The 115343-nt window shown below is 55.3% G+C and carries 102 protein-coding genes, 5 tRNA genes and 4 pseudogenes (2 of these 111 only partly in view); 65 read left to right on the forward strand and 46 right to left on the reverse strand.

Going from position 1 to position 115343, the window contains the following annotated elements; genetic code table 11:
* The 12 genes and pseudogenes from uvrA to secG all read left to right on the forward strand — a co-directional run.
* On the forward strand, positions 1 to 714 hold the 3' end of the coding sequence (gene uvrA, locus N6V40_RS10130) for an excinuclease ABC subunit UvrA (RefSeq protein ID WP_131088433.1). It extends 2157 nt beyond the left edge of the window; only the last 714 of its 2871 coding nucleotides appear in the window; its start codon lies off the left edge, out of view; its stop codon occupies positions 712 to 714.
* A 218-nt stretch (positions 715 to 932) separates the two neighbouring features.
* A complete protein-coding gene (locus N6V40_RS10135) occupies positions 933 to 1505 on the forward strand; it encodes an HAD hydrolase-like protein (RefSeq protein ID WP_262197542.1) in 573 nt (190 codons plus the stop codon).
* Positions 1506 to 2177 carry a lysophospholipid acyltransferase family protein gene (locus tag N6V40_RS10140; protein ID WP_131088431.1) on the forward strand — a complete coding sequence of 224 codons (672 nt, stop codon included), beginning with the start codon at positions 1506 to 1508 and terminating at the stop codon, positions 2175 to 2177.
* Positions 2178 to 2180: 3 nt separating this feature from the next.
* On the forward strand, positions 2181 to 4127 hold the full coding sequence (gene uvrC / locus N6V40_RS10145; RefSeq protein WP_262197543.1) for an excinuclease ABC subunit UvrC: 1947 nt from the start codon (positions 2181 to 2183) through the stop codon (positions 4125 to 4127).
* A gap of 9 nt (positions 4128 to 4136) precedes the next feature.
* Positions 4137 to 5030, forward strand: coding sequence for an RNase adapter RapZ (gene rapZ, locus N6V40_RS10150; protein WP_131088429.1), 894 nt, complete (start codon positions 4137 to 4139; stop codon positions 5028 to 5030).
* 4 nt (positions 5031 to 5034) lie between these two features.
* Complete coding sequence (yvcK, locus tag N6V40_RS10155; protein WP_131088428.1) at positions 5035 to 6057, forward strand: gluconeogenesis factor YvcK family protein; 1023 nt, start codon at positions 5035 to 5037, stop codon at positions 6055 to 6057.
* A gap of 27 nt (positions 6058 to 6084) precedes the next feature.
* Positions 6085 to 7064 (forward strand): annotated as a pseudogene (gene whiA / locus N6V40_RS10160) (DNA-binding protein WhiA).
* A gap of 61 nt (positions 7065 to 7125) precedes the next feature.
* Entirely contained in the window at positions 7126 to 7755 is a 630-nt protein-coding gene (locus N6V40_RS10165; protein WP_131088426.1) for a superoxide dismutase, read from the forward strand.
* A 182-nt stretch (positions 7756 to 7937) separates the two neighbouring features.
* On the forward strand, positions 7938 to 8945 hold the full coding sequence (gene gap / locus N6V40_RS10170) for a type I glyceraldehyde-3-phosphate dehydrogenase (protein WP_131088425.1): 1008 nt from the start codon (positions 7938 to 7940) through the stop codon (positions 8943 to 8945).
* Positions 8946 to 8961: 16 nt separating this feature from the next.
* On the forward strand, positions 8962 to 10191 hold the full coding sequence (locus tag N6V40_RS10175; RefSeq protein WP_131088424.1) for a phosphoglycerate kinase: 1230 nt from the start codon (positions 8962 to 8964) through the stop codon (positions 10189 to 10191).
* 3 nt (positions 10192 to 10194) lie between these two features.
* Positions 10195 to 11010, forward strand: a complete 816-nt coding sequence (gene tpiA, locus N6V40_RS10180) for a triose-phosphate isomerase (protein ID WP_131088423.1) — start codon at positions 10195 to 10197, stop codon at positions 11008 to 11010.
* 22 nt (positions 11011 to 11032) lie between these two features.
* The gene (gene secG / locus N6V40_RS10185; protein WP_131088422.1) at positions 11033 to 11284 is read left to right on the forward strand and encodes a preprotein translocase subunit SecG; all 252 of its coding nucleotides are present in this window, start codon (positions 11033 to 11035) and stop codon (positions 11282 to 11284) included.
* 80 nt (positions 11285 to 11364) lie between these two features.
* On the opposite strand, the gene N6V40_RS10190 is transcribed toward secG, so the two are convergent.
* From N6V40_RS10190 to N6V40_RS10220, 7 genes are all read right to left on the reverse strand, one after another.
* Complete coding sequence (locus N6V40_RS10190; protein ID WP_262197548.1) at positions 11365 to 12336, reverse strand: GlgX family protein; 972 nt, start codon at positions 12334 to 12336, stop codon at positions 11365 to 11367.
* Positions 12321 to 13466, reverse strand: coding sequence for a GlgX family protein (locus N6V40_RS10195; RefSeq protein ID WP_262197549.1), 1146 nt, complete (start codon positions 13464 to 13466; stop codon positions 12321 to 12323). Before N6V40_RS10195 ends, N6V40_RS10190 begins: the two co-directional genes overlap by 16 nt.
* The gene (glgA, locus tag N6V40_RS10200) at positions 13463 to 14725 is read right to left on the reverse strand and encodes a glycogen synthase GlgA (RefSeq protein ID WP_262197550.1); all 1263 of its coding nucleotides are present in this window, start codon (positions 14723 to 14725) and stop codon (positions 13463 to 13465) included. The genes N6V40_RS10195 and glgA overlap by 4 nt, the downstream gene beginning before the upstream one ends.
* Entirely contained in the window at positions 14662 to 14910 is a 249-nt protein-coding gene (locus N6V40_RS10205) for a glycogen/starch synthase (RefSeq protein ID WP_262197551.1), read from the reverse strand. The genes glgA and N6V40_RS10205 overlap by 64 nt, the downstream gene beginning before the upstream one ends.
* 6 nt (positions 14911 to 14916) lie before the next feature.
* The gene (glgC, locus tag N6V40_RS10210; protein ID WP_131088419.1) at positions 14917 to 16251 is read right to left on the reverse strand and encodes a glucose-1-phosphate adenylyltransferase; all 1335 of its coding nucleotides are present in this window, start codon (positions 16249 to 16251) and stop codon (positions 14917 to 14919) included.
* On the reverse strand, positions 16248 to 18440 hold the full coding sequence (gene glgB, locus N6V40_RS10215; protein WP_262197553.1) for a 1,4-alpha-glucan branching protein GlgB: 2193 nt from the start codon (positions 18438 to 18440) through the stop codon (positions 16248 to 16250). Before glgB ends, glgC begins: the two co-directional genes overlap by 4 nt.
* 110 nt (positions 18441 to 18550) lie before the next feature.
* Positions 18551 to 20989 carry a glycogen/starch/alpha-glucan phosphorylase gene (locus N6V40_RS10220; protein ID WP_262197555.1) on the reverse strand — a complete coding sequence of 813 codons (2439 nt, stop codon included), beginning with the start codon at positions 20987 to 20989 and terminating at the stop codon, positions 18551 to 18553.
* A 116-nt stretch (positions 20990 to 21105) separates the two neighbouring features.
* Between N6V40_RS10220 and N6V40_RS10225 the strand changes: the two genes are divergently transcribed.
* Entirely contained in the window at positions 21106 to 21504 is a 399-nt protein-coding gene (locus N6V40_RS10225; RefSeq protein ID WP_262197557.1) for a hypothetical protein, read from the forward strand.
* A gap of 7 nt (positions 21505 to 21511) precedes the next feature.
* On the opposite strand, the gene N6V40_RS10230 is transcribed toward N6V40_RS10225, so the two are convergent.
* The 11 genes and pseudogenes from N6V40_RS10230 to tkt form a co-directional block, all read right to left on the reverse strand.
* Positions 21512 to 21943 (reverse strand): hypothetical protein, encoded by a 432-nt coding sequence (locus N6V40_RS10230; protein WP_131088417.1) that lies wholly within the window; start codon positions 21941 to 21943, stop codon positions 21512 to 21514.
* 598 nt (positions 21944 to 22541) lie between these two features.
* Positions 22542 to 23252: a potassium channel family protein gene (locus tag N6V40_RS10235; protein ID WP_262197559.1), complete on the reverse strand. Its 711-nt coding sequence runs from the start codon at positions 23250 to 23252 to the stop codon at positions 22542 to 22544.
* A 4-nt stretch (positions 23253 to 23256) separates the two neighbouring features.
* A complete protein-coding gene (locus N6V40_RS10240) occupies positions 23257 to 24000 on the reverse strand; it encodes a potassium transporter TrkG (protein ID WP_315973672.1) in 744 nt (247 codons plus the stop codon).
* Positions 24001 to 24076: 76 nt separating this feature from the next.
* Positions 24077 to 24358: a hypothetical protein gene (locus N6V40_RS10245; protein ID WP_262197560.1), complete on the reverse strand. Its 282-nt coding sequence runs from the start codon at positions 24356 to 24358 to the stop codon at positions 24077 to 24079.
* A 411-nt stretch (positions 24359 to 24769) separates the two neighbouring features.
* Positions 24770 to 25735 (reverse strand): FAD-dependent oxidoreductase, encoded by a 966-nt coding sequence (locus N6V40_RS10250; protein WP_131088416.1) that lies wholly within the window; start codon positions 25733 to 25735, stop codon positions 24770 to 24772.
* Positions 25736 to 25820: 85 nt separating this feature from the next.
* The gene (gene pgl / locus N6V40_RS10255; RefSeq protein ID WP_131088415.1) at positions 25821 to 26561 is read right to left on the reverse strand and encodes a 6-phosphogluconolactonase; all 741 of its coding nucleotides are present in this window, start codon (positions 26559 to 26561) and stop codon (positions 25821 to 25823) included.
* On the reverse strand, positions 26551 to 27492 hold the full coding sequence (locus tag N6V40_RS10260; RefSeq protein ID WP_131089777.1) for a glucose-6-phosphate dehydrogenase assembly protein OpcA: 942 nt from the start codon (positions 27490 to 27492) through the stop codon (positions 26551 to 26553). The genes pgl and N6V40_RS10260 overlap by 11 nt, the downstream gene beginning before the upstream one ends.
* Positions 27489 to 29009, reverse strand: a complete 1521-nt coding sequence (gene zwf, locus N6V40_RS10265; protein ID WP_131088414.1) for a glucose-6-phosphate dehydrogenase — start codon at positions 29007 to 29009, stop codon at positions 27489 to 27491. The genes N6V40_RS10260 and zwf overlap by 4 nt, the downstream gene beginning before the upstream one ends.
* Before the next feature lie 7 nt (positions 29010 to 29016).
* On the reverse strand, positions 29017 to 30591 hold the full coding sequence (locus N6V40_RS10270) for a phosphoglucose isomerase-related protein (protein WP_131088413.1): 1575 nt from the start codon (positions 30589 to 30591) through the stop codon (positions 29017 to 29019).
* Positions 30592 to 31695 (reverse strand): transaldolase, encoded by a 1104-nt coding sequence (gene tal, locus N6V40_RS10275; protein WP_131088412.1) that lies wholly within the window; start codon positions 31693 to 31695, stop codon positions 30592 to 30594.
* Between the two features lie 16 nt (positions 31696 to 31711).
* Positions 31712 to 33825: pseudogene (tkt, locus tag N6V40_RS10280) on the reverse strand (transketolase).
* Between the two features lie 753 nt (positions 33826 to 34578).
* Here tkt and N6V40_RS10285 point away from each other — a divergent pair.
* The 3 genes from N6V40_RS10285 to N6V40_RS10295 all read left to right on the forward strand — a co-directional run bounded on the left by N6V40_RS10285 (position 34579) and on the right by N6V40_RS10295 (position 36993).
* Positions 34579 to 35526, forward strand: a complete 948-nt coding sequence (locus N6V40_RS10285; protein WP_262197563.1) for a heme o synthase — start codon at positions 34579 to 34581, stop codon at positions 35524 to 35526.
* Positions 35527 to 35711: 185 nt separating this feature from the next.
* The gene (locus N6V40_RS10290; RefSeq protein ID WP_131088409.1) at positions 35712 to 36062 is read left to right on the forward strand and encodes a PadR family transcriptional regulator; all 351 of its coding nucleotides are present in this window, start codon (positions 35712 to 35714) and stop codon (positions 36060 to 36062) included.
* Positions 36046 to 36993, forward strand: coding sequence for a DUF1700 domain-containing protein (locus N6V40_RS10295; RefSeq protein ID WP_262197564.1), 948 nt, complete (start codon positions 36046 to 36048; stop codon positions 36991 to 36993). Before N6V40_RS10290 ends, N6V40_RS10295 begins: the two co-directional genes overlap by 17 nt.
* Positions 36994 to 37077: 84 nt before the next feature.
* On the opposite strand, the gene N6V40_RS10300 is transcribed toward N6V40_RS10295, so the two are convergent.
* The 3 genes and pseudogenes from N6V40_RS10300 to N6V40_RS10310 all read right to left on the reverse strand — a co-directional run bounded on the left by N6V40_RS10300 (position 37078) and on the right by N6V40_RS10310 (position 39761).
* Positions 37078 to 38016 carry a COX15/CtaA family protein gene (locus N6V40_RS10300; RefSeq protein ID WP_262197566.1) on the reverse strand — a complete coding sequence of 313 codons (939 nt, stop codon included), beginning with the start codon at positions 38014 to 38016 and terminating at the stop codon, positions 37078 to 37080.
* Between the two features lie 31 nt (positions 38017 to 38047).
* A complete protein-coding gene (locus N6V40_RS10305) occupies positions 38048 to 38809 on the reverse strand; it encodes an ABC transporter permease (protein ID WP_262197567.1) in 762 nt (253 codons plus the stop codon).
* Positions 38806 to 39761, reverse strand: a pseudogene (locus tag N6V40_RS10310) (ABC transporter ATP-binding protein). The gene N6V40_RS10305 and the pseudogene N6V40_RS10310 overlap by 4 nt, the downstream one beginning before the upstream one ends.
* Before the next feature lie 190 nt (positions 39762 to 39951).
* Here N6V40_RS10310 and N6V40_RS10320 point away from each other — a divergent pair.
* The 5 genes from N6V40_RS10320 (at position 39952) to N6V40_RS10340 (ending at position 44652) form a co-directional block, all read left to right on the forward strand.
* Positions 39952 to 40737 (forward strand): helix-turn-helix transcriptional regulator, encoded by a 786-nt coding sequence (locus N6V40_RS10320; RefSeq protein WP_131088404.1) that lies wholly within the window; start codon positions 39952 to 39954, stop codon positions 40735 to 40737.
* A complete protein-coding gene (gene sufB, locus N6V40_RS10325; protein ID WP_131088403.1) occupies positions 40734 to 42194 on the forward strand; it encodes a Fe-S cluster assembly protein SufB in 1461 nt (486 codons plus the stop codon). Before N6V40_RS10320 ends, sufB begins: the two co-directional genes overlap by 4 nt.
* A 2-nt stretch (positions 42195 to 42196) precedes the next feature.
* Complete coding sequence (gene sufD, locus N6V40_RS10330; RefSeq protein WP_262197569.1) at positions 42197 to 43477, forward strand: Fe-S cluster assembly protein SufD; 1281 nt, start codon at positions 42197 to 42199, stop codon at positions 43475 to 43477.
* A 61-nt stretch (positions 43478 to 43538) separates the two neighbouring features.
* Entirely contained in the window at positions 43539 to 44297 is a 759-nt protein-coding gene (gene sufC, locus N6V40_RS10335; RefSeq protein ID WP_131088401.1) for a Fe-S cluster assembly ATPase SufC, read from the forward strand.
* A 10-nt stretch (positions 44298 to 44307) separates the two neighbouring features.
* Positions 44308 to 44652, forward strand: coding sequence for a metal-sulfur cluster assembly factor (locus tag N6V40_RS10340; protein ID WP_131088400.1), 345 nt, complete (start codon positions 44308 to 44310; stop codon positions 44650 to 44652).
* Positions 44653 to 44770: 118 nt separating this feature from the next.
* Here N6V40_RS10340 and N6V40_RS10345 read toward each other — a convergent pair whose 3' ends face one another.
* The 6 genes from N6V40_RS10345 to N6V40_RS10370 all read right to left on the reverse strand — a co-directional run bounded on the left by N6V40_RS10345 (position 44771) and on the right by N6V40_RS10370 (position 50159).
* Complete coding sequence (locus tag N6V40_RS10345; protein ID WP_262197571.1) at positions 44771 to 45934, reverse strand: thiolase family protein; 1164 nt, start codon at positions 45932 to 45934, stop codon at positions 44771 to 44773.
* Positions 45931 to 47367 carry a class I adenylate-forming enzyme family protein gene (locus tag N6V40_RS10350; protein WP_262197572.1) on the reverse strand — a complete coding sequence of 479 codons (1437 nt, stop codon included), beginning with the start codon at positions 47365 to 47367 and terminating at the stop codon, positions 45931 to 45933. The genes N6V40_RS10345 and N6V40_RS10350 overlap by 4 nt, the downstream gene beginning before the upstream one ends.
* 3 nt (positions 47368 to 47370) lie before the next feature.
* The gene (locus N6V40_RS10355; protein WP_131088397.1) at positions 47371 to 47949 is read right to left on the reverse strand and encodes a biotin transporter BioY; all 579 of its coding nucleotides are present in this window, start codon (positions 47947 to 47949) and stop codon (positions 47371 to 47373) included.
* Between the two features lie 46 nt (positions 47950 to 47995).
* The gene (locus N6V40_RS10360) at positions 47996 to 48601 is read right to left on the reverse strand and encodes an energy-coupling factor transporter transmembrane component T family protein (protein ID WP_165477270.1); all 606 of its coding nucleotides are present in this window, start codon (positions 48599 to 48601) and stop codon (positions 47996 to 47998) included.
* Positions 48598 to 49287, reverse strand: coding sequence for an energy-coupling factor ABC transporter ATP-binding protein (locus N6V40_RS10365; RefSeq protein ID WP_131088395.1), 690 nt, complete (start codon positions 49285 to 49287; stop codon positions 48598 to 48600). The genes N6V40_RS10360 and N6V40_RS10365 overlap by 4 nt, the downstream gene beginning before the upstream one ends.
* Positions 49288 to 49436: 149 nt before the next feature.
* Positions 49437 to 50159: a LysE family translocator gene (locus N6V40_RS10370; RefSeq protein ID WP_131088394.1), complete on the reverse strand. Its 723-nt coding sequence runs from the start codon at positions 50157 to 50159 to the stop codon at positions 49437 to 49439.
* A 156-nt stretch (positions 50160 to 50315) separates the two neighbouring features.
* On the opposite strand from N6V40_RS10370, the gene N6V40_RS10375 reads away from it, so the two are divergent.
* Positions 50316 to 50762 (forward strand): Lrp/AsnC family transcriptional regulator, encoded by a 447-nt coding sequence (locus tag N6V40_RS10375; RefSeq protein ID WP_262197574.1) that lies wholly within the window; start codon positions 50316 to 50318, stop codon positions 50760 to 50762.
* A gap of 14 nt (positions 50763 to 50776) precedes the next feature.
* Here the strand turns inward: N6V40_RS10375 and N6V40_RS10380 are convergent, their stop codons facing one another.
* Entirely contained in the window at positions 50777 to 51976 is a 1200-nt protein-coding gene (locus tag N6V40_RS10380; protein WP_131088392.1) for an MFS transporter, read from the reverse strand.
* Positions 51977 to 52366: 390 nt separating this feature from the next.
* Positions 52367 to 52440: transfer RNA gene (locus tag N6V40_RS10385), tRNA-Arg, on the reverse strand.
* Between the two features lie 357 nt (positions 52441 to 52797).
* Between N6V40_RS10385 and N6V40_RS10390 the strand changes: the two genes are divergently transcribed.
* Both N6V40_RS10390 and ettA read left to right on the forward strand, forming a co-directional pair.
* On the forward strand, positions 52798 to 53247 hold the full coding sequence (locus N6V40_RS10390; protein WP_165477269.1) for a single-stranded DNA-binding protein: 450 nt from the start codon (positions 52798 to 52800) through the stop codon (positions 53245 to 53247).
* Positions 53248 to 53360: 113 nt separating this feature from the next.
* On the forward strand, positions 53361 to 55043 hold the full coding sequence (gene ettA, locus N6V40_RS10395) for an energy-dependent translational throttle protein EttA (protein WP_131088390.1): 1683 nt from the start codon (positions 53361 to 53363) through the stop codon (positions 55041 to 55043).
* A gap of 71 nt (positions 55044 to 55114) precedes the next feature.
* On the opposite strand, the gene N6V40_RS10400 is transcribed toward ettA, so the two are convergent.
* Entirely contained in the window at positions 55115 to 55621 is a 507-nt protein-coding gene (locus N6V40_RS10400; protein ID WP_262197576.1) for a flavin reductase family protein, read from the reverse strand.
* Positions 55622 to 55756: 135 nt separating this feature from the next.
* On the opposite strand from N6V40_RS10400, the gene soxR reads away from it, so the two are divergent.
* From soxR to N6V40_RS10415, 3 genes are all read left to right on the forward strand, one after another.
* Positions 55757 to 56260, forward strand: coding sequence for a redox-sensitive transcriptional activator SoxR (gene soxR, locus N6V40_RS10405; protein WP_262199722.1), 504 nt, complete (start codon positions 55757 to 55759; stop codon positions 56258 to 56260).
* A 47-nt stretch (positions 56261 to 56307) separates the two neighbouring features.
* Positions 56308 to 57144, forward strand: coding sequence for an MOSC domain-containing protein (locus N6V40_RS10410; protein ID WP_262197577.1), 837 nt, complete (start codon positions 56308 to 56310; stop codon positions 57142 to 57144).
* Between the two features lie 225 nt (positions 57145 to 57369).
* On the forward strand, positions 57370 to 58044 hold the full coding sequence (locus N6V40_RS10415) for a flavin reductase family protein (RefSeq protein WP_262197578.1): 675 nt from the start codon (positions 57370 to 57372) through the stop codon (positions 58042 to 58044).
* Positions 58045 to 58060: 16 nt separating this feature from the next.
* Here N6V40_RS10415 and N6V40_RS10420 read toward each other — a convergent pair whose 3' ends face one another.
* Entirely contained in the window at positions 58061 to 58954 is an 894-nt protein-coding gene (locus N6V40_RS10420) for an acyl-CoA thioesterase (RefSeq protein ID WP_131088386.1), read from the reverse strand.
* Between the two features lie 174 nt (positions 58955 to 59128).
* On the opposite strand from N6V40_RS10420, the gene N6V40_RS10425 reads away from it, so the two are divergent.
* Positions 59129 to 59788 (forward strand): DUF8185 domain-containing protein, encoded by a 660-nt coding sequence (locus N6V40_RS10425; protein ID WP_131088385.1) that lies wholly within the window; start codon positions 59129 to 59131, stop codon positions 59786 to 59788.
* A gap of 70 nt (positions 59789 to 59858) precedes the next feature.
* On the opposite strand, the gene N6V40_RS10430 is transcribed toward N6V40_RS10425, so the two are convergent.
* The 3 genes from N6V40_RS10430 to pepN all read right to left on the reverse strand — a co-directional run bounded on the left by N6V40_RS10430 (position 59859) and on the right by pepN (position 63477).
* Positions 59859 to 60359 carry a globin gene (locus N6V40_RS10430; RefSeq protein WP_315973673.1) on the reverse strand — a complete coding sequence of 167 codons (501 nt, stop codon included), beginning with the start codon at positions 60357 to 60359 and terminating at the stop codon, positions 59859 to 59861.
* A 9-nt stretch (positions 60360 to 60368) separates the two neighbouring features.
* A complete protein-coding gene (locus N6V40_RS10435) occupies positions 60369 to 60845 on the reverse strand; it encodes an OsmC family protein (RefSeq protein WP_131088384.1) in 477 nt (158 codons plus the stop codon).
* Positions 60846 to 60936: 91 nt separating this feature from the next.
* On the reverse strand, positions 60937 to 63477 hold the full coding sequence (gene pepN, locus N6V40_RS10440) for an aminopeptidase N (protein WP_131088383.1): 2541 nt from the start codon (positions 63475 to 63477) through the stop codon (positions 60937 to 60939).
* Between the two features lie 286 nt (positions 63478 to 63763).
* Between pepN and N6V40_RS10445 the strand changes: the two genes are divergently transcribed.
* The 14 genes from N6V40_RS10445 (at position 63764) to N6V40_RS10510 (ending at position 74280) form a co-directional block, all read left to right on the forward strand.
* On the forward strand, positions 63764 to 64237 hold the full coding sequence (locus N6V40_RS10445) for a ribose-5-phosphate isomerase (protein WP_131088382.1): 474 nt from the start codon (positions 63764 to 63766) through the stop codon (positions 64235 to 64237).
* 2 nt (positions 64238 to 64239) lie between these two features.
* Positions 64240 to 65220 (forward strand): Fpg/Nei family DNA glycosylase, encoded by a 981-nt coding sequence (locus N6V40_RS10450; RefSeq protein WP_131088381.1) that lies wholly within the window; start codon positions 64240 to 64242, stop codon positions 65218 to 65220.
* A gap of 175 nt (positions 65221 to 65395) precedes the next feature.
* Positions 65396 to 65466: transfer RNA gene (locus tag N6V40_RS10455), tRNA-Gly, on the forward strand.
* 578 nt (positions 65467 to 66044) lie between these two features.
* Positions 66045 to 66119 (forward strand) — tRNA-Pro (locus N6V40_RS10460).
* A 142-nt stretch (positions 66120 to 66261) separates the two neighbouring features.
* A tRNA-Pro gene (locus N6V40_RS10465) sits at positions 66262 to 66336 on the forward strand.
* 157 nt (positions 66337 to 66493) lie between these two features.
* Positions 66494 to 66568: transfer RNA gene (locus tag N6V40_RS10470), tRNA-Pro, on the forward strand.
* 87 nt (positions 66569 to 66655) lie between these two features.
* Positions 66656 to 67990 carry a trigger factor gene (tig, locus tag N6V40_RS10475; RefSeq protein WP_131088380.1) on the forward strand — a complete coding sequence of 445 codons (1335 nt, stop codon included), beginning with the start codon at positions 66656 to 66658 and terminating at the stop codon, positions 67988 to 67990.
* A 246-nt stretch (positions 67991 to 68236) separates the two neighbouring features.
* Positions 68237 to 68833: an ATP-dependent Clp protease proteolytic subunit gene (locus tag N6V40_RS10480; protein WP_131089775.1), complete on the forward strand. Its 597-nt coding sequence runs from the start codon at positions 68237 to 68239 to the stop codon at positions 68831 to 68833.
* Between the two features lie 46 nt (positions 68834 to 68879).
* The gene (locus N6V40_RS10485) at positions 68880 to 69539 is read left to right on the forward strand and encodes an ATP-dependent Clp protease proteolytic subunit (RefSeq protein WP_131088379.1); all 660 of its coding nucleotides are present in this window, start codon (positions 68880 to 68882) and stop codon (positions 69537 to 69539) included.
* 168 nt (positions 69540 to 69707) lie between these two features.
* A complete protein-coding gene (clpX, locus tag N6V40_RS10490; RefSeq protein WP_262197580.1) occupies positions 69708 to 71000 on the forward strand; it encodes an ATP-dependent Clp protease ATP-binding subunit ClpX in 1293 nt (430 codons plus the stop codon).
* 48 nt (positions 71001 to 71048) lie between these two features.
* Positions 71049 to 71657, forward strand: coding sequence for a mycothiol-dependent nitroreductase Rv2466c family protein (locus tag N6V40_RS10495; RefSeq protein ID WP_131088377.1), 609 nt, complete (start codon positions 71049 to 71051; stop codon positions 71655 to 71657).
* A 349-nt stretch (positions 71658 to 72006) separates the two neighbouring features.
* Positions 72007 to 72774, forward strand: a complete 768-nt coding sequence (locus tag N6V40_RS10500) for a hypothetical protein (protein WP_262197582.1) — start codon at positions 72007 to 72009, stop codon at positions 72772 to 72774.
* Between the two features lie 183 nt (positions 72775 to 72957).
* The gene (locus N6V40_RS10505) at positions 72958 to 73143 is read left to right on the forward strand and encodes a hypothetical protein (RefSeq protein ID WP_262197583.1); all 186 of its coding nucleotides are present in this window, start codon (positions 72958 to 72960) and stop codon (positions 73141 to 73143) included.
* Between the two features lie 129 nt (positions 73144 to 73272).
* Positions 73273 to 74280, forward strand: coding sequence for a trypsin-like serine peptidase (locus tag N6V40_RS10510; protein ID WP_262197584.1), 1008 nt, complete (start codon positions 73273 to 73275; stop codon positions 74278 to 74280).
* Positions 74281 to 74601: 321 nt separating this feature from the next.
* Here N6V40_RS10510 and valS read toward each other — a convergent pair whose 3' ends face one another.
* Positions 74602 to 77220 carry a valine--tRNA ligase gene (gene valS, locus N6V40_RS10515; RefSeq protein WP_131088374.1) on the reverse strand — a complete coding sequence of 873 codons (2619 nt, stop codon included), beginning with the start codon at positions 77218 to 77220 and terminating at the stop codon, positions 74602 to 74604.
* A gap of 244 nt (positions 77221 to 77464) precedes the next feature.
* Between valS and N6V40_RS10520 the strand changes: the two genes are divergently transcribed.
* The 11 genes from N6V40_RS10520 (at position 77465) to N6V40_RS10570 (ending at position 88621) form a co-directional block, all read left to right on the forward strand.
* A complete protein-coding gene (locus N6V40_RS10520) occupies positions 77465 to 78226 on the forward strand; it encodes an SDR family oxidoreductase (protein ID WP_131088373.1) in 762 nt (253 codons plus the stop codon).
* A gap of 36 nt (positions 78227 to 78262) precedes the next feature.
* On the forward strand, positions 78263 to 79003 hold the full coding sequence (locus tag N6V40_RS10525; protein ID WP_262197586.1) for a sirohydrochlorin chelatase: 741 nt from the start codon (positions 78263 to 78265) through the stop codon (positions 79001 to 79003).
* Between the two features lie 67 nt (positions 79004 to 79070).
* Positions 79071 to 80771: a nitrite/sulfite reductase gene (locus tag N6V40_RS10530; RefSeq protein WP_131088371.1), complete on the forward strand. Its 1701-nt coding sequence runs from the start codon at positions 79071 to 79073 to the stop codon at positions 80769 to 80771.
* Positions 80768 to 81490, forward strand: coding sequence for a phosphoadenylyl-sulfate reductase (locus N6V40_RS10535; RefSeq protein WP_131088370.1), 723 nt, complete (start codon positions 80768 to 80770; stop codon positions 81488 to 81490). Before N6V40_RS10530 ends, N6V40_RS10535 begins: the two co-directional genes overlap by 4 nt.
* 10 nt (positions 81491 to 81500) lie before the next feature.
* Entirely contained in the window at positions 81501 to 82424 is a 924-nt protein-coding gene (gene cysD / locus N6V40_RS10540; RefSeq protein ID WP_131088369.1) for a sulfate adenylyltransferase subunit CysD, read from the forward strand.
* 1 nt (position 82425) lies between these two features.
* A complete protein-coding gene (locus N6V40_RS10545) occupies positions 82426 to 83721 on the forward strand; it encodes a sulfate adenylyltransferase subunit CysN (RefSeq protein ID WP_131088368.1) in 1296 nt (431 codons plus the stop codon).
* Positions 83708 to 84805, forward strand: a complete 1098-nt coding sequence (locus N6V40_RS10550; RefSeq protein WP_131088367.1) for an ABC transporter substrate-binding protein — start codon at positions 83708 to 83710, stop codon at positions 84803 to 84805. The genes N6V40_RS10545 and N6V40_RS10550 overlap by 14 nt, the downstream gene beginning before the upstream one ends.
* Positions 84805 to 85548 (forward strand): ABC transporter ATP-binding protein, encoded by a 744-nt coding sequence (locus N6V40_RS10555; protein WP_131088366.1) that lies wholly within the window; start codon positions 84805 to 84807, stop codon positions 85546 to 85548. The genes N6V40_RS10550 and N6V40_RS10555 overlap by 1 nt, the downstream gene beginning before the upstream one ends.
* Positions 85520 to 86377, forward strand: coding sequence for an ABC transporter permease (locus tag N6V40_RS10560; RefSeq protein WP_131088365.1), 858 nt, complete (start codon positions 85520 to 85522; stop codon positions 86375 to 86377). Before N6V40_RS10555 ends, N6V40_RS10560 begins: the two co-directional genes overlap by 29 nt.
* On the forward strand, positions 86370 to 87149 hold the full coding sequence (cobA, locus tag N6V40_RS10565; protein ID WP_131088364.1) for a uroporphyrinogen-III C-methyltransferase: 780 nt from the start codon (positions 86370 to 86372) through the stop codon (positions 87147 to 87149). The genes N6V40_RS10560 and cobA overlap by 8 nt, the downstream gene beginning before the upstream one ends.
* 17 nt (positions 87150 to 87166) lie before the next feature.
* Positions 87167 to 88621, forward strand: a complete 1455-nt coding sequence (locus N6V40_RS10570; RefSeq protein WP_262197587.1) for an FAD-dependent oxidoreductase — start codon at positions 87167 to 87169, stop codon at positions 88619 to 88621.
* A gap of 94 nt (positions 88622 to 88715) precedes the next feature.
* Here the strand turns inward: N6V40_RS10570 and N6V40_RS10575 are convergent, their stop codons facing one another.
* The 7 genes from N6V40_RS10575 to helR form a co-directional block, all read right to left on the reverse strand.
* A complete protein-coding gene (locus N6V40_RS10575) occupies positions 88716 to 89840 on the reverse strand; it encodes an exonuclease domain-containing protein (RefSeq protein WP_315973807.1) in 1125 nt (374 codons plus the stop codon).
* Entirely contained in the window at positions 89833 to 89955 is a 123-nt protein-coding gene (locus N6V40_RS17690; protein WP_396267710.1) for an exonuclease domain-containing protein, read from the reverse strand. The genes N6V40_RS10575 and N6V40_RS17690 overlap by 8 nt, the downstream gene beginning before the upstream one ends.
* A gap of 142 nt (positions 89956 to 90097) precedes the next feature.
* Positions 90098 to 90541 carry a DUF2871 domain-containing protein gene (locus tag N6V40_RS10580; RefSeq protein WP_262197588.1) on the reverse strand — a complete coding sequence of 148 codons (444 nt, stop codon included), beginning with the start codon at positions 90539 to 90541 and terminating at the stop codon, positions 90098 to 90100.
* Complete coding sequence (locus N6V40_RS10585) at positions 90534 to 92630, reverse strand: MMPL family transporter (RefSeq protein WP_262197589.1); 2097 nt, start codon at positions 92628 to 92630, stop codon at positions 90534 to 90536. Before N6V40_RS10585 ends, N6V40_RS10580 begins: the two co-directional genes overlap by 8 nt.
* A 111-nt stretch (positions 92631 to 92741) precedes the next feature.
* Positions 92742 to 93359, reverse strand: coding sequence for a response regulator (locus tag N6V40_RS10590; RefSeq protein WP_262197591.1), 618 nt, complete (start codon positions 93357 to 93359; stop codon positions 92742 to 92744).
* Positions 93356 to 94603 (reverse strand): sensor histidine kinase, encoded by a 1248-nt coding sequence (locus N6V40_RS10595; RefSeq protein ID WP_131088359.1) that lies wholly within the window; start codon positions 94601 to 94603, stop codon positions 93356 to 93358. Before N6V40_RS10595 ends, N6V40_RS10590 begins: the two co-directional genes overlap by 4 nt.
* A 29-nt stretch (positions 94604 to 94632) precedes the next feature.
* Entirely contained in the window at positions 94633 to 96777 is a 2145-nt protein-coding gene (gene helR, locus N6V40_RS10600; RefSeq protein WP_262197592.1) for an RNA polymerase recycling motor ATPase HelR, read from the reverse strand.
* 451 nt (positions 96778 to 97228) lie between these two features.
* Here helR and ileS point away from each other — a divergent pair, with 451 nt between their 5' ends.
* The 4 genes from ileS to ndk are packed head-to-tail and all read left to right on the forward strand — an operon-like array spanning position 97229 to position 102731.
* Entirely contained in the window at positions 97229 to 100489 is a 3261-nt protein-coding gene (gene ileS / locus N6V40_RS10605; protein WP_262197593.1) for an isoleucine--tRNA ligase, read from the forward strand.
* A 56-nt stretch (positions 100490 to 100545) separates the two neighbouring features.
* Positions 100546 to 101841 (forward strand): bifunctional folylpolyglutamate synthase/dihydrofolate synthase, encoded by a 1296-nt coding sequence (locus N6V40_RS10610; RefSeq protein WP_131089774.1) that lies wholly within the window; start codon positions 100546 to 100548, stop codon positions 101839 to 101841.
* Positions 101841 to 102275: a DUF4233 domain-containing protein gene (locus N6V40_RS10615; protein ID WP_131088356.1), complete on the forward strand. Its 435-nt coding sequence runs from the start codon at positions 101841 to 101843 to the stop codon at positions 102273 to 102275. The genes N6V40_RS10610 and N6V40_RS10615 overlap by 1 nt, the downstream gene beginning before the upstream one ends.
* 39 nt (positions 102276 to 102314) lie before the next feature.
* Positions 102315 to 102731, forward strand: a complete 417-nt coding sequence (gene ndk, locus N6V40_RS10620; RefSeq protein ID WP_131088355.1) for a nucleoside-diphosphate kinase — start codon at positions 102315 to 102317, stop codon at positions 102729 to 102731.
* Positions 102732 to 102792: 61 nt separating this feature from the next.
* Here ndk and N6V40_RS10625 read toward each other — a convergent pair whose 3' ends face one another.
* From N6V40_RS10625 to N6V40_RS10640, 4 genes are all read right to left on the reverse strand, one after another.
* Positions 102793 to 102960 carry a hypothetical protein gene (locus N6V40_RS10625; RefSeq protein ID WP_262197594.1) on the reverse strand — a complete coding sequence of 56 codons (168 nt, stop codon included), beginning with the start codon at positions 102958 to 102960 and terminating at the stop codon, positions 102793 to 102795.
* 305 nt (positions 102961 to 103265) lie between these two features.
* Positions 103266 to 104549, reverse strand: a complete 1284-nt coding sequence (locus tag N6V40_RS10630; RefSeq protein WP_262197595.1) for an AI-2E family transporter — start codon at positions 104547 to 104549, stop codon at positions 103266 to 103268.
* A 265-nt stretch (positions 104550 to 104814) separates the two neighbouring features.
* A complete protein-coding gene (locus N6V40_RS10635; RefSeq protein WP_131088353.1) occupies positions 104815 to 105399 on the reverse strand; it encodes a GNAT family N-acetyltransferase in 585 nt (194 codons plus the stop codon).
* A gap of 190 nt (positions 105400 to 105589) precedes the next feature.
* Positions 105590 to 106213 carry a vitamin K epoxide reductase family protein gene (locus tag N6V40_RS10640; protein WP_262197596.1) on the reverse strand — a complete coding sequence of 208 codons (624 nt, stop codon included), beginning with the start codon at positions 106211 to 106213 and terminating at the stop codon, positions 105590 to 105592.
* 602 nt (positions 106214 to 106815) lie between these two features.
* Here N6V40_RS10640 and N6V40_RS10645 point away from each other — a divergent pair.
* The 8 genes and pseudogenes from N6V40_RS10645 to nadD form a co-directional block, all read left to right on the forward strand.
* Positions 106816 to 109688: pseudogene (locus N6V40_RS10645) on the forward strand (Rne/Rng family ribonuclease).
* A 228-nt stretch (positions 109689 to 109916) separates the two neighbouring features.
* A complete protein-coding gene (rplU, locus tag N6V40_RS10655; protein ID WP_013349163.1) occupies positions 109917 to 110225 on the forward strand; it encodes a 50S ribosomal protein L21 in 309 nt (102 codons plus the stop codon).
* Positions 110226 to 110273: 48 nt separating this feature from the next.
* On the forward strand, positions 110274 to 110528 hold the full coding sequence (gene rpmA / locus N6V40_RS10660) for a 50S ribosomal protein L27 (RefSeq protein ID WP_022875303.1): 255 nt from the start codon (positions 110274 to 110276) through the stop codon (positions 110526 to 110528).
* A 125-nt stretch (positions 110529 to 110653) separates the two neighbouring features.
* A complete protein-coding gene (obgE, locus tag N6V40_RS10665) occupies positions 110654 to 112243 on the forward strand; it encodes a GTPase ObgE (protein ID WP_131088351.1) in 1590 nt (529 codons plus the stop codon).
* Between the two features lie 2 nt (positions 112244 to 112245).
* Complete coding sequence (gene proB / locus N6V40_RS10670; RefSeq protein ID WP_262197601.1) at positions 112246 to 113403, forward strand: glutamate 5-kinase; 1158 nt, start codon at positions 112246 to 112248, stop codon at positions 113401 to 113403.
* A gap of 10 nt (positions 113404 to 113413) precedes the next feature.
* Complete coding sequence (locus N6V40_RS10675) at positions 113414 to 114706, forward strand: glutamate-5-semialdehyde dehydrogenase (RefSeq protein ID WP_262197602.1); 1293 nt, start codon at positions 113414 to 113416, stop codon at positions 114704 to 114706.
* Positions 114707 to 114824: 118 nt separating this feature from the next.
* Positions 114825 to 115037 carry a hypothetical protein gene (locus N6V40_RS10680; protein ID WP_131088348.1) on the forward strand — a complete coding sequence of 71 codons (213 nt, stop codon included), beginning with the start codon at positions 114825 to 114827 and terminating at the stop codon, positions 115035 to 115037.
* Between the two features lie 82 nt (positions 115038 to 115119).
* Positions 115120 to 115343, forward strand: the 5' portion of a protein-coding gene (gene nadD, locus N6V40_RS10685; protein WP_262197604.1) for a nicotinate-nucleotide adenylyltransferase. Its footprint extends 301 nt past the window's final position; the window shows 224 of its 525 coding nt (coding positions 1–224); it begins with the start codon at positions 115120 to 115122; its stop codon lies beyond the right edge, outside the window.

Below are 115343 nucleotides of genomic sequence, written 5' to 3' on the forward strand. Positions count from 1 at the left end.
TACACCGGTGTCTTTGATCATGTCCGTAAGCTTTTCGCGGAGACCAATGAAGCGAAGCTACGCGGTTACCAGCCAGGGCGCTTCTCATTCAACGTGAAGGGTGGACGTTGCGAATCTTGCTCCGGCGACGGAACGCTCAAGATCGAGATGAACTTCCTGCCTGACGTCTACGTTCCGTGCGAAGTTTGCCATGGGGCACGCTACAACCGCGAGACCTTGCAGGTGCTCTACAAGGGCAAGAACATCGCTGACGTTCTGAATATGCCAATCGCTGAGGGTGCAGAATTCTTCAGTGCATTCACCCCGATTGCGCGCCACCTTCGCACACTGGTTGATGTGGGCTTGGGCTACGTCCGCCTTGGACAGCCTGCCACCACTCTGTCCGGTGGTGAGGCTCAGCGCGTGAAGCTCGCCGCCGAATTGCAGAAGCGTTCCAACGGTCGGTCCATCTACGTTTTGGATGAGCCCACCACTGGTCTGCACTTCGAAGATATTCGAAAGCTGCTGCTGGTCTTGCAAAGCCTGGTCGACAAGGGCAACACCGTTTTGACCATTGAGCACAACTTGGACGTCATCAAGTCTGCCGATTGGGTGATTGATCTAGGTCCTGAAGGCGGATCCGGTGGTGGAACTATCTTGGCGACCGGAACCCCGGAAAAGGTAGCCAAGGTCAGCGAGTCGCATACCGGAAAGTTCCTCGCGGAAATCCTGTAGAACACGGTGCGCGGATCAGGGAAATATGCCTTTTCAGTCATGGATTCCTGACCCGCACCCGCTTCGTGGGAAGATAGCTAAGTGAATATGTCGGTAACAAGTGCGCTCTTCGATCTTGACGGGACTCTCGTGGACCCCGCAGGTGCCATTACTTCGGGAATTCGCCATGCCCTTGTGGCTCACGGATTAGCCGATCCGGGGAGTCACGAGTTGAAGCTTTGGTCGGTCCACCGTTGCAAGTGGGACTTCGAACCATTGAAGGCGTCACCGACACAAACATCGATCAAATCATCGCCACTTACCGTACGCGCTACGAAGAAGCCGGCATGGATGAGTCGAAGGTGTATCCCGGGATCATCGAGCTGTTGCAGGCACTGCGTCGCGCGAATATCTACGTTGCGGTCACGACGGCAAAACCGGTGAATATTGCCCGGTTGTTATTGGACCGCAAGGGATTGACCGAACACCTTGATGCAATCCACGGTAACGACGGTGAACACGGCGCCATGGGTTCAAGCAAGACACATATTGTTGCTGCCGCATTGAAAGACGCCGAGTTGGACGCGTCGTCCAGCGTAGTGATCGGCGATCGATACTACGATGTGGATGCGGCACGAGAAAATTCGGTCTCATCCGTCGGCGTAGCTTGGGGCTTCGCTCAAGGGGACGAACTTTCCCATGCTGACCTACTAGTAGACACCACGCAGCAATTGGCCGTAGCTCTGCTAGGGAAGCAGGCAGCTAAATCATTAGAACTTGAACCAAACGTCATGCAGGAAGGTGCAAAATAAATGAGCATCTACACCATGACCCGTTCTTCGATTCGCGGCGTCATCCATGGCGTGTGCCGTGCCGAGGTTACCGGACTTGAAAACGTCCCCAAGGAAGGCGGATTTATTGTCGCCTCCAACCACCTCTCCTTCTTTGACTCGCTCATTATCCAAGCCTTGACGCCCCGCGACGTGGCATTTTTTGCGAAGGCAGAATATTTCACAACTCCCGGAGTCAAAGGAAAGTTGATGAAGACTTTCTTCGAATCCGTAGGCTCAATTCCAGTACAGCGTGGTGAGCAGGCTGCCTCGGTGGCTGCCCTGGATTCACTAGTGGAGATCATCGAAGAAGGCGGGGGCATCGGAATCTATCCCGAGGGCACCCGCTCGCGCGACGGTAAGCTCTACCGCGGTCGAACCGGTGTGGGTTGGCTTGCGCTAACCACTGGTGTTCCTGTGGTTCCTGTCGGACTGATTGGTACTGAAAAGTTACAGCCTGCAGGTTCTAAAGGATTTAGGCCCGCAAAATTCCAGATTCGTTTTGGTGAACCACTGCAGTTTGACCAGCTGGGGCGCAAACATCCGCTGCCGCAACGTCGTCAGGCAACTGACCAGATCGTGGATGCGATTGCCGCTCTGTCCGGTCAAGAACGCGTGGATTCATACAACCAGTTACCTCCAGACGCGAAATGACCCATGGCTGATCCAGCAAGTTACCGTCCGAAAACTTCGGACATTCCAACTAACCCCGGTGTGTATCGTTTCCGTGACGAACACGGCCGGGTGATTTATGTTGGCAAAGCCAAAGTTCTCCGCAATCGACTGACGTCTTACTTCGCCAATCCAGATCGGCTCACGCCCAAAACACGGACCATGGTCTACACAGCAGGCAGCGTGGAATGGACCGTTGTTGGTTCAGAGCTTGAAGCTCTGCAGCTGGAGTACGTCTGGATCAAGGAATACAACCCGCGGTTTAATATCGTCTTCAGAGACGACAAGTCTTATCCCTATCTTGCGATCACGCTCAACGAGAAATACCCTCGTGCGTTGGTCATGCGTGGAGATAAGCGCAAGGGCGTTAAATACTTTGGCCCCTTTTACCCCGCCAAAGCAATCCGCGAAACTCTAGATACCCTGCTGCGTGTCTTCCCTGTGCGCAGTTGCGCCCCTGGTGTTTTTAAACGAGCAGAAGCCTCGGGGCGCCCGTGTCTGCTCGGATATATCGACAAGTGTTCCGCACCCTGTGTGGGCCGGATCTCCCAGGAAGACCACCGCCAGCTCGCCGATGATTTATGCACCTTCATGGGTGGCGAAGCAACCAAGTTCACCAAGGCACTAACGGTGAAAATGCAGGATGCTGTAGCGGAATTGGAATACGAAAAAGCCGCCCGCTACCGTGATGATATCGCCGCATTGAAGCGAGTCTTTGAACGAAACGCAGTGGTTTTGGACGACCGTACTGAAGCCGATATTTTCGGTGTGCACGGCGATGAATTGGAAGCATCCGTTCAGGTGTTCCATGTTCGAGACGGTCGAATCCGGTCACAGCGCGGTTGGGTTGTTGAGAAGGTCGCGGACGTAACCGACGCCGAATTTGTAGAGCAATTGCTCACCCAAATTTATGCTGACCACGCGGACCGCATTCCTCGTGAAATTCTTGTGCCATCCCTACCCGATGACATTAACGACGTGACGCAGTGGCTTTCAGAGCTACGCGGTTCCAAGGTTTCTTTGCGCGTTGCCCAACGCGGCGACAAGGCTGCGTTGGCCGGGACTGTGAAAGAGAATGCGGAACAGGCACTTCGACTTCACAAGTCCAAGCGTGCAGGGGACATCACAACCCGTTCCTTGGCCATGCAGGAACTTCAGGAAGCACTGGGTACCCAACAAGCACTACTGCGTATTGAGTGCTACGACGCGTCGCATACTCAGGGAACCAACGTGGTTGCCTCCATGGTGGTCTTTGAAGATGGGCTTCCGAAAAAGAGCGAATATCGTAAGTTCTCGATCACTGGGGATGCCGCACGCGACGATACCGCGAGCATGTACGACGTCATTTACCGACGCTTCAGCCGCTACCTCAAAGAGAAGGTTGACCCTGCCTCCTTTGCAACTGGTGCGGTGACCGAGGATGAGATAGGGGAGAGCACCAAAAAGAAGTTCTCTTACCCGCCGTCATTGGTGATCGTGGATGGTGGCCCGCCTCAGGTTGCTGCCGCGCAAAAAGCCATGGACGATCTGGGGATCGACGATATACCTGTAGTTGGTCTAGCTAAGCGCTTGGAAGAACTGTGGCTACCGGATGATCCGTTCCCGGTGATTCTTCCGCGCGCTTCTGATGCGCTGTACCTGGTCCAACGATTGCGCGATGAGGCGCACCGATTCGCCATCACCTTCCACCGTGAGAAGCGTGCCAAGTCCATGATTGCCTCTGATCTGGACGCTGTCCCAGGTCTTGGCAAAGCTAAGCAAGCAGCGCTGCGTAAGCACTTTGGCTCCATGAAGAAGATCCGTGCAGCAAGTATTGCTGAACTGGTTGAAGTCCCAGGGGTGGGAGAGAAACTTGCGACAATCATCAAAGACTCCCTCGAAGATGCTTCACTTACTGGTGTGAATATGACGACAGGCGAAATTGTCGACTAGCCTTGGAATATGACCGCTGAGTATGAAGCCGTAAAACCGCCTGAGTCTGAACTGGTGATCGTAACTGGCATGTCAGGTGCCGGTCGAACCACCGTTGCCCACGCCTTGGAAGACCAGGGCTGGTATGTGGTGGAGAACCTGCCACCGGCCATGCTTGGCCCGCTGACTGAAATGATGAGCCGTTCGCAGGGATCCATCCCCAAGATGGCCGTAGTCATGGACGTGCGTTCCAAAGAAATGTTCCCGGAGATTCGCGACGCGCTAGCCAACCTGACAGCTAGCGGAGTGAAATTCCGACTGGTCTATCTCAACGCCAGCGATGAAGTTCTGATCCGACGATTTGAACAGGGTCGCCGCCCGCATCCGCTACAGGGTGACGGTCGAATTGTTGACGGGATTACCAAGGAACGCGGTATCACCGATCAGCTGCGCGAAGCCGCGGAAATCGTCTTGGACTCTTCAACGATGTCGGTGCACGATCTGGCGCGTTCGGTGACCGAGCTCTTTAGTGAGTCCGGTCCGATCATCCTACGCATCAATGTCATGAGCTTTGGCTTCAAATACGGTCTTCCAACCGATGCCAACTACGTGGCCGACGTGCGCTTCATCCCTAACCCACACTGGGTTCCAGAGTTGCGCCCCCAGACCGGACAGGACAAAGAAGTTTCTGACTACGTCTTGAACCAAGAAGGCACTAGCGACTTCATTGAGAACTACCTCAAAGCTCTTGAGCCTGTATTTGAGGGCTACCGCCGCGAAAATAAGCACTATGCCACCATTGCGGTAGGCTGCACCGGAGGAAAGCACCGCTCGGTTGCCACCACCATTGAACTTGGCCGACGATTGGCACAGTTCCCTAACGTTCGCGTGAGCATCAGCCACCGCGATCTAGGACGCGAGTAAAAACATGGCCTTTGCAACCGGTCCCATTTCGATTCAGGGACTAACCCGAGGCGACGATCAGCGCAACCCTTCAGTTGTCGCATTGGGCGGAGGGCACGGTCTGTCCTCCTCACTGTCGGCACTACGCCGACTGACTACCGAGCTCACCGCCGTTGTAACCGTGGCCGATGACGGTGGAAGTTCAGGGCGCCTACGTGGCTCCTTTGACGTGTTGCCACCGGGGGACTTGCGGATGGCTTTGGCTGCGTTATGTGACGACACCGATTGGGGCCGAACCTGGCGCGATGTCATGCAACACCGCTTTGCATCAGACGCGAACCTTGAAGAGCCACTGAACGGTCATGCGGTAGGAAACCTACTGATTTTGGCCCTGTGGGAACTTTTGGATAATCCAGTGGCAGGACTACGTTGGGCTGGAGCGTTGCTTGGCGCACGCGGCCAGGTTCTGCCGATGAGTACCATGCCGTTGTCCATCCATGGGGATGTGCTCGAATCCGATGAGAATGACTCGTTGGTTCGTCGAAGAATTGAAGGTCAAGCGAAACTGGCACGCGCCGGAGCCGGTGGTTTGGTCACCAATGTTCGTTTGGAACCAGCCGATGCGCCGGCATGCTCCGAGGCTTTGGAATCCATTGAGCTGGCCGACTGGGTCATCCTAGGTCCGGGATCTTGGTACACCTCGGTGCTGCCACATTTACTGTTGCCCGATATGCGTCAGGCAATCGCGTCAACTACAGCAAAAAAGCTGCTGACGATGAACTTGTCGATGGATACCGATGAGACCAACGGGATGGATGCTGCAGCGCATCTTGAAGTGCTCAGCCGCTATGCGCCAGAAGTAAAATTCGATGCGATTATTGCTGATGAATCCAAGATTGTAAATCGTCAGAGATTTGAGCTGGCAGCGCAAAAACTGGGTGCACGCGTCTTTTTTAGTACAGTAGGAGTATCTGACGGTCGTGCAGTGCACGACCCGTTGCGACTAGCGGCGGCCTATCACGAGGTGTTTACCGCGATCGGATCTTAGGAAGATCCTAGTAAGGGAGTTTGATTCATGGCATTGACGGCTTCCGTCAAAGACGAGCTGTCGCGAGTAGAGATTCGCAAACCTTCGGTACGTAAGGCCGAGGTTTCGACCATGCTGCGCTTCAGCGGGGACTTCATATTGTCTCCGGGCGAATTGTCATTGAAGCTGAGGTGGATCTCGCTGCAACTGCCCGTCGGCTTAAGATGGCCATCGGCGAGTTGTACGGCCACGAGGCAGAGATCGTTATGGTCTCAGGTTCCGGCATCCGTAAGGGTAGTCGTTACATCGTCCGCGTCGCCAAAGACGGAGAAGTGCTCGCTCGGCAGACTGGGCTACTAGATCAGCGAGGTCGACCTGTTCGAGGTTTGCCTTCGGTGATCGTTAACGGTTCCACGGCCGATGCTGAAGCAGTCTGGCGCGGCGCCTTCTTATCGCACGGTTCCTTGACCGAACCCGGGCGCAGTTCTGCATTGGAAATTACTTGCCCCGGCCCAGAGGCAGCATTGGCGCTTGTTGGCGCGGCTCGACGTTTGGGTCTGACGGTCAAGGCCCGCGAGGTGCGCGGCGTTGACCGTGTGGTGATCCGCGACGGCGACGCAATTGCGCAGCTTTTGACCCGCATGGGTGCCCACGATGCCTTGATGGTGTGGGAAGAACGCCGCATGCGTAAAGAAGTTCGTGCCACGGCCAACCGGCTGGCAAACTTTGATGATGCCAACCTGCGTCGCAGTGCCCAGGCAGCAGTTGCTGCTGGCGCTCGCGTAGAACGCGCACTGAGCATTCTTGGCGAGGAAGTTCCTGAGCACCTTCGCTACGCTGGGCTGCTTCGCTTGGAGCACAAACAAGCTTCCCTCGACGAGCTCGGTCGTATGGCTGAGCCCCCAATGACTAAGGACGCCATAGCTGGTCGAATTCGTCGCTTGTTGGCCATGGCTGACAAGAAGGCCAGTGATCTGGGAATACCAGGCACGGAGTCCAGCGTTCCAGTAGACGAACTGGAACATTAAAAATGTCCCCGTGGGAGCCCTCCTACGGAGATTCATCCGAAAGAGAAAATTGAGGAGAATCATGGCTGTATATTCACTGCCAGAACTGCAGTACGACTACGCTGCACTCGAGCCAAACATCTCGGCTCGCATCATGGAGCTGCACCACTCCAAGCACCACGCAACTTACGTTGCTGGCGCTAACTCGGCACTGGAACAGCTGGCTGAAGCCCGCGAAAAGGGCGAATTCGGTAACATCCCGAAGCTGTCCAAGGACCTGGCATTCCACTTGGGTGGACACACCAACCACTCGATCTTCTGGAACAACCTGTCCCCAGAGGGTGGCGACAAGCCAGAGGGCGAGCTGTCCGCAGCAATCGATGAGTTCTTCGGCTCCTTCGATAACTTCCGCGCTCACTTCACCGCAGCAGCAATGAGCCTGCAGGGCTCGGGCTGGGCTGTACTGGCGTACGACGCACTTGGTGGCCAGCTGGTTATCGAGCAGCTCTACGATCAGCAGGGCAACATTCCAGTGGCAACCACCCCACTGCTGATGCTGGACATGTGGGAGCACGCCTTCTACCTGGACTACGTCAACGTGAAGGCTGACTACGTTAAGGCTTTCTGGAACATCGTGAACTGGGCAGACGTTCAGGCACGTTTTGAAGCAGCTCGTAAGGGTGCAGCTTCGCTAATCGTTCCAGGTAAATAAGTAATCTGGTAAGTTAGCTCACATTCTGCGCTTAAATAGCGTAGTATGTTTCAAGTGTGTTGCGGATCCCGGTGATCCACTGGGATCCGCAAAGCACGGCACAACGGAGTGTCCTTCAAAGAAGGCCACTTCCGTTTGCGGACGGTCGTGGCACAATCATCCCGTTTAGAGGAGATAGTCACGTGACAACTCGTGTTGGTATCAATGGTTTTGGCCGTATCGGACGCAACTTCCTGCGTGCAGTATTGGCACACAAGGCAGACATCGAAATTGTCGCCGTCAACGACCTTGGTTCAATCGATTCGCTTGCTCACCTGGTGAAGTTTGACTCTGTACTCGGCCCAGTGGGCGAGGCAGTATCCGTAGATGGTGACACCATCGTTGTCGGAGAACGTCGCATCAAGGTACTTTCCGAGCGCGATCCAGCAAACCTTCCATGGGGTGAATTGAACGTCGACGTCGTCATCGAGTCGACTGGTTTCTTCACCAAGGGTGCAGACGCCGGCAAGCACATCACCGCCGGTGCAAAGAAGGTTATCATCTCGGCTCCGGCCTCCGATGAAGACATCACCATCGTGATGGGTGTTAACCAGGACAAGTACGATCCTGCAAACCACAACATCATCTCGAACGCATCATGCACCACCAACTGCTTGGCCCCACTGGCCAAGGTTCTGAACGATGAGTTCGGCATTGTTGATGGCCTGATGACCACCATCCACGCATACACCGCTGACCAGCGCCTGCAGGATGCACCTCACAGCGACCCACGTCGTGCACGTGCTGCTGCATTGAACCTGATCCCTACTTCGACCGGTGCTGCTAAGGCTATCGGCGTAGTAATGCCAGAGCTCAAGGGCAAGCTGCACGGTTACGCAATGCGCGTTCCAGTTCCAACCGGCTCGGCAACTGACCTCACCGTCAACCTTGCTCGCACCGCAACCGTTGAAGAAATCAACGCTGCATTCGAAAAGGCTGCTTCTGAAGGTGCTTTGAAGGACGTTCTGGAGTACTCGACTGATCCACTGGTTTCCACTGACATCGTCACCAACCCACACTCCTCGATCTTCGACTCCGGTCTGACCATCGTTATGGGCAACAGCGTGAAGGTTGTTTCGTGGTACGACAACGAGTGGGGCTACTCCTCACGACTTGTTGACCTTGTCGGATTCGTGGGATCAAGCCTCTAGTCGATAACCTAGAGATATGTCTTCTCACACTATTGACGAATTGATCGCTGACAACGGTGTCCGCGGACGGCACGTTCTGGTCCGCAGTGACCTGAACGTGCCGCTCGACGGTGCAACTGTGACCGATGACGGCCGCGTACGCGCATCTTTGCCGGTCATCACCAAGCTAGTTGAAGCAGGTGCAAAGGTCATTGTTATGGCGCACCTGGGCCGCCCTAAGGGGCAGTTCGATGCGAAGTACTCGATCGCACCTGCAGCACAGCGCTTGAACGAACTTGCCGACTTTGATGTAACGGTTGCCGAGGATGTTGTGGGCGAATCCGCTCGCAAGGCCGCGGCAGACCTTGCTGAAGGTTCTGTACTGGTTCTTGAAAATGTTCGCTTCGATGCTCGCGAAACCTCTAAGGTTGACGCAGAACGCGAAGAGTTCGCCAAGGAATTGGCTGCTCTGACCGGCGAAAACGGCGCTTACGTGAACGACGCTTTTGGCGCCGTACACCGCAAGCACGCTTCGGTTTATGACATCGCAAGCTTGCTCCCTAGCTACCAGGGTGACCTGGTTGCAACCGAAGTCAAGGTTCTCAAGACCTTGACTGAATCTCCTAAGCGCCCCTATGTGGTGGTTCTGGGTGGTTCTAAGGTTTCGGACAAGCTTGCAGTTATTGACAACCTGCTGGGTAAGGCCGATCAGTTGCTGATCGGTGGCGGCATGGCTTTCACCTTCCTCAAGGCTCAGGGCTACGCCATTGGCGGCTCGTTGCTTGAAGAAGACCAGATTTCCGTCTGCGAAGATTACCTCAAGCGCGCTGAGCAGCTCGGTTGCGAGATCATCGTTCCTGTTGACGTTGTAGTCGCCGAGAAGTTTGGTGCCGACGCCGCACACGAAATCTTGCCAGCTGACGAGATCGAAGAAGCGAGCTTCGGTTCCAACGGATTGGGCCTGGATATCGGACCTAAGTCGGCAGAGCAGTTTGCAAGCTACATCACCAGCGCAAATACCGTGTTCTGGAATGGCCCAATGGGCGTATTCGAGATCCCGGCATTCGCTGAAGGTACCCGCACTGTTGCTCAGGCACTGGCCAACTCGGAAGCGTTCAGCGTTGTCGGCGGTGGCGATTCAGCCGCAGCCGTACGTGCCCTGGGCTTCTCGGAGGACGACTTCGGTCATATCTCCACCGGTGGCGGAGCATCCTTGGAGTACCTCGAAGGCAAGACCCTGCCGGGCGTTGCCGCATTGGAAGGTTAAGAAATGACCATTTCGCAGAACGGCGCCTTTGTGCGCCAGCCGCTGATCGCTGGCAACTGGAAGATGAACATGGACCACGTCCAGGGCATCACCCTAGTCCAGAAGCTTGCGTGGACCCTCAAGGACCACGAGCACAACTACGATCGTGCGCAAGTTGCAGTATTCCCGCCATTCACGGACATCCGTGGTGTTCAGACCTTGGTTCTGGGCGACAAGCTGGACGTCGTTTACGGCGCTCAGGATTTGTCTGCACAGGATTCGGGTGCGTACACCGGCGAAATTTCGGGCCAGTTCCTGAAGAAGCTCGGTTGCACCTACGTTTTGGTAGGTCACTCCGAGCGTCGTGAATACCACAACGAAACGAACGACGTAATTGCTACCAAGTTGGCGGCTGCTTACCGTCACGAGCTGACCCCAATGCTTTGCGTTGGAGAAGGCTTGGAAGTTCGTAAGGCTGCGGAGCACGTAGAGTTCACCTTGAACCAGTTGGCTGAATCGCTGGAAGGCGTGAGCGCTGAACAGGCAGAAAACCTGGTCATCGCTTACGAGCCAGTGTGGGCCATCGGTACCGGTGAAGTTGCAGGTCCTGCAGATGCTCAGGAAATGTGTGCAGCAATTCGCGGTGCACTTGCCCAGCGTTACGGCCAAGAAATCGCTGAGAAGACTCAGCTGCTCTATGGCGGTAGTGTTAAGGCTGCGAACACGGCAGCGATCATGCGCGAGCGTGACGTTGACGGCGTGTTGGTTGGCGGAGCCAGCCTCGACGCTGAAGAGTTTGCTAATATTGTCAGGTTCGAGCAACACCTCGTAACCGACTGAATCTAGCTAAGGAACCGTCGACTTGGATATTATCAAGATCATCCTGCAGGTACTGCTGGGCATCACAAGTGTCCTGCTAACCCTCCTGATCCTGCTTCATAAGGGTCGTGGTGGCGGTATGTCGGACATGTTCGGCGGCGGCATGACCAGCTCTATGGGCTCTTCAGGCGTTGCCGAGCGCAACCTGAATCGCATCACCATTATTCTTGGTCTTGTCTGGGGCGCCGTGATTATCGGCCTAGCCCTAGTCCTGAGGTTCAGCGCCGAGGCCTAAGCGAACCTTAGATCATCAGCTGCCAATGGGCGCCTTCCACATCATGTGGAAGGCGCCCATTGAGTTTAACAACGTGCGCGCTAAAGACCGGTACTGAGCACCACAACGCTATGAGCCTTGGCAGCGTAACTCTCTGTCACTGCGTCCACCGCGTCCGCCGAGTGTTCAGGCTCGGCGCTGTCCAACTCGATCTTCCATTGAGCTTCGCCCTCCGCAGGAAGCGCAAAGTCGCAGTGGTCGCCAAAGTTGAAAATGATCAGCACACTACCGGTGAGTTCTTCACCGCGTGGATCCTGGGCGCAACCGCGAAGCTGGAGAGCCAACGAACGGAAGGCCGGATCTTTCCAGTGCTCGGCGGTGGGAGCAGATCCACCCGGGCATAACCAACGCACGTCCTTAAACCCGTCGGCGCGCACCTTTCCGTGCAAGAAGCCACGCTGGCGCAGCAACGGGAGTCGCCGGCGTACATCAATGAGCTGACGTACATAGCTGATCAGCTCCCAGTCTGGTTCAGACCAGTCGATCCACCCCAACTCATTGTCCTGAGCGTAGGCGTTGTTATTGCCCGACTGGCTATTGCCCAGTTCATCGCCCGCCAGAAGCATAGGCACACCCTGTGCCAAAAGCAGGGTGGCGAGCATCGCGCGCACACGCAAGCTGCGCGCCGCAACGATCTCCGGGTCGTCGGTCGGTCCTTCTACTCCATGGTTATCGGAGTAGTTCTCACCGTGGCCATCCCGATTCTCCTCTCCATTGGCCTCGTTATGCTTCTGCGCATACGAGACGGTATCACGCAAGGTGAACCCGTCATGGGCGCTGATGAAGTTCACTCCCGCGAGGGTAGTGCGACCGGAGTCATCAAAGAGGTCCGCGGAACCCAATAGTAAGGAACCGAAGTTGGCTTCACCGAGCACTTCGCCACGCCAAGCCCGACGTACCCCATCGCGGAAGCGATCGTTCCACTGAGCGAAGGGGGCAGGGAAGTTGCCCAACTGGTAACCGCCCGGACCAAGATCCCACGGTTCGGCAATGAGCTTCAGCTCGGCGAGCACCGGATCTTGGGCGATGGCCTGCAGGAAGCTGCCTTCCGGTTAAAGCCTTCGGGGCCTCTCGCTACCGCGGTGGCCAGGTCGAAGCGGAAACCGTCAACGCCGAAAGTTTGTGCCCAGTAGCGCAGGCTGTCCATCACCATGCGCAGCACTATCGGGGTATCAACCGCCAGCGTATTGCCGGTTCCGGCGTCGTTAATGTAGTGGCGCTGATCTTCGGCTAACCGAAAGTAGCCAGCATTATCCAGACCACGAAGATTCAGCGTTGGACCTTGATCTCCGCCTTCGCCGCTGTGGTTGTACACCACGTCAAGAATGACTTCGATGCCAGCTTCATGCAGGGTATAAACCAGTTGGCGAAGCTCAGCGATCGCATTATTTTGGGCATAGCGCGGTTCCGGAGCGAACCACGCCACCGGCTGATAACCCCAATAGTTGCGCAGCTCTTTCTCAACGATGTGTGCATCGTCGAGGAAGGTCTGCACCGGCAGAAGTTCCACGGCATTAACACCCAAGGAAACGAGGTGTTCAATCACCGCTGGATGGCCCATGCCGGCATAGGTTCCACGTAACTGCTCGGGAACGCTTGGATGCGCAGCCGAGATGCCTTTCAGATGAGTCTCGTAAATCACCAGATCAGCCAGGTCGTGGCCTGGGCGGTTGCTGGCAGGCTCCGGTCCCGTGGGCGTCGCGGTAATGATGCCGTGAGGTACCACCGTGGCACTGTCGCGCAGATCCAGCACAGGTTCGAGCTCTTCGTTTTCTGCCGGCTCGGTGCCTTCCATCAGTTCGTGATAGCGCACCGGACGGTCCAACGACCGAGCATAAGGGTCGATGAGCAATTTGTTGACGTTAAAGCGCAAGCCATCGTTCGGCCGGAACTCACCGTCGGCGCGCAGCCCATAGCGCGCGCCCGCCCCTAGACCGCCAAAATGGGCATGCCAAATGCCATCTTGACAGTAGGGGAGAGCAAGGCGCTGCTCGGGCTCCTGATCATTATCGGAGAACAGACAAAAGTAAAGCGCGGTGGCCAAAGGCGCGTAGACGGCAACGTTAATCCCGGCAGAATCCACGGTGACACCTAGCGGCCAGGAGCGGCCGGGGGACGCCGTGCCCGCCGGGGTTCTGGTCATGAGATGAGTTCCGTAAATAGCTGAGCATAGACGGCCGCCGATGTGCCCCAGTCCACCGGGGTGTGCAACCCCTGATCGCGCAGGCGCTCCCAGGCTTGAGTATCGGCATACAAGTCCACTGCTCGGCCTAGGGCAAAGCCCAAGCCTCCGGCATCGATGTCACTGAAGGTGAAACCGGTGGCAGTCCCATTTGCCAGATTCTCTGGCGTGGCATCCACGACGGTGTCACGCAGACCACCGGTCGCGGCCACCAACGGAATAGCGCCGTAGCGCAGCCCGATTAGCTGGGTCAGCCCGCACGGTTCAAAGCGTGAAGGAACCAACACTAAATCTGCTCCGGCATATAACCGGTGGCTCAGCCGTTCGTCATAACCGATGTGCAATCCCACCGAGCCTGGATAGCGGGCCGCTAGCTCGCCCAGGGCATATTCGTAGCCGGGGTCGCCGGAACCCAGTACGATGACTGCACCACCGGATTCGATGAAGGTCGGTAGCTTCTCCAGCAACAGGTCTACACCCTTTTGATGGGTGAGTCTGGTGACCACCACAGCCAACGGACCAGAAGGATTTTCGAGAGAGAACTCGTCGAGCAGCGCTTGACGGTTTTCTGCCTTGGCCGTTGAATCCACCGCGCTGTAGTTGGTAACCATCGGATCCGTGGCAGGGTTCCAGACTTCGGTATCAATGCCATTGAGGATGCCCTTGAGCTCGCCGCGCTCGCCCCGCATGGACACTACACCCTCAAGCCCAAAGCCGAACTCCGCGCGGGTCAGCTCCTGAGCATAACTCGGGCTCACGGTGCTCACCTGTGAGGCATGAACCAGTCCCGCCTTCAGCGTGCTGACCAGCCCGTGGTACTCCAAGGCCTCCGAATGGAAGTCCCAGGTGGGAAGGTGCAGTGCATCGAGTTGATCGGGACCAAAAACGCCTTGGAAGGCAATGTTGTGGATGGTCAGCAGGCTTGGGATCGAGGAGCCGGCATACTTCAGGTAGGAAGGCACCAGCCCGGCCTGCCAATCGTGGGCGTGCACCACATCGGGGCGCCAACGATCACTCGTTCCCTCGATTGCAATCCGCGCAGCCACCCAAGACAGTGCGGCAAAACGTACATGGTTATCGTGATGGTCGTGCCCATCAACCACGTACGGGCCGCCGGGCCGGTCAAAGAGATGCGGCGCATCCAGCAACAGCAGGTCTAGGCCTTCGTAGCGACCGGTCCGGACTGAGGCTGGGCCGCCAAAAGGTTCTCTTCTCGCCAAATTCGTCGGGTACGCCCTACCTGCTCCAGCACGCCAGGATAAGCGGGCATCAAGATGCGGGTGCGCCATCCCAGTGGTAGTAGGGCAGCGGGCAGGGCGCCAACTACATCGGCCAGACCGCCGGTTTTGACCAGCGGTGCACATTCGGAAGCAACAGACAGCACACGGCGTTGTCGTTGAGCCATCGGTTCTTATTCTCCCTTCAGCTGCTCTGGGCTCAATTTCAAGGCCCCGTCGAGCACTGCAGCACGGCGGTCGAGCATCGGCTGGGTGATCAGCACAACCCCGGAATCTGTGCGACGGAACCATTTTGAATCCTCGACCGGATCCTGGCCAACGACCAGACCCTCAGGAATGTGCACCCGGCTGTCGATCACACATTTGGTCAGATCGGCGTTGCGGCCCACATCGACGTTTGGCAGGGAGACCACTTGATCCAGCTTCGAGAAGGAGTGCGCTCGGTTTCCGGTAAACAACAGCGAACGGTGAACATCGGCCCCGGAAAGGATGCAATTTCCAGAGATGAGCGACTCGATGGCTTGCCCACGTCGCGCTTCATCGTCGTGGATGAATTTTGCAGGCGGGGTCAACTCGGCGTAGGTCCAGATGGGCCAGGTGTTGTCGTAAAGATCCAGCGAAGGGACGACCTTGGTGAGATCCAGATTCGCCTGCCAGAAGGAATCGATAGTACCGACGTCGCGCCAGTACGGCTCGGTTTCCAGTCCGCCCATGACGCAAGAATCGGTGAACTTGTGGGCGTACGCACTGCCGTTGCGCACCACAGAGGGAATCAAATCGTGGCCAAAATCGTGGCTTGAGCTTGGATCTTCGGCGTCGTTGAGCAACAATTCGCGCAGGAATTTCCAGTTGAACACGTAGATGCCCATGGAAGCCAGTGCCATATCTGGATTCTCCGGCATGCCCGGAGGATTAGCCGGCTTTTCGAGGAAGTCCACGATGCGCCCATTGCGATTAACATGCATCACGCCAAAGCCGGTAGCCTCCTCGCGTGGCACCGTTAGGCAGCCGACTGTCACGTCGGCTTTGGTATTCACATGCTGGTGCAGCATGACCTCGTAGTCCATCTTGTATACGTGGTCACCGGCCAAGATGATCACGTACTCGACGTCGTAGTCATCAACAATATCGATATTTTGGGTGACCGCATCCGCGGTGCCCAGGTACCACTTGTTTTCCTGCACGCGCTGGCTGGCTGGCAGGATATCCAGGTACTCGTTGCGTTCGGAACGGAAAAAGCCCCAGCCACGCTGCATGTGGCGGATCAGCGAGTGTGCCTTGTACTGGGTGGCCACCGCCATTTTACGTACCCCAGAATTTAGGGCGTTGGACAGCGGGAAGTCGATAATCCGCGAGTTGCCACCAAAGTGGACCGCCGGTTTGGCCCGGCGGTCGGTGAGCTCTTCGAGCCGGCTTCCACGGCCACCGGCAAGAACGAAGGCCATCGCCTGGCTGGAAAGGCGCGGTGGTGCACCGGTCAGGTGACGAGTATCAGGTGCTGAATTCATGAGCGTTCCTCCACAAAATAGATTGCCGATAAAGGTGGGAGTGTGAGTAGTGCGGATTGTGCTTCGCCGCCCGCGGGGACGGCTTCGGTTTCGATCGCCCCGCCGTGGCCGCGGTTGGCCCCGTGGTAGCTCTCGGAATCGGTATTGAGGGCCTCAACCCAGCGTCCGGCCACCGGGAATCCGATACGGAAACCGGTGCGATCAACCGGGGTGAGGTTCACGACGACAACTACGTGCGCGTCGCCTGGCTCGCCACGGCGCAGCCATGCGAACACCTGGTGTTCAACGTCGTCGACCAGCAGCCATTGGAACCCTTCGGCACTTGTATCGCGCCGATGCAGGGCGGGTTGCTCGCGGTAGAGCTTATTCAAATCGCGTACTAGGGAGAGCGCCCCAGCATGACCGGGATCGTCAAGCGCATCCCACTCGAGTTGCCCCTGGAAGTTCCATTCGCTGCGCTGCCCGAACTCTTGGCCCATGAACAAGAGCTTTTTGCCCGGGTAGCCCCACATGTAGCCGTAGAAGGCCTTGAGATTGCCAAGTTTGTCGGCGTGGTTTCCGGGCATCCGCGAGTACATCGAACCCTTGCCGTGCACCACCTCATCATGGCTGATGGGCAGCAGGAAGTTCTCGCTGAAGGCGTAGGTGATGCCAAAGGTCAGCTGGTTGTGATGATGTTTGCGATAGACCGGATCCTTGCCGAAGTACTCCAGCGAATCGTTCATCCAGCCCAGATTCCACTTGTAACCAAAGCCCAGACCGCCGGCATCCACCGGGCGGGTGACTCCGGGGTAGGAGGTGGAGTCTTCAGCGATCATCGTGATGCCTGGATGTTGTCCATAGCTGGCCACATTGGTCTGCTTCAGGAATTCGAGCGCCTCATAGTTTTCGTTGCCGCCGTCCTTATTGGCAATCCACTCGCCGTCCTTACGCGAGTAGTCGCGGTTGATCATCGATGCGACCGCGTCTACGCGTAACCCGTCGAGGTGGTACTCATCAAGCCAGTACAGCGCGTTGGCCACCAGGAAATTGCGCACTTCTGGGCGGCCGTAGTTATAGATCAGCGTGTTCCAGTCCGGATGGAACCCTTCACGCGGATCGAGGTGTTCGTACAGTGCGGTGCCATCAAATCGGCCCAGTCCGTGTTGGTCGGTGGGGAAGTGCCCGGGTACCCAGTCGGCAATGACCCCGAGCCCGCGGGCGTGGGCGGCATCAACAAATGCCGCGAACTCCTGCGGCGTGCCGTAACGGACGGTGGGGGCGAATAACCCGACCGGCTGGTAGCCCCAGGACCCGTCAAAGGGATGTTCGCTTACCGGCAGCACCTCGATGTGGGTGAAGCCCAGGTCCGCCACATAGTCCACAAGTTGTGTTGCCAGCTGCAAGTAGCTTAGTGACTTGTTGGTGTTGCCATCGCGACGCCACGAACCTAAATGCACCTCATAGATGCTGATCGGGGCATCAACCGCGTTGATCGACTCGCGCCGGGCGACCCATTGTTCATCCTTCCAGTCATGGGCGCCAAGGGTGCGAACCACTGAACCGGTGGCAGGCGGATGCTCGGAGCCGAAGCCGACCGGATCGGCCTTTAACGGCAGCACTTGCCCGTCCTGGCCAAGTAGCTCGTACTTGTAGACCGTGCCCTCATTATGCCCGGGTAGGAAGAGTTCCCAGACGCCGGTGGCTCCACGCAAGCGCATCGGGTGGACGGTGCCGTTCCAGGAGTTGAAGTCTCCGACCACGGAGACTCGGGTTGCGTTGGGTGCCCAAAGGGCAAAGTGCACACCGGGCACTTGCTCGTGGGTGATCAGGTGCGCGCCGAGCGTCTTCCACAGGCCATGGTGCTCACCTTGCCCAATTAGATGTTCATCAAATTGGCCTAACACCGGGCCAAAGCGGTAAGCGTCCTCGCGTTCCTCCACGTAGCCCGAGGGCCAATGGATGCGCAAACGGTAGTACGGCAAGGCTGGCCCGGTGAACAGCGCCGGATCGCTAGGGTGTGCCTTCAGCTGCACTTCGTCGGTGGCGTTAAACAACCACAGTTGCTCAGCCCCGGGAATGCGCACCCGAACCTGCTTGCCATCTTCGGTGGGACCGAGCATCGCAAACGGGTCCGGGTGCCGACCCTGCGCCAACAGGTGAACCTGTTGCACGTCGAGCACCGAAAGACTCTTGCCTTCGTTAGTCACTGGGACTCCTAGTCGATTCAATTGCTCTCATCCAAACACACTGAGAGCACGCTCAATTCAAGATGACGCAGGTCACGACAGTATTACTCATCGTGTCGTGGAGGCGCGGCCTAAAGTGCGGATTCCACGTCCCAAATTTGCGTCATATATTCGCGAATTGAGCGGTCAGAGCTGAAATACCCCATACGGGCGATGTTCAGGATCGCCATGCGCTGCCAGCGTTCAGGATCGGCGTAGCAAGTGGCCACCTCACCCTGCGCCCGGTCGTAGTCCTCAAAGTCTGAGGCCACCAAGAACCAGTCACTGTTCCACATCGAGTCGAGCAGCCCGTCATAACGATGGTGATCCTCGGGGCTGAAGGTGCCCTCGGCAATAGCCTGAAGCACATCGCGCAGGGTTTGGCTGGCTTCCAGAGCGGTGCGTGAGTGATCGGGTTGAGCCCGGCGTTCGGCGACCTGTTCGGTAGTGAGCCCAAAGAGGAAGAAGTTTTCTTCTCCCACGTGCTCACGGATCTCAACGTTCGCCCCGTCCAGGGTACCGATGGTCAGCGCACCGTTAAGCGCAAACTTCATGTTGCCGGTGCCAGAGGCTTCCATGCCGGCCGTGGAAATCTGTTCGGACAGATCCGCGGCCGGGATCAGTTTCTCAGCCATCGAGACGCCGTAGTTTGCTGGGTACACCACGCGTAACAGGTGCGAGGTCTCAGGGTCGTTGTTAATAACCTCGGCAACGTCGTTGATCAGCTGAATGATCAATTTGGCCATGTGGTAGCTCGGGGCTGCCTTGCCGCCGAAGATCTTGACACGCGGGACCCAATTGGCCTGCGGGTCGCGCTTGATCCGCTGCCAGTGCGCAATGGTCCACAAGATGTTCAGCAGCTGACGCTTGTACTCGTGCAGTCGCTTCACCTGGGCGTCGTACAAGGCATCGGCAGGCAATTCGATGCCATGTTCCTTGGCGAGCCAGCCGGTGAAATGTTCCTTGGCTTGAAGCTTGCTACGGCCGAAGGCGGCGCGGAAGGCTGGATCCTCGACGTAAGGCTCCAGATCACGAAGTCGTTCCAAGTCGGTTTCCCAACCGGCGCCAATAGTATCGGTAATCAACGCAGCCAATGATGGGTTGGCTAGCTTAAGCCAGCGACGCGGAGTGATGCCGTTGGTGATGTTCACGATGCGCCCGGGGTGCAGGGCGTTGTGTACCGGGAACAGGTCCTTGCTGACCAGTTCGGTATGCAGCGCCGAAACGCCGTTCACCTTGTGGCTGGTGGCGAAGGCCAGGTCGCCCATGCTGACCTGGTCGTGGCTGATCAGGCGCACTGGGTCCGGGGATGATCCCTGCAGTTCAACAAACTGGGTGTCCAACGTTTCGATGATCTGCAAGTGGCGTGGAAGCACCTTGCGCATCAAGCCCACACTCCAGCGCTCCAGGGCCTCGGGCAGCAACGTGTGGTTGGTGTAGCCCAAAACTTCGGTGGCAGTCTTCACTGCCGAATCGAAGTTCACGCCGTGCTCGTCCACCAGCAGGCGGATCAGTTCCGGGCCGGCTATCGCTGGGTGGGTGTCGTTCATCTGGATGGCAACAAACTCCGGGAGCTTGAGCAAATCCTGATGCGTGGCGAGGTGGCGGCGCAGGATGTCCTGCACGGAGGCGGAGGTCAGGAAGTATTCCTGGGAGAGCCGTAGCTCCTTGCCGCCTTCGGTGGTGTCGTTCGGGTAGAGCACTCGGCTCAAGCTTCGCGCCAATGCCTCGGGCTCGGATGCAGCAGCAAAGTCGCCGGCGTTAAAGCGGTTCAGGTCAAAGAGGTCGGCGCTTGGCATGGCCGCCCAGAGGCGCAGGGTATTGGCCCACTGTCCGCCGTAACCAACCACTGGTGTGTCGTGGGCGGAGGCGAGCACCTTGGAGTTTGGTGACCAGATTGAGGCGCCGTCGTGTTCGGAGAGTTCGCCGCCAAAGCCCACTGGGTAGGCGGCTTCAGGGCGTGTGAAGTCCCACGGGTTGTCGGTAGCCAGCCAGTTTTCTGGGGTTTCGATTTGCCGCCCGTTTTCAAAGTGCTGGCGGAACAGTCCATGTTCGTAGCGCAGGCCGTAGCCGTACGCCGGACAGCCCATGGTGGCCATGGATTCCAGATAGCAGGCAGCCAAACGACCCAACCCACCATTGCCCAATGCCGCATCAGGTTCGCCCGCGGCCACTTCATCAAAGCTCAAACCGAATTCCGCAAGTGTCTGAACCATGACATCGCGTAGTCCCAGGTTGATTGCTTGGTCTTCAAGCAGTCGGCCGATCAGAAATTCCATCGACAGGTAGTAGACCCGTTTGCGGTCTTCGTCCCAGGTGCGGCGGGTCGCACCAAACCAAGGATCCACCGCGTAGTCACGGACCGTGTGGGACAGGGCCATCCGCCAGTCGAAGAGTGAAGCTTGTTGCGGACTCTTACCGACTGTGTACTGCAGGTGACGTAACAGTTCTTGGCGGAACTGTGCGGGTGTCGTCACCGGATTTGCGGCATTGGTATCGCGGAGATCTCGGGCATCAATTGGTTGCGACATGTACTGCTCCTGTTGGCTTAAGTGGAACGTGAGTTTCGAATTGTGGCGCCTGAAATGTGACATTACTATAGGGCGCGCAATCTGTCTGCGGTGGTTACTTCAATGAGTCAAAAAACGTGTCGGACGTCATATTCTTCATCGTCGTTCCGGACGAAATACACGCCAGCATTTTCGGACTGGCACTAGGGGAATGGAAGTTCGCTGAGAACGTTCAGCCAAATAGTTCGCTGAAGACAATCGCGGTACAAGAGGTGCGCCTCGTGCGCTGGCCTACCTCGCCAGAGATAAACCGCGCAGCTTTGCGTATCCGGTCATCCAAGTCCAAAAAGTCCGCCTACCGGTTCGTGGTCGGTAATCTTCTTCCTTCTCCTGCATTGCTGGCTGCTTGGCTCAGCCACGGCGGCGAAATCCGTCCAAGCAACTCGCGCAATTTAGAAAGTTGCATCTATCGTTGCCGCAATTTCGCCAGATTGTGGTGGTTTGTTGACTCTGAAAGGGCATCGAAGGCTCTCTAGGGAGGTATCAAGCGGCAGTCCTAGCGGCGATTGCTCTTTCGCTAGGTTGAAAAATGTCCTTGTCGGAAACTAATAGATGCGATAACATCTGGTGTGTAATATTCGACACTCGCAATGTCGATGGAGATTTTTTGAAGAAAATAACAGTGCGCTTGACGGCAATTATCGCGACGTATGCGGTTTTGTTCTCGTTAGTAGCGGTACCAGTGCAAGCGGTCGAATCTGTTAAGAGTGTTGGGTTACCTGCTGCGACGACGCCTTGTTCGTTCACTCCTGAAACTACTGCGGTTGACTTAGCGGAAAGTTCGACCGCTGCCGTTGATTCGGGGCCAGTTGTCGCGAACCCAGCATGCGCTGCGGTTGCAGGTTGGCAGAGAACATGTTCCGCGACGGGAAAAGTATATTCCAGAAATATCTGGGTGAACTTCAAATCAGGCACGAATCCGTGCAAAGGAGCGTATCTGGTACTACGCCGTAACGACGGAAAAATGAACAGAGTAGTAGATACACGTACCTATAAGAGTCTCAACGAATGGTGTGGCAAGAGACCTTTCGACTGTGCAGTCGCGACTGGAGGATTCTTTTTCATTGCCGGATTACTGATTGGTCCGTGGAATTCGTGACTAGGCCTCATTCTCTAATCGTGTTGGCTCTTCTTCTGATACTGTCGCTTGCTTTGGTAAACCTTCCCGAATCCATAGGTGCGTTTTCGCGAAATTGGTTGGCTGGTCTCTCGGGTTTTGTCCTTTGGCTAATCATGTTTGGCTCGCTGCGGAGGAAGAACAAGTAGTACCGAGCGGATTCTAGGGGTCTACGTATCACCAGTATTCATGGTCACGTCAGCCTGCCGTGCTTACAGGTGTGGCCTTCGTACCGAAACTGAGTGCTGAAAGCTAGCTAAAACCTAAGGTCAAAAGCCGCCAATGGGCGCCTTCCATGATGAGTTGAAGGCGCCCATTGAGTTTTGGGAGCTATGAAAATTGGGCGACGGCACCAATAACGCCTCGGCCGCAGCTGGGTTCTTACGGGAGCAACGGTTAGGCAAGGTTCTTACGGGAGCAACGGTTAGGCAAGTTGCCCAAAGGCTTCGTTATCGGCAACTGAACCGAGTACCAAGAGCTGATCACCAGTGTGTAATACCGTATCGCCCTCGGTATTTTCCATTCACCGTCTGCGTTTGTCGTTGCAGCGATGGTGACGCGGTACTTGTTGCGCACGCCGGCATCGCTGAGCTTAGTACCCTGCAGAATTGAAGGTGCGTCCATTTTGACCATTGCGTAGCCGGGATCGATTTCAAGGAAATCGATCAGCGATCCGCGTACAAGGTGCGCAACAAGCTTGCCCATGTCCTTCTCTGGGTACACGATGTGGTGGATACCTATTTGTTCAAGGACTAGACCATGTCGGTCATCTTGCGCTTTAGCCCAGATCTGCGGGATTCCCATGCTGACCAGCAGGGAACAACACAAAATTAATGATTGCCAGTGGCTGCCGACGGCAACAACAACTCGATCAAATTCATGAATCGATAATTGTTCCAGGGTCTCTCGGTTGGAATCATCTGCACGTACTACCTGAGTCAGTTCGCCGTTTAGGGCCTGAACGGTATGCTCCGGTTGATCAATGCCTAACACATGCGTGCCCGACTTCATCAGTTCTAGGGCCAAGGATTCGCCGAAACGACCCAATCCAATAACTGCTACAGAATCGGCATTAGCCAGTTGATTGTTCGTGTTGTGGACGTTCAATAGCTTAGCCGATGGCTGGTCTTTCTTTAGGTAGTTCGTAAAGAGCTTTACGATCGCGCATGGCTAGGGCTGAGACTAGTGAGAGTACGCCCACTCGGCCCAGATGCATGAGCACAACCAGCACCATCTTTGTGGGGGACGATAGTTCCGGGGTGATACCGGTTGATAGTCCCACGGTTCCAAATGCAGAAGTTGCTTCGAGGAGGCACCGATGAAGTGAGTATTCTGTGAGCAAGTTCAGGGCCATCGTTCCTGCGAAGACTGTCGCTACACCCAAAAGGGCCACGGTGATTGCTTGGCGGTGTACCGCGCGGGACAGACGCTTACCCATGGCATTCACGGCTGTTTCGCCACGAAGCTCGGTGATGATGATGAACAGTAGGATTGCCGCAGTAGTGATTTTGTTAGCATCAGCCGTACCGGCCGGTCTGCCACCAACAAACAACACATCCATGCCATGCCATGTAGCGGAATGCATGGCACCAATATCTATTGAATTGAAGCCTGCGGTACGTGTTTGAACGGACTGAAAGAAGCCGGCCAAAATCCGTGATTCTGGATTGAGTTGGCCAAGAGTTTCTGGGTTGTTCCACTCCATGACGGTGATGAATACCGTACCAACGACCAATAACAGCACCGTCATCAACACGACTAAACTGGTATTCATGGCCCACTTCAGCGCGTTTCTCCAGTGGTGCTTGAGCTGTACTAAAACTGGGAAGCCGAGGCCACCGAGGATTATGGCCACACTGATGGGAAGGCAGAGCTAGGGGTCAGCGACAAAATCCATCAAGTTATTGGTGTGCAGGGCGAAACCGGCTTTATTAAACGCAGAAACGGCATGGAAAACGCCCTGCGAGTAGCACAGCAACCGCCAGTTCAATTGTCAGGGACAACTTGATAATCATGATTGCTGCGGTGCGCACATCTGACCAGCTGACCGCGCTACTTTCTCGCTGTGTTGAGAGCCGGGTGAGATAACCTATTCGACCCATCACCAACATGCTGAGCACCGAGTCGACCAGCATTAATCCAAGTCCGCCAACCTGAATCAATATCAGGATCACGATCTTGCCGAATAAGGTGTAGGCAGTAGCCGTATCCACGACTGTTAAACCTGCAACGCACACCGCGGAGGTTGCGGTGAAATTCCCATCCATCAGTGATGTGAACTGCCCCGATGTAGTGGCCCATGGTTTTGAGAGGAGGAGTCAGCCGAAGAGCATCGCGGAGGCGAACATTATGGCCACAAGGCGTTCGGGTCTAGCCGAGGCGCTGCGACCCAGCGGGTCGATGCGCCAAGCAAGGGTAGAGTGCATATCCATCGCAATGGAAGAAGCGAGGTCGCGCATCGACGCTCGACCAGAAGCACGGATGAAATACTTAGCCTCGGCTGACCCAAGCCAAAGTGATCTGAGGCACTGTGAACTGTTGGTTTGAGGACGCCAACACGGTGCCATTGAAACTCCCATTTGCGTCGATTTTTACACTTGCAACTCGATGGTCGCTTGCGTCGCTTAGGAGCCCATCAACTCATGTACGCGCTGCGCGGTGCCCCATGACATGGTCACGCCACCGCCACCATGTCCGTAGGCAGCAATCACCGAAACCCCTTGAACATCCAGGCGTTCGAGCCGGATTGTTTCACGGGCAGGTCGTAAGCCAACCTTGTGCTCCAATACCTCGCAGTCTGCGAGGGCAGAGACTAACGTGGTCGCTCGTTTGAGAATATCGATGGATGTCTGTGGATCTACTTCAGGATTAGAATCATGGTCTACATCGATACCGCCGACGATAATGTCATCGCGGCGTGGAATAACGTAGATAACACCGTCTGGATGGTCATCGTCGCTGATCCACTCGGTGAGTCCAACGGTATTGGCTAGTCGCACTACTTGGCCGCGAATGGGGTAAACGCTGTCGTCATCACCCAATAACTCGCCGCCACGTAAACCTGCTGCTAGAACGACCACATCAGCTTCATCGGTGAATTCAGAGAGCGACTTAACTGTTCGCTCGATGAACCGTACCGAAAGATTTGTGCATTGGCCACGCAGCCAAGAAAGATATGTCGGCATGGTGATCACCGGAACTGTACCTGCCATGGCAGCCAAAGCGCCTTCGGGCAATATTTCCGGCTCAGCTGGAGCCGAGTCGGCTACAAAATTTGTCCAGGAACGGTCAGCATCGGCCCGGCGTTCAATGTCCATACCAAAACGTAGATCAACGCCGGTCTCTGGAATCAGCGACAAGGCTTGGAAGCGGGACAATGTGCGCGAGAGTAGCAGGTCGGCTGCCGGAGAGTTCTCTGAGTGGTAAGGGAACCAAATGGCCGCCGATACCGAAGAGACAGTCTGCAAGGTGTCTTGATCGCTGACCACAGTCACTTGGTAGCCATGGGAGGCCAGTTCGTGAGCGGTGGACAGCCCAATGACGCCGGCGCCAATGACGGTGACTTTTTGTGAGGATAACAGTTGCGGCATGTATTTCCTTCAAGGAGTTTGGTGGTTAGCGCAAAGGCCGGCCCCGCGAACCAAGAGGTTCAAGGGGCCGACCTTGCGGTGCTATTTAGAGCAGGGTTGAGGCGGCGCGATCCACAATCCAGCGGGTTGCTTCTGTGCCATGCACAGCGCTGGCCGGAACTGCCACTTCATTGATTTCATGGGAGGCTGCAGCCAAGGCCGGAGCCTTGTCCGCACCGGCAACAATCAACCACACTTCACGGGCGGTGTTGATGGTCCCCATGGTCAGGCTCACTCGATGTGGTGGCGGCTTGGGGGAGTTGTGCACCGCAATGGCACCCAACTCCTCAGAACGCGTGTGATTCGGGAACAAGGAAGCAACATGAGAGTCGGGACCCATACCCAGCATCAATACGTCAAAGACCGGGGAGGCTGCGCCTTCACTGGCTTCGGCGGCGAGCAACGCCGTGTAGGCCACGGCTGCTTCTTCAGCAGTCTCAAACTCATCAGTTGATCCCATAGCGTGCACCGTGGCACGATCCAAGCCCAGCTGATCTAGAGCTGCGAAGAGTTCCTCCGCCTGCAAAACGTTGCGATCCGGTGAATCAGCGGCAACAAAACGCTCATCTCCCCACCAGAAGTGCACCTGAGACCAGTTGACCGAAGCCTTTGCTGGGTTCTGTGCCACTGCAGCCAACGCGGCGATGCCCAAGGTACCACCGGTGACAACAATGTGAGCGACCCCGCGGGCCGTCACCGCATCGGTGATCGAAGTGATCAAGCGTGCGGCGATGGCCTGCGCCGTAGCAGAAACATCATCATGGATGGTGATTTGCCTAGCGATCACTGGGAACAACGCTCCTGAGCTCAGTCATCTTCAAACCCTTGGTGATGACGTCGCCGAAGACCTCATCGGCGTCCAGGCGGCGCATTTCTTCAGCCAAGCAGTCAGCGACTGAGCGACGTGGAAGGGAGATGCGCTGTGGGGCAGATCCAGGCTGGTACAGGTGAGCCACTGCGCCGGAGGGACGGGAGAGTTCCACATCTCCTGCCTCGCGGGACAAACGTACGCTGGAGAGTCCACCGGTCGTATTATCTGCAGCAATGGTGACCGGAACATCCAAGGTCATGGTCAACCAGGCGGCCAGCAAAGCGGTGGACGGAGAGTTCTCCGAGCCCTTAACCGTGATGCTGGTCAGATCTTCGGTGCCAACCAGATCAATGATGCTGGCCAGCTGTCCGCGCCAGTAGGTCAAACGGGTCCACGCCAGGTCGGTATCGCCAGCATGGTAGCTGTCGGTACGACTGTAGAGCGAAGCCACCGGATCGGCTTCTTCCGCAGAGTCGGTAATTCGACGGTGCGCAAGCTTGCCCAGAGCCGTAGCGTATGGATCCTTTGGCACACCATGTGGCCACCAAGCCACGATCGGTGCATCTGGCAACAACAGGGCCGAGATCAGTGCTTCGTCAGCCACAACATCTGGACCGAAGGTGCGCATGACGATGACCTCGGATGCGCCGGCGTCGCCGCCAACACGGATCTGCACGTCAAGACGGTTCTTGGCACTGGTATTGCCGCGCACCACCACGATGATGCGGCAAGGGTGCTCGCGACTTGCCAGGTTGGCTGCCTCGATTGCGTTCTCGGCGAAACCTTCACGGGTGATGACCACAAGGGTCAGCACACGAGAAAGCGCAACAACGCCGTGGGTTCGACGTGAGGAAATCAGCTTCTTGGCCACCTTCGAGGTGGTGGTGTCGGGAAGATCAATCATCATGGGCGGCGCCATGTCCTTCCATCTTTGGCCATCAGCTCATCGCTGCTGGCTGGTCCCCAAGAACCCGGTGCGTATGGATCAGGCTGGGTTGGCTGCGAAGCCCAGTATTCCTCAAACGGATCCAGGATCCGCCAGGACTGCTCGACCTCTTCGTGACGTGGGAACAGCGGTGGCTCACCCAAGAGCACATCCAATATCAGTCGCTCGTAAGCTTCTGGGGATGACTCGGTGAACGCGTTGCCGTAGCCGAAGTCCATGGTGACATCGCGAATCTCCATCTGGGTGCCAGGCACCTTGGAGGCCAAACGGATGGTTGCACCTTCATCAGGCTGCACACGGATCACAAAGGCGTTCTGACCGAACTCGTCGGTATCGTGATCACCAAAGAGCAGGTTAGGAGCCTTCTTGAACACGACCGCGATCTCGGTGACGCGACGGCCCAAGCGCTTGCCTGCACGCAGGTAGAACGGTACTCCGTCCCAGCGGCGGGTCTTGATGTTCAAGCGAACCGCAGCGTAGGTTTCGGTTTTGGACTTCGGGTTGAAGCCTTCCTCATCGAGGAACCCAACAACTTCTTCAGCACCCTGCCAACCGGAGGTGTACTGACCGCGTGCGCTGGCTGCTCCCAGATCCTCAGGCAGTTCAACTGCGGTGAGCACCTTCTCCTTCTCGCTGCGCAGGTGATCGGCGTTGAAGGAGATTGGCTCCTCCATGGCGGTCAGCGCGAGCAGCTGAAGCAGGTGGTTCTGGATGACGTCGCGGGCAGCGCCCACTCCGTCGTAGTAGCTGGCACGTCCACCAATGCCGATGTCCTCGGCCATGGTGATCTGCACGTGATCCACGTACTTGTTGTTCCACAGTGGCTCGAACATCTGGTTACCAAAGCGCAGAGCCAACAGGTTCTGTACGGTCTCTTTGCCCAGGTAGTGGTCGATGCGGAAGACTTGATCTGCTGGGAAAACGGACTCCACGATTTCGTTCAGTTCGCGGGCGCTTTGCAGGTTGTGGCCAAACGGCTTCTCGATGACTACTCGTTCCCAGCCTGGGTTCGAGTCGTTGGCCAGGTGGTGCTCGGAGAGCTTCTGGCAAACAATTTCGAACCAGCTTGGTGGGATCGAGAGGTAGAAGGCGTGGTTGCGTCCGGTGGAACGCGTCTCAGCGAGCTCGTCCAAGGTTGCGGCGAGCTTCTGGTACGCGTCATCGTCGTCAAAGGCACCGGAAATAAAGCGCATTCCGGAGGCCAACTGGGCGAAGACCGTCTCATTAAACGGGGTTCGTGAGCTGGCCAGGATCCATTCGCGAGCCTGAGCGGTGAATTCTTCAGCGCTCCAGTCGCGACGGCCGAAGCCGACGATGGCAAAGTTTGGGGGCAAAAGTCCGCGGTTGGCCAGGTCATAGACCGCTGGCATCAGCTTTTTGCGGGCAAGGTCGCCGGTGATTCCGAAGAACACCAGCGCGCCCGGACCGGCGATGCGGTTAAGCCGCCGGTCGCGAGCGTCGCGTAGTGGGTTGTTCATTAGTGCCTTACTTCGCAGCCTCTAGTAGGGCGGCGATGCCGGCTGCGCGATCCGTGAGGTTTACGCGCAGCACAGGGCGGTTGTGTTCGGCATCCGAGAGTACTGCACCGTCGCCAATGGCCTGGGCAGTGATCAAAGAACCGAAGGAGTATGGACGATCTGGGATCTCCAGGTCATCATTGTGGTCCGCGGTGATCTGCAGGAAGACACCCTGTGCCGGGCCACCCTTGTGGTACTGGCCGGTGGAGTGCAAGAAGCGTGGACCCCAGCCGAAGGTGACCGGGCGACCGGTCTTTTGTGCGAACACATCGCGCAGTTCTTCCAACGCAACATCCGAAGTGCGGTTCAGGTACGCCTGGATGGCGAAGTAACCGTCTTCTGGCAGCTGTGCGGTGAGCTGATCCAGTGCCTCAGCCAGGGTGCTGGCGGTGCTGCCGTACAGCTGTACGGAACCATCGGTAGCATCTGGAGCACTCTGTGCTGGAGCATCAAGCATGGAGCGTGCTGCGACCTTCGCGGCCTCAACGTCTGGCTGATCAAATGGGTTGATACCCAACAGGTAGCCGGCGATTGCGGTGGCGTACTCGAAGATCATGAAGGCGGTGCCCAGTGGTGCACTGAAGTGCACAGCGGTAGCGTCTTCGTCTAGTTCTTCAGCAAGTTCGTCGTAGACAAACAGTGGCAGTACGTCGGCTGCGACGTTTTTCAGCTCTGGAGCGTCAACGTGCGCGGCCACTGGCAAAATGCCTTTGCCCAGCTTGCCGGTGGATTCAGCGATGAGCTGTTCAGCCCAGTCACCAAAGCCTGGCAGTGCGTCGCCAACACAGGAGATCAGCAGCTTGTCGCGACCTGCGGTAGCCATGGCGGCACCTAGGTGCAACGCAATGTTGTCCTCGTCGTCGGCGGCCAGGATGTCGTTGATCAGCCCTGCTTCTTCAACCAGTGCCTCGATGTCCGCGCCGGCCAGACCAGAAGGTACCAGTCCGAATGCGGTCAGTGCCGAGTAACGTCCACCCACGTTGGGGTCGGCGTTGAATACTGCACGCACACCTTCAGCCTTGTCCATTGGCGAACCCGGATCGGTGACAAGCACCAGACGGGTAGCTGGATCAATACCGGCGGCGGCGAACGCTGCGGTGAAGGCACGACGCTGCGAGTCGGTTTCAACGGTGGAGCCGGATTTGGAAGAAACGACCACAACGGTGCGCTCCAAGTCGGTTCCAACGATGTCCCTGACCATCGATGGATCGGTGGTATCGCAGATGACCAGTTCGATCTCATCGTTGGCCGCGATGACCTCGGGGGCCAGCGAGGATCCACCCATGCCACAAAGCACGATGCGGGTCAGGTTTTCCTTGACTAGTTCTTCGCGCAGGGCCAAGATTTCTGGAATCAGCTTTGCCGCAGCATCAAAAGGGTTCACCCAACCGAGACGGATGGAAGACTCAGCTTCAGCATCTGGACCCCATACGGTGGAATCCTTAGCGGTGATGCGGCTGGCGATCTTTTCTTCGATCAGCTTCGGAAGTAGCTGATCAACGGAGGCAAGAGCAGCTCCGGTGGTTACTAGTCCGAGTTCCATTTACTTAGCTCCCTTGAGAGCCACCGACATATCTTCGAGCAGTTCGTTCCAAGCAACATCGAACTTCTCAACGCCTTCAACCTCAAGCAGGTTGACAACCTCGTTGTAATCGATGCCCACAGCTGCCAGCTTGTCCAACACGTGGTTGGCTGCATCGTAGCTACCGGTGATGGTGTCGCCACGAACCTCAGCCTCAGCTGCGGTAGCGTCCAAGGTCTTTTCTGGCATGGTGTTCACGGTGTTGGCAGCGACCAACTCGGTGACGTACAGGGTCGATGGGTAGGCAGGATCCTTCACACCGGTCGAAGCCCACAGCGGACGCTGAACGTTGGCGCCAGCGGCAGCCAGCACCTCGAAGCGTGCCGAAGCAAAGGTCTCTTCGAAGACCTGGTAGGCAAGGCGAGCGTTAGCAACGCCGGCCTGGCCGCGCAGAGCGGTAGCAGCATCGGTGCCAATAGCGGCAAGACGATTGTCGATTTCGCTGTCAACGCGGGAGACGAAGAAGGAAGCGACCGAGTGGATCTTGGACAGGTCCAAGCCCTTGGCGTGCGCCTTCTCCAGACCGATCAGGTACGCGTTGATCACTTCGCGGTAGCGCTCAAGCGAGAAGATCAAAGTGACGTTCACGGAGATGCCTTCGGCAATGGTCTCGGTGATTGCTTCCAAGCCCTCAAGGGTTGCTGGGATCTTGATCAGTACGTTTTCGCGGTTTACGCGCTCGTACAGTGCCTTGGCCTGAGCGATGGTTGGTGCGGTTTCGTGAGCCAAGCGAGGGTCAACCTCGATGGACACACGACCGTCGAAGCCCTTGGAGGACTCGTAAACACCCTTGAACAGATCGCAGGCTGCAGCAACGTCGTCGCTGGTGATCTCGGTGATGGCGTCCTCTACGGACTTTTCACGCTGTTCGGCGATAGCTTCGCCGTACACTTCAGCCTTGGACAGTGAAGCGGCGAAGATTGCTGGGTTGGTGGTTACGCCAACAACGTTCTTCTCTTCGATCAGCTTGGCCAACGAGCCGCTGGTCAGTCGTTCACGGGAAAGGTCATCAAGCCAGATGGAAACGCCGGCGTCGGAGAGGGCCTGGGTATTTGGGTTGCTCATAATGTACTTCGAATCCTTACTTTGCGGCGTTCTGAACGGAGGTTTCGGCTGCGGCAACTACGGCCGCGGTGGTGATACCGAACTCTGAGTACAGCTTCTTGTAATCGGCGGAGGCGCCGAAGTGGTCCAGGGAGATGATCTCGCCGTTAGCGCCGACCAGCTCGCGCCAGCCCTGTGCTACACCGGCTTCAACCGATACGCGGGCGGTGATTGCTGCCGGGAGCACCTCTTCGCGGTAAGCCGCATCCTGCTTGGCGAACCATTCGAAGGAAGGCAGCGAAACTACGCGAGCTGCGATGTTCTTGGCGGCCAGCTCTTCACGAGCCTCAACTGCCAGTTCCACCTCGGAACCGGTAGCCAGCAAGATGACATCTGGGGTGACCTCTGCGCCGTCACGAACGGCTTCAGCCAGGATGTAGCCACCCTTCAAGGTGCCCTCTGCGCCGCGGAAGCCGGTGGCTGCACGGTCGTAGATTGGCAGGTTCTGACGGGAGAGCACGATGCCCGAAGGGGTATCGGTCAGCTCCAACATGCCACGCCATGCGTAAGCAACTTCGTTGGCGTCCGCTGGGCGAACGACGTCGAAGTTAGGGATCACGCGTAGCGAAGCAAGCTGCTCCACTGGCTGGTGGGTTGGGCCGTCTTCGCCCAGACCGATGGAGTCGTGGGTCCATACGAAGATCGAAGGCACACCCATCAGGGCAGCCAAGCGGATCGCTGGGCGCTGGTAATCCGAGAAGATCAGGAAGGTGCCAGAGAACGCGCGGGTTGGGCTCGAAAGCACAATACCGTTCACGATCGAGGCAGCTGCGTGCTCGCGGATACCGAAGTGCAGTACACGACCGTATGGGCTTGCATCCCACGAAGCGGTGGAGCGACGCTCGGGAGCGAAGGACTTCGCGGTATCGATGGTGGTGTTGTTGGAACCGGCGAGGTCAGCGGAGCCGCCCCACAGTTCTGGCAACTCATCAGCGATCGCGTTGATGACCTTGCCCGAAGCCGAACGGGTGGCCATGGTGGAACCTGGCTCGAAGACTGGAAGCTTTTCGGTCCAGCCTTCTGGAAGCTTGCCAGCCTGCAGGCGCTCAAGCAGAGCAGCCTCTTCTGGGTTAGCGCTCTTCCACGAGTTGAAGGTTTCGTTCCAGGACTCGTGCAGGTCGGCGCCACGGGTGACAACTTCGCGTGCGTGATCCAGTACTTCCTGGTCGATGTGGAAGTTCTTTGCTGGGTCGAAGCCCAGAACTTCCTTCAGGCCTGCAACTTCGTCGGTTCCCAGCTTGGAACCGTGGATGCCGCCGGTGTTCTGCTTGGTTGGTGCTGGCCAGCCGATCACTGTGCGCAGGGCAATGATCGATGGACGGGAAGTCTCAGCCTTGGCAGCGCGGATGGCCTCATCCAGTGCCTTGAGGTCTTCGACGTATTTGCCGGTGACGGTCCAGTCAACGCGCTGGGTGTGCCAGCCGTAAGCGTCGTAGCGACCCAGTACGTCTTCGGTGAAGGCGATGTCGGTGTCGTTCTCGATGGAAATCTTGTTGTCATCGTAAATTACGACGAGGTTGCCAAGTTCCTGATGACCAGCCAGCGATGAAGCCTCGGAGGTAACACCCTCCTGCAGGTCACCATCGGAAGCGATGACGTACACGGTGTGGTCAAACGGGCTGGTTCCAGCTTCAGCAGCTGGGTCCAGCAGGCCACGCATGCGGCGCTGCGAGTAGGCGAAACCAACAGCGGAGGCCAGTCCCTGACCCAATGGGCCGGTGGTGATCTCGACGCCGGCGGTGTGGCCAACTTCTGGGTGACCCGGGGTCTTTGCGCCCCAGGTGCGCAGTGCTTCGATGTCTTCCATCTCTAGGCCATAGCCGGAGAGGAAAAGCTGCAGGTACAAGGTCAAAGAAGTGTGACCAGGGAGAGCACGAAGCGGTCGCGGCCGATCCAGTTAGGATCCTTAGGGTCGTGGCGCAAGTGCTTCTGGAAAATCAGGTAGGCGGCCGGTGCCAAGCTCATTGCGGTACCGGGATGGCCATTGCCAACTTTTTCAACAGCGTCGGCTGCCAGGACACGGGTGGTGTCGATGGCCTTACGATCCAACTCAGTTAGTGAAAACTCTTCTACTAAGGATTCAGTCGCCACAGCGGCGTTCCTTCCATTCAGGCTCGGACGGGAGCTATCTCCCGCTGACACGCAATACGCCGTCGCCTCCCACAAGTTCCTGACATTTCTTAGCTCAGGAAGATCTAGGTTGCGACGGCGCAATCTCGCTCAACTCTATCGCGAAAATAAAGCTTCGCGTGTTGGTTATAGCAAGATGACGCGCAACTTTATTTCCGCAACGTAACGCTTGATTCACCACAGATAAAAACAAATGCCCGGATCCCTTTGGATTGGAGCGATGTTTCGTTTGTCACAGGGGCACGAAGCGAGGTGGGGCAGAGCTGAACGAAACATTCGGCCGGGTATCACCGCAAATGAATTGAACAAGGATAGGTGCTTGTGCATTTGCTTAATACAGGACTTATTATCTGTTGAATGGATCATGAGTAGACTCAATGAAGTCAAAGACCCTGAAAGTTTCAAAAAACTAACATTTTGCGGCGGTCCCAGTCGGCGCGCGAACCGAGCTCCAGGAGGCCTTGTCCAGATATTGAGACTTCGTGACGCTGTTCGCTAAGAGGTGAGGTGACCAAGCGAGCCATTGAGCAAGCGCGGTAAGCCGGATCAAACTTTTGTGGAGCAGGTTGACCGAGATCACCAAGATTTGCCGTGGAAGAGCCTGCTAAGGAGTTTCAAAGAATTTCTATCGGGCGTAGAATGATTTTGTCTATCTTGTACCCGTGAAGAACTGAGTGCGTTTAATTGAAGACTCAAAGTGTCGCCGGAGCATCAGTGCCGCGCGCGTCGCGTCAGCCTGGTGAGAGCACCTCAGATTTTGTGAAGCGTAAGGCCAGCGCCTATTTCTCGCTGACCAAGCCTCGCGTTATCGAGTTGCTGCTGGTAAGCACCCTTCCGACCATGATCTTCGCCCAGCGAGGATTCCCTCCGCTCTGGCTCATGATCTCCACCCTCGTTGGTGGCGCAATGGCAGCCGGTGCTTCGGGTGCATTCAACTGCTATATCGATCGCGATATGGACAAGTTGATGAAGCGTACCAAGGGACGCCCTCTGGTAACTGGAGACCTGACGCCAAAAGAAGCGTTGATCTTCTCGTGGGTCTTGGCCATTGCGTCGCTTGTTGTTCTCTGGTTCGGCACCAACCCGCTGACCACTGCCTTGGGTCTCGCTGCGATTCTTCTCTACGTTGTCTTCTACACGATGATTCTGAAGCGACGCACTGCTCAGAACATTGTTTGGGGTGGCATTGCCGGCTGTATGCCAGTTCTGATTGCTTGGGCGGCCGTTACCGAAAAGATTGAGTGGCCAGCTGTCATTCTCTTCTTGGTCATCTTCCTTTGGACTCCGCCTCACTACTGGCCACTGTCCATGAAGTACGCGGATGACTACAACGCGGCCTCGGTTCCTATGCTTGGCGCAATTGCCAACGCCCGCCGGGTATCCGTTCAAGTTGTTCTCTACGCATGGGCAACCGTCGTATGCTCAATGCTGCTAGTTCCCTTGGGCCACGCTGGCATTCTCTACACGGCCATTGCCGGTGGTGCTGGCATCTGGTTCGTCATAGAGTCGCACGTTCTGTATCGCGAAGCTCAGGGCGATCACAAACCAGCAGTAGTCAACCGCAAGGCTATGAAGGTCTTCCATATCTCGATCACTTACTTGACGATCGTCTTCCTAGCATTGGCTTTTGATCCGTTTGTCGGAAGTCCACTGTTCGGCTAAAAGCCGTTTTGGAGTTCATGATCCGCAAGCCCCTTCGCAAACAATCTTTGGATTGGCGGAGGGGCTTTTGCATGCCCGGTGCCAGGACGTAGTTAGTGCCCGCTCTATAGTCCACCTAATGTCGGTCTGCGTCATGCAAGCTAATCTTGCTATGCAAGTCTTGTTATGCAAGGTATGCTCAATTTATGCTCGAACAGCGCGAAAAGATAGCAACCAATATACGCAAGGGTGTTCTCGAATATTGCGTCCTAGGATCACTGGCTAACGACGACAAGTATGGGCTAGAACTTGCTGAGGAACTGACGAAACGTCATTTGACGGCAGGGGAAGGCAGCCTGTATCCGCTACTTGCCCGAATGAAAACTGCAGGGTTGGTCGAGACTCGTTGGGAAGAAGGCGGGGCAGGCCGAAAGCGAAAATACTACTCAATCACCGGCCACGGGCAGATCATGCTCAAGGAGTTCCGCGCCGTGTGGGCCGACATTACGGAACAGGTTGAACAATTGCTTGGAGGGCAAGATGGCGAAGGCAGCTGAGAACCAAAGCGTGGAGGCCTATCTGCGGTCGTTGGATCATCAATTACGAAATGTGCCGATAGAGGCTCGACGAGAGCTCGTTGAAGATATCGCGGAGCACATCGATGAAGGTCGCGAAAGGGGGCGTAGCGAAAGCGAGATCATTGCCGCCCTCGGAACTCCGCAAGCAGTAGCGGCACCGTACCTAGAAGACGTGCTGCGTGACGGAAACTCGCCTCGACTGCGTCGCATCCGCCGGGTACTGGGCATCGTCGCGTTGGTGACGGGTCTGTTTTCCGCGATTATTTCGCGATCCTCGGATTCAACCATTGTGAACATGGCTTTTGGCCCTGTAGAGCTTCAAGGACTGAGCATCAATTACGACTACTCCGATGTCTTTGCGGCAATACAGCTTCTAATTTTCTTGGCACTTGCCATGATGGTTGCAGCGTCAGCCGTCATGAAGCCGACTACTGCGCGAAAATACAGCATTGCGGCCGCCATTGTCATGACGGTTGTCGTGATTATCTGCGGGACCGGGCTGGGAATGTTTTTCGTGCCTTCGATGGTCACCGCCTGGATGCTCGCCGGTGCAAATAATCTAAAGCTCAGCCATGTTGGTAGATCCAAGCGGTCGCGCACCGTTCAAGCTATCGGTGGCGTCGTGTTGTTGATCCCGGTGTTGCTTTCCTTAGCTGGGCTGGCCACCGGTGGCGTTCAGGGAGCAGGCGCCTACGTCTATGCAGCGCTCGGACTCCTTTGCGGCGTAGGGTTCGTTCTCAAATTCAGGCTGGCGCTATGGGCAACTTGCGTCATTGGAGCAGGGGTGTCCATCGGTTCCATCCTTGATCAAGGGATGTTGATGGCAGCGTTATGGCTAGCGGGTATTGCGTACTTCTACTTTGGCTTATATGGCCTGCTGTGGTTTGAGAAACGTAAGCTGGCAAGTTAGGCCCCTGGCGGTTGTCAACACATTTTAAACAGTTCGGGTGGCCATGCATTTTAGTTGCATGGCCACCCGAGCGTTACGCCGAGACTAGTTGTCGACTCGCTGATACTTCGGAAGAAGCGAAGTTCGATCCCAGGTATCTGTACTGGATACCAGCAACAGGCTGGCCCCAAGCATATGCAGGAGAACCAAACCGATTGGTAGCCCGGTGAAGTGTTGGGTATATCCGATAGCGGCTTGGATAAGGATGACTACCACCAGCCACCAGACGGAAGTGCGCAGACGCCGGTTCACATCCGACTTGCGAGTCATGATGATCAGGGCGATTGTCGCGATAACCAGCAGGTAGACCGGGGCAGTGTGCATCCGCGTCACCAACGATGGATCAAACATATGCCTTGGCGCAGTTGCGTCACCTGCGTGCGGCCCGGTGCCGGTGACGATGGTGCCAAGAATGACTGAAACGATTGAGAAGATCCAGGCAGCAGTCGAAACCTGTCGAAGGCTCTTGGTAGCCGGGGGACTTACTTGCTTCTTGAGCTCGGTACGAGTGCGGTTCACCAGGAGCGTGGCCAGCATGACCAACGTTCCGGAAAGCAGGAAGTGCAAGGAAACTATCCATGGATTCAGCCCGGTCAGCACCGTAATGCCACCAATGACGCCCTGAGCAGGGATACCCAGAAGCAGAATCAGGCCCAACTTAAAAATGGTTGAGTGGCTGCGACGCATCGACCAAACCGAAATCAGGAACGCGATGGCAATGAACAGCAAAACGAAAGTCAGCGTGCGGTTTCCGAACTCGATGATGCCGTGAATTCCCATTTCAGGAACGGGCGTCATGGATCCTGGAACACAATTCGGCCAACGTGAACAACCTAAACCAGACTTGGTCAGGCGGACAGCCCCACCGGTGACGATGATGCCAACTTGCGAAACCAGAGAAGCGATAGCTAGGCCGTGCACCAAAGGCGTGATTTTTGTTGGCAACCTGCTGGCCCAGCTTTGTGCGGATAGGTCTGAAGACATGGGAATCTCCCTTAGAGACTAATTCGGTAGCTTAGTTCCACTTGAACAGCTTGATGGCGGCGAAGGATGCAGCTGCGGACCACAAGAGAAGGAAAATCAGTCCAGCAATGCTGAAGTGTCCTGAAATTAATGCGTCGCGCATTGCATCGCCCAAGGCCGCAGAGGGCAAGGCGTTCAAGGTGGGCTGAATCCACGCCGGCGCCATGCTCAGTGGATACAAGACGCCACCAGCGCCAGCTAGCAGGATCCAAGCGAGGTTGGTGATCGCCAAGGTTGCTTCTGGCCTAACGGTTCCGGCAATCAGCAGACCCAGAGAGGTGAATGCGGCCGCGCCTAGGAGCAAGAACAGGATTCCTGGGGCGATACCCGCAAGGTTTGGATGCCAGCCCATGAACAGGCCCACAGCGGTGATCAGCACAACCTGAATAACCAAGACGGTCAGCACGGCAATAACCTTGCCGAAAATCAGACCAGCCTTACCCAGGGGAGTAGTGGAGAACATCGTCAACACACCGTAACGGCGATCAAAGCCGGTACCGATGCCCTGACCAGTGAAGGCTGTTGAAATAACGCACAGTGCCAACACGCCGGGGACTGCGGCGTCGATATTTCGTTCCGCTACACCCTCGATCAGATCGGTGACGTTCAGAACGACCAATGCAATCAGCGGCATAACCACGGCAAGGATGAGCTGCTCACCATTGCTGAGCATCTGAATGGACTCGTACTTACCCTGAGCGAGAATACGTTTGAGCGGCGATGTGGCGTTTGACGTTGCTACTGGCTGGCTCATGCGCGTTCCTCCTTTTGTGCGAATTCGAGGAACACATCTTCGAGGCTGCGTGATTGAAGGTTGAGCTGCGTGGGCAGAATACCTTCTTGGACCCACCAGGTGGTTAACCAGTTCAGGTGTTCGGGGGAGCTGACACCGTCCAAGCGGTATTCGCCGAGAGAGGTTTCTGAAAGGTGTAAACCAGCAGGCGGTTCTGGAAGGACTAGGCCAGCCGGTGCCGCAAAGGCAATTGGCCGGGTGTCTTGATCTTCGGCAGCTCGCTCGATCAGTTCGGCAACGGTGCCTTGGGCGACGGTGCAGCCCTTATCGATGATGTAGACGTAGTCGCTTAGGCGCTGGGCGTCATCCATGAGGTGAGTGGTGAGAATAATTGCCTTGCCGGCATCACGCAGCTCAGAGATCAAATCAAAAACGACTTGACGCGACTGTGGGTCCAACCCGGCGCTGGGCTCATCAAGGAAAAGAACTTCTGGATCGCCAGCTAGCGCAATAGCCATGGCTACACGCTGCTTTTGGCCGCCGGAGAGTCGGCGAATAGTTCTGGTCCCAAAAGACTCGAGATCTAGTCGTGTGATCAACGCATCAATGTCGATGGGTTTCTTATACAAGGATGCGACGTGTCGCAGCAACGGCACTGGCCGCATCGAGGGGGAAGTCCACCGTCTTGAAGCATAACGCCCACCCGCGAACGAAGGTCGGGGTTGTCGCCGAAGGGATCCTGACCCAGTAGCTCGACCGTGCCACCGTTGGGTTGCAGTAAGCCTTGGGCGCAGGCCAGGGTGGTGGATTTGCCGGCGCCATTTGCCCCGAGCAGCGTGGTGATCTGGCCGGGGTAAGCCTTCAGGGTCACTGACTCTAGGACGCGCAGCATGCGGTTGTCCAAGGCTGGGACTGGCCCTAAATCTTTGGCCAGTTCATTGATGATCAGACTGGGGGTTTGGGAAGACACCAAAACATTCTACGACATGTCGAAGTTGGAATTTTGAGGACTGTGTCACCAAGACTCGCGGTCACCGACTAGGGGCGAGAGAATGGAAAGAGAAGTTCTTATTAAGAGGTATCGGATGACGAGGTGGGCAAGCTCTCACTTAGTAAGCCCTTCCTTACTAGACCTAGAGCAAAAATTTACGCATGATTGTGTTGTGTATTCATCAAATTTAGACTCAGCTAGTGGCTCCACTGCCGAAACAGTTGGTGCAGTTGGGGATACCGAAGAACGCACGCGCGATCGTGTTCTCTACGCAGTACTAGAGGACGGACCGGTGAGTGCAGCGGAGCTGGGCAACAAGCTTGGCTTCACTCCGGCAGCAGTACGCCGTCACCTTGACGCTCTCTCGAAGTCGGGACTCGTTGAAGTGAAACTGGTAGCAAACCAGAAGTCGGGCGCCGGACGCCCGTCACGTCGCTACGTGCTTTCGCACCGCGGCCAGACGAAGCTCGGCAACGACTACTTGGAAATCGCTACCGACGCACTAAAGATGCTCGGCGATGCGGCAGGAGACGATGCGATTCGCACCTTCGCGCGTAATCGTTTCGCACAAATGGAGACCCGATACGCGAAAGCGTTGATCGGTGTTGAAGGACTGGAAGCACGAGCCGAAGTTCTAAGCAATTTGCTTAGCGCGGACGGGTTTGTGGGGTACAGCCGAAAAGTTGATACAAAAGTGGCAACCGCTTTGATGCATAGCGTTCAGCTGTGTCAGGGCCACTGCCCAATACAAGACTTGGCACGAGAGTTTCCGGTGTTTTGCGACATGGAAACTGAAATGTTCGCCAGATTGCTTGGAGTCGACGTTCGACGATTGTCGACCTTGGCTGGCGGCGGACACGTGTGCACGACCCACATCCCTGTGGGGCGTGAAAAGGCGCCAATGCGCGCCGAGAAGAGAACTCGAATTCAGTTCACGAAGCAGGAGAGGCCGCGATGACGGATCAGATTGCACAGGAGTCAGCAGACCCAGGTGTAATTTCCGAAATTCTGGAGAAGAACCCCGAACTCCAAGGAATCGGCAATTACGAATATGGCTGGTCAGATAAGAACGACGCGGGTGCTAACGCTCGCCGCGGCGTTGACAAGGACGTTGTGGCGAACATTTCCGCCCTCAAGTCCGAGCCAGAATGGATGCTGGACCGCCGCCAGAAGGCGCTGAAGTACTTCGACCGCAAGCCAATGCCAACCTGGGGTCCAGACCTCTCGGGCATTGACTTCGACAACATCAAGTACTTCGTGCGTTCCACCGAGAAGCAAGCAACCACTTGGGATGAGCTTCCTGAAGACATCAAGAACACCTACGACAAGTTGGGTATTCCTGAGGCTGAAAAGCAGCGCCTAGTTTCCGGTGTTGCCGCTCAGTACGAGTCTGAGGTTGTTTACCACCAGCTGCGTGAGGACCTTGAAGCTCAGGGCGTCATCTTCCTTGATACCGATACCGGTCTGAAGGAACACCCAGAGATCTTCCAGGAGTACTTCGGCTCGGTAATCCCAGCAGGCGATAACAAGTTCGCTTCGTTGAACACCGCAGTATGGTCCGGTGGCTCTTTCGTTTACGTTCCTAAGGGCGTACACGTAGAAATCCCACTGCAGGCCTACTTCCGTATTAACACGGAGAACATGGGTCAGTTCGAGCGCACCTTGATCATCGCTGATGAAGGATCTTACGTTCACTACATCGAGGGTTGCACCGCCCCGATCTACCAGTCTGATTCGCTGCACTCGGCAGTTGTGGAAATCATCGTGAAGAAGAACGCTCGCGTTCGCTACACGACGATCCAGAACTGGTCGAACAACGTGTACAACCTGGTGACCAAGCGCGCTATCTGTGAAGAAGGCGCAACCATGGAGTGGGTCGATGGCAACATCGGTTCCAAGGTCACCATGAAGTACCCTGCGGTCTACCTTGTTGGCGAGCACGCCAAGGGCGAGACCCTGTCCATCGCTTTCGCAGGCGAAGGCCAGCACCAGGACACCGGTTCCAAGATGGTTCACATCGCTCCGAACACCTCCTCGGCCATTGTTGCCAAGTCGGTTGCTCGTAACGGTGGACGCTCGGCTTACCGTGGTCTGGTTCAGGTTCAGGAAGGTGCCAAGGGCACCAAGAACTCGGTGGTCTGTGACGCGTTGCTGGTTGACCAGATTTCGCGTTCGGACACGTACCCATACATCGACGTTCGTGAAGACGACGTCACCATGGGCCACGAGGCGACCGTTTCCCGCGTTTCCGAAGAGCAGCTGTTCTACCTCATGTCCCGCGGTATGGCCGAGGACGAGGCAATGGCGATGATCGTGCGTGGCTTCGTTGAGCCAATTGCGCGTGAGCTTCCTATGGAATACGCGCTGGAACTGAACCGCCTTATTGAACTTCAGATGGAAGGATCGGTCGGTTAAGAATGTCGGAGACCACCACCCACATCCCAGATGAGAAGGTGCGCATTGGCGCTCCATCCATTCCTGGTTTCACCGAAGAGGGCGAAGATCTTTCGCCGATCAACGATAATGACAGCTCGCCACTAGGCGGTGCCTCCACCAAGGCACACAGCCACGGTGGCGGAGTTGCTGCTCCGGATTCTTCGCGTGCCGGTCGTTTGACCAGCACCAACGTTGAGGATTTCGCAAAGCTGACCGGTCGTGAAGAAGACTGGCGTTTCACCCCTTTGAAGCGACTTAAGGGCCTGCACAGTGATGACCTCACTGGCGCAGCTCCAAAGGTTGCACTCACCGGAAATGACATCGCCAAGCTTTCGGTTGTGTCTGCAGATGATTCCCTCAACGGTGTAGCGCATACTCCGGATGATCGCGTTTCAGCCAATGCTTGGAAGTTCGCTTCCGAGACTCAGGTTGTGACCATTCCGAAGAATGCTGAAGGCGCTAACGCTAGCCTTCGCATCACCGGCGAATCGTTGGTTCCTGCCGCTCAGCACCTGATCATTGTTGCTGAAGAAAACTCAGAAGCTACCGTGATCTTGGATCACGTTGGCTCGGCAGTACTGGCACAGAACATCGAATTTGATGTTCGCGCCAACGCCCGTTTGACTGTGATTTCACTGCAGGCTTGGGAAGATGACGCAGTACACGCTTCCTCGCAGCAGGCACTGGTTGCCCAGGGCGCTAAGTTCAAGCACATCGTTGTTTCCTTCGGTGGCGACTTGGTTCGTGTGAACCCATCGGCTCGCTTCACCGGCGAACGTGCGGAAGTTGAGCTTTACGGCCTGTACTTCGCAGATCCCGGCCAGCACCTTGAGCACCGTCTGTTCGTCGACCACGCAGTTCCTAACTGCAAGTCGAACGTTCTTTACAAGGGCGCGCTGCAGGGCAAGGACGCACACACTGTTTGGGTTGGCGACGTGCTGATCCAGAAGGAAGCTGTGGGTACCGATTCCTACGAAGCTAACCGCAACTTGGTTCTGACCGACGGCGCTCGCGCTGACTCGGTTCCAAACCTGGAAATCGAAACTGGTTTGATCGATGGTGCTGGACACGCATCGACCACCGGTCGCTTCGATGATGAGCACCTCTTCTACCTGATGGCTCGCGGTATCGACGAAAAGACCGCACGCCGCTTGGTAGTCCGTGGCTTCCTGAACGAAATCGTTCAGCAAATCGGCGACGAAGCTCTCCAGGAGCGACTGACCGACACCATCGAAGAAGAATTGGCTGCTACCGAGCACTAGGTAGTACTCGCTTCACCAGCTTTTTAGCCTTAGAGCTTTTTAGAAAGAAACGGAACGACGTATGTCTACTCTGGAAATCAAAGACCTGCACGTCTCTATTGACACCGAGCAGGGCGAGAAAGAAATTCTCAAGGGTGTAACCCTGAGCATCAAGACCGGCGAGACCCACGCAATTATGGGTCCTAACGGTTCGGGTAAGTCGACCTTGGCTTCGACCATCGCTGGCCACCCACGCTACAACGTCACCTCCGGCTCCATCACCCTCGACGGTGAAAACGTGCTGGAAATGAGCGTTGACGAGCGCGCTAAGGCTGGCCTGTTCTTGGCTATGCAGTACCCAGTTGAGGTACCAGGCGTAACCATGACCAACTTCCTGCGTACCGCTAAGACCGCAATCGACGGAGAAGCTCCGAAGCTGCGTACTTGGACCAAGGACGTCAAGGAAGCTATGGGCAAGCTCAAGATTGACGCCGACTTCGCTGGTCGTAACGTCAACGAAGGCTTCTCCGGTGGCGAGAAGAAGCGTGTTGAGATCCTTCAGCTGGAACTGTTCAAGCCTAAGTTCGCCATTCTCGACGAGACCGACTCGGGCTTGGACGTTGACGCACTGAAGATCGTATCTGAGGGCGTGAACCGCGCACAGGATGAGAACAACATGGGTACGTTGTTGATCACCCACTACACTCGCATCCTGCGTTACATCAAGCCTGACTTCGTTCACGTGTTTGTCGACGGTCACGTTGCTGAACAGGGCGGCCCGGAGCTTGCTGACCGTCTGGAAGACGAAGGCTACGACCGCTACCTGAACGTCAAGGCCTAAAGGTATTTCAATGACTGAATCAACCGAGCAGAGCGTAGGAGCCGTTTCGACTCCTCTGGAAGATGTTGAGGAAGCACTTAAGGACGTTATTGACCCGGAACTGGGTGTTAATATCGTTGACTTGGGGCTGCTCTACGGTTTGAAGTACGCAGAAGATGGCGTGCTAATTCTTGATCTCACGTTGACCACCGCAGCTTGCCCGCTCACCGACATTATCGAGGAGCAGGTTTCAAAGGCGTTGGAGAACATCGTTGATGATCACCGTCTGAATTGGGTTTGGATGCCACCTTGGGGTCCAGAACGCATCACCGATGACGGTCGCGATCAGATGCGAGCCCTTGGGTTCAACATCTAATTTCGACCCCTAAAACGCGAGTCGCTACAGATCCGAAAAGATCCGTAGCGACTCGCGTTTTTTGTTTGAGTTAGAGACTGTGCTGAAAATACGGGTTACTGTACGACGCGAGTAGAGATCAATTGATGACTGTTTCAAACCCGATGGCGCTACCTGTGCCGCCGGCCGCAGCCATCAATGCGAAAGCCCGTTGCCCAGACAGATTCATTCGCCGTGCTTGAGAAAATAGCCGCGTGACTAGAACAGCTCCACTAGCGCCGTAGGGGTGCCCAATTGCTAAGGCTCCGCCTTCTCGATTGACTGACTCGGGAGCGATCCCCAATTGGTCAAGACAGGCCAGCGCTTGGACGGCGAAGGCTTCATTAAACTCAATCAGCGGCTCGTACTGCTGTGGTGCGTGCTCCAGAAGCTTTGAAAGTTTTTGATAGGCAGGTGCAGCGGCCATCCCCAAAATTTCAGGATCACATCCGGCAGAGGACGATGCGAGATAACGCAGGGCAAACTGCGGCTGCAGCTTCTCAATAACCTTCTTGCTGACCAAGAGCACAGCGCTTGCCCCGTCATTGATCGGGCAAGAATTTCCTGCCGTCACGCTTCCGCCTTCCACAAAAGCGGGTTTGAGCGTAGCCAGCTTCTTGGCACTGAGCGTGGATCTAGGACACGTGTCTTCCTCGATGAGTCCAGAGGCGGTCTTCACTGGAACTAGTTCATCGCGAAAGACGCCATCCACCGCAGCTTGCACTGCGCGTTGGTGGCTTTGCAAGGCAAAGGCATCCTGCCGAGCCCGACTCACACCGAATCGTGCAGCAATGTTTTCTGCAGCGGTACCCATGTCTGGATCGGGGTCTGGAAACGGAGTGAATCTTGCTCGTGAATAGAGTCTTGGCGGCGAGATGGAAGACGTCTGCTTTTCGACCCGCCAGGGCGCGGTGCTGACCGATTCCACACCACCAGCAAGTACAACCTGAGCCTCGCCACAACGAATCATGCGTGCGCCGGCTGCAATGGCCTCTAACGCGCTAGCGCACTGTGCATCCAGAGATGTAGCTCCAACTGATGAAGGTAGGCTCGAAGCGAGCGCCGCGACGCGCGCAATATTGCCGCCCGGTCCTGCGGCATTTCCAACGAACACGTGATCAACGCTCGCCGGCGACACTCCACAGCGTTCGAGCAGGGCATCAAAAACCGGTGCCAAAAGTTGTTCGGCGTTTGTGCGGGCGTACTCTTTACCTGCCCTAACGATCGGCGTGCGTAGTGCATTAATGACAAAGGCGTCAGTCATCGTAGTCGCAATCTTTGTAGGAATTCTTTGGAGCCTTCGCCCAGATGCAATAGGGTCGCCTTGCCGCTGAAAGTTTGCGGCCAACGGCTCATGAATATGACTTCGTGGGGGATTTTGTAGGTGGGCAGGAATTCTCCGAGCTCGGATAAGAGGTCCTGGCCATCAACAGGTGTGGAGCAGACGAAGGCGACGAGGCGTTCATTTCCGTCACTGCCCTGGACCTGGATCTTTATCTGAGGCAATCCGACTCGGACAAAAGCCTGTTCTATTTCTTGGACGTAGATGTTGTTGCCGTGCAGATTCAGCATTCCGTCACCGCGCCGCAAGAAAGTTATCTCGCGATTACCCGATACCTTTGCCATGTCGCAGATGCTTGTCGAAGTGTGGCATCTGGCCATGGGTGGGGCGGTCTCGGCCAAGTAATCAATCGCGTTAAACGGACTTTGAACAAATACGCGTCCCGTGCCAGTGTGTAGATCCTTGTCGTGCAGGTGAACTTCTACCTCTGGGAACAATGTCCCAACGAAGTTGTTGGAAGCCATACCTCCGGGGACGCGTTTCGCATAGGCAATCAGACTGTGTTCGCTGCTCCCAAAGTATTCAACGCAGTGCCTCACGGAGACAAGACTATGTAATTGGTTCACGACTACGGGACGTAGTGATTCTCCGCCGCTAACCACGCAGGTCACGTGGCCAAGCAGGTTGGCATCTATGCTGTTGAGCATCAGTTCCAGAATGGTGGGAACGCTGACAATTCTGTTGCACCTGAAGCGCTTGAGAAGCGTGCGGGTTCCGTCCACATTCCATCGACCGGTGCCCACGAATGTTCCACCGGTGTGTAAGGATTCCACCAGCGAGTACAGTCCGAGACCATGGGATATTGGACCGGGAGAAAGCGTGATCGAAGCTGAGGTTGCTCCCAATATGTCTGCACCGGAAGCTATGGATGTGGTCCAGGATTCAGCGGTCCTGACAATTGCCTTGGGTCGTGATGTTGTACCCGAAGTGCAGATGATCAGTAGTTCACGTTTGGGTGAATTGGCACGGGTGATCCGTGGGCCAGTTGAACCACTCTGGGGGAGTGGAACCAGCTTGAAGGTGTCGGCATCAAGACATTCCGGTAAGTCCTGGGAGATCAGATGGGTACACTGAAGCAGATTGATCATTGAACGCAGGAGCGCTTCAGGCCAAGCTGGGTCGAGCACTACTAAGGTCTTGCCCGCCAGCGCAGTTCCTTGGAAGCCGACAGCCATCTGAACGGGGTCGCTGGTCAGTATTCCAATTCGTTGATTTGGAACAGCATCCAGCGTTGTAGCCAGTTGCTGGGCGTAGTCGGCTAGCTGAGAATAGGTCAGCTGGCCGACGGTAGAAGCAACGGCTAGATGATCGGGGCGTTGTTGGGACCAATGATTCAGAGCGGTCCAGTAATCCATGGCTTACTTCATCAGCCCACGGTAACTACGGTGCACGGTTAGGGCCACCAAGGTGGTCACGACTGCCTTGAACAGATCGCCAGGTAGGAACGCCGCTGAACCAAGCAGCGAGGTGCCTAGGTCCAGTCCGGTAACCATTGCAGTCCAAGGGACACCACAGAGATAGATGCCTCCGATGCCGCCGGCGATCACGGAGAGTAATCCTGCAAAGAACTGGGCCGTCTTGCCGGTAATCCGCAACACCCAGTACTTGAACAGTGCACCGATGATCAGGGACCCTAGAATCCATCCCAAGAGGTATCCGCCGGTTGGGCCCAAGAATACGCCGAACCCGCCACGTCCTCCGGCGAGCAAGGGCAACCCAGCCAAGGCCAGAACAACGACGACTAGTGAAGCCATAGCACCACGCCATGGACCGAGCAACGCTCCGGCCAACATGACTCCGAGAGTTTGCAACGTGATCGGCACGGGGATGATTCCAAGCGTGATCGGAGGAAGCAAACCCATGGCGGCGATCATCGCGGCGAAGACGGCAATGTAGACAGTGTTCTTGGTTTGTGAGGTGGAAGTTGAAGAAGTCATAGATTTTCCTAGGGAGAGCAAGAGTAAGGGAGTAATCGGTGTGAAGCTAGCGCCGTGTCGGTGCCGAATCGTAGCCGCGGGCATCGAGTGCCTCCGCAGTTTCGTCTGCGATTTTTAGTGAACGTACGACCAGTGGGACCGTGACGGCCAGCGGGTTGTTAGCCAAGCCCCGAGCATGTTGCGCTTCTCGGACCTCAATGTAGACCTTTTTCAATTCAGGAATGAAGCGAATAGTCATTGAGAGAGCCAATGCGATTTGATCTGGATTTCCGCCCACGTAGCGTAGTGGCGAGGCAACTTGCTGAAAGAGTTCCAGCATCTCTGAAAAGCGCGTGGTGAGACTGACCGAATAAGCCAATAGACACATGGTCAACAGGCGTAGAACCGAGCGAAGAGCGTTTAGCCAGTCCGTTTGTATCCCTAGCAGGATAAAAACGACACCAAGAATGATGGTGATGGAGATCAATGGTCCGCGAAGGAATTTCATTGGTACACGTGCGGAGGCCAGCAAGAACACACTGAGCACGAATGCCACCAGCAGGACCTGCCACGAAGTAATCATGTAGAGCGCGATGCTCAGTACCAGCAGGCTTCCAAACTTCCATCCGGGCTTTATGCGCGAAAGGTACGAGGTATTGTGAGCCGCGATCATGCGTGACTCCATGCCCGGTAGTGGTCGATTGCGGCATCGGCGGGCCCGTCGAACGCAATGTGTCCATCGGTCACGACGAGCACACGTTCAAAGTCTTCGAGGATTTCCAGGTCATGGGTAATCACGATGGCTCTTTGTGAGAGCCTGGATACTTCGCGTTGAAAGCCAAGCCTGTTGCGCAAGTCGAGCATGGTTGTTGGCTCATCAAAAACGATGGTCCGAGGGCGCATCGCTAGGACTGAAGCCAGTGCCACCATTTGTTGCTCGCCACCGGAGAGCGTATGGCTTTCACGATCTGAGAGGTGGGAGATGTTCAGCTCGGACAAGGTTTCCGCGACGCGTTGCTGCCGCTCATTTTTACTCATCCCCAGGTTCTTTAGCCCAAAAGCAATATCTTCGGAGACGATCGGCATGATGATTTGATTGGCGGGATTCTGAAAAACAAATCCCACTTGACGCCTGATCTGCTTGGAGTGTTGCGTGGTGTTCAGCTCGCCGATATGAACCGAACCTTGGGTGGGAAGCACCAGTCCGTTGAGCAACCGTGACAACGTGCTTTTGCCGGCGCCGTTGGCGCCAATGATGCCAATTCGCTGTTCGTTCAGGGTGAGACTGACGTCTGTCAAAACGTCTCTGTCCTCATATCGAACAGTGACGTTCTCGATGCGGATTGGGGGTAGTTCCACAAAAGCTCCAGCGTGATGCTCTGAGCCAAACCGAACTTGCACGTCATTGTGGCGTTGGTCTGACTAACGGATCGGATGGTTGAAATACCATCGATAAAGAGCATACTTGATCACTGTTCAATTGTCTTGATCAGCGTTCAATAAATTAGCTATGCGACAAAAAATTGTTCGTAGATCAAGCCAAGCGCGAGGCACACCATAATGACACCCGAGCATAATGTGACGCCCCGAGCTACCTTTGGACGTGAGCGCAACAACGCCCTTGCTGCCATCGCGACGCTGAAGTAGACAACAATCGAAACGCCCACATGTGTTAGACCGTAGGTGGCGGTCTGAACGGAGATTGGCGCTGTTGCTGAGGTGTCCAGGTACTGCGGAATCAAGGCAACGTAGAGTAGTAACGCTTTGGGATTTGTTCCACTGGTCAGTAGGCCACGCAGGTACGGGCTTCGTGAAGTTATGGAACCTTTGGGCTTGGACATGACCGCAACGGAACCCTCGCTCAGCGGTGTGCGACTTTCTGCTGGTACAAAATCTGCAGAGTTGACGCTAGAAGGACTGGAAGCCTCGGCTGGATCATAAAACTTCGCACGTTTGAATGACGCCAGCGTGGAGATGCCGAGCCAGAGTAGGTAGAAGGAGCCGGCAACGGTTAACCACATCAAAGCAGTTGGTGAACTGGCGACCAAAGCTGCGATTCCGCAAACCAACAGTGCCGTGTGCAAAAGGTAGCCGGAGATGAGACCCCAGATTGCTGGCCGGTAGCTGCGCTGGCCGAGGGCTGCCGAAATGATGTATGCCCAATCGGCTCCTGGGGTGCACGCCAAAGTAACTGAGACTAGGAGAAATCCTGCAATTTGAGCGAGGTCCATAAGTCCGTCTCCTAGGTATCAATCAGCGTTGAATCAACCATAGGAAATTTCACTCAAAATGTGTTTGCTGATTTTTGGGAGGAATCCGAACTTTGTGCAAGAAAAGCGTACTTTCTGACGAGTTGGCGCAAACTATTTGTGCGCTACGCTGGCATCATGGACAAATTGGATCGCGCGATACTCGCTGAACTGCAGATTGACGGTCGAATCAGCGCAACGGCGTTGGCCACAAAGATTGGTCTGTCCGTAGCTCCGTGCCATCGACGTATTCGTGAGCTTGAGCGAACCGGAATCATTACGGGATATCAAGCCGTGATCGCTGCAGATCGGGTTGGTCTAGGTTTTGAAGCGCTCGTGTTTGTCACGCTCAAGGATCGTGCGCAGCTCAAAGATTTTGAGCTAGCCGTCGAAAAGGTGGATCTCATCGTTGACGCGCAACGACTTTTTGGTGAACCTGACTTTTTGCTCCGAGTTTTTGCCGAAGACCTCAGTCATTACCAGCGCGTTTATGACGATGTCTTGGTCGGACTACCTGGGGTTGAGAAGCTCACCAGTACCATCGTGATGCGTAACATCAAAGAGCGCGCCGTTATCCCTGTCTAGTTGCGCGAAGAGCTCTAGCGCGGGCGTCGGCTGACTCGGGGAGTCAGTAGAAGTGACATCACCAAGACGATCGCACAGATCCAGAGTGCTTGAGGCAGTCCGGTGCTGTCGACGATGAGTCCAATGAGTGGCGGGCCGCCAAGCATTGCACCATATCCGAAGGCGCTGATAATGCTTACAGCCTTGGGGCCCAGGCGTTCACTCCTGGAAGCTGCGATACTCATGCCGACGGGGAAGCCCAAAGAACTGCCAAGTCCCCACATTGCCGAACCCAAACCGATGAGATACGGATTGGCTCCGATGATGAACAGGCAAACGCCAACTAGTCCGATAGATCCCATGAACAGCAACGTGTTCTTGTGCCCAAGTCGGTCTACGAGCTGACCGCCAACAAAACGGCCCAACGTCATAGCCCCCACGAACAGCGTAAACATGAGCGCACCGTCCTGGTGCTTCAACCCGTGGCCGTCCACGGTGGCAACGGCTATCCAGTCGTTGGCAGCACCCTCTGCGAAGCTCAGCCCGGCAACCATCAGACCCAAGAGCATAAGTAGTCCGAGCTTGCGTGGTGGTGCCGAGGACTGCGCAGATTTCTCTTTGGCACGGTTTGCGAAGTTCTCGTTTTCCCACGAGGACAGTCCAAGATGGGCGACAAATGCCAACACGAGAATGGCTACGGATACAACACTGAAATGCCAGATACTCGGGATGTGCAGTGCGATCGATGCTGTTGCCACGCCGGCTCCCAACAACGAGCCTAGGCTGAAGTAACCGTGTAGCGAGGGCATGATGCTCCGCCCGAGTTCACGTTCAATTCGTGCACCGCTGACGTTCATCATGATGTCGAGGCAACCAAAAATGATGCCGTTGATAAACAAGGCAATGTAGGCCAGTGCCGTACTTTGAGTGATTGAGATGGCGATGCCGAGTATCGGAAGGCAAAGCGCAAGCCCCAGAGGCAGAGAACACAAGAGTCGTTTTGTGGGAACGTATCGACTGATGGTTGGGATGATTGCCAAGCCAATAAGTGTTCCGACGGTCATGCAAAGCAGGAACGAGCCGAGACCTAACCCGGAAAATCCTAGTACTGCATCAATAATCGAAAGCCGGCCGGCCCACGAAGCGAAGGAAAGTCCTGCAAGCAGGAATATTAGGTTGATACTGGTGCGCTCAGAGGGGACGAGCCGCTCTCGGATGGCGACCGGTTGAATCATGAGAAAATGTTGCCTCTCGGTTTCTATATTCCCTAGAGTTTATCGCAAAATTCGCCGCTAAGTTACCGTTCAGTTGCCCCATGTTTTGATTCAGCGAGGATGCGTGGCTCCTGTTAAGCGCGCGCACAGGAAACTGGCTGATCTCAGGCCATCAGGCGACAAAACTTATGAAGCTAGAAGGCGATAGTTGCCCCTACGCGAGTCTTCAATTATTGCCAAATGAGGGCAGGGAATCGGTGCCGGAACATGCCGTGAGCCCTGTCTAGCAACTGCTAGACGCCAGGTTTTTCGAACGCTGTCCCATGGACTAAACCTGTCTAGCGAAGCAGGTATTCTCTCCACAAGAAAAACCGCTGCTCACTTATTTTCAAAGTGAACAGCGGTTAAATGTGCCCCCGACCGGATTCGAACCGGTGACCTAGAGATTAGAAGGCTCTTGCTCTATCCAGCTGAGCTACGGAGGCTTAGCCGAAAAATAGTTTAGCTCATTGCCTACTAAAAATACGACTTGAGGCTACTAGGGGAAGTCATCCATTTCCGCCTAATCAGGCAAGGTTATTTCAATTGACCAAAATCTCGGCCTACTTAACTGCAACGGCGTCTTCGCGATTCTAGGCACATCGCCTAGATCGGTGAGCCAGCCACTTCTAGTTCGAACGTCGCCGAAGCAGAACTTGGATCACCTCGGGCAACAAGGAGGGGCGATTGACTGGGTATCCACAATTCGCGGTCGTCGCTCTCTTGGGTAATCGAGCAGGCAGCACCATGAGGACTAACGCCGGGAACAGTCCTCGGTGTCCGGATTATAAGGAGTGGGTCCAGTGAGCGATCTAGTGACTATCCGTGCCATCGTTGGCACGGATCCGCAGTTGACCATTACCCAAAAAGGAGTTTCTGTTCTGAAGTTCCGAGCTGCTACTCACGAAAGGAAGCGAGATCTTGAATCAGGCCAATGGGTTGACGGGCCAACTAACTGGTATTCAATCTCGGCTTTTCGAGGCTTGGCGGAGAACACCATGGAGTCACTGGCCCAAGGTGATCATGTGGTGATTTTCGGCAAGCTGCAGATCAGAGAATTCGAGAGAGCAGATGGTACGCGCGGAACAAGCGCCGATGTCGAAGCCTTCAGCGTTGGTCACGATCTTCGTTTTGGAACAAGCACCTTCACAAGAGTCCGTACGGACACCTCAGAAATTGAACGAGTATCGCATTCTGAATCTCAAACGGACGCAGATGCGAGTTGGCCAAAAGACCAGGGTCAAGCGGCCTGAATATTCATTGTTGGGTGGTGCTTGGCTCACTTAAGTGAATCCGAGCACCACCAAGCCAAAATAGTTGAGTTCGGATTCGGTTTTGCCCCCTATCACCGACTAGCCTTAACAACATGGCGGAATTCATTTATACGATGACCAAGGCTCGCAAGGCCGTTGGTGACAAAGTCATCCTTGACGATGTCAGCATGTCGTTCTTCCCAGGCGCCAAAATTGGTGTTGTGGGACCGAACGGTGCTGGTAAGTCAACGATCTTGAAGATCATGGCGGGTATCGACACCCCGTCCAACGGTGAAGCGCGGCTTTCACCAGGATATTCGGTGGGCATCCTGCTTCAGGAGCCACCACTAAACGAAGAAAAGACCGTCCTGGGCAACGTCCAGGAAGGCGTAGGAGAGATCTACGAAAAGATCACTCGCTTCAACGAGATTTCCGAAGAGATGGCTCAAGAAGGTGCTGATTTCGACACCCTTCTTGAAGAAATGGGCAAGCTCCAAGAAGCTATCGACGCGGCCGATGCATGGGATATCGACAACCAGCTAGAACAGGCAATGGATGCATTGCGTTGCCCACCTGGCGATGAGTTGGTAACCCACCTCTCCGGTGGTGAGCGTCGTCGTGTTGCTCTTTGTAAGCTATTGCTGCAGAAGCCAGACCTGTTGCTGCTCGATGAGCCTACTAACCACTTGGACGCCGAGTCCGTACTTTGGCTGGAGCAGCACCTAGCTGCTTACCCAGGCGCAGTATTGGCAGTTACTCACGACCGTTACTTCCTCGACCACGTCGCCGAGTGGATTTGTGAAGTTGACCGAGGCCGTCTGCACCCATACGAGGGCAACTACTCCACTTACCTGGAGAAGAAGCGCGAGCGTATGGAAGTTCAGGGCAAAAAGGATCAGAAGCTTGCTAAGCGTCTGGCCGAAGAACTCGAATGGGTTCGCTCGAACGCGAAGGGACGTCAGACCAAGTCGAAGGCTCGTCTGGCTCGATATGAAGAAATGGCTGCGGAAGCTGAGCGCACCCGCAAGCTTGACTTTGAAGAGATCCAGATTCCACCTGGCCCACGTTTGGGTCAGCTTGTTATTGAGGCCAACGACCTCAAGAAGGGTTTCGGCGAACGTGTATTGATCGACGGACTATCCTTCTCGTTGCCTCGTAACGGCATCGTTGGTGTCATCGGTCCGAACGGTGTTGGTAAGTCAACTCTTTTCAAGACCATTGTTGGCATGGAAGAACTAGACGCTGGTTCGCTGAAGATTGGCGATACCGTCAAGATCTCGTACGTTGACCAGAACCGCGAAAACATTGATCCGACGAAGTCCCTGTGGGAAGTTGTGTCGGATGGCATGGACTACATCCAAGTTGGACAGGTTGAAATGCCTTCTCGCGCTTACGTCTCGGCCTTCGGTTTCAAGGGCCCAGACCAGCAGAAGAAGGCCGGCGTGCTTTCCGGTGGTGAGCGCAACCGTCTGAACTTGGCATTGACCCTGAAGCAGGGTGGCAACCTCTTGCTTCTCGATGAGCCAACTAACGACTTGGACGTTGAGACCCTTTCCTCATTGGAAAATGCTTTGCTTGATTTCCCAGGCTGTGCCGTCGTGGTCTCGCACGATCGTTGGTTCCTGGACCGAGTGGCAACCCACATCTTGTCCTACGAGGGCACCGAAGAGAACCCATCGAACTGGTACTGGTTCGAGGGCAACTTCGAGTCCTACGAAGCGAACAAGGTTGAGCGCCTGGGCGCCGATGCAGCTAAGCCTCATCGCGTGACTCACCGTCGACTGACTCGCGACTAGGAAGTTATACAGCAATGGCCGCCACTTTTGTGGCGGCCATTGCTGTATAACGAAGAAGTTCAGTAGTCGAGCTATTGCCGCGACGTCGAAGCGTTCAGGAATTCTGAGATACGCAGGTACTCCCGATTTTGGTGGAGCAAATGTTGTTCTGAAAGCCCATGAAGAATCTCGTGAACTTCCGCCGCGATTAGTCGTGACCCGCCTACGCTGACCGATGAGTGAAGCGTGGCGCGGAAGGCTACGGGCGCATCGATGAAATGCGGTTCACCCGTAGGCAAGATACGAAATTTTTGCTCAGGCGTGAAACGCGGGGCTCCCGGTCGGGCGAAGTTGGTGGCCAATTCGTCCTGCTGTTCGCCGAGCATGTGAATGACGAAGCTGGAAGCGGCAAGGACCGCGCCGGCAGCTCCTGACTCTTTGGCTAGCGAAAATGAAACGGCTACCGGCTCAATGGACAAGGAAGCCAAGGAAGAAATAGTCAATCCGTAGGGAACGTCATCTACCGTTGCGGTAATAAGTGCGACACCAGCTGGATGGTGGCGGAACGCCGTACGAAAATCATCTGACAATTGACTCATCCAGAGGCTCCTTTGCCTGAACCCGAGAAATAAGGTTCAGCAGCTGATGTGGAAGTTTTACAGGCTCCCACCAACGATATTGATTACTTCCACACTAAGACCTCAAGTAAACTTGAGGTCAAGGAGGGAGTCGTGATGATTCGCACAACAAGTCCGCAGGAACCTTCAGAAGAGCTACCCGCGCAAGAATTGCTCACCATCGGACAGGTCAGCGACCGTACCGGAGTTGCCCGCTCAGCCCTTCACTATTACGAAGAGGTTGGGCTCATCTCGTCATTACGCACAGGCGGAAACCAACGTAGATACCCAAGGCATCTGCTTCGGCGGATCTCACTCATTACCGTAGGCCGGCAACTGGGCATTGCGCTCAAAGACATCAAGCACGCTTTAGCCCCAGTACCTATGAGTCGTGTCCCGTCGGAAACGGACTGGCTCAGGGCCACCGAACAGTGGAAACAGGTATTGGCAGCTCGTCGCAGGGCAATCGAGGAGCTAGAAAATCGGCTTATGGGATGCATCGGATGCGGGTGCCTCTCGATGCAAGCTTGTGGGCTGCTTAACCCCGAAGATCAACTGTCTAAGGATGGATCAGGGGCCAGAAGGCTGGAGGTAATCGAAGGAGCTGAACAGGACGACTGATCTTCACGATGTGGTTGAGACCTGACGAGATTTACTAGACTGAATCCATGAAGATTGCTCAGCTATTTCGTTTTCCGATCAAGGGCTTGCCCGGCGAAGCAATCGACGCTGGCGCTGTCAGCGTTGGCAGTGGAATACGCGGCGATCGCAGTATCGCATTCACGAACGGAACGGTTGAGGTTCTTGATGGACAGTGGGGCAGCTGCCACAGCTTCACCATACTAAAAAACAATAAAAACCTGCAAAAATGGTCTGTGGAATCCAACCCTCCATTTATTACCGTCGCAGCGCCAGATCAAGTGAATGCGTCTTCACTGACATTCGACTCGTCAACGCCTGACGGCGTGGCGGAACTTGGCGCGTACTTGTCAGCGCATCTTCCGACTCAGGGTGCCATCGAGCGCCGAGCAGTATCTATGCCGAAGGGAATGTTCGATTCTCAACGTTCGGGCATTTCCATCATTAATCCCAGGACAGTCGAGCGTCTATCGGTCGCGGGGCAGATTGAGATGGACCCGCGCAGATACCGCGGCAATATATTAGTGGAAGGACTCCCGGCCTTTGCAGAATTTGGACTCATCGGCAAGGTAATACGCATTGGCGAGGCAAGGATTGCAATAACCAAGTCGATTGAGCGGTGTTCGGCCACATCGGTGAATCCGGAAACCACTGAAGTGGATATCAATGGGCCACGGTTGCTTGCCACGCACTTTGGTCATTTGCATTGCGGTATCTACGGAACGGTTCTCGAGCCCGGAACGCTTGAAGTGGGCGACGAGATTAAGATTGAAATGCCAAGCGAGGATATTTCAAACCTAGTTCCCGCGAAGCGTTCGCCTCGATATGCGACAGTCCAAAAACCACCAAGGTCTCTTCAGACCTAGTCGAAATTACTTTGAGCGACACATTCGGTTGGTTCAAGGAGCACGACGAGGCTGGAACGTATCTTAGGGTTCACTTCTCGGATCCTGCTTGGCGAAACTACACGGTCACCGCCGTTGACGAGCAGAGACGTCACCATAGCCGTAAGGATTCAAGGAGCAGTCTCTGCGAAACTGTCGCAACTTGAACCAGGAGAACAACTACTGATATCTGGACCCTACGGGTCGGTGACTGCTGCCAAGGTGCTGCGAGAGTGCACGGCCTTGGTCTCAGCGGGAATTGGGATCACCCCTGTTCTTGGGCTGCTACGTGATCATGAAGCTGCCGCGCAGGTACAGGATCTCCGACTGGTGCACGTTGAGCGTGGCGCCCCGAACGCGCTGTTCTCGGAGGCAAGAGCACTAGCTGGCCGAGGGAATGCTGCGCCTACGGTTCAATATTTTGATAGCACCGTGGCACGTCCGAATCCTGAAGACATCGCCCGCGTAGTCGCAGGCTGTGACAGCGTGGTGATTTGTGGACCTCAATCGTTCACGCAGATGGCTCAGGAGATCTGTCGAGCCGAAGGTATCGAACCGCAGAACATTCACTGCGAGGCCTTTGTCTCACCGCACAAAGATTTCAGCGAGCTATTTCAAGACTTCGCTAACGCAGAGATCAATTGTTTTGACTCTGGAAAACACTTTGAGTGGCAACCAGAACAAGGTGTACTTCTGGATGCGTTGCAGGCTCAAGGGATCGACGCTCCAAGCTCATGCCAAGCCGGATCCTGCGGTCAATGCGCGGTCAAGCTGCTCAAGGGGAGCGTGAGCTATCCGATGGAGCCCAGCGCCACGATACCTGACGGTCACGTTCTAACGTGCGTAGCCGTACCAAGGGAGAACGTGGAGCTGGACATCTAGGAAGCCAAAGCCAAGATTATTTCTTGGTCCCAAATTCCGGAAGCCGGACCATGCCTTCTTGCGCGACTGTTGCTACGAGCTGACCATCGCGGTTGAAGAATTGCCCGGTGCCAAGTCCTCGTGCCGAGGAAGCCGAAGGGGAGTGGAGGACGTAGAGCAGCCACTCATCAACTCGGAAGTCCCTGTGCCACCACATGGCATGGTCTAGGCTAGCGATGCTCAACCCGGGATGGATCCAGGCTAGTCCATGTGCCTTGAGAATTGGTTCGAGCAGCATGTAGTCGCTGGCGTACGCCAACGCTGCACGGTGCATCGTCGGATCGTCTGGCATCGCCGAAGTCGTCCGCAACCAGACTGCCGTATCGGCACCACGAGTCTCGTCGCCGGAAAGGTAGATGGGCTCGGAGACATGACGAACGTCGAATGGGCGTTCAAAAGCCCATTCCCGGGCTACAGGATGATCCAGATGACCCACAAGTTCAGCTGTGGTTGGCAGGGATTCTGGATCAGGTGCGTTCAGCGGTGCTGGGTCATGATGCTCTAAACCCTGCGCTGGTTCTTGGAACGAGGCGATCATCGAAAGGATGGGATCGCCGTTCTGGTAGGCATGAACTCGGCGTGCGGAGAATGAACGACCATCGCGCAGGCGCTGTACCCCGAAGGTAATGGTCTGCTCAGGGTCGCCGGGGCGAAGGAAATATCCGTGCAAAGAGTGGATAGCGCGAGTGGAATCTACGGTGCGCGATGCGGCCATGACAGATTGAGCCAATACCTGGCCACCGAATACGCGTTTCCGGTTCTGTTTGGGCATGCGACCGACAAAGATATCTTCGTCGGTTCGGGCCTGATTTTCCCCATCCAGATTTAGCAAGTCCAGTAGTGCCTGAGTGGTACCAAGGTCTCCGGTCACGGCATAAACTCCTTGAAGTTCTTTGTAGTGCAGATCTTTACCCAATGTTACTTGAAGGTACCCTCTTCATTGGGCGGACCTGCTTGTACGTAAACTATACGATTACCTGACCAGACTTCACGCCATGAGCTAATTCGTGGAAATTGGGCATGCTCGTCGTGAGAACATTAATCCATGGCAAGCGACGTACTGATTTTTGACGATGTAAATTCCGTCAGTGACCTTTCGAACTTTATTAGTCGAGCCAAGACTATTGAAGATGACGCGGCGCTATTTGTTGCCCGAGGAACCGCGCTGGCCGTTTACGTACCTGTTCTAGTTCCTGCTGAATTGGGCCAGGGTCAATACACCGTTCTAGGCATGCGCGTACACCGGCTGGCTCAGCCGGCTGAGCTAGATGCGAGTTACTCATTGTCTTCAGTGCAGGATCGACTGGCAAGAATGGGGGATAGTTCGGTCGAATTCACCGTGCCACCGGTCGAAGCTACAGCTCGTTGGGCCGGCATTTCTGTGCCGATGTCGCAGTGGGAAGACTCAGGCTCTATTGCCGATGCTGACCTATCCCGGGCCGCCCAAACCGGAATTGATGCAGTTGCTCAAGCGCTGCCAGAGAATCCGGGAAAGCCTGTCATCTCGCAAATTCGCCAACGTGTATGGTCCTCCGAAATTGAGGGACAAGATTCACCCTTGCCACTGGGCGCGGCCTTTGCGATGCATGCGTTGGGCTTCCTGACCAAAGATGGACAGAGCCGAATATTGCGCAGGGGTAGTTGGTACCGCGTGAGCAACGGACGTGGGCACGCGGTAATGCGCCAGTCCTCGTTACTGGGTTAGATCCTCGAAGTTTAAACTAATGGTCTGAAACCAATATTGGTTTCAGACCATTAGTTTTTGAAGCTCCGGATTAGTCCGGTGTATTCAGCATTGAGTGTGCAGCGCGTTCGAAGTAATCTCGAAGCGTCTCAGCGTGCAGTGGAGGCAGGTCCAACTGATCAATGGCCTTGTTCATATGGCCCATCCACACATCGCGGTAGTGCGAGTTTACGATGAAGTTACCATGGCGCATTCGTAGGCGCGGGTGTCCGCGGTGCTCCGAATATGTAGTCGGGCCACCCCAGTATTGTTCAAGGAACAACTGAAGCCGTACCTGTGCTGGATGCAGATCCTTTTCCGGGTACATGGTGCGGAAGTCTTCATCCTGAGCTACAGAATCATAGAAATTCTTGGTCAATTTTGCGAATACTTCTCGGCCGCCTACCTCGTGGTAAAACGTTCCCGGGTACAAAGATGCGTCTACATGTTGCTCTGCTAGGTCAAGAAACTCTTGGCTTGATGCACCTAAAACGAGAGGTTTGCTGAAAGGATCCTGCTTAACGCTGTGCGGGATTTGCGGGTTTTCACTCATATTCATTCCTCAAGAATTGCTTGGCAGGACCGGTTCATGAAGTACCGGGAAGTTAACAGACCTAGCAATGAAACAAACTTTGTTGGCTTGTTCATGCAGTGAGTTCGCGAGTTCGCGCTGAGATTCATCAGCCAGTCTGACCGCGGGCTTCAGAACTGCTTGCGTGAATTCGCCACTGTTATCAGCATTCAGGCGCAAAGTACCTTGCGCGGTGTCGGTGTAGCCAATAACTTTCAAGCCGTTATTCACCGCAATGTGTAGATACGAAAGCATGTGGCATTGACTCAATGCTGCAAGCAGTAATTGCTCTGGATTCCACCGGTCCTTGTCGCCATGGAAGGTCGGGTCGGCCGTTCCTGGTAGATCTGGAAGACCCGGCGAGCTGACAATATGGTCCCGTCCATAGCTTCGGTAGCTATCAGTTCCAGTTCCGCGGTTGCCGGTCCATTCGAGGCTGACGCGATACTCATGATGCGAAAGATCCATGAAATTATTGTCGCATCTTTAACCAAATGGGGATGCACACATGAGCTTTGAGAGCTCAGCGTGCATCCCCACCTATAGTTCAGCGGTTGTTTTAGAAATCTGCCTGGCGTGCAGCTAGAGCGCGTCGGACATCAGCAGCGGACTCGGTCAACAAGCGGCGTAGTGCTGGATGCTTGTCGCCCAAAGATTCCAAGAAGGCCTGCGTCGTGTCCAAGGTAGCCTGTGACACCTGCGAGCTTGGGTAGAAGCCCAGCACGATCTGCTTAGCCATTTCGTGGGAGAAGTTTTCCCACGCATGGACCAACAATGCGAAGTACTTCTCACCGTATTCAGCGATCAGGGACTTGTCATGAGTGTTGTTGAACCCTGCGATGACGGCGCTTTGCTGATCATTGGACAGCTTCGCTGCGGTTGCCGCTTCAAAGGCTTTGGCCTTGGCTTCTGCTGTTGGGCGTGAAGCTCGGGCGGTGTACCAAGAGGCCTTACCCTTTGCGGTGTCGTCCGTGGCAAGAACTGCATCAATTTGTTCATCGGACAAACGTCCACCGGCACTCAGCGCGATGGTCAAAGACCACTTCAAATCGGTATCAATGACCAGACCGTCCAGTGTCTTGGATCCGTCGAACAGGCTTTGAACTGTATCGAGCTGTTCAGCGCTACGGGAACGGTGCGCAAAGGCCTTGGCAAACTGCAACTGGGCATCTGAACCGGCCTGAGCTTCAGTGGCCAGCTGCCACAAACGATCCGCAGCCTGAATCGAGAGCTCACTGCTATTTTCTGGGGTCACATAGCTATCCAGTGAGGTGTTCAGCTGGCGCAAGAGCACCATGATGACGGACGAGTCAAACTCGTGCCCGATGTTGTTCAGAAGCAACTGGACGTAGGTGCTGGCAGGGGATTCAGCATCACGCACGGAGTCCCACGCAGCGGACCAAACTAGGGTACGAGGCAGGGACTCTTGGAAGTCCTTGAGGTGCTCGGTTGCGGTCGCTAGTGAGCGTTCATCCAGACGAATCTTCGCGTACGTCAGATCATCATCGTTGAGCAGCACCAAGTCAGGCTGAGCGAGCCCAACCAAAGACGAAACCGGGGTCGAGGCACCCGAGATGTCTAGTTCTTCTCGGTGCACATGCTGCAAAGATCCATTTTCGTCAAGGCTGTAGAACCCAACCGCAAGTCGGTGCTGACGCAGGGTTGGGTAGTCGGAAATTGCACTTTGAAGGATGCTGAAGTCGGTGATGATGCCAGTATCATCGGTGCTGATCTGTGCAGTAAGCGTGTTGACACCTGCAGTCTCAAGCCACTGTGCGCCCCAGCCGCTGAGATCGCGACCGCTGGAGGCTTCAAGCTCGGAGAGCAAATCAGGAAGCTCCGTGTTAGACCATGCGTGCTTAGCAAAGTACTGGCGCACGCCTGCCATGAATTCTTCCTGGCCGACAAACGCAACAAGCTGACGCAGGACGCTGGCACCCTTGGCGTAGGTGATGCCATCAAAGTTGACCTCAACATCTTCGAGATCGTTGATTGGTGCCACAATCGGGTGAGTAGAAGGCAACTGATCCTGGCGGTAAGCCCAGTTCTTCTCCAAGGTATTGAACGTGGTCCACGCGCTAGTGAACTCGGTGTTCTGAGCCGCAGCCAAGGTCGACATGAATTCGGCGAAGGACTCATTGAGCCACAGGTCGTTCCACCATTTCATGGTGACGAGGTCGCCAAACCACATGTGCGCCAATTCGTGCAACACGGTGATGGCACGGCGTTCTACCATCGCTCCGGTTGGACGAGAACGGAACACATATTCTTCAAGGAAGGTTACAGCGCCGGCATTTTCCATGGCACCTGCGTTGAATTCAGGCACGAACAGCTGGTCGTACTTCTCAAATGGGTAAGGGGTGCCGAAGTTCTTTTCGTAGAACTCGAAACCTTGACGGGTGATCGTCACGATATTTTCGACGTCCAGGTATTCCATCATGGATGCGCGAGCAAAAACGCCGAGTTCAACGGTACGTCCGCTAGAGGAGACCAGCGAGTCACGGGCTACTTGGTAGGGGCCAGCGATAAGCGCGGTGATGTAGCAGGAAATTCGCTGAGTCGGGGCAAAGGCCCAAGTCGCCGCTTCGCCCTGCTCTTGTGGAGCTGGGGTTGGAGCATTGGAAACAACGTTCCAGTACTTCGGCGCGGTCACCGTGAACTGGAAGGTCGCCTTAAGGTCTGGCTGCTCGAACACGGCGAACATGCGACGGCAATCGGCAACTTCAAACTGGGTATAGAGGTAAACCTCTTGGTCCACTGGGTCGACGAAGCGGTGTAGCCCTTCGCCGGTGTTCATGTACAGCGCGTCTGCATCAATAACCAGGACGTTTTGCTCGGCAAGGTTGGGAAGCTGAATGCGGATGCCATCGGAATGGGTTGCTGGATCTAGCTCGACCCCATTGAGGTTGATCGAGCGCACATTGTCGGTGACAGCATCAATGAAAGTTGAAGCACCTTCGGTAGCGCTAAATCGTACCGTGGTTTTGGACGTGAATACCCGCTCACCGCGGGTGAGGTCCAGGCTAACCTCGTAGCTGTCGACGTTGAGCAGTCGTGCGCGTTCGGTTGCCTCAGCGCGGGTGAGGTTCATTCCTGGCATTGGGTCTCCAGTTCTTGATGAAGTGTGCGTCCGAGACAGTTATGAAACGGATACTGAATATTTGTATATTGTGTCACTTCTGGCGGGGTGTAAAGCAAGTCATCTCTGGAACAATTTACGCAAATGCCCCATATCGCCTAGAAACCTGGTGGCTTGAGTCTCAATCCGTGAGAAATCCTGCCGATATTACTGCCAGATCATCGGAACATGGCAAGGAGCTCATCGGACCTCGCTAAGCTGTATAGGAAAGTAAATGACCCCTCCAAGCTAAAAGAGGCCACAGACTATGCGCGTGCATATTGCTACAGACCATGCCGGATTAGAGCTCAGCGACTACTTGGTGAAGTACTTGACTGGCAAAGGCTATGAAATGGTCAACCATGGTCCAGAGTCGTACGATCCTGAGGATGACTACCCTGCGTTCTGCATCAACGCTGCCAAGGCCGTAGTCAAGGAACAGCGCGAAGGATTGGATTCCCTAGGCATCGTTCTTGGTGGCTCCGGCAACGGTGAGCAGATTGCGGCAAACAAGGTTGAAGGCATTCGTGCCGCCTTGGCCTGGAACTTGGATACCGCCAAGTTGGCGCGTGAGCACAACGATGCCAACGTAATTGCCGTTGGCGGACGCCAGCACTCGGTTGAAGAAGCCGCAGAACTAATCGAAGCTTTCTTGGCTGAGCCGTTTAGCGATGCAGAACGCCACGTACGACGAATCGGCAAGATTGCCTCGTACGAAACCACTGGCGAGGTTATTGACTAGTCGTGCCTGAAGGCCACTCCCTGCACCGACTTGCCCGCCAATTTGACGACGTCTTTGGTGGGCAAGTGGTGCACGTTTCTTCTCCGCAGGGCAGGTTCGCATCTGATGCAGCGCGTATCGATGGCTACGAACTAGAAGTCGCCTTTGCCAAGGGGAAGCAATTGTTCTGTCGCTTCTCCAATGACTTGTACCTCAGAGTTCATCTCGGACTCTACGGTGCGTTTAGCTTTGGGGGAGACGAACACTTCAGCGGTGCTTCTTCCATTGGCGCACCTCGGAAGATTGGCGAGACGGAAACGCGCTCAGAAGTTTGCGCGAGGCAGTATCTTGGACCACCGGAACCTGTGGGTGCAGTCCGAGCGCGGATTGTTTCTGAGCACGGTTGGGCTGATCTGCGAGGACCGACTGCTTGCGAGGTGCTTGAATATCCGCAGGTTCAGAAACATCTAAATAACTTGGGACCGGATCCGCTAGCCCGTGCGGCAAATGAATTTCGGGCCACCAAGTCAGCTGAAGCGCTGCTGGACTCGGACACCGTATTAGCCAGTGGCTACTCTGAGTTTCGGGAGAACCTCTCGAAGACCAAAACGCCCATTGCTGTCGCTTTAATGAATCAAAGCCTGATTAGCGGGGTTGGCAATATCTACCGTGCCGAGTCGTTGTTCCGCAACCGCATCGCCCCCGAGCTACCTGCCAATCAGCTGTCTTCGCAAAAAGCTCGAAAGCTCTGGTACGACATAGTCGCGATCATGGAAGACGGTGTGCGTGATGGAAAAATCATCACGACCTACCCCGAAGATCGACAAGCCGGAATTCCCCTTTGGCCCGATAACGCGTACTACGTATATCAACGCCAGGGACTCGGATGCCGTCGCTGCAGCGGCAACATTGCTTTGACTGAGGTTGCCGCCAGGAAACTTTATTGGTGCCCGAGATGCCAGAAAATGCCGAGAAAGAATTTAGCTCAGTATTGGACGACTTAGGTTGATGAGACGAGCAGAATAGTTTTTCTTCGCCGTGTCGGCGTGTATTGCTTTGAGATGCACAATTCAGATGCTATTCGAGTGCCTCCAAGTGAGAACGGGAATCCCCGATTTGCAAAGCGCATCTTTTATGGTCTAGACTCAATCTTGTTCGAAGCGAGAAAAGCTTCGAAATGGGGATGTAGCTTAATGGTAAAGCCTCAGTCTTCCAAACTGATTACGCGGGTTCGATTCCCGTCATCCCCTCGGACCAAATGCTCCGGCTCTCAATTGAGAGTCGGAGTTTTTTGTCGTGTCGAAGTTTCCGCCTGTGCTGCAGAGTGACTAATCGTGGCTCGTTTTTTGCAGTGCCTGAACCGGCGCCTGTCTGGGTCCGCAGGAGCTGGTGCTAGATCTGACTGCTGTCGGTGCACACGGTACACACGGTGCGCATGGTGCGATCGCCATTACTCTCGAGCCTATTGGCCGGGGGATTGGTGGCACAGCTCAAACTATGAGGCCCCGGGTTCATGCGGTGCATTGGTTATCTAAGGTCCAGTTTGCGAAACATGTCGCCTCCAGCTCCAGCCGGCTGAAGAACTTTTTGCGTCAAAATTCTGTTATTCAACTCACGTGAACCACCTAAGTTTGGCTTCTGACATAAGTAATCACCGTATATCCGCGGATTCACGCGGATATGAATCTTCGACATGCGTGGGTTTCGATTTTGCTTTTGGTTCGAACCCGTGTAACTTAGTTTCTTGTGATCAGCACGGGAAATAAATGATTCCTGAGTTGAACACAGGACGGAAAGTCCAGATGAAGTCGGGTTTTCCAAACTTTATCGGGGTATAGCTCAGCTTGGCTAGAGCGCGCGCTTTGGGAGCGTGAGGTCGCAGGTTCGAATCCTGTTACCCCGACTTTATGGCTGAAGATAATTCAGCCATGAAAATAGATCTGAGTAGTCAGATCACCAGAATCCACAGGATTTACTTCTTGGGTGGATTCACAACCTATCAGTTCGATGCAGCTCACAATGAAAATTGTGAACCAACGGACTTTCGGGGTATAGCTCAGCTTGGCTAGAGCGCGCGCTTTGGGAGCGTGAGGTCGCAGGTTCGAATCCTGTTACCCCGACTTTATGAGTAGAAATTCTTGGATTTCAGCTCATGAAAATTGAGAGCTAAATATTATTTAGATCTTGTGATCACTAGGAACTGTCAAAGGCAACTAGTAAGCATCACAAACGATTAGTGGATACAGGATGACTCGGGTTAGACTGTTCACTGCTAATCGGGGTATAGCTCAGCTTGGCTAGAGCGCGCGCTTTGGGAGCGTGAGGTCGCAGGTTCGAATCCTGTTACCCCGACTCTGTCGAACAACCCCGCAACGCCACCATGTTGCGGGGTTTTTTGCAGATAAAACCTAATCCTTAGACACTCAGGAGTACAACGCTGTGAAGAGCGCCGTTGAAAACGTCAACCCGACTCGGGTGAAGCTAACCGTTGAGGTTCCTTACGAGGAACTGAAGCCCCGCGTCGATGAGGCGTACAAGACCATCGCACAGCAGATCCAGGTTCCAGGCTTCCGTAAGGGCAAGGTTCCAACTCGCATGATCGATCAGCGCGTTGGCCGTGGCTACGTCATCGAAACCGCTGTTAACGAAGGTCTGAACGACTTCTACCAGCAGGCAATGGTTGAGAACGAGCTGACCCCACTGTCCCGCCCAGAGGTTGATATCACTGAGCTTCCTTCCATCGAGAAGGAAGGCGAAGGCCAGCTGGTCTTCACCCTCGAAGTTGATATCCGTCCGAAGGTTGAACTTCCGGACTACAAGGGCCTCGAAGTTTCTGTTGAAGCCAAGGAAGTTGCTGACGAGGACATCGAGAAGGCTCTCGACGACCTTCGCGGTCGCTTCGGCACCCTGAAGGAAGTTGAAGCTCCAGCAGCTGCAGACTCCTTCGTCACCATCGACCTCACCGCAAAGGTTGAGGACGAAGAGGTTGACTCCGCACAGGGCCTGTCGTACCAGATCGGTTCCGGCAACATGCTTGAGGGCATGGACGAGGCTGTTACCGGCCTGTCCGCTGGCGAAGATGCAACCTTCGAAACCACCCTTGCTGGCGGCGAGCACGCTGGCAAGTCCGCAACCGTCAAGGTTGTTATCAACGCTGTCAAGCAGCGCGAACTTCCAGAAGCTAACGATGATTTCGCTCAGCTTGCTTCCGAGTTCGACACCATTGCTGAACTGCGCGAAAACCTTGCTAAGGACGCTGCAGAAGGCAAGACCGTTGAGCAGGGCGTAGAGGCTCGCGAATTGGTTCTGGACAAGCTTGTTGAGCTTGTTGAGGTTCCTGTTCCAGCTTCGGTTATCGACGAGCAGATCGAGCAGCACTTCAACGCTCCTGACGCTGAAGAGGGTCACGACACCGAAGAGCACCGCACCGAGGTTCGCGAAAACACCGAGCGTGCTTTCAAGAACGAAATCATCTTGGATGCAGTTGCAGATGCTGAAGAAGTTGGCGTTGAGCAGTCCGAGCTGATCGATTACATCGTTCAGACCGCAGGTCAGTACGGCATGGAGCCAAACCAGTTCGCTCAGATGCTGGACGGCGCCGGCCAGGTTCCAATGCTTATGGGCGAGGTTCGTCGTCGCAAGGCACTTGCAAAGGTTCTTGAGTTCGCTAAGGTCACCGATTCCAACGGTGAAGCAGTGGACCTGACTTCCTTCGTGAAGCCAGCTGGTGAAGACGAAGCTGCTGCTGAGGTTGAAACCGAAGAAGCAAAGTAGTTTTCACTACTCTCCAATGGCCATTGGCCGCCTCTAAAAGGCGGTCAATGGCCATTTTTGTTCGCTCCCGGCGTGCATCATGCGCCGTGAGCGAAACACGGGCATGAAACGTCCCATGAAAGCCTTGAAGTAAGTAATCTCAAAGTAACCAGTTGCAGCTTTGGGATTAGAAATAAAAATTCCAGAATCTGATCTACACGTTTGGAAGAGGTAGAGAACATGTCAAATGATTCGCGCACTCCTACGATGGCCGCCGTTGACCCGGCCAGCCGCGACGACTACATTTACAACCGCTTGCTCAAGGAGCGCATCATCTGGCTGGGCTCCGAAGTCCGCGATGACAATGCGAATGCCATCTGCTCGCAGTTGCTCCTGCTCTCTGCAGAAGATCCTGAGAAGGACATCTACCTGTACATCAACTCCCCAGGTGGTTCGATCACTGCAGGTATGGCCATCTACGACACGATGAACTTCATCCCGAATGATGTTGTCACCGTAGCAACCGGTTTGGCTGCTTCGATGGGACAGTTCCTGCTTTCATCGGGTACCCCAGGCAAGCGCTTCGCGACTCCGAACGCACGTATCCTGATGCACCAGCCTTCCGGTGGCATTGGCGGTACCGCTTCGGACATCAAGATCCAGGCTGAACTGATCATGCACATGAAGAAGGTCATGAGTGAACTGACCGCTGAGCAGACCGGTCAGACCGTGGAGCAGATCCTGATTGATAACCAGCGTGATAAGTGGTTCACCGCTGAAGAAGGTCTGGCATATGGCTTTGTTGACAAGGTTGCTAAGCATGCCGGGTCTGTCACCGGTGGCGGCGGCGTAGAGCCTAAGTAGCCGAGCCCACCACTTCATTCCCAAAGATTTGTCCAAGGAGAAAACCATGAACTTCAATCCTGAAGCCGTAAGTGGCCAGATGCCATCGGCTCGCTATATTCTTCCTCAGTTCGAAGAGCGCACCCCATACGGGTTCAAGCGCCAGGATCCATACGCAAAGCTATTTGAAGACCGCATCATTTTCCTCGGTGCACAGGTCGACGATGCTTCTGCTGATGACGTAATGGCTCAGCTGCTGGTCCTGGAATCCATGGATCCAGAACGAGACGTTACCCTTTACATCAACTCGCCAGGTGGCTCGTTCACCGCGATGACAGCAATTTACGACACGATCCAGTTCATCCGTCCAGAAGTTCAGACGGTTTGCTTGGGTCAGGCAGCTTCCGCAGCTGCAGTGCTGCTGGCCGCCGGTACTCCAGGCAAGCGCCTTGCATTGCCAAACGCTCGTGTGCTGATCCACCAGCCATCAATGGGTGGCGGCGAACGCGGTACCGCTAGCGATCTGCAGATTCAGGCAGAAGAAGTCATGCGCATGCGTTCATGGCTAGAAGAAACTCTTGCTTCGCATTCGGGCCAGGCAGTAGAGAAGGTTCGTGACGACGTTGAGCGTGACTTGTTCATGACTGCTTCGGAAGCTAAGGCCTACGGCATCGTGGATGAAGTACTGACTCCACGTAAGCTAAACCGTGCTCAGCTGGGTAGCTAGCACTTAAACGGAATAATCCCCGATGAATGGCGGTTTACCCAAGGACGCCACTTTACGAAGGTGAAGTGGCGCAACACAGGTAAACCGCCATATTCATCTAATTTGGGGTACAACTAGCCTAGAATTGAGTAAGTCCACAGCTACTCAAGTAAACGGGAGAATGGTGCGATGGGACGCATGGGTGAAGGCTCAGATCTACTGAAATGCTCTTTCTGCGGGAAGAGTCAAAAGCAGGTTAAGAAGCTAATTGCAGGCCATGGTGTTTACATCTGTACTGAATGCATCGAGCTTTGCAACGAAATCATTGCGGAGGAGTTTGCAGAGGAGCAGGTGCATGAGGAATTCTCCTTAGCCAAGCCTCGCGAAATCTTTAATTCGTTGCAGGAATACGTGATTGGTCAGGAGAACGCTAAGCGCGCTCTCTCGGTGGCTGTTTACAACCACTACAAGCGAATTCACGGAAACCAGGACCATGGTCCCGTGGCTGCGCTGACCAATGATGACCCACTGGACGAAGTTGAAGTCTCCAAGTCGAACATCATGCTCATTGGCCCAACTGGTTGTGGCAAGACTTATCTAGCGCAATCGTTGGCCAAGAAGCTCAACGTGCCTTTTGCTGTAGCCGACGCCACAAGCTTGACTGAAGCTGGCTATGTTGGCGAGGACGTTGAAAACATTCTTCTGAAGCTGCTTCAGGCTGCCGATTACGATGTTAAGAAGGCCGAAACCGGCATCATCTACATCGATGAAATCGACAAGATTTCCCGTAAGAGCGAGAATCCGTCGATCACCCGAGACGTTTCGGGTGAAGGCGTGCAGCAGGCCTTGCTGAAGATCCTCGAAGGAACCGTTGCAGCTGTTCCACCACAGGGCGGGCGCAAGCACCCGCATCAAGATTTTATTCAGTTGGACACGACCAACATTCTCTTCATCGTTGCCGGTGCATTCGCCGGACTAGAAGAAATCATTTCTTCCCGCGCCGGTCAGAAGGGTATCGGATTCGGTGCACCCCTCAAGGCACTGAAGAGCGAGACCGCATCGTACTCTGATGTACGGCCTGAAGATCTGCTGAAGTTTGGTTTGATTCCAGAATTCATTGGTCGACTTCCAGTCATCACTACTGTTGAGCACCTGGACAAGGAAGCTCTTGTCAGAGTATTGACCGAACCAAAGAACGCGCTGCTCAAGCAGTACCAGAAGATGTTCCAAATGGACGGCGTCGCTTTGAGCTTCGATCAGTCTGCTCTTGATGCAGTGGCTGAGAAGGCCATCGAACGCGAAACTGGTGCACGTGGTTTGCGCTCAATTCTCGAAGAAACGCTTGGGGGAGTCATGTTTGATCTTCCTAGCCGTGAAGACGTTGCAGAAGTTGTTGTCACCCGTGGCACCGTTCTCGACGGCGAAGAGCCAGCAATGCTCTCACACGCTATGGTGGCCAAGCGCGACAAGAAGTCCGCGTAGTCCGCTAGACAATCGTTAGATTATTTTTCTCAGGAAAGTTGGGATTCCATGGCCGAACGCCAGCACGTTGATTTTTGGTTTGACCCAATCTGCCCATTCGCGTGGGCAACTAGCCGTTGGATCAAAGAAGTAGAAAAAGTACGCGACATTGATGTTACTTGGAACGTCATGAGCCTCTCGGTACTCAACGAGGGCCGCGACCTTCCAGAGGATTACCGTTCCATGATGGACTCCTCGTGGGGCCCAGTGCGCGTTGTCATCAAGGCAGCACAGGAGCATGGCCAAGAAGTTGTTGACGGGCTTTACACCGCAATGGGCGAGCTTCTCCACTATGAGAAGATCACCGATCGAGATGAAGTCATCAAGAAGGCTCTCGAAAAGACTGGTCTTCCTGCTGAACTTGCTGAAGCGGCGCACACTGATGCCAACGACGAGGCCTTGCGTGCAAGCCACGAAAACGGAATTAGCAAGGTCGGCCAGGACGTTGGCACGCCGGTCGTCGCAGTTGATGGCGTAGCGTTCTTCGGTCCAGTAATCACCCGAATTCCAACTGGCGAAGAGGCAGGCAAGCTGTTCGACGCTGCCGCTCAGCTAGCCTCGTTCCCGTACTTCTTCGAAATGAAGCGTACTCGCACCGAGAGCCCAGTTTTCGAGTAAGTCTGACTACCTAGTCATTTGAAGGACGTTTCCTCTTAGCCAGGGAGCGTCCTTCAACGCTTTAACGAGTTACCGACCATTGCTAAAATGAGTCACTAGTCTTCGGCTTATCAGTGTTGCTAACTGCCGATTCGATCAGCCAAGTCTCCTCGCGAAGGAATTCATCGTGGTCTTTAGCTCGCAGCCTCCACTCTGGCGCCGGGTAGCATCCAGCATTTGTATCATTCTTGGTGTGCTCATTGCTCCCATCTCAATAGGTGGCCTTTGGGCGTCAACTCATATCACTGACACCGATGGGTTCGTAGACACGCTTGGACCGCTGGCCGAGAACCAGGGCTTACAGGATCTCGTGGCGGAGCAAGTCACGGCGTCGATCTCGGATCAGTTGCAGGTTGAAGATCGAATCAAGGCAGTGACCGGTGATGGTCTCTTGTCCCAGTTGATTCCTGCAGAACAATTGGCAGACAAAGCCGATCAGGCGATCGAAGACAGTGCCTTGCGCGTAGTGCAATCCGACAGCTTTGCAGCAACTTGGCAGACGGCATTACGAAGTAGCCATGAAACGACCGACCGGGTATTTACAGAGCCGGATGCCGGAGAGATAGATCAGGCCGGCAAGCTCACCTTCCAGCTCGACGATGTTCTCTCCGGAGTAACAAAGACGCTCAGCGGCATAGGGATTCCGGGCTTGCCCTCGGTTGGGAATTTCTCATGGACCCTGGATCTGGTTCAACAAAACGCCTTACCCGCCCTGCAGAAGATCTATCTCATGATCCAGACACTTGGCCCGTGGGGCATTTACATTAATGCTGCTGTACTTCTAGCTGGAGTTGTTTTAGCTCCCCGGTACTTTTCTAAGGCATGCCTTTGGCTGACCGTGACAATAGGCCTTAGCTACATAGCCCTTAGGACCCTTATCCCTGATTATGTACGAGAACGACTTCTCTCGCACTTCAGTCGTGAGCTAGCGCGGGGAATTTTTGACCAGGTGAGTCACGGTTTATCTATGGCGCTGTTGGTGACCGCAATTGTCTCCGGGATTATTGGTGTCGCCTCTGTGCCGCTCGTTCGGTCTCATGACCGCCACCAGTCAATGGCTCAGATACAGGACCGATAGGCGCTGCTCAGTACGGATCTTGTTCGGTTGTAGGTGCGTGTGGCCGGGGGATGGGTAGTGGTAAGTGTGAATAAGTCCGTTTTTGAACACTAAATCAGGATATTTTTTTCGCTCAGGATCTAGCCCCGACTGACAACAAAGTACCCGATACCGAAGTTTTTGTTTCATAATTCCAGCACAAGGGTGACTGCCACCAATGGTGCCGCGTTGCGTGGCGGTCTAGCAGCGAAAGATCCGGATTTTCGGGCTGAAGTTACCTTGACTCGAAATATCGCAAAGTTTATTTACCGGATCATGGGCCTAGAACAGCGCGATGTCGATACCTGTGACCAGCATGAGTTACTTCACAATCTGACGCTAATTCGTTGATGTGTCAGTTTTCAGCGGAGGAAAAGATTCCTATGGAATTTGTGTGAAGTGTGTGTTTGACTAATTTGCACGAGTGCTAAAGCACCCCCATCGTTAGTGGCCATGTGCCACTGGACAAGGAGTTATATCGTGCAAGTTCGTACCCTAAAAGCGGATTCATCGAAACTCAAAGGCCGACACAAGTTGGCTGGAGCCGCACTTTTCGCCGGAGCATTGATGCTCTGCACCGCACCGATGGCCACCGCAGCCCCTCACGGATCCAACGACGATATCCAGTCGATTAAGATACCTTCTCAAAAAGCAGATACCGCGATTGATTACTGGACTGCCGATCGAATGAAAGCTGCAAAGAGCGCCGATTCACTCGTCAAAGGAAAATCAGGATCCGCTGCGAAGGTAGACACGGGTAACGCAGCCAAGGTTCCAGGCCATGCAGCCAAGGCCAACGCCGGATCTTTGAAGAGCACCACTGGTGGCAAGACGCGTGCCAGCCAGGAGTCCCCAGTTTCGCACATCGGCAAAGTCTTCTTCACCCTCGGTGGGGTTGACTACGTTTGCTCCGGCAACGCTGTCGTCTCGTCAAACGAATCCACGGTATCCACTGCCGGTCACTGCTTGAACGAAGGCCCTGGAGCTTTTGCCACGCGTTGGGTCTTCGCACCAGCCTACGAGAACGGCAAGACTCCGTACGGCACTTTCGCTGCGACAGAATTGGTCACCACCTCGCAATGGTCCGGCAGCGGTGACATCACTTACGACACTGGCTTTGCAGTGGTCTCCAACAGCAGTGGAGTCACCCTGACTGACACCGTAGGTGCTTCAGGTGTCGCCTTCAACCAGCCACGAGGTATGGCCTACAAGGCCTACGGTTACCCAGCAGCTTCACCATTCAACGGTGAAACTCTCCAGTCCTGCTCAGGCACCGCAACTGATGACCCATTCGGTCAAACTCAGTCACAGGGTATTTCTTGCACCATGACCGGCGGTTCTTCCGGTGGACCATGGTTCTTGGGATCCGGTTCTTCGGGTTACCAGAACTCTGTAAATAGCTTCGGCTACAACACTGTTCGAAACACCATGTTCGGACCATACTGGGGTTCAGTAATCCAGCAGGCTTACCAGAACGCACAGAGCTAAGCGACCAACCGCCGGCGAAAGGAAGCGATGGGGCCTTTCGCCGGACTAGGTCAAAGGAAGTAGGGATGATGCCAAAAGAACACTCGTCAAAGGATGGGAACCAAGTCCCCGCCCAAAGGCATCGCCTAGAAGAAAGCGTCGACGAACAGAAGAAGCACTTCACGGAAGAACGACGTCGTGTTGCTTTGCCCAGAGAGTTGATTCGACCTTCTCCCTCAGAAGACTCGGAGTCCTCATCAGGGGAGTAGTAAGGGCAAAGAAAAGTCCGGTTGTCATTTCCACTAATAGTGGGAATGGCAACCGGACTTTCTTGGCTTGAGACTAAGCTTCTTCGGTTTCAGCCAACTCTACGTTGGTGACGGTAAGCTCGCCTTCAGCTTCAACCAAGGTCAGCTCGCGAGCGTTGGCTGCGGACTTCAAGTCCTCAAAACCAGCACGAAGCTGAGCTACCTGAGCGGCTGGAGCGTGAATTTCTCCGGAGAGAACTTCGGTGCGCTGCTTAACCTTGGCATCGGACTTTGCCTTACGGATACCCGACAGAGCAACGCCAACTAGGGGCAAGATCGCAGGATCCGCGCCTTCAACGGCCGAAGCCAAGTGATCGGTGCTTGGCCACTGGGTCAGGTGAACCGACCCGGTGCGCCACCAACCCCAAACCTCTTCGGTAGCGAATGGCAAGAACGGTGCAAACAGGCGCAGAACGGAGTCCAGTGTGGTGGCTAGAGTTGCCAGCACGCTGGCCTGCTCAGCTTCACCGTGACCGCCGTAGGCACGATCCTTGACCAGCTCAACATAATCGTCGGTGAACGACCAGAAGAATGACTCGGTGATGTCCAACGCACGAGCGTAATCGTAATTATCGAAGGCACGCTTGGCGTCCTCGATCACGGTGGACAGTCGAGCCAACAGTGAACGGTCAAGACCATTGGTGACTACTGCAGCATCGTCGGTGAGGACGTTAGCGTCGGTGGCACCCAAGTTCAGTACGAACTTCGAGGCATTCAGGATCTTGATCGCCAGACGGCGACCGATCTTCATCTGGTTGATCTCGTACGCGGTGTCCGCACCAAGCTTGGCACTGGCAGCCCAGTAACGCACAGCGTCGGCACCAAACTTGTCCAGAACTTCGTTTGGTACTACGACGTTGCCCTTGGACTTGGACATCTTCTTACGGTCTGGATCCAAGATCCAACCCGAAATCGCAGCATGCTTCCACGGTGCGCTATCGTGCAGTGAATCTGCACGAACCGCGGTGGAGAACAGCCAGGTACGAATGATGTCGTGACCCTGTGGGCGCAGATCGAATGGGTAGACCTTCGAGAAGAACTCGTCGTCGCGACCCCAACGGCCAACAATCTGTGGAGTCAGCGAGCTGGTAGCCCAAGTATCAAGAACGTCTGCGTCGCCAATGAAGCCATTGGCCACACCGCGCTGATCCTCGGAGTAACCAGTCGGAGCATCGGCGGCCGGATCAACCGGAAGCTGCTCGATGGTTGGCAGGATTGGAGCGTCGTAGTTTGGTTCGCCATGTTCGTTGACCTGGTACCACACTGGTACTGGGACGCCGAAGAAACGCTGGCGGGAAACCAGCCAGTCACCATTGAGGCCCGAAACCCAGTTTTCGTAGCGCGAGCGCATGAACGACGGGTGGAAATCAATTTCCTTGCCGCGAGCGATCATCTGGTTGCGACGCTCTTCGTCACGGCCACCATTGCGGATGTACCACTGACGTGAGGTGACGATTTCCAAAGGCTTGTCGCCCTTTTCGAAGAAGTTCACCGGACGGGAAATCTTCTTAGGCTCACCGTCAAGTAGGTCTGCTTCGGAGAGCATCTCTACAACGGTTTCCTTAGCCGAGAAGACGGTCTTAGTCGAAATCTGAGCGTAGGCTTCCTTGCCAGCTTCGGTGGTGATCCACTCTGGGGTCTCTGAGAGGATGCGGCCATCACGGCCAACGATCGGACGAGTTGGCAACTGCAATTCACGCCACCAGGTTACGTCGGTCAAATCGCCGAAGGTGCAAACCATGGCAATGCCCGAACCCTTATCGGCCTGAGCCAATGGGTGTGGATGCACGGTGACTGGAACACCGAAAATTGGCGAGGTAACGGTCTTGCCAAATAGGTGCTGGTAACGCTCGTCATCGGGGTGTGCAACCAAGGCAGCACAAGCAGCAAGCAGTTCCGGGCGGGTAGTCTCGATGAAGACCTGCTCGCCATCTTCTGCATTGAAGGCGTAACGGTAGTAAGCGCCAGGCATCTCGCGGTCTTCGAGTTCTGCCTGTGCCACTGCGGTGCGGAAAGTGACGTCCCACAGGGTTGGAGCTTCGGCCATGTAGGCGTCGCCCTTGTTCAAGTTGTCCAAGAAGGCGCGCTGTGAGGCGGCGCGTGAGTTGTCGTCAATGGTGCGGTAAGTCATGCGCCAGTCCACGGACAGGCCAAGGGTGGTGAAGAGCTGCTCAAAGACCTTTTCGTCTTCAACGGCTAGTTCTTCGCAGACCTCAATGAAGTTCTTACGGCTGATGACATCCCAGTCACGCTGGTTCTTCGCCGGCTTTTCTGGTGGGCGGTAACCCTCGATGTACGGCTTGGTCGGGTCGCAACGGACGCCGAAGTAGTTCTGTACACGGCGCTCGGTTGGAAGTCCGTTGTCATCCCAGCCCAGTGGGTAGAAAACATTCTTGCCAGTCATGCGCTGGTAACGAGCCAAGACGTCGGTCTGGGTGTAGGAGAACATGTGTCCTACGTGCAGGGAACCGGACGCCGTTGGTGGGGGAGTGTCGATGGAGTAGACGGCCTCGCGGGTCGTGTCCTCGTTGAAGTGATAGGTGCCCTCGGTGCGCCACCGGGACGAAAGACGTTCTTCCAAGCCTTCCAAAGCGGGCTTTTCAGGAACGGTAACTGTTGCGGGCGTGTCTGTGCCCAAGTTGTCTTCTGCCATATCCCTATTCTTTCATGTTTTGAGCAGTGCCTTGGCATTCGTTGTCATGGCCTGCGCCACGAAGACTAGGAGTACTTCCGCCCTTTGTTCGCAGGGCTTTGCGCCTAAAGGTAGACGCTTGGTCTACGGCACGTTGATTTGGGCATTTTCAAACTGTGTAACAGAACAAATAATTACCGTGTTGAAACGTAAGAGAAATTCATGCCTTACCAACTGGTAATCAACTAGTCCTACAGTTAGAAGCATGGATAACTTTGAAACTAAAACTCCTCGTTCCGCCGTGGTCACTGGTGCCTCCAGCGGAATTGGTCAAGCAACTGTTCGAGCACTTCGTGATCAGGGGTGGACGGTATTTGCCGTGGCACGCAGGGCTGATCGTTTGGAGGCCCTGGCCAAGGAAACCGGAGCAGTTTCGGTACCTGCTGACGTGAGCGTCCAAACAGATGTTGATGTTCTAGCAAAAACTGTGCAGGTAGCAGGTGGTGCAGACACACTGATTAACTGTGCTGGTGGCGCACGCGGCACCGAGTACTGGGCCGAAGCAGTGGATGAAGATTGGGAATTCATGTGGCAGGCAAATGTCATGGGAACTATGCGCCTGACCCGTGCGTTGCTTCCGCAACTACGCCAAGCTCGTGGCACCGTGCTGAACGTGACCTCAACTGCGGCGTTGGCCAGCTATGAAGGTGGCAGTGGGTACAACGCAGCCAAGGCAGCCGAGCGTGCCATGACCAAAGCGCTCCGTCTTGAGGAAGTTGAAAACGGTATTCGAGTCATCGAAATTTTGCCTGGTCTTGTGCAGACCGAGGAATTTTCGCTTCGACGCCTTGGCAACCAAAGCGCCGCAGACAGTGTTTACGCCGGTGTGGAAAATCCGCTGTCCGCCGAAGACGTTGCCGAGGTGATCCGCTACGCGGTGAGTGCACCAGCCCACGTGAACCTGGATGAAATCGTGATTCGTCCGCAGGCGCAGGCTGCTAACCACAAGCTAATTCGCAACGCGTAACAAACGTTTCGCATTCCACCGGTGAGGACCAACCTAATGAGCCAATCAACCCCGCGCACGATTCACGTTCTTGCAACATCTCATGGCACCGACAACGCCAATGGCCAACAACTGATCCACGATTTACGAGATCAGCTTGAAGCGCTAGCCAAGGAAGAATTGCAGGTTAAGCTCGCTTGGCATGAAGCATATGTCGACGTGCAACAACCGTCGCTGGACGATGTAGTCGCCGCCTTGCCGGATTCCGAACCAGCAGTGATCTTGCCGCTGCTGGTCTCGGACGGAGTACACACAACCTCAGATATTGCACAGGCAGTGCAATCCCGTGAAAACACGGTTGCAGCCGGTCCACTAGGGCCTTTGCCACAATTGGCACAGGTGCTGGCCAGTCGCGCACGACAACATTTGGACAATGATCCGGTACTCGTCTTGGCCGCAGCCGGGACCCGTTTAGAAGTAGGTCAGATTCAGGCGCAAGACCTTGCCAGCCAAATCGCGCAGATTCTGAATCGTGAAGTGCTGGTCGGTTATTGCGCCGGGGCCAAACCACAAATAGCTCAAGTGGTGGACGACGCAATGAAGCGACCGGTGGTTGTACTTAGCTCATTGCTGGCCGACGGGTACTTCCAGCACAAACTCGCTAGCACGGGTGCAGACGTTGTGACAAGACCGCTGTTACCTGACGTAACTATTGCTCAATGTTTCCTTATGCGTCTTAAAGAGACGTTAGGAACGGCCGGTTATGTGACGCCAAATGACGAAGTTCTAACTTCTTAGTCATTGAGCGGTCATATGACCGCACGCGTTTGCTGACCCCATGGGGTAGGTTTCTACGCTTGAATACATGACGCAGACAACCACACCCGCTCGTCCAAAACGGGCGTCAAAGCCCAACGGCCAATGGAAGATCGACGGCACCACGCCGCTGAACGCCAACGAAGAGATGAAGGCCGCCGATAACGGCCTGAATGTGCGTGAACGTATCGAGAACGTTTACTCCAAGCAAGGCTTCGACTCCATTGATCCTGAGGACCTGCACGGACGCTTCCGCTGGTGGGGCCTTTACACCCAGCGTGCCCAGGGCATCCCCGGTGGCAAGACTGCAACGCTGACCCCTGAAGAACTTGAAGATCGCTACTTCATGCTGCGCGTGCGCATCGACGGTGGCGCGCTAACCACTGAGCAGTTGCGCGTCATCGGCCAGATCTCCGTCGACTTCGCCCGCGACACTGCGGATCTGACCGATCGTCAGAACATTCAGCTGCACTGGATCGACGTTGTTGACGTCCCAGAGATCTGGCAGCGACTTGAAGCTGTAGGCCTACACACCACCGAGGCCTGCGGCGACGTGCCGCGCGTCATCCTCGGTTCTCCTGTAGCTGGCATCAGCAAGGACGAACTTATTGATCCAAGCCCGGTGATCGCTGAGATTTCCCGTCGCTACATTGGTCGCCCAGAGTTCGCGAACCTTCCTCGCAAATTCAAAACCGCCATCACCGGCCACCCAAGCCAAGACGTTGTGCACGAAATCAACGACATCGGTTTGATCGCTACGGTTCACCCTGAATTGGGCGCGGGCTATGACCTGTGGGTTGGCGGCGGCTTGTCTGCAAACCCACGCCTAGGCGAACGATTGGGTGCCTTTGTCACCGAAGAGCAAGCTCCCGATGTTTGGGAAGGCGTTGTTTCGATATTCCGTGACTACGGTTTCCGTCGCCTACGCAACCGTGCACGTCTGAAGTTCTTGCTGGCCGAGTGGGGCACCGAAAAGTTCCGTCAGGTGCTGCAGGACGAATACCTCGGATATGAACTTCCTGATGGGCCGTTGCCGGTTCAGCCTGAAGAAGCAGGGGACCACAGCGGAGTACACGAGCAGAAGGATGGCAAGTTCTACATCGGCCTGACCGCTCCGGCCGGACGCGTTTCGGGCTCGTCGCTGATCGCTTTGGCAGATCTGGTGCAGTCCCATGGCTCCACCCGACTGCGCACCACCCCACACCAGAAGATCATTGCCTTGGATATTCCTAAGGACAATGTGAAGGACTTTGTCGGTGCTGCCCGCGAACTGAAGCTTGAGGCCTATCCAAGCCTGTTTAAGCGTTCGGCTATCGCCTGCACCGGCATTGAATTCTGCAAGCTGGCCATTGTGGACACCAAGGACACAACGATTGATGCCGTAGCAAAGATCGAAGATCGTCTTAAAGACCACGAGGGCAAGCTGCCACGTGCACTGAGCCTGCATGTTAATGGTTGCCCGAACTCTTGCGCCCGTATCCAAACCGCTGACATTGGGTTTAAGGGACAGCTGATCACCAATGACCAGGGCGAACAGGTTTCCGGATTCCAGGTACACCTAGGCGGTACCCTTGCCGGTTACGAAAATGGCGAGGCCGCCTTGGGCCGTACCGTGCGAGGCCTGAAGGTCGCCGCCGATGAATTGCCCGAATACGTTGAACGTGTTGTGAAGAACTACTCGGAAACCGCCACCGAAGGTGAATCATTCGCCTCGTGGGCACACCGAGCAGAAGAGGATGAACTGAAATGAGCGAACAGACTCCAACCCGCGCCCGTACCGAAGCCGAACTGCGCGAAATCGCAAAGCTCGGCGCCGAAGAACTGGGATGGGACGCCACCGCGGCCGAGGTTATCGCCTTTGCCGCTAAGCACCTAGATGTTAATGAAGTTGCTGTCGCCTGCTCGATGGCCGATGCGGTTCTTCCACACCTAGTGGCCGAACAACTACCTAAGGTAGATGTGCTCTTCCTCGATACCGGATACCACTTTGTGGAAACCCGCAGCACCCGAGATGAAGTTGCCCGCTCTTTGGACGTCAACGTCGTAGACGTTTTTCCAGAACTCAGCGTTGCTGAACAGGATGAAAAGTACGGCAAGGATCTCTTTGCTAGCAATCCTGCGGCCTGCTGCCAGATGCGCAAGGTTGATCCGCTGGCCAAGTCGCTGGCTGGCTACAGTGCATGGTTTACCGGCGTACGTCGTGACGAAGCGCCAACTCGAACCAACACTGAGCTGATCACTTTTGATGAAAAGCACGGCCTGATCAAGTTCAACCCGCTGGCACCGTGGACCTTTGACGAGCTCATTGACTACGCCACCGAAAAGCAGGTGCCAGTGAACCTCTTGCTCTCTAATGGCTACCCATCCATCGGTTGTGAACCCTGCACCAAGCCAGTTGCTGAGGGCGAAGACCCTCGCGCCGGCCGTTGGGCAGGACTAAACAAGACCGAGTGCGGCATCCACATCTAAGGAAAAGGCCATGACTATTATCGCTAACGCCCCGACAGGCACCCAGCGCAGCGTCTTGGACGCTCTGGAAGCCGAATCCATTCACATCATCCGCGAAGTACTTGCCGAATTTGAGAAGCCAGGTCTGCTCTTCTCCGGCGGCAAGGACTCCGTTGTAGTCCTGCACCTGTTGGCTAAGGCCGTGGCACCACTGCGCGTGCCAATCCCAGTGGTACACATCGACACCGGCCACAACTTTGACGAGGTCCTGAGCTTCCGTGACTCCGTCGTGGAAAAGTACGGACTGAACCTCGTGGTTGGTTCCGTTCAGGAATACATCGACCGCGGTGAGCTCACCGAACTGCCAGACGGTACCCGTAACCGCCTGCAGACTCGTGTTCTGCTGGACACCATTGAAAACAACGGCTTTGACGTTGTCTTCGGCGGCGCACGCCGTGACGAAGACAAGGCCCGCGCCAAGGAACGCATCCTCTCGCTGCGCGATGAATTTGGTGTGTGGGATCCACGTAATCAGCGCCCAGAAATCTGGAGCCTCTACAACGGACGTCACGAGCCGGACTGGCACGTACGCGCGTTCCCGATCTCCAATTGGACCGAACGCGACATCTGGGCCTACATCGAGCGCGAAAATATTGAACTGCCTCCGATCTACTTTGCCCACACCCGCGAAGTTTTTGAACGCGATGGCATGTGGCGTGCGCTGACCCCGGTCAGTCAGCCCAACGAGGACGAGCCAGTGATCCTCAAGCAGGTTCGTTACCGCACCGTTGGTGACGCTAGCTGCACCGGTGCGGTGCTCTCCGCAGCTGACACCGTTGGCAAGGTGCTGGACGAATTGGCCATCGCCACCGTGACTGAACGCGGCGCTACCCGTGCCGATGATCGCATTTCCGCCGCGGGTATGGAAGACCGCAAGACCGAAGGGTACTTCTAAAATGACGACCACACTATTGCGCATCGCCACCGCTGGTTCGGTGGACGACGGCAAATCAACTTTGGTTGGCCGCCTGCTTCACGACGCCAAGGCAATTCTTGCTGACTCGCTGGATGACATCGCACGTACCAGCGCCGAACGCGGCTTTGGCGGTGCCGACGGAACCCTGGATCTAGCTTTGGTCACCGACGGTTTGCGTGCAGAACGCGAGCAGGGCATCACCATTGATGTTGCCTACCGCTACTTCTCCACCGACAGGCGTTCGTTCATCCTGGCCGACTGCCCGGGCCACGTTCAGTACACCCGTAACACCGTCACCGGTGCGTCCACCGCTGATGCGGCGATCGTTTTGGTTGACGCACGTAATGGCGTATTGGAACAGACCCGTCGCCACCTCGGTGTGCTCGCCTTGCTGCGTGTGCCACGCCTGGTAGTGGCCGTGAACAAGATGGACCTAATCGGTTGGGATGAAAAGGGCTTCGGCGACATTGAAGCTGAAGTACTATCCCTCGCAGCTGAGTTGGGCGTCCAATCCACCACCGTTATTCCAGTCTCTGCACTACAGGGCGATAACGTCGTTGAGCCTTCGCAGGCAGCTAGCTGGTACACCGGACCAACCCTGCTCGGTCTGCTGGAAGACATCGAACCAAAGCTTAACGGCGGCGTTGCACGACTGGACGTACAGTACGTGATCCGTCCGCAGGGTGCACTTGCTCCAGGGCTAGATCCAGAACAGTACCGCGATTACCGTGGCTACGCGGGCACCTTGGTAGATGGCGTCCTGAATGTGGGGGACACCGTACAGGTGCTCTCCAATGGTCATCCTGTCACCAGCCGGGTGAAGGGGATCAGTACCCCAGCAGGCGAATCCACGCAGGCTCAGGCCGGCGACGCAATTGTTGTTGAACTTGATTCCAACCTGGACATTGCTCGAGGCGACACGATCGTGGCCGGTGAGCTGCCAACCCCACAGCGCGAATTCCAAGCGAATATCTGCGTCTTGGATCCGGTGAAGCTAACCAACGGCCAACGCCTGCTGATCAAGCACGGTACCAAGGTAGCTGCAGCGAAGCTTTCCACCGTTGACTATGTCATCAACGTGGCCGACTACTCGCAGCATCCTGCCGATAGCTTGGAGCTCAATGACCTGGGTCGCATCACCCTGCGTAGCCAGGCAGCATTGGCCATCGAGCAGTATGCAACTTCGCGTACTGGCGGTAGTTTCCTGTTGATTGATCCTACCTCCGGGCGCACCCTGGCTGCGGGGATCATCGAGGAAAACAATGAAGCAGCCTGATCTGCCAGAGCCCGCAGAAAACAAAGACCGCGTACGTTTGACCGCACACAGCGGCAAGACCGGGTACCGTAGCCGGTTCCTAGGCCTAGCCGCTGTGGGGGTCTTGGCAGCCGCAGCTGTTGTGACCACCTTCCTGCCAGGGCCAAATGAGATTCAGGCCAACGCCGCTGATAAAGGCCCGGCCGAAGAACTGAAGATTGGTTACTTCGCTAACCTCACCCACGCGCCAGCGCTCATTTCACAGTCCAAGGGAATTCTCAAAGACCAGCTGGACTCGGACGGCACGAAGATTGAAAGCCAGATCTTCAACGCCGGACCGGCTGCAGTGGAAGCCTTGAATTCCGGGGCTATTGACGCCGCATATTTGGGGCCAAACCCAGCGCTGAACAGTTACCTGTCCAGCCATGGTGAGTCGCTGAATGTGATCTCCGGTGTCGCTTACGGTGGCGCAAGTTTAGTTGTCAACGACAAGATCACCAATCCAGAGCAATTGGCGGGGACTAACCTGGCAAGCCCACAGTTCGGCGGAACCCAGGACGTGGCCCTACGCAATTACGTCAAAGGCCTAAAACTGAGCCAGGATGCCACCGTGACACCAAGCTCGAATGGCACAGTCGCTCAGCTCTTTGGCCGCGGTGAGATTGACGGCGCATGGGTTCCAGAACCTTATGCCTCATTGCTTGTTGAAAAGAACGGCGGTCACCGATTGGTGAATGAAGCTGATCTGTGGCCTGAGGGTAAGTTCCCAACCACCGTTCTTGTGGTTTCAAAAGATTTCATGGCAAGCCACCCGGAAACTGTTCAGAAATTGGTGGATGCCAATACTGAAGCAATTGATTGGCTGAACACCGCTGACGACAAAGAAAAGTTGAAGGCAGTGCAAGAAGCGTTGGCCAAGGCCAACGGCAGCACCTTTGATGAAGCGGTTATTGCCGCTGCACTGAAGGAAGTCAACTTTAGTTCTGATCCGCTTCCGGAAACTTACCAAGAGCTGGTTGACCACGCTCTGGCCGTAGGCGTTGGAACCGGCGGAGACGCTGACGGACTGGTTGACACTCGTTTTCTCGACAAACAGGAGCGGTAATGGGAGTTCTGCTAAATGAAGTTTCCCTGAGCTACCCGGGTACCGGGCTGGTTATCGACCGGCTCAGCACAGAAATTGAAGACGGCGAATTTATTGCCGTCCTCGGTGCCTCGGGCTGTGGCAAGTCCTCGTTGCTGAACATGATTGCTGGTCTCCTTGCACCAACCTCGGGCTGGCTCGAAGTTCCCAAAGATGGCGCAGCATTCATGTTCCAGGACGCGAACCTGCTGCCATGGCTCACCGCGAGTGAAAATGTCGATTTGGCGTTAAAGCTTGCCGGACATCCGGCGGACAAACGCGGAGCGCGAGTTGAAGAACTGCTCAAGCTGGTCCAGCTAGGACATGCCAGCAACAAAAAACCGCATGAGCTGTCAGGCGGTATGCGTCAGCGAGTGGCCCTAGCCCGAGCCTTGGCTCAGGACCGACAGGTTCTCTTGATGGATGAGCCATTTGCGGCTCTTGACGCGATAACCCGTGACATGTTGCACGAACAACTGCGCTCGTTGTGGGAACAGACGGGCAAGACCATCATCTTCGTGACTCACAATGTACGCGAAGCGATTCGACTCTCCGGTCGAATTCTGGTGCTCTCCTCCCACCCGGGACGCATCCTGGAAACCCGGCGCATCACCGATGAGCTACGCAATAACCCGACCCAAGCAGCGGCCCTGGCCGATGAACTGACCACGATCCTAAGGAAGGAGCAACGGAAACATGAGCTCAATGACCGAATCTCGAACTAAGTTGAAGCCCGTGCTTGCCCTCAAGCTGCGCCCTAGTGGCCGGCTCGATGCACTGGTTGCTCCGTTGCTTACCGTGGTAGTACTGGTGAGCCTGTGGCAGATCGTTTCGTGGGTTAGCCCGCTGCGTGAAGACTTGTTCCCAGGTCCAATATCTGTGGCGCAAAAGCTTCCGCAGCTGCTTGCCGACGGTTCGCTTGTATCGGCTGTGGGCAATTCACTCTTCCGCGCAGTGAGCGGATTTGTGATTGCCGTGGTGATCTCAACACCGTTAGCTTTGCTCCTTGCGCACCAGCCATTGCTGCGCAAGGGCGTGGGCCCGTTGGTTTCGGCTATGCAGGTTTTGCCGTCTATCGCGTGGGTGCCAGCAGCCATTATTCTTTTTGGTCTCAGCGACGCGACCATTTACACGGTGCTGTTGCTGGGTGCGATTCCATCGATTATCAATGGCTTGCTTTCGGGCATTGACATGATTCCTTCGCAGTACAAGTCGCTGTCCAAGGTGCTCGGTGCTTCCAAGTGGGAGCACATGCTGCACATTGAGTTACCAGCAGCTATGCCTGGGTACGTAGCTGGTCTACGTCAGGGCTGGGCATTTGCTTGGCGTTCATTGATGGCTGCAGAACTCATTGCCGTTGGTGGTTCGTTGGCCCTGGGCGTTGGCTCATTGCTTCAACGAGGACGCGACTTGGCAGATCTTTCGCTGGTTATGCTGGTGATTCTCACCATCCTGTTGGTTGGTGTACTCATTGAATTGGCCGTCTTCGCTCCTATTGAACGCAAACTATTGCGTGACCGTGGCATGAGCCGTACGGGGGAGAGCAATGGCTAAAGGACATATCACCCTTATTGGTGGCGGCCCGGGAGATCCAGAGCTGATCACCGTAGCCGGATACAAGGCTTTGCTTTCCGCAGATGTTGTTCTGGCAGACCGTTTGGGTCCCACCGCATTGTTGGCAGACCTCTCAGATGATGTTGCCGTCATCGATGTGGGCAAGGGCCCGGGCTGTCACGTGAAGACCCAAGACGAGACCAACGAACTGCTGGTCAAATACGCGCTGGAAGGCAAGCACGTTGTTCGCCTCAAGGGCGGGGACCCATTTGTTTTGGGCCGTGGCGGCGAAGAAGTGCTTTACGCAGCCAAATACGGAATTTCCACTCGCGTGATTCCTGGTGTCACCAGCGCGATTTCGGTGCCGGGTGCTGCAGGAATTCCTGTCACTCACCGGGGGATCGCCACTGGATTCACCGTAGTTAGTGGTCACACTGAACTTGCAGATGTTCCGGTTCGCTCTGATCACACCCTGGCGGTGCTGATGGGCGTATCTAATTTGCCACTAATTGTTGAGACATTGCTTACCCGAGGTTTGCCGTCAAGTACGCCGATTGCGATAGTTGAGCGAGGTTACTCACAGACGCAACGCACAACTATCGGTACGCTAGAAGAGATTGTAGTGCGCGCCCGCAAGGCCGCAGTGGCGAATCCGGCCGTCATCGTTATTGGTGATGTCGTTCGGCTAGCCCCGGAAGCCTCCGACCAACTGGTAGACCTCCTGCCGCTAGAAAACGCCGATGCCACCGAGCCGGCCTCATTCGTTGACTAAGAAAGAGAAGTTGTTTGATGAGTGAAATTATCGTCCCAGAGCACCTAAACTCCCGCGCACTGCGTGTAGCCATTGTTGGCGCCGGTCCTGCTGGCATCTACGCCGCGGACCTGCTGAACAAGAGCCAGCCAGTCGCCTCGGGTGAACTGAAGCTACATGTAGACCTCTTCGATGAGTTGCCTACTCCTTTCGGTCTGATCCGCTACGGTGTGTCCCCGGATCACCCGCGCATCAAGGGCATTATCAACGCTTTGCACAAGGTGCTTAATAATGACTGGATCGATTTCTACGGCAACGTTGGCCTTGGCCGCGACATCAGCCTAGAAGATCTACGAGCACGCTACGACGCCGTGATCATCTCCACCGGCGCCCAGAAGGATGCGGACCTGAATATCCCAGGCATCGACTTCGAAGGATCCTTCGGCGGTGCAGACTTCGTTTCTTGGTACGACGCACACCCAGATGCTGATAAGAACTGGGATCTTTCGGCCAAGGAAGTTGCTGTTATCGGTAACGGCAACGTTGCCTTGGACGTGGCACGTATCCTCTCCAAGCACGCTGACCAGCTGTTGGAAACGGAGATTCCTGAGCACATCTACGAGCAGCTCAATGACTCCGCCGTGACCGACGTGCACGTCTTTGGCCGTCGTGGTCCAGCTCAGGTGAAGTTCACCCCACTGGAATTGCGCGAACTTTCGCACTCCAAGGATGTAGACATCGTCCTTTACCCAGAGGACTTTGAGTTCGACAAGGCTTCGGATGAAGCTATGAAGAGCAACAACCAGACCAAGACCATGGTCTCCACCTTGACCAACTGGCTCATTGAGCAGGAGGAACGTGAAGAGGAACCAAGCGCTTCACGTCGCCTGCACCTGCACTTCTTGCAGTCCCCAGTTGAGGTTCTCGGCGAAGACGGCAAGGTTACCGGTCTGAAGGTAGAGCGCAACGAACTTGATGGAAACGGCGGCGCCCGCGGCACCGGCGAGTTTGTTGACTACCCACTGCAGGCTATCTACCGTGCAGTTGGTTACTTCGGCTCCGCAGTTGAAGAAATCGAATACGACGGCGCCAAGGGTGTTCTTCCAAACGTGGAAGGCCGCGTTCTTGACGCAGCAGGTACCCATGTAACTGGCCTGTACGCTACCGGTTGGATCAAGCGTGGACCTATCGGCCTGATCGGTCACACTAAGGGCGACGCTCTTGAGACCATCACCCACCTGCTTGAAGATTTGGGCAACCTGGCTCAGCCAGAGTCGACAGAGTCGATTTCTGAGCTGCTTGAAAGCCGCGAAGTTGCTTACTCGGATTGGGACGGCTGGAAGACCTTGGATGAGCACGAGAAGGACCTGGGCGCGTCCGCAGGCACCGTCTCCACTCGCTTCGGTGACATCACCCGTGACCGCGTGAAGGTTGTAGAGCGTGAAGAGCTCTTGGAAATCTCCCGCGCAAAAAAATTAGCTGAGAGTCTGTAAGCTTTACCCCAGACTCTGGTGCTCAATGGCGGTGGCCGCTAGCAAGAAATTGCTAGCAGTCACCGCCATTGGTGTATTTGCCTACGTTCATGAGTTACAGCAGCGTCTTCCATAGATAGTCCTCGCCGACTACTGGTATTCCGTAGTCCCGGGCCTTTTTGGCCTTACCCGAAAGCGAGTCAGGGTCAGCGGCAACCAATAACGCTACCTTTTTCGTTATCGCTCTGTGTGGCGTGTATCCAGCGGAACTAAGCTTTGCCTCGATATCCGAGCGCGGTTGACTCATGTCTCCAGTTAAGACGACCAAGGATCCGGGTGCGATTCCTGCGCTCTGGTGTCCAAGCGGAGGACGCTTGTTGGATTCGAACTCAGCTGGCCGATCTCGAACCGAATCGATCAGTGTCTGCGGCAGTCCAAGCAAAGTGATGACCTTTTCGAGATCCTTGATTTTCTCATCGGTGAGAATTCCGTCTGAACAAGCGGTATCAACGAGCTGCTGAAAATAGATTTTGTGCAGTGCCAGAGCACGATCTTTGTCTAATCCGATTTCCTGAGCAGCTTGAATCAATTGCGATTCTTCGTGAGCTGAGAGGTATCGATCCATGAGTGCCAGATCTAGTAGCGCTAGATAGTTTTCGTCTGATCCAGTCCCGAGAAACTCGGGAAGTTCACCCGCCAGCTTTTCGAGAAAATGCTCTGTGGGTTTCTTGGAAGTCGATTGGCGAATCACGGGAACGATTCGATTTTGGGGTTCTGAAGAAAACCAGGCAGCGGCCGATGCAAATTGTAGTTTGGTGTCCCATTCGCGTTCGTCAGGATCTAGTTCCATGTAACGAGCCAGTAGCACCGCGGTAGCTGCGGCGTCACCTGCAGCGCTGTGGGAGTTTTGCAGTTCGATGCCAAATGAGTCGCAACAGTCCTGCAGAGACCGGCCAGCGCCCTGCAAATATCGATGCGACATTCGCATGGTGCAAATACCCTGGTCTAGAAAATCAACTGGAACAGGTACGGAAGTATTTCGGAATTCCGTTTCAAGGAATCGAGCGTCAAACGAAAGGTTCTGAGCGACTAGAACCGTACCGGAGAGCCTCCAATGGAGTTCTTCCGCGACTTGTTGGAAGGTCGGAGCGGCCAGTATGTCGCGACTCTGGATTCCATGAATTGATTGTTTGCCAAGGTCGCGCTGGGGATTTATCAGCGTTTCCCATCGTTCAACGATCTCTCCCGACCGACCGAGTCATGGTGACAATCGCAATTTCGGCGATGCGATCGTTGCCTCCGGGAAAGAGCCCTGTGGTCTCTGTATCTACAATCGAGAATAATGCGTTGTTCAATTTTGCCCCTCCGGAGAACGCTGTTGCCTCAATTTATAGCAGGGACACACCCCAGTATGGGAAGAAAACGTCTCAGGAAAGACAACAGCTCAGGCACTAAGTGCCTGAGCTGTTTCAATAGTCGCTTTTCCTTGGTTACCGTCTAGCTCGCAACCGCAGCCTTTTCGATGGTTTTGTCTTCGGTCACGTTACGGCGAAGCATGATGAACAGCAGGATCATGCCCGCAGTGATTGACATGTGGCCTAGACCCGCGATGCCAGAGATCATGGCAGATGATTCAATTCCTAGCACGGTCATGATGCCGTGGGTTAGCTGCATGCCGGCGGTCAGAACAACACCGACGTTGTAGGTACCCATGAACCATGCAAACATCTTGCGGTGCTTGCTCAGCGTGAACGCCTTTTCCAAAAGTAGGACCAACAGGAGCATCATGAAGCCGAGCATCAGCAAGTGTGTGTGCACTACCGAGAGCTGGGTTGCCTGGCCTTCGGGGAAGTGATTGATTTTGGTGAATTCGCGGTAGAACAATCCTGAAGCGACGCCGAGGATCATGTAGATGAAGGAGAAGTTGACGAGCTTACGCATTGATTTCACTTTCTTTGAGAGCTGATGAATATGCAGTAGCTTCTGCAGAGGACGATGATTTGCCGAATATTGGTCGCTTGGCTGAACCCAATACGGAGAAGAGCGCTGGGAGCAATAGCGTTCGGACAACAAAGGTGTCGAGTAAGACGCCAAGTCCGACAATCAAGCCCAGCTGACCCAGCACGGTGAGCGGCAAGGTAGCCAACGCTGCGAAGACTCCCGCCAGAACCAAGCCTGCGCTGGTGATCACTGACCCGGTGCGGCTTGCTGCCTGCACTACTGCTTTGCGGAGTTCAAGGTCTTGAGCGTCTTGTTGGACCCGATGAGTGAAGAAGATCGTGTAGTCCACACCCAACGCCACCAAGAAGACGAAGGCGAGGAGTGGAACCTGAACGTCCAGGGCCTTGGCGTCAAAGACGAGTGAGGAAACCAGTGAGCCTAACCCAACGGCAGCGGCGGCACTGAGCAGGTTTACCAACCCTAGTGCTAAGGCTGTACGCCATGACCGAGTGAGCCATCCGAGCATGACCAAACAGATGATCATGATCAATGGGGCAATCACATACAAATCACGCAAGTGCATTTGATGTGAGTCCAATTGCGCAGCGGTTTGTCCGCCAATGAGTACTTGCTCTTGATCTGCGGTAAGCGTGCGAAGCTCGGTCACTAGCTCATTCGCCGCAGCTGAGTTTGGATCAACTTCGGGAATGACGGAAATCTGCTGCCAGTCCGAGGTTCCTACCTGCGTTGCAGCGCCCACACGCTTCACGTTCTCTACTCCAGCGAACTGACTGTTCAGCGCATCAACTTGATCTGCATGAGCAAGGACCGTAATTGGTTGGGCTTCGCCGGCCGGGAAATGAGCCGAGAGTTGTTCCATCGCAGTAGCCGACTGTGTTGGCGTACGGAATTGTTCCGTCTGCGACAAACCGATTCGAGTTCCGGCCAGCGCGCTAGCAAGTACCAGCAAGAGAACTACCAAGGCAGTCAGGTTCAGTCCGGGACGAAGCATTACTACTCGTGCTGCACGTCCGAAGAAATTCTCTTTTTTGATTTCTGTTCCGGGGCGAGGGATCAATGGCCAGAAGGCTTTGCGTCCGCTCATTGCAAGTACGGGAGGCAGAAGTAATAGAACAAAGAGTGCAGCGATCAATAGTCCGGCCGCGCAGACAATACCTAGTCCACGAGTGTCGTCCATGACGGCTAGGCCGAGGGTCAATAGCGCAAGGACGACGGTGAGGTTTGAAGTCAGGATGGCTACGAGGCTGGAAGTCCATGCCTTGCTCAGTGCCTGGCGATGGTCGTCGGTCTTGTGCAGTTCGTCGCGGTAGCGCGAGATCAACAACAGAGCGTAGTTGGTACCTGCACCGAAGACTAGGACACTGAGCACGCCCGAGTCGAAGCTTAAGCCCCAGAGGTTGCCCAACAGATTAGCTACCAGCGAGGCGCTACGGTCGGCTATGCCTACAACGGCTAGCGGAAGCAACCACAGCACAGGCGAACGGTAGGTGAGGATGAGCAGCACAGCAACGATGCTTACGGTGACTGCCAGCAAGGTGAAATCGGCCCCTGCGAACGCATTGGTGATATCTACTGCGAAGGCGGTGGAACCAGTGACTCGCAGATCAAGACCCTGAACTGGATTTTGTTGAATCCAATCACGGATATCCTGCAGTGTTTGTTTGTCTGCCTCGGTAGACACCGTGCTCCAGGAAAGCGGGAGCATCGCTGCTTGCTCATCATCGCTGAACAAGAAGCGACCACCGGTAACCTTTGCACCCTCGGACAGTGCCTTGCTTTGGCTGTCTAGGGCGCTCTTGTCTTGATTAGTGAGAGCAGAACTATCAGCCTTCGTGGCGACCAATAGGGCGGTGGTGTTGTTGGAGGTGGTGTTCTCATCCAAGATCTGTTGAACCTTGGCCGAGTCTGAGCCGTCTACTAAGGAACTGTCAGAACGGGCTGGAGCTTCAAGACTGCTGAGCGCTCCAAAAAGAATTGCGATACAAACGATTATTGCGCCGACCCAAATGCGGGCGCCGCGGCGGCTGGTCAATGACTGAGCAACCCGAGATATAACTGAAACTTTCATAGTTCCAGTTAACGAGAATTTGCCGTTCGATCCATCGTGGAATGAGCTGAATAAAAGATCAACCGAAAGGTTGAGACGGGCATTGGCGTGTTGTTCTGGCCCAGGGGCGAACTAGAGCAGACCGTGGTCCTTAGCCTTATTGATTGCGTCGGTTCGTGTGGTTGCCTGGAGCTTGTCGAAGATGTGCACCAAATGCGTTTTGACCGTAGCTTCGGAAACAAAGAGCGCTTTAGCGATCTGTTTATTGCCCGCACCGGTAGCGAGTTGTAAAAGCACGTCGCGTTCACGAGCAGTGAGTTCCACTTTGGGTCGGCGCATCCCTTCAACAACACGCAGCGTCATTTCTGGGGCTAGCACCATGTGACCGGCAGCGGCTTGTCGAAGGGACTCGACGATGGTCTGAGCGCTGACGTCTTTGAGCAGATAACCGCAGGCCCCAGCTTCAATACAAGCTAATATCTCTGAATCTTTATCAAAGGTCGTCAAGATCAATACTTGCGGAGCCTTGGGAAGTTTACGGATGGCAGCGGTAGTTTGTGCACCATTCATGCCGGCGCCTAAACGCAGGTCGCACAGCACCACATCAACCGCCGTGTCTTTGACGAAGCCCACGGCTTGCTCGCCGGTGGAGACCTCGCCGACAACGTGGATATCCGCATAATTATCAAACAATGCGCGAAGGCCAGTGCGAACAATCGGGTGGTCATCAACGAGCAGGATCTTGATCATGAGTTGTCCTTTGCAAAGTGCAGTGGAAGGTGAGCGCAGAGGGCAGTACCCTCGCCAATGGCGCTCTCTACGTCCAATCCTCCGCCAAGTTCATTAAGCCGACGGTTCATGGCGGTGAGCCCGAAGCCACCTACGGGCGTATTGTGTTGCAGTTTGCCAGTCGGTGGGGTGAAGCCGCGCCCATCATCGACGATGTCTAGGCGTACTTCGTCGTCACTGTAGCTCAAGCTGAGCACCACAGTGGTGGCCTGTGCATGGCGTCGAACGTTGGACAGGGCTGACTGCGCGGTACGAAGCAGGGCAATCTGCAGGCTTGGATCGAGCAGGGGTAAACCAGGCTCAATATCTACTCTGCTCTTCACCCCGGAATCTGTTGCGAAGTCATCAAGGATGCGGGAGAGGGCTCCGGCGAGCGCTTGGGAATCAAGTTCTGCTGGAGCCAGCGCGGCGATGATTCTGCGGAGGTCTGTCAGGGACTGCCCGGAGAGATGGTCGATCCGTTCCAAAGCCTCGTTGGCAGCATCGAGGTTGCTTGCAGCGCTTGCGGCTTTTGCATGTAACCCGATTGAGGAAAGCTGCTGAGCAATGGTGTCATGGATTTCTCGGGCCAGCCGAGTACGCTCGGCTGCTATGCCTGCTTCATGCTGCGAACGGGCCAGCTCCTCTTGTAAGGCTGATGTCTCTTCTTGAGCACGCATCAGGGAGTTGACCAATGAGGTGCGCTCCTGCGCATCGCGTTCCATCTGTAAGTAACCACGCGAGATGCCCCAAGCGAAAAGGCCACCGACCAGTGGGCCCGCCGCCGCGGCAACGCTGAGTTCCCCGTGGTGTAGAAAGGGTGCGATCAATGTGAATGCGTAGACCACAACGGACCACAGTATGGACGGTACAAATGGAAGCTGGTGTCCCAGCAGGAGCCAGAGGCTAAAAGCTAGCCACATGAATTCTGCAGAGACAAACAGGCTGACTATCCAAATGGTCAGGAGGATTGCTAACCACCAAGCGGGCCTGTTGATGATCTTGTTGTTGGTTAATGGAATGAACCCCATGGCGTACCAGCAAGCAAAAAGTACCGAGACCAGGACGGCCGCCCAAAGATGCTCTGGCGTTGAGACTTGTCGCAGCATCGCAATCACCAGCAGTATGGCCGTGACTAGATGCTGACCCCACAACAGCACCCTTGGCGATGCCAAGGAATGCTGCTGGATCTCTAGGTCCAGTCGTTGTGGCTCATTAGTACTCATGAATGCCAGCCTACTAAAGCTGTGGCTGACTACTGGTCTGTGAGCACTACCAACTGGGCAGTTGCCCGGGTCATCGAAACGTACCGCCGAACTGCGCCCGATAGACCGGTGCCAAAGTTTTCGGGTTTGTAGACAGCCACAAAATCGAATTCAAGGCCCTTGGCATTTTCTGGCGAAAGCGAGCTAACCCGGTTGGATGCAATGTAGGCAGGGTGGCCGATAACAGCTGCTGTACCTTCTGGATGATTGGCCAGCCATTGCTCAAGAATCGACGTCAGCTGTGTTGGGCTGGCGAAGCGAACCGACTCTCCATCAGATCTCAGGGAGTCAGGAACGTTGGCATCGGGCATCTGACTGTGTATCTGCGTGGCAGCAACTTCCATGATTTGTGCGGTGCTACGGTAATTCACCCGTAGCTGCGAGACCGTGGCATCTCTGATCCCGAGATGACTCAGGCGTTCCTCCCACGAACCGGTGAAGCCTCTTGATGCCTGGGCCCGATCTCCAACAATCGTTAAACTGCCCGAGGGGCATCGGCGCAAGATCATGGCCCACTGGACGTCAGTCAGATCTTGTGCTTCATCAATCACGACATGTGAGTAGGGTCCATCGAAAATTTCCGTTTCGGAGTCGGCTTCAAGATGTTGGTTCAGTAGTTGCTCTTGAAGATCTTCGTGGATCAATTGAGAACTCAAGTCCTCTTTATCGTCAGCGGACTGCACTAAATCACTGATCACACTTTTCCACTGTTGACGTTCTGCCCGCACCGTCGCTTCACGGCGCTGCCGCTTTGATTCGTTGGCGGGATCACCGATCAGCGAGCGAGACAAGTCGATCAGCGGAATATCGGCATTGGTCCACGAACGTGTTGAGGGAGCGGCGAGTAACTTCTTGATGTCGTCATCGCCCAGCTCTACACCGCTATAGCGCAGCAGCGCTGGTGTCGTATACAGGCTGCGCAACAGATTCATTGGATCTAGTAGTGGCCAGTACTCATTGAGGTGGGCAGCGAGGTCGGTATTTCTTTCGAGCTCATGGCGCAGGGTCTGGTGCAATGATGCTTCGATGGCTAGGTGTGGCAGAAGCAGTTCAATCAGTGCCTCGCGTAGTTGAACTCTTGCTTCGTTATGAGGCGTAGCGGAGTCAACCATCGATACCGCGTTGCGCCACAGCTCAGGCGAAAGAGTAACTTGGCCGTCAGTGAGTTGAATTTCCAAGCTGGTATTCGGAGGTAATTGGAAAACCTTCACCGCTCTCTGGACAGTATTGAGCATCGAGGTACTGGCCTTGATACGAATGATGTCCGGGTCTGTCTCGGCAAGCACCTCACCCTCAATCGAAACTATGTTCGAAAGCGTTGAGATTTGTACTTCCTCCTCGCCAAGGTTGGGCAGGATATCGGAGACGTAGGCTGAATAGGCTTCGTGTGGACTGACAACCAAAATCTTGCCGCCTTGGCTGCGCAAGCGCGGATCCGCATAGAGCAAATAAGCCGCCCGGTGAAGAGCGACTACGGTTTTCCCGGTTCCGGGCCCACCATCAACTACCAGTGCACCTTTCGAGCTGGCGCGAATGATTGCGTCTTGATCCGTCTGAATGGTTGAGAGGACATCTTGCATCTTTGATGTCCGAGTGCTTGAGAGCGAAGCGAGGAAGGATGAGCGATCATCTAGTTTTTGATGCTCGGACAGTAGCGATGAATCAAACACTTCATCCCAAAAATCGGTGATGACCTGACGGCGCCACCGATAACGCCGGCGTAGAGATAAGCCACAAGGATTTTCATGTGTCGCTGCGAAAAATGGTTCTGCAGCCGGTGCGCGCCAATCGAGCATCAGTTGCTTGCCTACGGCATCGCTTAGCCCAACGCGGCCGATGTACTGGCGCTCGCCGGTAGTCGTGTTTTGCATGAACCCCAGGCAGGCAATGGGCCCCATGCGGTCAAGCTGGCGAAGCCTTTGACCTAACTCGTTGAGCTCAATGTCGCGTTCTAGGGATTGTTGCAAGTTGCCGGCGTGGTCTTTCCCGCGACGGGCGATGCGCTGCACGGTTTCGTTGCGCAGTTCTTCTACGCGTGCGGCGATCTCATCTAAGCGTTGCTGATCTTCGTCGAGGGCGGTGAAAGGTTCGGTGTCGGATGATTTTTCGGAAATCTCAAAGTAGCTGATGCTCATGGCTCTTTCTGGCACGGTGACTCCCGGATGTGGGTGATGCTCAAAGGGGAAGTTATTGATTATGAATCATGGGTAGGGCCTTGCGGCAAGGCCCCCTCAACGCGCTATTCTGAAAATGTAGGAAGTGGCGCAATGGGTTTTACTAGCTATTGGTTGTGAGCCTTAACTCACTTCACGCCATGGTGATCAGGGGAATTTTCACCACAACAATGACACGGTAGGATAGAACTACTCAGGTATTGATCCGGCTATCACCGGGGAGCCTTCGGAAGAACGGCGGTACTGGCTTGCCAGCACCACCTAGTAGAACCGAACGGGACCAGCCCGTCATAGCTGATGACAAGTGGTTCTTCACCAGTAGGTGAGGAATAAGCGGGGTGGTACCGCGGCATTTCTGCCGTCCTCGTAGGCAAGGAATTATCGACCCTACGCTTGAAGGACGGCCCATTCGATGAGCTTTTACCCGAAGGTCACCACTGACCCAACCGGTTCGACCCCGGCTTCACCGCGATTCCCAGAACTTGAGAAGCGCGTCCTCGAATACTGGAAGAACGACGACACTTTCCAGGCCTCCATTGATCAGCGTGAGGGTGAAGAATTCGTCTTCTACGATGGCCCTCCGTTCGCCAATGGTCTGCCACACTACGGCCACCTGCTTACCGGCTACGTCAAAGACCTTGTAGCTCGCTACCAGACCCAGCGGGGCAAGCGCGTTGAGCGTCGCTTCGGTTGGGATACCCACGGCCTGCCAGCCGAGCTGGAAGCCATGAAGCAGCTGGGCATGACGGACAAGAAGCAGATCGAAGCCATGGGCATCGATAAGTTCAACGATGCCTGCCGCACCTCGGTGATGAAGTACGCCGACGAGTGGAAGCAGTACGTCAACCGCCAGGCTCGCTGGGTAGATTTTGAGAACGACTACAAGACCCTGAACGTTGAGTTCATGGAGTCGGTTATCTGGGCTTTCAAGCAGCTCTCGGACAAGGGCTTGACCTATCAGGGCTTCCGCGTGCTCCCGTACTGCTGGAAGGACGAAACCCCACTGTCCAACCACGAGTTGCGTATGGACGACGACGTTTACAAGAACCGTCAGGACCAGACCGTCACCGTTGGTTTCACCATCCTTGCCGGCGAAACCGAAGCCTCCAAGGCTCTTGCTGGTGTGCAGGCACTGGCCTGGACGACCACCCCGTGGACCCTGCCAACCAACGCCGCACTGGCAGTGCACCCATCGATCGAGTATGTTGTCGTTCCAGCAGGCGAAGCTGGAGTTAAGGCTTCAGCCGCCGCGGGCCCATTCCTGCTGGCCAAGGACCTTTTGGGCTCCTACGCCAAGGACCTGGGCTATGAGGATGCCAAGGAAGCTGCCGCTGCGATCACCGCCACCTTTGCTGGTGCTGATCTTGCTGGCGTACGCTACCAGCCACTGTGGGATACCTACACCGACACCGAAAAGTACGGCACACAAAACGCATGGCAGATTGTCACCGCCGACTACGTCACCGTAGCTGACGGTACCGGCATCGTTCACCAGGCTCCGGCCTACGGTGAAGATGACCAGAAAGTCTGTGAAGAAAACGGCATCCCTGTCATCATCTCGGTAGATGAAGGGGCCAAGTTCCTCTCCGTCTTTGCCGGCGGCCCGCTGGCTGACATCGTTGGTGTGCAGGTCTTTGACGCCAACAAGACCATCACCAACGTGCTTAAGGATGAAGCCAAGCTGATCAAGCAGGCCTCCTACGAGCACTCCTACCCACACTGCTGGCGTTGCCGTACCCCGCTGATCTACCGTGCGATCTCTTCCTGGTATGTTGAGGTCTCCAAGTTCAAGGACCGCATGGTCGAGCTGAACGAGCAGATCAACTGGATCCCAGGCAACGTGAAGCACGGCCAGTTTGGCAAGTGGCTGGAAAACGCTCGCGACTGGTCCATCTCGCGCAACCGCTACTGGGGTTCACCTATCCCAGTGTGGGAATGCACGGGAGCAGAATGCACCCACCGCGAAGTCTTTGGCTCATTGGATGAACTGAAGAACTTCTTCGGTCGCCTGCCACTGAACCACGAAGGACAGCCAGATCTACACCGCCCATTCATCGATGAGCTGACCAAGGCTCACGAAGGCTGCGCCGAAGGCGGCACCCTGGTGCGCGTAGAAGACGTACTGGATGTCTGGTTCGATTCCGGTTCGATGCCATACGCCCAGGTTCACTACCCATTCAACAACCAAGACTGGTTTGATTCCGGACACCACCCGGCTGACTTCATCGTTGAGTACATCGGTCAGACCCGTGGCTGGTTCTACACCATGCACGTGCTTTCCACCGCGCTCTTTGACCGCCCTGCCTACACCAACGTGATCTCCCACGGCATCGTGTTGGGCTCAGACGGTCAAAAGATGTCCAAGTCCTTGCGCAACTACCCGGATGTTAACGAGGTCCTAGACCGCGATGGCTCCGATGCGATGCGCTGGTTCCTGATGGCTAGCCCAATCCTGCGCGGCGGCAACCTCGTTGTCACCGAACAGGGCATCCGTGATGGCGTGCGTCAGGTACTGCTGCCACTGTGGAATGTTTGGCACTTCTTCAACCTCTACACCAACTCCGCGAACAACGGGGCCGGCTACGAGGCTAAGCGCTCAACCAGCTCCACCGACCCGCTGGATCAGTACATGCTCGCCGCGACCGGCCAGCTCGTTCGTGATGTCACTGTTGCTCTGGACACTTACGAAGTCTCTGACGCCACCGAAGCTGTACGCCAGTACATGGATACCTTGACCAACTGGTACGTACGCCGAAGCCGCCAGCGTTTCTTCGATGAAGATACCCAGGCCTTCGACACCCTGTACACCGCACTGGAAACCTTGGTGAAGGTCACCGCTTCGCTGCTGCCTCTGGCCAGCGAAGAGATCTACCGCGGACTGACCGGTCAGCGTTCGGTGCACATGACCGATTGGCCAGATGCCAACGAGTTCCCAACGGATGCCAGCTCGCTGGAAACCATGGAAACCACTCGCAGGATCTGCTCGGTAGGCTCCTCACTACGTAAGGCTAAAAACCTGCGTGTGCGTTTGCCACTGGCAGAACTGAAGATCGTATTGGCTGGTGCTGCACGTTTGGACGGTACCTACGCTTCGATCATCAAGGATGAACTGAACCTGAAAGCCGTGACCTTGATCGACGCTGAAGGTGTCGACGCAGCTAGCTACGGCATCAGCCAGCAGCTGGTAGTCAACGCTCGTGCCGCCGGTCCACGCTTGGGCAAGAATGTGCAGCAGGCCATCAAGGGCGCCAAGTCCGGTGACTGGTCAGTGACCGATGGCGTGGTGACCGCTGGCGGTCTGGAACTTGTTGAAGGTGAATACACCTTGGATACCGTCGTAGATGCAGAAGGCGATATCGCTGCCGCAGTGATCGACGGCGGCTTCTTGGTATTGGACACCGAGGTGACCGAGGCGCTGGCTGCTGAAGGCACCGCACGTGACATGGTTCGTTCCATCCAGTCTGCCCGTAAGGATGCAGATCTGCAGGTTTCGGATCGCATCCAGACGGTGATCACTGCTAACGCGGCCACCATCGCAGCGCTAGAAGCTAACCGCGAATTGATCTCCGGTGAAACTCTCACCGCGCAGCTTGAATTGCGTGTTGATGAAAACGCCAAGGCTGAAAGCGTAAGCGTACAGAAGCTCGACACCACCACAGCAGAGGCTAACTAGTGAGCGAACTAAATCGGGTTTACGGCCAGTTGCTGGCCCGTGCTCCAGAAAACAAGATGGAACCTCGGATGGATCCGATGTTCCGTGCCATGGAGTTCCTGGGCGAACCAAACAAGTCTTGCCCGGTCATTCACATCACCGGTACCAACGGCAAAACCTCGACTGCACGCATGATCGAGTCACTGCTCGGTGCCCATGACCTGCGCACCGGGCGGTATTCCTCGCCGCACCTAATTTCCGTCACCGAGCGAATCAGCATTGACGGGGATCCTGTTGATGATGAAACTTTCGTTCGCGTCTGGGACGAGATCTTGCCCTTCATCGAACTTGTTGATGCTGAGCTTGTCGAGCGCGGCGAAAACAAGCTGACCTACTTTGAAGCGGTCACCATCTTGGCCTTTGCCATCTTTGCTGAGGTACCAGTGGACGTTGTGGTGCTAGAGGTTGGATTGGGCGGCATCACCGATGCCACCAATGTTGCCGATGGCGATGTCTCGGTTTTCACCCCTATCTCGCTGGATCACACCGACCTGCTGGGGGACACCACCGAGCTGATTGCTGAAGAGAAGGTGGGGATCCTCAAGCCAGGCGGATACCTAGTTTCTTCGGTGCAGCCTACCGATGCCGCTGACGTATTGCTTGCCCGTGCGCGTGAGCTGGAAGTTCCTGCAGCTTTTGACAGCTTGGACTTCAAGCTTTTGGAGCGTAAGTCTGGTGTGGGTGGACAGCTAATTTCCATTCAGGGACAGGCTGCTCGTTACGATGAGATCTTCCTGCCACTGCTTGGTGCCCACCAGGCACAGAACGCAACCGTGGCCCTTGCTGCTGTTGAGGCGTTCCTTGGGGGAGGCCAGCGCGAGCTGAACGCGGATCTAGTGCGTCAAGGCTTTGCCGCGACCTCCAGTCCGGGTCGCCTTGAATTGGTACGTAGCGCACCAAGCATCTTGGTAGATGCTGGACACAATCCTGAGGGAATTCGCGTTTCTGCAGATGCAATCAAGGAATCATACGGGTTCACCCGACTGGTACTCATGGTTGGCATCCTGCAGGAAAAGGACGCAGAAGCAATGCTCTACACCATGCGTGAAGAGTACGGCGACATGGTTGAGGACCTTTGCATCACCCAGTCTTCCTCGCCTCGTGCCATCCCAGCCGGTGAGCTGGCCACCCTAGCCATGAACGCGGGATGGCCTGAAGAAGACATCCACGTCACTGAAGATCTTGAAGATGCCGTGGAATGGTCGGTGGGTCGCGCTGAAGCTGGAGAAGATCTCGGCGGCGGCGTCTTGGTCACCGGTTCGATTACACTGGTGGGCGAAATTTCATTGTTGCTCAAGGGAAGTGAATCGTAATGGCCAAACTCACCCGTGCACAGCGCGAGTGGCGTCCTGGTATGAAAAAGAAGCAGCGTTCTACAAAAACGATGTTTGCTTCCACCGTGTTGGTCTGTGAAGCCCTGCTGGCAGTATTTGTCACCTTGGCTGCATTTGGTCTCAAGCGTGGAGGAGAACCTGCTGTGGTGCTCGGCCTTGGCGCCGTCATCGCGTTACTGTGCATTCTTAACTGTGCGTTACTCGGAAAGAAGATCGGATTCATCATCGGATGGGTCTTGCAGTTGGTCTTTTTCCTCAGCGGATTTATCTTGGTCGATATGTTCTACCTCGCCGCGGCCTTCGCCTTGTGCTGGTGGTACGCCCTATCCAAGGGTGAAGAAATTGACGCTGAGAATCGACGTCGCGCCGCAGCCCAAGAAGCTTGGGACCAAGCGCACCCCGAACAAGCCTAATAACCTAGAAATACATCAACGATACGAAGAGGTAGTCAAATGACTGAACGTACACTGATCTTGGTCAAGCCAGATGGCGTCAAGCGCGCCCTGACCGGACAGATCCTTGCCCGCATTGAAGCCAAGGGCTACACCATTGTGAAGCTGCAGCAGCTGGAAGCTACTCGCGAGCTTTTGGCCGAGCACTACGCAGAGCACGAAGGCAAGCCATTCTACGAGCCACTGGTTGAGTTCATGCTCTCCGGTCCTGTTGTAGCCATCGTTGCTGAAGGACAGGGCGTAATTCCTGGCTTCCGTTCGCTAGCTGGCACCACCGATCCAACCGCCGCAGCACCTGGCACCATCCGTGGCGACTTCGGCCGCGACTGGGGCCTGAAGGTTCAGCAGAACCTCGTGCACGGTTCGGACTCCGTTGAGTCAGCAGAACGCGAAATTGGTATCTGGTTCGGCAAGTAAGCTGAACATGAGAAATCCCGGCAGATCGATGATCTGCCGGGATTTTTGCCTTGGCCAATTTCTAGAGCCAATCGTCGAGGCTCTCAGCGCTTGGAGGGGCAGTGCTGCCGCCTTGATCTAACTGTTGCTCCTCAGGTATTCCAATCATCACGACCTGATGATGCTCGGCCAAGGAGTCGGCTAGATGCGGGAAGTCATCATCTGTATTCCCTTTCTCAAAATTCAACATACACAATCCTTCCAGTGGCTCTTGCCGCGTTATCCCGAAGCTGACTGAATCTGGATCAGGAACTGCAATACCGTGGTTTAAGTGAAGCATCCTGGGATGGAAAGCCTCCCTCACATAAGTCACATTAAACACAAAGCCTAGTCTCGTGACAACGATACTCAGGGAAGAAAATGACTACCAGCGTGATTAGTTGACGTTTTGCGGAACAAATCGACCCAGTCAAGAACAGGGTAAAGAAAAGCTCTCCGGAAGATTTCCCTGATTTTTCAGGGATGATCTTCCGGAGAGCTTGTCAACAAAAACGGCTACCCTTTGGCCTCTTCGGACGAGGTGTCTTCAGCGCGATCGGCCTTAGCCAACGCTGCATCCTCTTCCTCGATCTCAGCTTCCGTTTGGATATCGGCGCTGGCCGCAGCAACCGGATTGGATTTGTCTCGCCCTGTCCAAACCTTGATCACAGCCCACGCTGCAGCTACCAGGGGAACAGCTAGTACCGCACCGATAATTCCAGCCAGCACGGTGCCGCCGGTCAATGCGAGCAGTACGACTAGTGGATGCAGGTTCAGTGCGCTGGCCATGACAACCGGCTGTAGGAAGTTACCTTCCAGCTGGTTCACCACGACTACCGCAGCCAAGACGATCAAAGCGACTACCGGACCATTGGTCACCAACGCGATCAAGGTGGCAAGAATGCCGGCGACAGTGGCACCGACCATCGGAACAAATGAACCGAGGAAGACGATGACACCTAGCGGGATTGCCAGCGGTACACGGACAATCAGCAAGGTCGCGGTGATACCAATGGCGTCAACGGCAGCAACCGTTGCGGTGCCTCGAATGTACCCGCCGAAGGTGTGCAAGGCGCGGTCACCGGACTGGATCCACTTGTTGCGGTAGTGATCAGGAGTCCATGAAACGGCGAATGCCCAGATACGATCTCCGTCCTTCAGGAAGAAGAAGAGGATCACCAAAAGTAGAACTAGCCCAGTCAAGAAGCTGCCGGCAGCACTAAGCGTATTTAATGCGCCCGTGCCGAACTGCGAACTGGTCATGAAGCCAGTGACAGTCTTTACCGCTTCATCAATTTGGGTCTGATCAATTGTGATTGGCAGATTGCCAATCAAGCCTTGAACCATATCGTTGAGCTGGTTGAAACCCTGTACGGCCTTATCTACCAACTTTGGCCATTCGTTAATGACAGAGAAGACTAGCCCGGTTCCGATGCCACCGAGAACCAGGAAGGTCCCAAGGAAAACAATCCAGGCCGAAAGTAATGGCGAAAAGGTCTTGCGCAGTTTCACTACGAGAGGCCACAGTGCACAAGAGATGATCACGGCCAACAAAGTTGGGATCACGATCATTGTCAGGCGCAGCATGCCCACAATAAGGAAGGCGGCAAGTGTACCGACGATGAGTAGCTGGGCACTGCGAATACCTAGTCGTCCTAAGAGATCACTCCAAAGTCCACTGACAGTAAAGTCAGGCTCGGTATCTTTGGCGACTAGTTGCTGGGCTCCGGATGCTGCTTTTGCTGGATTTGTTTGCTTCTTCTTTGGCGCTTGGGCTTTGCCCTTGCCGAAAAAAGCCATTGTTGCTCCTCGTAGCTTGTACTAAGTAGTTCTAACAATAGGCCAACGAGTTGACGAGCACCTAGGCCGACACCTCAGGGCAGGCTGAATCATATTCAGCCTAGGTTTTAGCCGAAAAATAAGGTACTGAAGGCTGTCGATTGATTATCCGTGCGGGGTAACCGTGCGCTGGAATCCGGGGTCAGCGGACAGTACGTAGTTAAGGCAGTCAGGTGACCGTCCCAATGCGGGATGATCACCTGATGAAACCTATAGGCTGTGACTTTTAGGCCTTGAAGTATTCCTCGGCCAGTAGCCCCATGACTATCTTGTCGTGGAACGAGCCATCGTGGAATCCTGCCTGGCGGATTCGGCCTTCCTCGTGGAAACCGGTACGAACAAAAGTGCGTAAGGCTCTCTCGTTGTATGCCCAGACGTTCAGGCCGATCCGGTTAAGACCCATCTCGCGGAAGCCGTAATCAATGATCATCTTTGTTGCCAACGTTCCGTAACCCTGACCTACGTTAGACCCACCGATCATGATCATCAGCTCAGCGGATCGTGCTGGAGCGTTGTAGTCATACAGTGCGGTGTGGCCAATTAGCGTGTCATCGGGAAGCGTGATCGACAGGCCAACGCCGTCGGTGGTGCCCCGGTTCAGGCTACGTGACTTGAAAAGTGTGGCAGCTTCATTGACCGGGTGGGGGAGTACGAGGCTTCCTTGGAGAGCCATGAATTCTGGACTGTTCCACCATTGGGTGAGAAAAGCGAGATCATCCTCTTGTAGCTCACGCAATCGCAATTGGTCTGAAATCAGTAGATCGATTCCATAATTTTGAGCATTCTCTGTGTTCCATTTGTCACTTGCCATGTACCTAATCTACCGGTCTTTGCTGTGGAGAATTTGAAAAAATCGCGGAGCGCGTAGTCCTGCACGTGCGTAGTTGAGTTATGTCACTGAACTCAACACCACCAAATCAACAAGGCAGTTAAAGCCAGCCGGGTCGTTGCTAAGGCAACGACCCGGCTGGCCAAGACTATTCGAGATGGCTAAAAGCGGATTAGCCGAAGAACGCATTAGGGAAGCGCAAGACGATGGAAGCGGCAACTAGGATCCACAGAACTGCGGTAATGATCCAGCTCCACTCGGTGAAGAATCGCTTGACCGCTGCACCTGCCGGAATAACGCCGGTGACTACGTTGCGCGCTGTAGTGAAGACAAAGAGTGGAATCACCATGACCCACACAATCATGCAGTATGGGCACAGGGCATTGATTTCATAAAGAGCCTGGGACCAGAACCAAATGACCAGGCCCATAGCTGCAGTTACGCCTACTTGGAAGCAGATCCAGAACCAGCGTTTGAAGTTTGTTGCACCCGCCAGTAGTACGGCACCAATAGTGAGTACAATAGCGAAGCAGACAATACCGAAGAATGGGTTGGGGAAGCCGAAGATTCCGGCTTGCGCAGATCGCATCACAGTGCCACAAGAAATCCATGGATTGATGTCGCAGCTGGTGACGTAATCCGGGTTCTTGTACAGCTCCAAGCGCTCTAATACCAAGATTCCGGCAGCTAGCCATGAGATGAATCCGGTAATTACCAAGAGCAGCCCGAAACCGCGTTCTCTAGCCCACCAAGGCAACACGCCCGGGTTTTGGCTCTTTTCTAGTGATGAAACCATGTTTCGACTATTCCATAAATTTGTAGGAAAGCGGGAGTTTCCGCTTTGAGCCTTTTCATCTTAAGGAGCAATTCTGTGGAACTGATGAGAAGCGGTGAACGCGGTGTGAACTATATATGAGAGAATAGTGATGGTTGCTCGCGGATCCACAGTCTGCTTTCAACCCGACGACAGACTTTTGAAACAACAGATCGCCTGGCGATGCATCGCTTCGGTTGAGTGCCCAATACGTGCGCCTCCCGAGGGAATACCGCGGATCGTAGGGCTGCAAAGGAAAGCAGCCGGTTTTCATAGGCCACGTTGATCCGCAGGAATTGCGTCCAGTTCTATTTCAGAGCTAGTGGCAATCTTGCGGAAAATAGCGAGCTTTTGTGTCTGACCGATAGTAACTAGTCGGCCAAGAGACACGTGATGATTGTAGTTTCAGCGGTGGCGCCGTCTGTGGAGGATGCCTAAGCGGGACAAAGTAGGAGTACGCGAATCTAATGAGCGCAGCAAATCAACGAAAGGGCGGGGCGCAAGGTAACAAGCGAGGCAATCGTTCAACACGTGCCCGTCGAACCAGCGTTTCAACCACACCAGCGCGACCACTGCGTCGTGCAATGACCTTGGCAGAACTCAACGCCGCAGCTGGCGTTGAAGAAAGCCCATACCGCTGGCGAGCGACTCGCCGCACCCAGGTTTCAACCCCTGATTCAACCAAGCGGGCCAACCGTCAGGCTGAGCGTAAAGCTCAGGTTGCACGCCACGCTGCCAGCGACGAAGCAGTCGAGCAAGCAGCCACCCGGCAAGAAACTGCGGATCAGCAAGAACTAGCTAGCGCTGTTGTTGCACCTGCAGAAACTGCCGAGACTGCGCAGACTGAAGAAACTGCAGTGGCTGATGCTCCGGCTCCAGTAGTAGAAGACCACACCGGTCAGCTACTTGCTGAACACGGCAGCTCCATGATCCTTAACCCATTTGCTGTTCCGGAAACCGCTCAGGCAGTTCTGGCTCAGGCCGTGGCTAAGAAGCATGAACCAGCACGCCGTGAAGCGCTGGACTCCGATGCTGAGGCCGATGACGTAACTTCACGTCGTCGCCGCCGCCGCCGTCGCGGAGATGTGGACTTGGAACTTGAAGGTGGCTCACAAGATGATCCACCCAACACGGTCACCCGAGTTCGTGCCCCACGTGCCAGTGTGGAGAGCCACGGCGCAGCCAGCGACCAAGTAACCTCGGTGCGCGGTTCAACGCGTCTTGAGGCAAAGCGTCAGCGTCGCCGTGAATCCCGCGAGACCGGCCGTCGCCGTCAGGTAATTACCGAGGCAGAGTTCTTGGCACGTCGCGAGTCGGTAGAACGCAAGATGATCGTTCGCCAGCGCGAGGACCGCATTCAGATCGGTGTCCTAGAAGACGGTGTGCTTGCAGAGCACTTCGTTTCCAAGACTCAGCAGGATTCGCTGATCGGCAACGTTTATGTTGGCAAGGTGCAGAACGTCTTGCCATCCATGGAAGCAGCTTTCGTGGATATCGGACGCGGCCGTAACGCTGTGCTGTACGCCGGTGAGGTTAACTGGGATATCGCTGCCCTTGAAGGTCAGCCACGTCGCATCGAAAACGCGCTGAAGGCCGGAGACTCGGTACTCGTTCAGGTCACCAAGGATCCAGTGGGTCACAAGGGTGCACGCCTGACCAGCCAGATTTCCTTGCCAGGACGCTACTTGGTCTACGTACCAGGTGGTTCCATGACCGGCATCTCGCGCAAACTGCCAGATGTTGAGCGCCAGCGCCTGAAGAAGATTTTGAAGGATCACCTGCCAGAAAACGCCGGCGTCATCGTACGTACCGCCGCTGAAGGTGCCTCCGAAGAGGAGCTGACCAACGATATTAACCGTCTGCGTGCGCAGTGGGAAGGTATCGAAGAGCAGTCCACCTCGACCAAGACCCTGGCTCCGGAGCTTCTGTACTCCGAACCAGATCTGACCATCAAGGTAGTCCGCGATGTCTTCAACGAAGACTTCACCAAGCTGATCGTCTCCGGCGAGCACGCTTGGGACACCATCGAGGCCTACGTCATGTACGTAGCACCAGATCTGATGGGACGCTTGGAAAAGTGGGAATCCGACGAGGATATCTTCGCTAACTACCGTGTTGATGAGCAGATTGCCAAGGCGCTGGACCGCAAGGTCTACCTGCCTTCGGGTGGTTCGCTGGTTATTGACCGCACCGAAGCGATGACCGTCGTTGACGTGAACACCGGTAAGTTCACCGGCTCCGGTGGCAACCTTGAAGAGACTGTGACCAAGAACAACTTGGAAGCAGCCGAAGAAGTTGTTCGCCAGCTGCGCTTGCGTGACATCGGTGGCATCATCGTTATCGACTTCATCGATATGGTCCTTGAGTCCAACCGTGATCTTGTCTTGCGTCGTCTTGTTGAGTGCTTGGGTCGAGATCGCACCAAGCACCAGGTAGCCGAGGTGACCTCCTTGGGTCTGGTCCAGATGACGCGTAAGCGTATGGGCACCGGATTGCTGGAAGTCTTCGGTGAAGAGTGCGAGCATTGTGCTGGCGCTGGTGTGATCACTCACGAAGAACCAGTTGAGTCGCGTCGCACCTTCAACTCGGCCGGCGAAGTTCAGGTAAAAAGTTTAATGAAAAGCCTGCTCGTAATTCCCGTCGCCGTCGTGGTGGCGAGAAGGACGAGACCAAGCCAGCTGCAAAGCAGGAGAGCACCGTAGACGGTGAGAAGGATGAAGCCGCGCGTAACGCGTTGGCAAGCATCGCTGCTGCCTCGCACCTCGAAGTACACGCTGAAAATGCGGTGAACATCGAAGGTGACCAGATTCCTGTGATCAAGACCAGTGTGCAGCCTGACGGCGACATCTCGGTCACCCTTGAAGCTCTCGAAGCGGCCCTACCGGGCAAGGACGAGTCCGATGAGGATAATGAGGGCGGGCGCAAGCCACGTCGTCGTTCACGCTCACGGGGACGTAACCGTTCCCAGTCGGAGAATGAGACGCAGGACGCTAAGGTTGATGAAGCTGAATCGAGCACCGAAGAGGTACAGTCGGTAGCGGTTGAAGTTCATCAGGAGCCAAAGGCTGCCACGCAGCCTCGCAAGCGCTCACGCCGTGCTTCACGACCACAGGACGCAGGAGCGGCGCAGTCGCAGCAGGACCAGCCGGTATTGACCGGTCTGGCCATGCCGGCAGCAAACGCCCCTATCGCCTCTGAGATCAGCACCCCTGCTGAATCAACGGCCACCGTTAGCGCGGTAGCCCCACAGAGTTCCACGAAACCGAAGCGACGCAGTCGTCGAGCCACCTCGGCTCAAGGCGACGCGAGTGCAGAAGTTCTCGTGGCTGAGGTATCCGAAGCTACCGGTTCGGTAGTTCAAATGGATGTCTCCAGTTCGCACAAAGAAAAGCCATCTGAGCCTGCCGGGCAACCGGTAATGCTCGGAGTGGGTGTTCCGGTACGCGAGCTGAAATAGATGAACTTGGTCACGCTTCCCCCGCTGGGGCACTTTGTATTTGCCCCAGTGGTGTGGACTAGCGTAATCTAGTTGATCGGTGCTAAACGCCAAGATCACGGACTTTCCGTCCGCTCGGCGTCAAGGCACAAGCGCATGAGATCCCCGGGATTCGCATCCTTTATTGGGTGTTCGGGTCGATATCTGCGCCGGTAAGACAATAAACGTCGAGTAGAAGTGAGTACCCACGTGGTGTACGCAATTGTCCGCGCAGGCGGCCACCAGGAGAAGGTTTCCGTTGGAGACCTCATCACCGTTGACCGTCTTCAGGCTGCCCCAGGCAGCTCCATCGAGCTTCCAGCTTTGCTGTTGGTAGATGGCGAGAAGGTTACTTCCGCAGCTGCTGATTTGGCTAAGGTCACGGTCACCGCTGAGGTTGTAGAAAACCTTCGCGGCGAGAAGATCGTAATCCAGAAGTACAAGAACAAGACCGGTTACAAGAAGCGCCAGGGCTTCCGTGCCGCTCTGACCAAGGTCAAGGTCACCTCGATCGCCTAATTGGGCCGATCGTAATATCCATTTTTGTAGCGAAAGAGGCTAAAAGGCATGGCACATAAGAAAGGTGCGAGTTCCACTCGCAACGGTCGCGATTCCAACGCACAGTACCTAGGCGTAAAGCGCTTTGGTGGTCAGGAAGTCAAGGCTGGCGAAATCATCGTTCGTCAGCGTGGCACCCACTTCCACCCAGGCGCCGGCGTAGGCCGTGGCAAGGATGACACCCTGTTCGCCCTGGCTGCTGGCGCAGTCGAGTTCGGCACCCGTCGTGGTCGCCGCGTGGTGAACATTGTTGCCGCAGCCTAATTTAGGCAACAGGCAAATTTTTTAGTACACAAGGGGTGGGCCGTTATTCGGTCCGCCCCTTGCGTGCATAGTTAGACTTTTCTGCGAGCACAGCTCGCAACCCCGTACTAGGAGAAGATGGCCCCGTGGCTGCATTCGTTGATCGCGTAACCCTTCATGTCACCGCAGGTAATGGTGGCCACGGTTGTGTGTCCATCAAGCGCGAGAAATTTAAACCGCTTGGCGGACCCGATGGCGGCAACGGCGGCAAGGGTGGCGACGTCATCTTGCGCGTTGACCCTCAGGTCACCACGCTGCTGGACTTCCACCACCTGCCACACCGCAAAGCCGGCAACGGCGAGCCAGGCAAGGGTGGACTGCACCCAGGCAAGCACGGTGAGGATCTGATCCTTGGCGTGCCTGCAGGTACCGTAATCAAGACCAAAGATGGCGACATCCTTGGTGACCTCATCAACATCGGGGACGAGTACATCGCGGCCCTTGGTGGCATGGGTGGTCTGGGCAACGCGGCAATCTCTTCGGATAAGCGCAAGGCTCCAGGCTTCGCATTGCTGGGTATTCCAGGAACCGCTCAGGACATTGTCCTTGAACTGAAGTCCATGGCAGATATTGCTCTGGTGGGTTACCCATCGGCTGGTAAGTCTTCGTTGATTGCCGCTGTTTCTGCAGCGCGTCCAAAGATCGCCGACTACCCGTTCACCACCTTGGTTCCTAACCTAGGCGTCGTTCAGGCCGGCGAAGTCCGCTTCACCGTAGCCGACGTGCCAGGACTGATCCCAGGTGCTTCCGAAGGCAAGGGCCTGGGACACGAGTTCCTGCGCCACGTAGAGCGCTGTGCAGCCATTGTGCACGTCTTGGACTGTGCCTCGCTGGAATCAGATCGTGATCCACTGACCGATCTGGATATCATCGAAGCCGAGTTGGCCAACTATGAAGCCGACTCCACCTTTGCTGGAACTGACGGCACGATCGTTCCACTGATCGAGCGCCCAAAGCTGATCGCCCTAAACAAGATTGACATGCCAGACGGCGCCGAAATGGCTGAATTTGTCCGTCCAGAGCTGGAAAAGCGCGGATACCGTGTCTTTGAGATCTCGGCACTCTCGCGTAATGGATTGCGTGAACTGTCCTTCGCTATGGCTGAATTGGTAGAACAGGCGCGAGCCGAACAGGTTGTCGAGGCACCAGTTGTTGAGGTGCCAGTGATCCGTCAGCGTTCTTCGAAGCAGGAAGAGTTCTACATCCGCCGCGAAGAGCAGAACCTTGAGCCACTGTGGCGCGTTATCGGCGAAAAGCCTGAACGCTGGATCATGCAGACTGACTTCCGTAATGATGAGGCAGTTGGCTACCTAGCCGACCGCCTAGCAAAACTGGGGGTAGAGAACAAGCTATTTAGGGCCGGTGCCAAGCCTGGTGACGCTGTCATCATTGGCTCCGAAGAAGATTCCGTGGTCTTTGACTGGGAGCCAACTATGGCTGCCGGTGCTGAACTACTCGGCGGAAGCCGACGTGGTGAAGACATCCGTCTGGAAGACCGCGGAGATCGCAAGACTCGCGAAGAAAAGCGCGCCGATCACGAAGAGCGCAAGGCCGCGAAGGCTGAAGCTCGTGCAGAGCTTGAAGCTGAACGCAAGGCCGGCATCTGGACTGAGTCGGTGAACGCAAAACGCAACAAGAAGGCTGCACCACCGAAGGCAGCCCAGGAGGAAAATTAAGTATGAGTGAAAGTGCCACTAAGACTATTTCAGCCATTACCTCTCCTCACGAACTGCCCGAAGCACGGCGGATCGTAGTCAAGGTCGGATCAAGCTCGCTAACCACAGTTAGCGGGGGGATATCGCATGAAAGACTGAAGTTCTTGGTGGACACTCTCGCCGAGACCGTGAATAACGGGACCGAGGTTATCCTTGTTTCCTCCGGTGCAATTGCCGCCGGACTGGCCCCGCTGGGTTTGCCAAAACGTCCAAAGGACTTGGCAACCCAGCAGGCCGCGGCCGCAGTTGGCCAGGGTCTGCTGCTGGCCGAATACACGCAGCTATTTGAAGAGCATGATTTGCGAGTGGGTCAGGTCCTACTGACCGCAGATGACCTGATGCGTCGCTCCTCTTACACCAACGCATTGCGTTCTTTGGTTCGATTGCTGAACCTGGGCGTGCTACCTATCGTGAATGAAAATGACGCGGTAGCCACCCGTGAAATTCGTTTTGGCGACAATGATCGCCTCGCTGCCCTGGTAGCTCACTTGGTGAAAGCCGATGCCCTTCTGCTCTTCTCCGATGTTGATTCCGTCTATGACGCACACCCTGCGGACGGCGGAAGCCGAATCAGCACCATTGAGCACCCCGACGAGCTTGAATCCGTTGATCTGGGTACTCCAGGAGCTGCGGGAGTGGGCACCGGTGGCATGATCACCAAGGTTGATGCCGCAACCATGAGCTCTTCTGCAGGTATCCCAACCCTCGTTACCAGTACCGACAATGCAGCTAAGGCCTTGCGCGGGCAGGACGTCGGCACTTGGTTTGCCGCACGTAATTCACGCCGCTCGGCACGAGACGTATGGTTGGCTTACCTAGCTGGCATTGAAGGCCGGCTGATTCTTGATGACGGTGCAGTCAAGGCCATTGCGCGGGGAACTAACTCGCTGCTTGCCGCCGGCATCATTGGGGTTGAAGGTGCATTTGAAGCTGGGGACGCCGTGGAACTCTGCGGATCTGACCGAGTTCCATTTGCCCGTGGCCTGGTTAATTACGGGTCAGATGAGCTACCTGACATGCTGGGGCAGAACACCGGAGACCTAGTGGATCAGCTCGGCGAAGGTTACGACAAGTCAGTAGTGCATGTCGATGACCTAGCTTTGATCGAACCTATTTTCTAGGATGGGAACTATGAGTATCGACGCCGTACGAACAGAAGAACAGATCACCGACGTCACCAATTCGGTTTATCAGCTCGCTGATCGAGCTCGCCGTGCATCGCGAGTTCTCAAACGAGCCAACCGAGATTGGAAAGACCGCGCGCTGTTGGCCATCGCCTCCGGGATTGACGCGAACCGCTCCAAGATCATTGAAGAAAACAAAAAGGACTTAGAAGTTGGCCGTGGCAACGGAACTTCTGTGGCCATGCTGGACCGCTTGAAGCTGGACAATAAGCGCATTGACGGTCTGATATCCGCCTTGCATGAACTTGCCGGCCTGCCAGATCCTGTCGGTCGCGTAGTTCGCGGCGAGACCCTGCCTAACGGTTTGCGCATGCGTCAGGTCAATGTCCCAATGGGTGTCATTGGAACTATTTACGAGGCTCGTCCCAATGTGACCGTAGACATTGCTGGGCTGTCGCTCAAGAGCGGCAACGCCGTGTTGTTGCGAGGTGGAACCGCTGCCTTCAACTCAAATCAGGCACTGGTCTCGACTATTCGTAACGCACTAGAATCTGTGTCTCTTCCACGAGACCTCGTGACTTCCATTGATCAATATGGTCGCGACGGGGCAGATGCGTTGATGGGCGCACGAGGCAAGGTTGACGTCTTGATTCCTCGTGGTGGCCGAGATCTGATTCAGCGTGTTGTCACCACTGCAAAGGTTCCAGTGATTGAAACCGGTGAAGGCAATGTGCACATCTTCTTGGACGCAGATGCTGAACAGCAGATGGCCATCGACATTCTGACCAACGCCAAGACTCAGCGACCAAGTGTGTGCAACACCGTGGAGACGCTGTTGATCCATAAGGATTCCACTGCCGCTGTGGCTGTGCTGAAGGCCCTGTCGGCTGCTGGGGTCACCCTGCACGTTGATGAGCGTGCTGCAGCGTTGGTTCCTAGTCTGGAAACGGTGGCTGCCCAGGAAGAGGACTGGAGCACCGAGTACATGGATCTGGATATCGCAGTCAAGGTAGTAGATGACATTGACGCGGCGCTGGATCACATCCGTGAATACTCGACCGGCCACACAGAAGCTATCTTGACTTCATCTCTGGCGAACTCTGAGCTTTTCATTGCTGAGATTGAATCGGCTGCGGTCATTGTGAACGCTTCGACTCGTTTCACCGATGGTGGCCAGCTGGGCCTTGGAGCCGAAGTTGGTATCTCGACTCAGAAGATGCACGCTCGTGGTCCCATGGGTCTGACTGAGCTAACCACTACCAAGTGGATTGTTCAGGGTGACGGTCACGTCCGTAAATAGTTTCTGACGGCGCTTTTCGGTAGGATGTAGAAGAAACGTACCGTTACTTTTCGGGCCGTTGAACCGTTGGCTTTGGCCGACGGCTCAATCGGTACCGTGGATACGACTGGAGAATTACTTGAACGCGCTGATTCTGGCCTCTGAAGCCTCTACCACTGGCATCAGTGGGCACACCTGGTCCCTGCTTATCGGTGGCGGCATCTTCGTTGCATTGATGATCTTGCTTTTGATCACCGTTTCCTACACCAACGTAGGCAACCGTCATCCTGCCAAGGAAGAAGAGCAGGATATTCACCGTCAGTTCAAGACTCACGAACCACACAGTCACTAGTCTTGGCTGAGCGTCAGCATCGTGATCGCCCATTACGCCTCGGCGTGATGGGCGGTACTTTGACCCTATCCATAATGGCCACTTGGTCGCCGCCAGCGAGGTGGCAGCTGAGCTGAATTTGGATGAGGTAGTTTTTGTACCTACCGGCCAGCCGTGGCAGAAGGCAGACAAGCAAGTAACGAGCCCAGAGCATCGTTACTTGATGACTGTCATTGCGACGGCGTCGAATCCCCGCTTCACTGTAAGCCGGGTAGACATTGACCGTGAGGGTGCAACTTACACGCGCGATACTCTCTTGGACTTACG

Origin of the sequence: Glutamicibacter sp. M10 (genome assembly GCF_025452055.1) — a bacterium.
Classification (GTDB): Bacteria; Actinomycetota; Actinomycetes; order Actinomycetales; family Micrococcaceae; genus Glutamicibacter.

Coding starts and splice junctions, on each gene's coding strand:
- N6V40_RS10140 (WP_131088431.1), top strand. CDS start 1,506: ATGAGCATCTACACCATGACCCGTTCTTCGATTCGCGGCGTCATCCAT.
- uvrC (WP_262197543.1), top strand. CDS start 2,181: ATGGCTGATCCAGCAAGTTACCGTCCGAAAACTTCGGACATTCCAACT.
- rapZ (WP_131088429.1), top strand. CDS start 4,137: ATGACCGCTGAGTATGAAGCCGTAAAACCGCCTGAGTCTGAACTGGTG.
- yvcK (WP_131088428.1), top strand. CDS start 5,035: ATGGCCTTTGCAACCGGTCCCATTTCGATTCAGGGACTAACCCGAGGC.
- N6V40_RS10165 (WP_131088426.1), top strand. CDS start 7,126: ATGGCTGTATATTCACTGCCAGAACTGCAGTACGACTACGCTGCACTC.
- N6V40_RS10175 (WP_131088424.1), top strand. CDS start 8,962: ATGTCTTCTCACACTATTGACGAATTGATCGCTGACAACGGTGTCCGC.
- tpiA (WP_131088423.1), top strand. CDS start 10,195: ATGACCATTTCGCAGAACGGCGCCTTTGTGCGCCAGCCGCTGATCGCT.
- N6V40_RS10195 (WP_262197549.1), bottom strand. CDS start 13,466: ATGACCAGAACCCCGGCGGGCACGGCGTCCCCCGGCCGCTCCTGGCCG.
- N6V40_RS10205 (WP_262197551.1), bottom strand. CDS start 14,910: ATGGCTCAACGACAACGCCGTGTGCTGTCTGTTGCTTCCGAATGTGCA.
- glgC (WP_131088419.1), bottom strand. CDS start 16,251: ATGAATTCAGCACCTGATACTCGTCACCTGACCGGTGCACCACCGCGC.
- N6V40_RS10220 (WP_262197555.1), bottom strand. CDS start 20,989: ATGTCGCAACCAATTGATGCCCGAGATCTCCGCGATACCAATGCCGCA.
- N6V40_RS10250 (WP_131088416.1), bottom strand. CDS start 25,735: ATGCCGCAACTGTTATCCTCACAAAAAGTCACCGTCATTGGCGCCGGC.
- N6V40_RS10260 (WP_131089777.1), bottom strand. CDS start 27,492: ATGATGATTGATCTTCCCGACACCACCACCTCGAAGGTGGCCAAGAAG.
- zwf (WP_131088414.1), bottom strand. CDS start 29,009: ATGAACAACCCACTACGCGACGCTCGCGACCGGCGGCTTAACCGCATC.
- N6V40_RS10270 (WP_131088413.1), bottom strand. CDS start 30,591: ATGGAACTCGGACTAGTAACCACCGGAGCTGCTCTTGCCTCCGTTGAT.
- tal (WP_131088412.1), bottom strand. CDS start 31,695: ATGAGCAACCCAAATACCCAGGCCCTCTCCGACGCCGGCGTTTCCATC.
- N6V40_RS10290 (WP_131088409.1), top strand. CDS start 35,712: ATGCTCGAACAGCGCGAAAAGATAGCAACCAATATACGCAAGGGTGTT.
- N6V40_RS10295 (WP_262197564.1), top strand. CDS start 36,046: ATGGCGAAGGCAGCTGAGAACCAAAGCGTGGAGGCCTATCTGCGGTCG.
- N6V40_RS10300 (WP_262197566.1), bottom strand. CDS start 38,016: ATGTCTTCAGACCTATCCGCACAAAGCTGGGCCAGCAGGTTGCCAACA.
- N6V40_RS10305 (WP_262197567.1), bottom strand. CDS start 38,809: ATGAGCCAGCCAGTAGCAACGTCAAACGCCACATCGCCGCTCAAACGT.
- sufB (WP_131088403.1), top strand. CDS start 40,734: ATGACGGATCAGATTGCACAGGAGTCAGCAGACCCAGGTGTAATTTCC.
- sufD (WP_262197569.1), top strand. CDS start 42,197: ATGTCGGAGACCACCACCCACATCCCAGATGAGAAGGTGCGCATTGGC.
- sufC (WP_131088401.1), top strand. CDS start 43,539: ATGTCTACTCTGGAAATCAAAGACCTGCACGTCTCTATTGACACCGAG.
- N6V40_RS10340 (WP_131088400.1), top strand. CDS start 44,308: ATGACTGAATCAACCGAGCAGAGCGTAGGAGCCGTTTCGACTCCTCTG.
- N6V40_RS10345 (WP_262197571.1), bottom strand. CDS start 45,934: ATGACTGACGCCTTTGTCATTAATGCACTACGCACGCCGATCGTTAGG.
- N6V40_RS10350 (WP_262197572.1), bottom strand. CDS start 47,367: ATGGATTACTGGACCGCTCTGAATCATTGGTCCCAACAACGCCCCGAT.
- N6V40_RS10355 (WP_131088397.1), bottom strand. CDS start 47,949: ATGACTTCTTCAACTTCCACCTCACAAACCAAGAACACTGTCTACATT.
- N6V40_RS10360 (WP_165477270.1), bottom strand. CDS start 48,601: ATGATCGCGGCTCACAATACCTCGTACCTTTCGCGCATAAAGCCCGGA.
- N6V40_RS10370 (WP_131088394.1), bottom strand. CDS start 50,159: ATGGACCTCGCTCAAATTGCAGGATTTCTCCTAGTCTCAGTTACTTTG.
- N6V40_RS10375 (WP_262197574.1), top strand. CDS start 50,316: ATGGACAAATTGGATCGCGCGATACTCGCTGAACTGCAGATTGACGGT.
- N6V40_RS10380 (WP_131088392.1), bottom strand. CDS start 51,976: ATGATTCAACCGGTCGCCATCCGAGAGCGGCTCGTCCCCTCTGAGCGC.
- ettA (WP_131088390.1), top strand. CDS start 53,361: ATGGCGGAATTCATTTATACGATGACCAAGGCTCGCAAGGCCGTTGGT.
- N6V40_RS10400 (WP_262197576.1), bottom strand. CDS start 55,621: ATGAGTCAATTGTCAGATGATTTTCGTACGGCGTTCCGCCACCATCCA.
- soxR (WP_262199722.1), top strand. CDS start 55,757: ATGATTCGCACAACAAGTCCGCAGGAACCTTCAGAAGAGCTACCCGCG.
- N6V40_RS10410 (WP_262197577.1), top strand. CDS start 56,308: ATGAAGATTGCTCAGCTATTTCGTTTTCCGATCAAGGGCTTGCCCGGC.
- N6V40_RS10425 (WP_131088385.1), top strand. CDS start 59,129: ATGGCAAGCGACGTACTGATTTTTGACGATGTAAATTCCGTCAGTGAC.
- N6V40_RS10430 (WP_315973673.1), bottom strand. CDS start 60,359: ATGAGTGAAAACCCGCAAATCCCGCACAGCGTTAAGCAGGATCCTTTC.
- N6V40_RS10435 (WP_131088384.1), bottom strand. CDS start 60,845: ATGGATCTTTCGCATCATGAGTATCGCGTCAGCCTCGAATGGACCGGC.
- pepN (WP_131088383.1), bottom strand. CDS start 63,477: ATGCCAGGAATGAACCTCACCCGCGCTGAGGCAACCGAACGCGCACGA.
- N6V40_RS10445 (WP_131088382.1), top strand. CDS start 63,764: ATGCGCGTGCATATTGCTACAGACCATGCCGGATTAGAGCTCAGCGAC.
- N6V40_RS10480 (WP_131089775.1), top strand. CDS start 68,237: ATGGCCGCCGTTGACCCGGCCAGCCGCGACGACTACATTTACAACCGC.
- N6V40_RS10485 (WP_131088379.1), top strand. CDS start 68,880: ATGAACTTCAATCCTGAAGCCGTAAGTGGCCAGATGCCATCGGCTCGC.
- clpX (WP_262197580.1), top strand. CDS start 69,708: ATGGGACGCATGGGTGAAGGCTCAGATCTACTGAAATGCTCTTTCTGC.
- N6V40_RS10495 (WP_131088377.1), top strand. CDS start 71,049: ATGGCCGAACGCCAGCACGTTGATTTTTGGTTTGACCCAATCTGCCCA.
- valS (WP_131088374.1), bottom strand. CDS start 77,220: ATGGCAGAAGACAACTTGGGCACAGACACGCCCGCAACAGTTACCGTT.
- N6V40_RS10520 (WP_131088373.1), top strand. CDS start 77,465: ATGGATAACTTTGAAACTAAAACTCCTCGTTCCGCCGTGGTCACTGGT.
- N6V40_RS10525 (WP_262197586.1), top strand. CDS start 78,263: ATGAGCCAATCAACCCCGCGCACGATTCACGTTCTTGCAACATCTCAT.
- N6V40_RS10530 (WP_131088371.1), top strand. CDS start 79,071: ATGACGCAGACAACCACACCCGCTCGTCCAAAACGGGCGTCAAAGCCC.
- N6V40_RS10535 (WP_131088370.1), top strand. CDS start 80,768: ATGAGCGAACAGACTCCAACCCGCGCCCGTACCGAAGCCGAACTGCGC.
- cysD (WP_131088369.1), top strand. CDS start 81,501: ATGACTATTATCGCTAACGCCCCGACAGGCACCCAGCGCAGCGTCTTG.
- N6V40_RS10545 (WP_131088368.1), top strand. CDS start 82,426: ATGACGACCACACTATTGCGCATCGCCACCGCTGGTTCGGTGGACGAC.
- N6V40_RS10550 (WP_131088367.1), top strand. CDS start 83,708: ATGAAGCAGCCTGATCTGCCAGAGCCCGCAGAAAACAAAGACCGCGTA.
- N6V40_RS10555 (WP_131088366.1), top strand. CDS start 84,805: ATGGGAGTTCTGCTAAATGAAGTTTCCCTGAGCTACCCGGGTACCGGG.
- N6V40_RS10560 (WP_131088365.1), top strand. CDS start 85,520: ATGAGCTCAATGACCGAATCTCGAACTAAGTTGAAGCCCGTGCTTGCC.
- cobA (WP_131088364.1), top strand. CDS start 86,370: ATGGCTAAAGGACATATCACCCTTATTGGTGGCGGCCCGGGAGATCCA.
- N6V40_RS10570 (WP_262197587.1), top strand. CDS start 87,167: ATGAGTGAAATTATCGTCCCAGAGCACCTAAACTCCCGCGCACTGCGT.
- N6V40_RS10580 (WP_262197588.1), bottom strand. CDS start 90,541: ATGCGTAAGCTCGTCAACTTCTCCTTCATCTACATGATCCTCGGCGTC.
- N6V40_RS10585 (WP_262197589.1), bottom strand. CDS start 92,630: ATGAAAGTTTCAGTTATATCTCGGGTTGCTCAGTCATTGACCAGCCGC.
- N6V40_RS10590 (WP_262197591.1), bottom strand. CDS start 93,359: ATGATCAAGATCCTGCTCGTTGATGACCACCCGATTGTTCGCACTGGC.
- N6V40_RS10595 (WP_131088359.1), bottom strand. CDS start 94,603: ATGAGTACTAATGAGCCACAACGACTGGACCTAGAGATCCAGCAGCAT.
- helR (WP_262197592.1), bottom strand. CDS start 96,777: ATGAGCATCAGCTACTTTGAGATTTCCGAAAAATCATCCGACACCGAA.
- ileS (WP_262197593.1), top strand. CDS start 97,229: ATGAGCTTTTACCCGAAGGTCACCACTGACCCAACCGGTTCGACCCCG.
- N6V40_RS10610 (WP_131089774.1), top strand. CDS start 100,546: ATGGAACCTCGGATGGATCCGATGTTCCGTGCCATGGAGTTCCTGGGC.
- N6V40_RS10615 (WP_131088356.1), top strand. CDS start 101,841: ATGGCCAAACTCACCCGTGCACAGCGCGAGTGGCGTCCTGGTATGAAA.
- ndk (WP_131088355.1), top strand. CDS start 102,315: ATGACTGAACGTACACTGATCTTGGTCAAGCCAGATGGCGTCAAGCGC.
- N6V40_RS10625 (WP_262197594.1), bottom strand. CDS start 102,960: ATGTTGAATTTTGAGAAAGGGAATACAGATGATGACTTCCCGCATCTA.
- N6V40_RS10630 (WP_262197595.1), bottom strand. CDS start 104,549: ATGGCTTTTTTCGGCAAGGGCAAAGCCCAAGCGCCAAAGAAGAAGCAA.
- N6V40_RS10635 (WP_131088353.1), bottom strand. CDS start 105,399: ATGGCAAGTGACAAATGGAACACAGAGAATGCTCAAAATTATGGAATC.
- N6V40_RS10640 (WP_262197596.1), bottom strand. CDS start 106,213: ATGGTTTCATCACTAGAAAAGAGCCAAAACCCGGGCGTGTTGCCTTGG.
- rpmA (WP_022875303.1), top strand. CDS start 110,274: ATGGCACATAAGAAAGGTGCGAGTTCCACTCGCAACGGTCGCGATTCC.
- proB (WP_262197601.1), top strand. CDS start 112,246: ATGAGTGAAAGTGCCACTAAGACTATTTCAGCCATTACCTCTCCTCAC.
- N6V40_RS10675 (WP_262197602.1), top strand. CDS start 113,414: ATGAGTATCGACGCCGTACGAACAGAAGAACAGATCACCGACGTCACC.